Source organism: Microcoleus sp. B13-B6, assembly GCF_036705405.1.
Lineage (GTDB): Bacteria > Cyanobacteriota > Cyanobacteriia > Cyanobacteriales > Microcoleaceae > Microcoleus.
The window spans coordinates 1-88,818 of sequence record NZ_JAUBUJ010000018.1 but is presented as its reverse complement, the minus strand read 5'-3'; the positions used below and the strand labels follow the sequence as shown (position 1 = coordinate 88,818).

77 protein-coding genes and 3 pseudogenes are annotated in these 88,818 nt (G+C 45.8%); 38 read left to right on the top strand and 42 right to left on the bottom strand.

Annotation, left to right across the window (positions count from 1 at the left end):
• From QUB35_RS10900 to QUB35_RS10865, 9 genes and pseudogenes are all read right to left on the bottom strand, one after another.
• A partial coding sequence (locus QUB35_RS10900) for a ribbon-helix-helix protein, CopG family (RefSeq protein WP_333141954.1) occupies nucleotides 1–635 on the bottom strand: 635 nt, incomplete at its 3' end.
• 60 nt (nucleotides 636–695) lie between these two features.
• Nucleotides 696–800, bottom strand: coding sequence for a hypothetical protein (locus QUB35_RS39115; RefSeq protein ID WP_445252024.1), 105 nt, complete (start codon nucleotides 798–800; stop codon nucleotides 696–698).
• A gap of 70 nt (nucleotides 801–870) precedes the next feature.
• Nucleotides 871–1,110: pseudogene (locus QUB35_RS39110) on the bottom strand (phycoerythrobilin:ferredoxin oxidoreductase); the annotation flags it as partial.
• 20 nt (nucleotides 1,111–1,130) lie between these two features.
• Nucleotides 1,131–1,550 carry a hypothetical protein gene (locus QUB35_RS10890; protein WP_333141944.1) on the bottom strand — a complete coding sequence of 140 codons (420 nt, stop codon included), beginning with the start codon at nucleotides 1,548–1,550 and terminating at the stop codon, nucleotides 1,131–1,133.
• A gap of 6 nt (nucleotides 1,551–1,556) precedes the next feature.
• Nucleotides 1,557–2,009 (bottom strand): hypothetical protein, encoded by a 453-nt coding sequence (locus tag QUB35_RS10885; RefSeq protein WP_333141943.1) that lies wholly within the window; start codon nucleotides 2,007–2,009, stop codon nucleotides 1,557–1,559.
• 3 nt (nucleotides 2,010–2,012) lie between these two features.
• A complete protein-coding gene (locus QUB35_RS10880) occupies nucleotides 2,013–3,005 on the bottom strand; it encodes a DNA modification methylase (protein WP_333141942.1) in 993 nt (330 codons plus the stop codon).
• Nucleotides 3,006–3,290: 285 nt separating this feature from the next.
• Nucleotides 3,291–4,622, bottom strand: a complete 1,332-nt coding sequence (locus QUB35_RS10875; protein ID WP_333141941.1) for a serine hydrolase — start codon at nucleotides 4,620–4,622, stop codon at nucleotides 3,291–3,293.
• 291 nt (nucleotides 4,623–4,913) lie between these two features.
• Nucleotides 4,914–5,246 carry a hypothetical protein gene (locus QUB35_RS10870; protein WP_333141940.1) on the bottom strand — a complete coding sequence of 111 codons (333 nt, stop codon included), beginning with the start codon at nucleotides 5,244–5,246 and terminating at the stop codon, nucleotides 4,914–4,916.
• Between the two features lie 40 nt (nucleotides 5,247–5,286).
• Nucleotides 5,287–5,460, bottom strand: a complete 174-nt coding sequence (locus tag QUB35_RS10865; RefSeq protein ID WP_333141939.1) for a hypothetical protein — start codon at nucleotides 5,458–5,460, stop codon at nucleotides 5,287–5,289.
• Between the two features lie 276 nt (nucleotides 5,461–5,736).
• Between QUB35_RS10865 and QUB35_RS10860 the strand changes: the two genes are divergently transcribed.
• Both QUB35_RS10860 and QUB35_RS10855 read left to right on the top strand, forming a co-directional pair.
• Entirely contained in the window at nucleotides 5,737–7,605 is a 1,869-nt protein-coding gene (locus QUB35_RS10860; protein ID WP_333141938.1) for an AAA-like domain-containing protein, read from the top strand.
• Nucleotides 7,606–7,960: 355 nt separating this feature from the next.
• Entirely contained in the window at nucleotides 7,961–8,560 is a 600-nt protein-coding gene (locus QUB35_RS10855) for a Uma2 family endonuclease (RefSeq protein WP_333141937.1), read from the top strand.
• Nucleotides 8,561–8,607: 47 nt separating this feature from the next.
• Here the strand turns inward: QUB35_RS10855 and QUB35_RS10850 are convergent, their stop codons facing one another.
• Together QUB35_RS10850 and QUB35_RS10845 are read right to left on the bottom strand one after the other, a co-directional pair.
• Complete coding sequence (locus QUB35_RS10850) at nucleotides 8,608–9,126, bottom strand: O-acetyl-ADP-ribose deacetylase (protein ID WP_333141936.1); 519 nt, start codon at nucleotides 9,124–9,126, stop codon at nucleotides 8,608–8,610.
• Nucleotides 9,127–9,154: 28 nt separating this feature from the next.
• Complete coding sequence (locus QUB35_RS10845) at nucleotides 9,155–9,919, bottom strand: 5-formyltetrahydrofolate cyclo-ligase (protein ID WP_333141935.1); 765 nt, start codon at nucleotides 9,917–9,919, stop codon at nucleotides 9,155–9,157.
• Nucleotides 9,920–10,066: 147 nt separating this feature from the next.
• On the opposite strand from QUB35_RS10845, the gene QUB35_RS10840 reads away from it, so the two are divergent.
• Nucleotides 10,067–12,817 carry an AAA-like domain-containing protein gene (locus QUB35_RS10840; RefSeq protein ID WP_333141934.1) on the top strand — a complete coding sequence of 917 codons (2,751 nt, stop codon included), beginning with the start codon at nucleotides 10,067–10,069 and terminating at the stop codon, nucleotides 12,815–12,817.
• A 262-nt stretch (nucleotides 12,818–13,079) separates the two neighbouring features.
• On the opposite strand, the gene QUB35_RS10835 is transcribed toward QUB35_RS10840, so the two are convergent.
• Nucleotides 13,080–13,544 (bottom strand): COP23 domain-containing protein, encoded by a 465-nt coding sequence (locus QUB35_RS10835; protein ID WP_333141933.1) that lies wholly within the window; start codon nucleotides 13,542–13,544, stop codon nucleotides 13,080–13,082.
• Between the two features lie 345 nt (nucleotides 13,545–13,889).
• On the opposite strand from QUB35_RS10835, the gene QUB35_RS10830 reads away from it, so the two are divergent.
• The 7 genes from QUB35_RS10830 to QUB35_RS10800 all read left to right on the top strand — a co-directional run bounded on the left by QUB35_RS10830 (nucleotide 13,890) and on the right by QUB35_RS10800 (nucleotide 27,268).
• Entirely contained in the window at nucleotides 13,890–14,387 is a 498-nt protein-coding gene (locus QUB35_RS10830; RefSeq protein ID WP_190659271.1) for an HNH endonuclease, read from the top strand.
• Nucleotides 14,388–14,615: 228 nt separating this feature from the next.
• The gene (locus QUB35_RS10825; RefSeq protein WP_333141932.1) at nucleotides 14,616–15,893 is read left to right on the top strand and encodes a bifunctional oligoribonuclease/PAP phosphatase NrnA; all 1,278 of its coding nucleotides are present in this window, start codon (nucleotides 14,616–14,618) and stop codon (nucleotides 15,891–15,893) included.
• Between the two features lie 743 nt (nucleotides 15,894–16,636).
• Nucleotides 16,637–20,275 carry a diguanylate cyclase domain-containing protein gene (locus tag QUB35_RS10820; RefSeq protein ID WP_333141931.1) on the top strand — a complete coding sequence of 1,213 codons (3,639 nt, stop codon included), beginning with the start codon at nucleotides 16,637–16,639 and terminating at the stop codon, nucleotides 20,273–20,275.
• Between the two features lie 70 nt (nucleotides 20,276–20,345).
• Nucleotides 20,346–20,840 carry a phosphohistidine phosphatase SixA gene (gene sixA, locus QUB35_RS10815; RefSeq protein ID WP_333141930.1) on the top strand — a complete coding sequence of 165 codons (495 nt, stop codon included), beginning with the start codon at nucleotides 20,346–20,348 and terminating at the stop codon, nucleotides 20,838–20,840.
• 234 nt (nucleotides 20,841–21,074) lie between these two features.
• Nucleotides 21,075–22,220, top strand: coding sequence for a citrate synthase (locus QUB35_RS10810; RefSeq protein WP_333141929.1), 1,146 nt, complete (start codon nucleotides 21,075–21,077; stop codon nucleotides 22,218–22,220).
• Between the two features lie 376 nt (nucleotides 22,221–22,596).
• Nucleotides 22,597–26,106, top strand: a complete 3,510-nt coding sequence (locus QUB35_RS10805; RefSeq protein WP_333141928.1) for a sacsin N-terminal ATP-binding-like domain-containing protein — start codon at nucleotides 22,597–22,599, stop codon at nucleotides 26,104–26,106.
• Entirely contained in the window at nucleotides 26,096–27,268 is a 1,173-nt protein-coding gene (locus QUB35_RS10800) for a hypothetical protein (protein WP_333141927.1), read from the top strand. Before QUB35_RS10805 ends, QUB35_RS10800 begins: the two co-directional genes overlap by 11 nt.
• A gap of 121 nt (nucleotides 27,269–27,389) precedes the next feature.
• Here the strand turns inward: QUB35_RS10800 and argZ are convergent, their stop codons facing one another.
• From argZ to QUB35_RS10785, 3 genes are all read right to left on the bottom strand, one after another.
• A complete protein-coding gene (gene argZ / locus QUB35_RS10795; protein ID WP_333141926.1) occupies nucleotides 27,390–29,504 on the bottom strand; it encodes a bifunctional arginine dihydrolase/ornithine cyclodeaminase in 2,115 nt (704 codons plus the stop codon).
• Between the two features lie 377 nt (nucleotides 29,505–29,881).
• Nucleotides 29,882–33,034 carry a PAS domain-containing protein gene (locus QUB35_RS10790; RefSeq protein ID WP_333141925.1) on the bottom strand — a complete coding sequence of 1,051 codons (3,153 nt, stop codon included), beginning with the start codon at nucleotides 33,032–33,034 and terminating at the stop codon, nucleotides 29,882–29,884.
• A 755-nt stretch (nucleotides 33,035–33,789) separates the two neighbouring features.
• Nucleotides 33,790–34,728, bottom strand: coding sequence for a glycosyltransferase family A protein (locus QUB35_RS10785; RefSeq protein WP_333141924.1), 939 nt, complete (start codon nucleotides 34,726–34,728; stop codon nucleotides 33,790–33,792).
• A 388-nt stretch (nucleotides 34,729–35,116) separates the two neighbouring features.
• On the opposite strand from QUB35_RS10785, the gene QUB35_RS10780 reads away from it, so the two are divergent.
• Nucleotides 35,117–36,325: an argininosuccinate synthase gene (locus QUB35_RS10780; protein WP_333141923.1), complete on the top strand. Its 1,209-nt coding sequence runs from the start codon at nucleotides 35,117–35,119 to the stop codon at nucleotides 36,323–36,325.
• A gap of 468 nt (nucleotides 36,326–36,793) precedes the next feature.
• Here the strand turns inward: QUB35_RS10780 and QUB35_RS10775 are convergent, their stop codons facing one another.
• The 5 genes from QUB35_RS10775 to QUB35_RS10755 all read right to left on the bottom strand — a co-directional run bounded on the left by QUB35_RS10775 (nucleotide 36,794) and on the right by QUB35_RS10755 (nucleotide 43,215).
• The gene (locus QUB35_RS10775) at nucleotides 36,794–39,436 is read right to left on the bottom strand and encodes a polynucleotide kinase-phosphatase (RefSeq protein ID WP_333141922.1); all 2,643 of its coding nucleotides are present in this window, start codon (nucleotides 39,434–39,436) and stop codon (nucleotides 36,794–36,796) included.
• Between the two features lie 9 nt (nucleotides 39,437–39,445).
• Nucleotides 39,446–39,769 carry a type II toxin-antitoxin system PemK/MazF family toxin gene (locus QUB35_RS10770; RefSeq protein ID WP_333141921.1) on the bottom strand — a complete coding sequence of 108 codons (324 nt, stop codon included), beginning with the start codon at nucleotides 39,767–39,769 and terminating at the stop codon, nucleotides 39,446–39,448.
• Nucleotides 39,763–40,101 carry an AbrB/MazE/SpoVT family DNA-binding domain-containing protein gene (locus tag QUB35_RS10765; protein WP_333141920.1) on the bottom strand — a complete coding sequence of 113 codons (339 nt, stop codon included), beginning with the start codon at nucleotides 40,099–40,101 and terminating at the stop codon, nucleotides 39,763–39,765. Before QUB35_RS10765 ends, QUB35_RS10770 begins: the two co-directional genes overlap by 7 nt.
• Nucleotides 40,102–40,167: 66 nt before the next feature.
• The gene (locus QUB35_RS10760) at nucleotides 40,168–41,637 is read right to left on the bottom strand and encodes a 3' terminal RNA ribose 2'-O-methyltransferase Hen1 (protein WP_333141919.1); all 1,470 of its coding nucleotides are present in this window, start codon (nucleotides 41,635–41,637) and stop codon (nucleotides 40,168–40,170) included.
• Nucleotides 41,638–41,742: 105 nt separating this feature from the next.
• Nucleotides 41,743–43,215 (bottom strand): GTP-binding protein, encoded by a 1,473-nt coding sequence (locus QUB35_RS10755; RefSeq protein ID WP_333141918.1) that lies wholly within the window; start codon nucleotides 43,213–43,215, stop codon nucleotides 41,743–41,745.
• 528 nt (nucleotides 43,216–43,743) lie between these two features.
• On the opposite strand from QUB35_RS10755, the gene QUB35_RS10750 reads away from it, so the two are divergent.
• The 3 genes from QUB35_RS10750 to QUB35_RS10740 all read left to right on the top strand — a co-directional run bounded on the left by QUB35_RS10750 (nucleotide 43,744) and on the right by QUB35_RS10740 (nucleotide 46,083).
• A complete protein-coding gene (locus QUB35_RS10750; RefSeq protein WP_333141917.1) occupies nucleotides 43,744–44,586 on the top strand; it encodes a type II CAAX endopeptidase family protein in 843 nt (280 codons plus the stop codon).
• 523 nt (nucleotides 44,587–45,109) lie between these two features.
• Entirely contained in the window at nucleotides 45,110–45,619 is a 510-nt protein-coding gene (locus QUB35_RS10745; RefSeq protein WP_333141916.1) for a hypothetical protein, read from the top strand.
• On the top strand, nucleotides 45,616–46,083 hold the full coding sequence (locus QUB35_RS10740; RefSeq protein ID WP_333141915.1) for a hypothetical protein: 468 nt from the start codon (nucleotides 45,616–45,618) through the stop codon (nucleotides 46,081–46,083). Before QUB35_RS10745 ends, QUB35_RS10740 begins: the two co-directional genes overlap by 4 nt.
• A 136-nt stretch (nucleotides 46,084–46,219) precedes the next feature.
• Here QUB35_RS10740 and QUB35_RS10735 read toward each other — a convergent pair whose 3' ends face one another.
• From QUB35_RS10735 to QUB35_RS10725, 3 genes are all read right to left on the bottom strand, one after another.
• A complete protein-coding gene (locus tag QUB35_RS10735; RefSeq protein WP_333141914.1) occupies nucleotides 46,220–46,597 on the bottom strand; it encodes a HEPN domain-containing protein in 378 nt (125 codons plus the stop codon).
• Entirely contained in the window at nucleotides 46,587–47,051 is a 465-nt protein-coding gene (locus QUB35_RS10730; RefSeq protein WP_333141913.1) for a hypothetical protein, read from the bottom strand. The genes QUB35_RS10735 and QUB35_RS10730 overlap by 11 nt, the downstream gene beginning before the upstream one ends.
• A gap of 418 nt (nucleotides 47,052–47,469) precedes the next feature.
• Nucleotides 47,470–49,242: a bifunctional serine/threonine-protein kinase/formylglycine-generating enzyme family protein gene (locus QUB35_RS10725; RefSeq protein WP_333141912.1), complete on the bottom strand. Its 1,773-nt coding sequence runs from the start codon at nucleotides 49,240–49,242 to the stop codon at nucleotides 47,470–47,472.
• Nucleotides 49,243–49,298: 56 nt separating this feature from the next.
• On the opposite strand from QUB35_RS10725, the gene QUB35_RS10720 reads away from it, so the two are divergent.
• Nucleotides 49,299–49,676, top strand: a complete 378-nt coding sequence (locus QUB35_RS10720; RefSeq protein ID WP_333141911.1) for an S-layer protein — start codon at nucleotides 49,299–49,301, stop codon at nucleotides 49,674–49,676.
• Between the two features lie 81 nt (nucleotides 49,677–49,757).
• Here the strand turns inward: QUB35_RS10720 and QUB35_RS10715 are convergent, their stop codons facing one another.
• The 4 genes from QUB35_RS10715 to psbH all read right to left on the bottom strand — a co-directional run bounded on the left by QUB35_RS10715 (nucleotide 49,758) and on the right by psbH (nucleotide 51,299).
• Nucleotides 49,758–50,024 carry a DUF3146 family protein gene (locus QUB35_RS10715; protein ID WP_332958583.1) on the bottom strand — a complete coding sequence of 89 codons (267 nt, stop codon included), beginning with the start codon at nucleotides 50,022–50,024 and terminating at the stop codon, nucleotides 49,758–49,760.
• Entirely contained in the window at nucleotides 50,021–50,683 is a 663-nt protein-coding gene (gene pth / locus QUB35_RS10710) for an aminoacyl-tRNA hydrolase (RefSeq protein ID WP_015176009.1), read from the bottom strand. The genes QUB35_RS10715 and pth overlap by 4 nt, the downstream gene beginning before the upstream one ends.
• A complete protein-coding gene (locus QUB35_RS10705; RefSeq protein ID WP_333141910.1) occupies nucleotides 50,684–50,944 on the bottom strand; it encodes a TatA/E family twin arginine-targeting protein translocase in 261 nt (86 codons plus the stop codon).
• 151 nt (nucleotides 50,945–51,095) lie between these two features.
• Nucleotides 51,096–51,299 carry a photosystem II reaction center phosphoprotein PsbH gene (psbH, locus tag QUB35_RS10700; RefSeq protein ID WP_015176007.1) on the bottom strand — a complete coding sequence of 68 codons (204 nt, stop codon included), beginning with the start codon at nucleotides 51,297–51,299 and terminating at the stop codon, nucleotides 51,096–51,098.
• Nucleotides 51,300–51,511: 212 nt separating this feature from the next.
• Between psbH and psbN the strand changes: the two genes are divergently transcribed.
• The 7 genes from psbN to QUB35_RS10665 all read left to right on the top strand — a co-directional run bounded on the left by psbN (nucleotide 51,512) and on the right by QUB35_RS10665 (nucleotide 58,734).
• Complete coding sequence (psbN, locus tag QUB35_RS10695; RefSeq protein ID WP_190742515.1) at nucleotides 51,512–51,643, top strand: photosystem II reaction center protein PsbN; 132 nt, start codon at nucleotides 51,512–51,514, stop codon at nucleotides 51,641–51,643.
• Nucleotides 51,644–51,887: 244 nt separating this feature from the next.
• Nucleotides 51,888–52,988: a chorismate synthase gene (gene aroC / locus QUB35_RS10690; RefSeq protein WP_333141909.1), complete on the top strand. Its 1,101-nt coding sequence runs from the start codon at nucleotides 51,888–51,890 to the stop codon at nucleotides 52,986–52,988.
• A gap of 1 nt (nucleotide 52,989) precedes the next feature.
• Nucleotides 52,990–53,901 (top strand): MBL fold metallo-hydrolase, encoded by a 912-nt coding sequence (locus QUB35_RS10685; protein WP_333141908.1) that lies wholly within the window; start codon nucleotides 52,990–52,992, stop codon nucleotides 53,899–53,901.
• Between the two features lie 634 nt (nucleotides 53,902–54,535).
• The gene (locus QUB35_RS10680) at nucleotides 54,536–55,459 is read left to right on the top strand and encodes a hypothetical protein (RefSeq protein WP_333141907.1); all 924 of its coding nucleotides are present in this window, start codon (nucleotides 54,536–54,538) and stop codon (nucleotides 55,457–55,459) included.
• Nucleotides 55,460–56,324: 865 nt separating this feature from the next.
• Nucleotides 56,325–56,936: a class II aldolase/adducin family protein gene (locus QUB35_RS10675; protein ID WP_333141906.1), complete on the top strand. Its 612-nt coding sequence runs from the start codon at nucleotides 56,325–56,327 to the stop codon at nucleotides 56,934–56,936.
• Nucleotides 56,937–57,536: 600 nt separating this feature from the next.
• Nucleotides 57,537–58,091, top strand: a complete 555-nt coding sequence (locus QUB35_RS10670; RefSeq protein WP_333141905.1) for an Npun_F5560 family protein — start codon at nucleotides 57,537–57,539, stop codon at nucleotides 58,089–58,091.
• Entirely contained in the window at nucleotides 58,084–58,734 is a 651-nt protein-coding gene (locus QUB35_RS10665; RefSeq protein ID WP_333141904.1) for a hypothetical protein, read from the top strand. The genes QUB35_RS10670 and QUB35_RS10665 overlap by 8 nt, the downstream gene beginning before the upstream one ends.
• Before the next feature lie 44 nt (nucleotides 58,735–58,778).
• On the opposite strand, the gene QUB35_RS10660 is transcribed toward QUB35_RS10665, so the two are convergent.
• Nucleotides 58,779–59,123 (bottom strand): STAS domain-containing protein, encoded by a 345-nt coding sequence (locus QUB35_RS10660; protein ID WP_333141903.1) that lies wholly within the window; start codon nucleotides 59,121–59,123, stop codon nucleotides 58,779–58,781.
• A gap of 132 nt (nucleotides 59,124–59,255) precedes the next feature.
• On the opposite strand from QUB35_RS10660, the gene QUB35_RS10655 reads away from it, so the two are divergent.
• The 5 genes from QUB35_RS10655 (at nucleotide 59,256) to QUB35_RS10635 (ending at nucleotide 62,347) form a co-directional block, all read left to right on the top strand.
• Nucleotides 59,256–59,414 (top strand): hypothetical protein, encoded by a 159-nt coding sequence (locus QUB35_RS10655; RefSeq protein WP_333141902.1) that lies wholly within the window; start codon nucleotides 59,256–59,258, stop codon nucleotides 59,412–59,414.
• Between the two features lie 57 nt (nucleotides 59,415–59,471).
• A complete protein-coding gene (locus QUB35_RS10650) occupies nucleotides 59,472–60,095 on the top strand; it encodes a DedA family protein (RefSeq protein WP_333104443.1) in 624 nt (207 codons plus the stop codon).
• A 193-nt stretch (nucleotides 60,096–60,288) separates the two neighbouring features.
• The gene (locus tag QUB35_RS10645) at nucleotides 60,289–61,023 is read left to right on the top strand and encodes a hypothetical protein (protein WP_333141901.1); all 735 of its coding nucleotides are present in this window, start codon (nucleotides 60,289–60,291) and stop codon (nucleotides 61,021–61,023) included.
• Nucleotides 61,024–61,087: 64 nt separating this feature from the next.
• A complete protein-coding gene (locus QUB35_RS10640) occupies nucleotides 61,088–61,720 on the top strand; it encodes a Uma2 family endonuclease (protein WP_333141900.1) in 633 nt (210 codons plus the stop codon).
• Between the two features lie 252 nt (nucleotides 61,721–61,972).
• Entirely contained in the window at nucleotides 61,973–62,347 is a 375-nt protein-coding gene (locus QUB35_RS10635; protein WP_333141899.1) for a hypothetical protein, read from the top strand.
• A gap of 112 nt (nucleotides 62,348–62,459) precedes the next feature.
• On the opposite strand, the gene QUB35_RS10630 is transcribed toward QUB35_RS10635, so the two are convergent.
• Nucleotides 62,460–62,849, bottom strand: a complete 390-nt coding sequence (locus tag QUB35_RS10630; RefSeq protein ID WP_333141898.1) for a hypothetical protein — start codon at nucleotides 62,847–62,849, stop codon at nucleotides 62,460–62,462.
• 71 nt (nucleotides 62,850–62,920) lie between these two features.
• Nucleotides 62,921–63,532 (bottom strand): hypothetical protein, encoded by a 612-nt coding sequence (locus tag QUB35_RS10625; RefSeq protein ID WP_333141897.1) that lies wholly within the window; start codon nucleotides 63,530–63,532, stop codon nucleotides 62,921–62,923.
• Between the two features lie 287 nt (nucleotides 63,533–63,819).
• Between QUB35_RS10625 and QUB35_RS10620 the strand changes: the two genes are divergently transcribed.
• Nucleotides 63,820–64,347, top strand: a complete 528-nt coding sequence (locus tag QUB35_RS10620) for a pentapeptide repeat-containing protein (protein ID WP_333141896.1) — start codon at nucleotides 63,820–63,822, stop codon at nucleotides 64,345–64,347.
• Nucleotides 64,348–64,758: 411 nt separating this feature from the next.
• On the opposite strand, the gene purM is transcribed toward QUB35_RS10620, so the two are convergent.
• Nucleotides 64,759–65,784, bottom strand: a complete 1,026-nt coding sequence (purM, locus tag QUB35_RS10615) for a phosphoribosylformylglycinamidine cyclo-ligase (RefSeq protein WP_333141895.1) — start codon at nucleotides 65,782–65,784, stop codon at nucleotides 64,759–64,761.
• 471 nt (nucleotides 65,785–66,255) lie between these two features.
• On the opposite strand from purM, the gene QUB35_RS10610 reads away from it, so the two are divergent.
• The 3 genes from QUB35_RS10610 (at nucleotide 66,256) to QUB35_RS10600 (ending at nucleotide 70,836) form a co-directional block, all read left to right on the top strand.
• The gene (locus QUB35_RS10610; RefSeq protein WP_333141894.1) at nucleotides 66,256–67,356 is read left to right on the top strand and encodes a septal ring lytic transglycosylase RlpA family protein; all 1,101 of its coding nucleotides are present in this window, start codon (nucleotides 66,256–66,258) and stop codon (nucleotides 67,354–67,356) included.
• A gap of 326 nt (nucleotides 67,357–67,682) precedes the next feature.
• Nucleotides 67,683–69,275 (top strand): bifunctional pantoate--beta-alanine ligase/(d)CMP kinase, encoded by a 1,593-nt coding sequence (locus QUB35_RS10605; RefSeq protein WP_333141893.1) that lies wholly within the window; start codon nucleotides 67,683–67,685, stop codon nucleotides 69,273–69,275.
• Between the two features lie 625 nt (nucleotides 69,276–69,900).
• Nucleotides 69,901–70,836, top strand: coding sequence for a polysaccharide deacetylase family protein (locus QUB35_RS10600; protein ID WP_333141892.1), 936 nt, complete (start codon nucleotides 69,901–69,903; stop codon nucleotides 70,834–70,836).
• Nucleotides 70,837–70,908: 72 nt separating this feature from the next.
• Here QUB35_RS10600 and QUB35_RS10595 read toward each other — a convergent pair whose 3' ends face one another.
• Both QUB35_RS10595 and QUB35_RS10590 read right to left on the bottom strand, forming a co-directional pair.
• Nucleotides 70,909–71,061 (bottom strand): hypothetical protein, encoded by a 153-nt coding sequence (locus QUB35_RS10595; RefSeq protein WP_333141891.1) that lies wholly within the window; start codon nucleotides 71,059–71,061, stop codon nucleotides 70,909–70,911.
• A gap of 177 nt (nucleotides 71,062–71,238) precedes the next feature.
• Entirely contained in the window at nucleotides 71,239–72,309 is a 1,071-nt protein-coding gene (locus QUB35_RS10590) for an FAD-dependent oxidoreductase (RefSeq protein ID WP_333141890.1), read from the bottom strand.
• A 418-nt stretch (nucleotides 72,310–72,727) separates the two neighbouring features.
• Here QUB35_RS10590 and QUB35_RS10585 point away from each other — a divergent pair, with 418 nt between their 5' ends.
• Together QUB35_RS10585 and QUB35_RS10580 are read left to right on the top strand one after the other, a co-directional pair.
• Entirely contained in the window at nucleotides 72,728–73,573 is an 846-nt protein-coding gene (locus tag QUB35_RS10585; RefSeq protein ID WP_333141889.1) for a YaaW family protein, read from the top strand.
• A 43-nt stretch (nucleotides 73,574–73,616) separates the two neighbouring features.
• Complete coding sequence (locus QUB35_RS10580; RefSeq protein WP_333141888.1) at nucleotides 73,617–75,158, top strand: O-antigen ligase family protein; 1,542 nt, start codon at nucleotides 73,617–73,619, stop codon at nucleotides 75,156–75,158.
• A gap of 55 nt (nucleotides 75,159–75,213) precedes the next feature.
• On the opposite strand, the gene glmS is transcribed toward QUB35_RS10580, so the two are convergent.
• From glmS to QUB35_RS10565, 3 genes and pseudogenes are all read right to left on the bottom strand, one after another.
• Entirely contained in the window at nucleotides 75,214–77,136 is a 1,923-nt protein-coding gene (glmS, locus tag QUB35_RS10575) for a glutamine--fructose-6-phosphate transaminase (isomerizing) (protein WP_333141887.1), read from the bottom strand.
• A 160-nt stretch (nucleotides 77,137–77,296) separates the two neighbouring features.
• On the bottom strand, nucleotides 77,297–77,542 hold the full coding sequence (psaC, locus tag QUB35_RS10570) for a photosystem I iron-sulfur center protein PsaC (RefSeq protein ID WP_015175986.1): 246 nt from the start codon (nucleotides 77,540–77,542) through the stop codon (nucleotides 77,297–77,299).
• A gap of 273 nt (nucleotides 77,543–77,815) precedes the next feature.
• A pseudogene (locus QUB35_RS10565) lies at nucleotides 77,816–79,003 on the bottom strand (RNA-guided endonuclease InsQ/TnpB family protein).
• Between the two features lie 187 nt (nucleotides 79,004–79,190).
• Here QUB35_RS10565 and QUB35_RS10560 point away from each other — a divergent pair.
• Nucleotides 79,191–79,313 carry a hypothetical protein gene (locus tag QUB35_RS10560; RefSeq protein ID WP_333141886.1) on the top strand — a complete coding sequence of 41 codons (123 nt, stop codon included), beginning with the start codon at nucleotides 79,191–79,193 and terminating at the stop codon, nucleotides 79,311–79,313.
• 107 nt (nucleotides 79,314–79,420) lie between these two features.
• Here QUB35_RS10560 and QUB35_RS10555 read toward each other — a convergent pair whose 3' ends face one another.
• The 5 genes from QUB35_RS10555 to QUB35_RS10535 all read right to left on the bottom strand — a co-directional run bounded on the left by QUB35_RS10555 (nucleotide 79,421) and on the right by QUB35_RS10535 (nucleotide 84,202).
• Nucleotides 79,421–80,632 carry a chloride channel protein gene (locus QUB35_RS10555; RefSeq protein ID WP_333141885.1) on the bottom strand — a complete coding sequence of 404 codons (1,212 nt, stop codon included), beginning with the start codon at nucleotides 80,630–80,632 and terminating at the stop codon, nucleotides 79,421–79,423.
• A gap of 20 nt (nucleotides 80,633–80,652) precedes the next feature.
• The gene (locus QUB35_RS10550) at nucleotides 80,653–81,681 is read right to left on the bottom strand and encodes a transposase (protein WP_333141884.1); all 1,029 of its coding nucleotides are present in this window, start codon (nucleotides 81,679–81,681) and stop codon (nucleotides 80,653–80,655) included.
• Nucleotides 81,665–81,850, bottom strand: a complete 186-nt coding sequence (locus tag QUB35_RS10545) for a hypothetical protein (protein ID WP_333141883.1) — start codon at nucleotides 81,848–81,850, stop codon at nucleotides 81,665–81,667. Before QUB35_RS10545 ends, QUB35_RS10550 begins: the two co-directional genes overlap by 17 nt.
• Nucleotides 81,843–82,481, bottom strand: coding sequence for an IS607 family transposase (locus QUB35_RS10540; RefSeq protein WP_333141882.1), 639 nt, complete (start codon nucleotides 82,479–82,481; stop codon nucleotides 81,843–81,845). Before QUB35_RS10540 ends, QUB35_RS10545 begins: the two co-directional genes overlap by 8 nt.
• Before the next feature lie 815 nt (nucleotides 82,482–83,296).
• Nucleotides 83,297–84,202, bottom strand: a complete 906-nt coding sequence (locus QUB35_RS10535; protein ID WP_333141881.1) for a CoB--CoM heterodisulfide reductase iron-sulfur subunit B family protein — start codon at nucleotides 84,200–84,202, stop codon at nucleotides 83,297–83,299.
• Nucleotides 84,203–84,743: 541 nt separating this feature from the next.
• Here QUB35_RS10535 and acpP point away from each other — a divergent pair.
• From acpP to QUB35_RS10515, 4 genes are all read left to right on the top strand, one after another.
• Nucleotides 84,744–84,998 (top strand): acyl carrier protein, encoded by a 255-nt coding sequence (acpP, locus tag QUB35_RS10530; protein ID WP_333141880.1) that lies wholly within the window; start codon nucleotides 84,744–84,746, stop codon nucleotides 84,996–84,998.
• A 97-nt stretch (nucleotides 84,999–85,095) separates the two neighbouring features.
• On the top strand, nucleotides 85,096–86,349 hold the full coding sequence (gene fabF / locus QUB35_RS10525) for a beta-ketoacyl-ACP synthase II (RefSeq protein ID WP_333141879.1): 1,254 nt from the start codon (nucleotides 85,096–85,098) through the stop codon (nucleotides 86,347–86,349).
• A 175-nt stretch (nucleotides 86,350–86,524) separates the two neighbouring features.
• Nucleotides 86,525–87,832, top strand: a complete 1,308-nt coding sequence (locus QUB35_RS10520) for an AAA family ATPase (protein WP_333141877.1) — start codon at nucleotides 86,525–86,527, stop codon at nucleotides 87,830–87,832.
• Nucleotides 87,820–88,542 (top strand): DUF4276 family protein, encoded by a 723-nt coding sequence (locus tag QUB35_RS10515; protein WP_333141875.1) that lies wholly within the window; start codon nucleotides 87,820–87,822, stop codon nucleotides 88,540–88,542. The genes QUB35_RS10520 and QUB35_RS10515 overlap by 13 nt, the downstream gene beginning before the upstream one ends.
• Nucleotides 88,543–88,677: 135 nt before the next feature.
• Here the strand turns inward: QUB35_RS10515 and QUB35_RS10510 are convergent.
• Nucleotides 88,678–88,818, bottom strand: a pseudogene (locus tag QUB35_RS10510) (photosystem II q(b) protein); the annotation flags it as partial.

Here is an 88,818-nt window from a genome sequence, read left to right as displayed (position 1 = left end):
GAAGCGATCGAACTTTCGCGTTCACTCAACTGCTGCTGTAAACTTTCGTAACTTGACTTCGCTACAGTTTCGGCTAAGTGGCTTTCGAGATTTTGCTTTTCGGTAGCGAGTTGCTGCTGTAAAGAAGCGATCGAACTTTCGCGTTCACTCAACTGCTGCTGTAAACTTTCGTAACTTGACTTCGCTACAGTTTCGGCTAATTGGCTTTCGAGATTTTGCTTTTCGGTAGCGAGTTGCTGCTGTAAAGATGCGATCGAACTTTCGCGTTCAGCCAACTGCTTCTGTAAAGTTTCGTAACTTTCTTGCAGCGGATTTGGCTGTACGTTCACCGAGTCCAATTGAGTTTCTGCCGTTCTAGCGTCATTAATTTCGCTTTCTTCGGCTGTTTCCCCTTCCAAGTCAGCGGCTTCTACCTCAGTTTCTTCACCTTTTTTCCAAGTGACAGTAACTTCCGTCTTGTCCTTAGAAATATCCAGAGCGCCTTGTGCCAAGCGTTCTAGGAGTTCCGACCTTGATATTCCGAGCTTGCGAGCGATCGTGTTCAATCGATCGGCACTAGAAGAAGTCAGCGAAAGTCCGATTTTGACTTTGCTGTCTGAATTGGAACTAACTACATTGCGATTTTTTTTGACCATTGGCATTTTCCTCATGCCAACCTACACTTATTAGTATAGTGGCTGAAGCTTGTATTAAAATTAATTCTTGTTACTTACCAATTGTGCCAGCTTGCGTTCCCAATTGAACAAAAAGCCGTGAATGTATTCTTCGATCCATTCCTCCCCGTAGCACCGCGTGAACATTTCCTGACCAGGGGTTTTTTCGGCAAGATACCGCAGATAGCACAGTTGAGCTTGTTAAGATACTATCTAACTTTGCGCCCGATCTCACAGGTTCGGCGCGATCGACCAAATCCAAATAAGCCGCCACATAGTCTTTGAACCCTGCAAAAACCGGAATTGCCAAAATTTTCCTTTCCTTGGGACGATCCCACAGAAACGCCAACGAGAAAAACTGCTTAGCTTCCTCTGGAAAGTCGCCACTCCAGGGAAGGTGCGGTTGATGAGCTTGAAAAATTTGTTCGATCGACCCAGTATGTTCCGTCCGCTCCAACGCCCGTCAGGATACTGAGTTCAGCTTTTCAGCTTCCTCAAGAAGTCTGCCACCAAAATCTTGTTCTGAAAAGTTGCTCGAATTGTGTCGCTGTTGCTGTAATTAATAATAACTTCAAACCTCTCAAACTCACCGCTTGGGCGATCGATATCAACTGTGTTTAGCTCTGTTAGTGCATCATCAATATTCTCAAACTCGTATTTTGTACCGAAAAGTGGCATGATAATTATTTGGGAAATGAAACGATCGAGGCAGTTTCTGAGCGTATCCATAAACCTATCGACTTCTTGTTTTGAAACACGCATCAAAGCCAGCCGCAGCTTATTTTTTTCTGAAATCTTGAGACCCGCCAACCTCTTTGAAGCTGCGGTATAGCTTTCGTCCGCAGTTGTTTCGTCAAATGCAACATCAAAATCAATTTCCTTAAATGCTGCTACCACATCTCTCTAAGGAATATAGATAATTGCAAATCCATTATTTCTCAGTTGATCTAAAGCTGCTTTCGTGAAATCTCCAACTAACACCGCACCATAAAATGGCGCTGACAAATGATGAAGCTCAATGATAGGTAGTATAGCGCCTTGGATTTCTTGAGCTTTGTTTTTTGAGTGTTTCGTATATCTACGCCATGCAGACTCGATAAATGCAACAGGTCTACCGAGCTGGTCATCTGTACCGTCGATCTCAATTACAAAATCTAAATCATGTTTGTTCCCGTATTTGTCTTCCCAAGTAACTTTTTTACCGCTTCTAGCTGGACGAGAACGCTGCCAATCGAGGTAGTAGTTTTTGGTTTGTGCAAACTGTTGTAGCCGAGGTTTGAGAATATCGTCGAGTACAATATCTTCAAAAAGTTTGCCTAGAGCCTGCCCAAACTTATGTGATGGAGATTGCGCCATAAATTAACTGTCTATCCAAAGTCTTCCTTCATGGAGCGGAATATTGTGTTTTCGGTTTTTCCACTTGACGTTACGCTCCCTAATCTGCTCAAAATGCCAGGAATTAAACCCTGCCCCAACAGCCAGTTGACCAAGCCACTGCTCGACCGGAACATACACTCCGTAGGGAGCAGAATCTCCGATTACAAAGCAAATTTTGCAATTAGAGCCTGCAACTCGCCGCAGGGCCTGAAATACAAATCCCATGTCGATAAAATAAGCAGCAATCATTGTGTGATATGCCTTATTGCCACTCTTAGTTACTCGAATCTCCTTTAGTTCTTGACAAATCGGTATCAGCTCGTCTCGAATCGGATAAATTATAGATTCACCTATCAGAGTATCTAAGCATACTCGATCCTTTGAAACGTGCTGTGAACTTGAACGAATTAGATATTTACGAACAGTATCATGTAAATCTCCCCAAGAATTTACCTCGCCCCAGAATGTCATTTCCAGACGTGTAGCATCTGCATAATCGTAGTTATTTGCATAGGGGGGAGAAGTTATTATTAAATCTATAGATCTAGCGGGAATACTTTTTAATTTTCTCGCATCTTCTTGAATGAAAGTGGCTCTACTTTCTCTAGAAATAAATTGCATTTGATACATATCTTCTTGCATCATAGCAACCTGCTTTTCTAGGATCTCGAATGGTTCACAAGTCTTAGCTTTGCGTTTGTTAGGGAGAATATATTGCCACTGTGCTGTACCTACATGACTTGATGGTCGTAGAATGGCACAAATGGCTAGAAAAATGAGAGACTGCAATTCTTCAGATAGAGACGGGGCTATTTCAAGATAAGCTTGTCTAATTTTGAAGAGGTCTATTAACCTCTCATCTGTGTAGCATTTGCTTAGTAATACTGGAATTTTTTCTGGAAGCTTTGGCGGTAGACTTGCAGCAAAAGCCTTAATTTCGGTAACTGCTGCCAAAAATTCAGGAATGTTTACCATCCAGGCGAGTTTACCTTTTGCAAGCTTAAGCTGTCACGCATTTAAATTGCATATTCAGGGCGGGCGAGACGCCCACCCCACAAGAATTAGAGTGTTTTTTGACATTCTATTTAAATGCACAACAGCTTAGTAGCGATTTCAATCGCCGAATTGTCTGATCAACCTGAGATATTGCATTATTCTCAAGAATAGGCAAGATGCCTGTTCCACAAAGAGTAGATTTTCTTGTGGAACGGGCCCAGAGCCCGTTCAAAAGGCTGATTGACAATGGTGCAACATCTCAGATCAACGCAAATTATCCGGTACTCTCGCCGCAGGTTGGTCTAAATAATTGTAAACAATCCGCGAAATTCGACGGACAAAATCTCTCACAATCGGGTCATTGTAAGGACGTTTGACAAAGATTGCCGCTAAATAACGCTTACCGTTGGGCATATCAATAATTCCAGCATCGCCAACTACAAAGCCGATATCTCCGGTTTTGTCAGCAATCACGGCTCCCGCCCCTAAACCCGAAGGAAGCAGCGTTCTAGTTGTTGTACGCCGCAATAATTCTAAAGCCTGTTCTCGGCTCGATTCAGAAACTAATTTATCGCGAGACAGCATCGCCAGCAACTTTACCATATCCACAGAACTTGTGGTATTTGTTCCTTGAAAATCTCCCAACCAATTGCGAATTCTGGTATCAGTTAATCCCCAACTGCGAAAACGCTCGTTGAGTTTAGCAATTCCCCCCAAACGTTCAATAATCATGTTGGTGGCTGTATTGTCGCTGATGGTAATCATTTTATCTACGGTTTCTCTGATGCTAAACCGAGTGCCATTTGGTCTGTCTTGCATAGTTCCAGAACCGCTGGCTACTAAGTCGGACTTCATAACTAATGTTTCGTCTAGGCTAACTTTGCCTGCGTCTACATCTTGATAAAAAGCAATTAGAATTGGTAACTTGATGGTACTGGCGGCCGGAAATACTCGATCGCCCTTGATATCCAAATAGTTTCCTGTATCTAAATCCAGAAAAAACATTCCGGCGCTGAGGGATCTATACTGTTCGATCGCACTTTCGATTTGAGGCTTGATTGCGCTCATTTCGGAACCTGTTGAAATCCCCAAGTCAGCGGCATAATTTCTGGGAGTTGCTGAAGAAACAGTTAGGGGAACTTGACTGGGTTTTTGTTCGATCTGGGTAATAGCTGTTGGTTGAAAAAACTCGTTACCCGCTATTTGCTCTGGATTCGGCAACTGAAATGACCAGCGAGTGGAAGATTCTCTAATGACTCGGACTTTTTGCGGATCTAACTTATAACCGGGAGTTAATTGTATCACTAACCTGGTAGTTCCGGTGTCAAATTGCCCGACTCTAATTTGTTGAATAGCTGAGTTGTAACTTTGAGGAGTTTCGGGATATTCCAAGACTATTCCCGGTAAGTCAATTACTAAGCGGGTGGGATTGGGGATTAGTTTGACTTCCGGCTGAACTCCTGAATCTGTTGTTAAATTGAGTTGGTTTTCGCGGGCATCGAAGTGCCAAGATGTTAGTGTATCAGCTTTTGCGGGAAGGACGATCGAGAAAAGACTAAGGGCGGCAGGCAACAGCCATCGCAGTTTAGGAGTCATGTTTGAAGAGAAAGAATTTAACGGCTGCAACGAGAAAGCGGCGGTCACAGTGTTCTCGACCGCTTTCGAGACGAAGCACCTAGCATCATACAGTCAACTCTTGCCCGCAGCCGTATTTTTTTTATTTGCTCTGAGAGTATTCCGTTTCCGGGACTCCTATCAAATCCGGTTCTATTACCCCTTTTTCTTCCAGTCTCGCGTCGGCGGACGAAAGTTTGTACAGTGGCGAATTCTCTTGGCAGAATTCTTGTTTTGTATGCACAAATTTTATGCACCTGACATGAATTCAACTTAAGCGACTTCTCGATTTCTAGCATCTTCAAGGGAGTCGATCGCGGCTTTGAGAAAAACTTTTCCTTTAGCAACAAATCGGCGATCGCTCAAAGGATCGTAAGCTTCCCAATTACCGCTAACTTCGCGGTCGCGCCACAAAAACCAGCAGCGGTAGATTTCCCCGCTATCTATATCATCGCACAAAGCCAGCCAATCATCCCCGGTGAGATCGCTGGCATCTAATGCTACCAATTCCACCCACGCAAGTGCAGTGCAGGCATCGATCGCCTCAGTATCAACCGAGTCAGATTTTGTAGCTATAGGTTGCGGCGAACAGAGTGTAGACTTCATAATTTCTCCTTAATTAAATTAAATCAATCAATGAATTTGCCTATTTATGGAACTGACCCGGTACGCCAAGTGGAAAAACTGTGTTTTGATAAATTTCTGGTTCGTCAAATTTACCAGCGGCTGATGCTTCTGTTAAATTATTAAGTGTATTAATGGTGAAAATGGCGGCAGTTCCCAAAGCGGCCATTGCCAGTCTGTGTAAGATTTTGTTCATTTGGGTTCTCCTTTTTTGCTTGGTGTATCTACTCTAAAAAGTTAAATCGTCATTAGCGGCGGAGATTGGGGAGTTAAGAAAAACTTTTTCTCCTCAAATATATTCAACTGTTGAAGCCGTTATCAGGACAGAGTTTGAGGAGTCGATCGCCCCAAAAACCTCTTCAAGTAAAATCCCTTAAATTCCGGCTGGCTGACTATCTTCCTTAAAATCGCCTAAAATAGGGACTTAAGGCGTTAAAATTTCTAGATTCGTTCCCCTTTCAGTGCAAGCGAAGTGCTCAAGTCAAAACGCGATCGTGGTCGCATTCTCACTGCCTCTGGCTTAAAGAAACTTAACGAGGCGCTCCAAGAATGGTCTGACCGACATAACATTAGAGGTACTCTGACGGAAATCGAGGCTGAGTCTGGCGTCGGTGCCGATACAGTCAGCAAAATTAAGCAGGGTAGAGAAGGTGCGGATTTGAGTAAAATTCGACAGTTGTTCGCGGCTTTTGAAATGACTCTGGCTGCTAGCGACCATCGATCGGCTAAACTGGAGGAATCGGAAAATTTAGACGAGCTGGACAATTCGCCAGCAGCGGGGGAAACAGCCACCAGCAGCAGAATTGTTAAAGTATTTGTGAGTTATCGCAGCGCCGAACCGGATCGCGAGTTAGGAAAACAGTTAGAAACGGCCTTAAGCGCGATCGGTCATACAGTTTTCACAGCAGAAAATAACATTAGATTAGGAGATAATTGGTTCGATCGCATTAATTTCTTCCTCCAAGAATGCGATTATTTGCTGCTACTGTTGCCACCAACGGGAAACCAAAGCGAACTGCTAACATATCAAGTTCAGCAAGCAAAAGAACTGCAAGACTCCCGGCCTGACAGAAAACCCATAATTCTCCCCATCCGCGTCGGCTTTCCCCTGAACGCGCCTCTAAATCACGACTTGCGGGGCTATCTGTACCGCATCAAACAGAGGGAATGGAAAACCACCGCCGACACTCCAATTATTATCGAAGAAGTTCTGAATTTGCTAGCAGAAAAACCCGCACCCGTCACTGAACAAACGGAAGATATAACACAAAAACAGCTATTAGAAATTAGCAACGACGAAATACCTCTACCCGCCGCCGAACCTGAATTACCGGGAGGACAAGTCGATGTCGCTTCTCAATTTTATGTAGAACGCCCGCCCATCGAAGAACGCTGCTATCAAACTATTGTGCAGCCCAGTGCCTTAATTAGAATTAAAGCACCGAGACAAATGGGTAAAACTTCCTTGATGGCAAGAATTTTGCATCACGGAGCCCGTCAAGGCTATTGCACCGTGCCGCTAACTTTTCAGTTAGTAGATAAAGCCGTATTCGCCAACTTAGATAAATTCTTAAAGTGGTTTTGCGCTTACGTCGGCCGCGAGTTGCACTTACCCAATCAATTAGACGATTATTGGGACGAGATTTTTGGCAGCAAAGTCAACTGCAAAGATTACTTTGAAAAATACATTTTACCGCAAATCGACAGTCCTTTAATTTTAGGATTAGACGAGATCGATCGCGTTTTCCAATATCCCGACATTGCCGAAGACTTTTTAGGACTGCTGCGGGCGTGGCACGAAGAATCGAAGCGACGCGACATCTGGAAAAAACTGCGATTAATTGTAGTTCACTCCACCGAAGTTTACATCCCGATGAACATCAATCAATCGCCTTTTAACGTCGGACTTCCCGTAGATTTGCCCGAATTCAACTCTCAGCAAATACAAGATTTAGCAGCGCGCCATAATTTGAATTGGTCGGATGCAGAAGTTGAAAAATTGACGACAATTGTCGGCGGACATCCGTATTTAGTGCGAGTTGCATTATATCACATTTCGCGATCGGATTTGACACTAGATGAATTAAAAGAAACTGCGATCGCAGATGCTGGAATTTACAGCGACCATTTGCGCCGGCAGTTGTGGAATTTGGAAGAATATCCAGAGTTGGCACAGGGGATGAGAGAGATTGTGGCGGCGGATTCTTCGGTGCAATTAAAGGCGATGCAGGCGTTTAAATTAGATAGTTTGGGGTTGGTGAGATTGCAGGGGAACGAGTGCGTGCCGAGGTGCGAACTGTACCGACAATATTTTCGATCGCACTTGAGCGCGATCGTCTAAGTCCGATCGCTCTGCTATCCTATAATTCCAGATATGGTAGGGGCGGGTTCACCGACAATAATTGCCTAAAATGAACAATCTCATAAACCCGCCCCCACAAAACGACAAATCACAATCTACCTCTTTTTAGATTAAAACAGCCCATGAACGATATTTTTTTGATAACATCCGATAATTGGCTAGATTGGATAGCCGTGTTTGGTTATCTAGGTTTTACTGCTTTCATTGCATGGCGCGTGTTCACCACAAAGTAGATATATCATCAACTTACAGTCTTCTTCTGTCTTGCTTCGCGCCTTCGCGGTTCGTTAAAGAAACAGTAAAATAAAACAATAATCAACTAGCCCAGACAGTTATGCCGCCCGTCGAAACTGTTGCAGCAATTCCGAACGATCTGATTTGGCGCTTGAGCATCGAGCAGTATCATGCGATAATTCAAGCTGGCATTCTCACGGATGATGACTCTGTAGAATTGCTGGAAGGTTGGCTGGTTTTCAAAATACCAAAAAATCCACCGCATCGAGCAACAACTCGTCTTGCCAGAACAGCTTTAGAGAATATTTTACCTGCGGGGTGGTATGTTGATTCCCAAGAACCGATAACGCTATCCAACAGCGAACCCGAACCTGATATAGTGGTTGTTCGAGGGGATACGCGACAGTATCTCGATCGCCATCCGGGTGCTGAAGATATTGCCCTGATTATTGAAGTATCTGATACGACACTTCAGCGCGATCGCACTGTCAAAAAACGGATTTATGCCCGCGCTGGAATTGCGATTTATTGGATTGTGAATCTTGTTGAAGGACTGGTTGAGGTGTACTCTCAACCTCTTGTTGAAGTTGAGCAGCCAGATTACAGTCAAAGGTTGGATTTTGGGCGATCGGCTGTTATACCGATTATTATTGAAGGGATAGAAATTGGGGCGATCGCTGTAAATTCTCTTTTGCCTTAAGATAAAATGAGTAAATTCTAAACTTGTCGGGTGCGTTAGATGAAGTTTTAGAGAGATTTTTTACGGTTGTATTTAGATAGAATCCTCTCATAGATTTCATAATTCTCTTGATCGAAACAGCAAAAAATTACTTTTGGAGAACCACCATTATTTTGTATATATTCCCAGCATACCTTCACTGCAATCTCACCTGCTAGAGCTTTAGGATAGCTGTAAATGCCGGTGCTAATGCAAGGAAATGCCAAACTCTCAAACTCTCGCTCTGTGGCAATCTGCATACACTTACGGTAACACTCGGCTAAGAGTTCCGGTTCTCCATCATTACCCTTCCGCCATACTGGGCCTACTGTGTGGATGACGAAGCGTGCAGGCAATTTATATCCCTTAGTTAGTTTAGCATCTCCAGTCTTACATCCTCCAAGTAATCGGCATTCTTCAAAAAGTTCCGAGCCTGCTGCTCTGTGTATTGCTCCATCTACTCCACCACCACCAAGTAAGCTGCTATTTGCAGCATTCACGATCGCATCAACTTCGAGTTTTGTGATGTCGCCCAAAATAACTTTCATATTCTACAATAGTAAACTGTAGACAACTTTAGCACAGAAACTCGTTATCTAGTCTTGCTCTCAACTTTCGCAAAATCGGAATTTGCTCTAACTGTTCCGGCCGTATATTATCCCAGTTTAACCCTTTCGGGCGCGGATAAATTGTATGAGTCTCAATTACCTCCTGGGCAGTAACAATCCAATTCAGCGCCCAATCGTGAGCTTGCATTGGCAAACGCGAATCTGCGACTATTTGCAAAGGATGCACTGTTGTCACAATTGGCGTATCGATTTGTACTAACCCGAATTCTTGCAACATAGCCAATTCCAAATCGGCAAATCCTGCACCTTTACCGGTTCTTCCACCGTTGGGGCCTGCGGCTACGCAGCCGACTATTACTAAATCAATCGGCTCCATTTCTGCAAAACTTACCAATTTTCCGCAAGCAAGTGCTTTGCGGGCGAGCGCACTTTCGGCAATTGATATATTTTGTCTCTGCAAATCCTCAGCAGTCAACTCAACAAAACAGCGATCGTCTGTCAAGCGCGGTACTGCCATATACAGGCGTTTTCCATCTTGCAAAGCCCGCATCCGCACCGGAATTTGTGGCGAATCTGGATTGCACTTAATCGTTTTTGCTTGTTGCCAAATTGGTAAATTTTCTAATTTTTCGGCCGCCACCTGTGCACCGACAAAGTTGGGAATATGACCAAACGGATCGCCAATAGATGCGGCTTGCTGCTTCAGCAAAGACCAAATTTCACCTCTTAACTTATCTTTTTCGCGGTGATATCCAATCCAATCACTTTTCATGTTTTATTGTGGTACAATGTATCATACAAAAGTTTCCTTTAATACGCCTCATTTCTTCAGTCCGCGAAGGCGGACTTTGTTTGTGTAGTAGCGGTTTCAACCGCCGAATGACCCCAATATATTTTTGGGAATTTACCATTTTATCCTATGAATTTTACCACAAAGCCCAGTTACTATCAAGTCGGTGGGAGTTTGACAAATAACGCTCCCAATTACGTGAAGCGGCAAGCAGACGACGATTTATATAACGGATTGAAAGCCGGGGAATTTTGCTATGTTTTGAATTCCCGGCAAATGGGCAAATCTAGCTTGCAGGTGCGGACAATTCAGCGGCTGAGAAATGAAGGAATTGCTTGTGCTGCGATCGACATTTCGGAAATTGGCAACCGTGGCGTCACTCCCGAACAGTGGTATGCTGGTTTGCTACGCATTCTGGAAAATAACTTTAACCTATCGGATATTGTCAACGTGCGGACTTGGTGGCGCGATCGCAATTTTTTAACCCCAGTTCAAAGATTGAGCGAATTCATCGAAACTGTACTCTTACCCAACATTTCCAGCAATATTGTCATTTTTATTGACGAAATCGACAGCATTCTCGCCCTAGATTTTCCCGCCGACGATTTTTTAGCCTTAATTCGATCGTGCTACAACAAGCGCGCCAACAATTCAGAGTTCGATCGCCTAACTTGGGCCCTCTTAGGCGTAGCATCGCCGACGGATTTGTGCCGCGAGCAAAATGCCACCAGCAATACCCCTTTTAATATTGGCAAGGCGATCGAATTAACTGGTTTTGACGAAACAGAAGCTCAACCGCTAGCAGCGGGGTTGGCAGAGCTTATAGACAGCTCTCAGGAAGTTTTGAGAGAGGTTTTGTATTGGACGGGGGGGCAGCCGTTCCTGACTCAGAAGCTGTGCAAACTATTGTTGGAAAATGCCGAATTTATCCCGAATTTACCCCAGGGCGGGCACGGGGGCACCGCCCCTACATTCGGGGGGAAAGATACCATCCAAAATCCTCAAGAATGGGTTGAGAAGGTAGTGCGCTTGAAAATAGTGGGGAATTGGGAGTCTCAGGATGTCCCAGAACATTTGTCCACAATTCGCGATCGGCTTTTCAAAGAAAACCAGCGGATTGTCAGGAGACTAGGATTATATCAGCAAATTTTAGAACAAACTGAAACTGTGCCCGATGGTAGTGCCGAACAAATGGAGTTGCGATTAAGCGGATTAATCGTTAAGCGCGGGGAAAAACTAACAATTTCTAATCCTATTTATCAAGCTGTATTTAACAAAGGACTAATTGAAGAAAAATTAGAAAAACTATCGCCTTACTCGGAAGCAATCAAAGTATGGCTAAATTCTAGCTGTGAAGATGATTCCCAACTGTTGCGAGGGGATGATTTGCAGTCAGCATTAGTTTGGGCGGCCGGAAAAAGTTTGAGAAACGAAGATTTTCAGTTTTTGACGGCCAGCCAGAAAGTTATTTTGAGTGACCAAAATCAACTGCTGCATTTAGCTACACTCGAAACCAAAAAAGCTGTATGTGATGCCGAAAAAGCGTTGATTGAAGCTGACTCTGCCAAACAAAAAGCCAAACAGTGGATCGGCATCGGTTCTGCGGTACTGGCAGCATCGTTACTGGCGGCGATCGGCTTTTCAACTCTCGCTTACCAGCGGTTTAAACTGGCACAAGCAAGTATTGAAATCGAACAAAATGGCAGCGATGCTTTACTGTTGGCCGTATCTCAAAAGACAGAAAACAGCGAAGCTTTATCAGAAGCTTTATTGAGGGCGATCTCCTCCGGTAAAAAATTAAAAACTTTGGTACAAAACAAACACAAGCTAGAACAATATCCGGCAACTAGACCGCTGTTAGCTTTACAAATAATCCTTGATAAGATTAGCGAAAAACAGGAGACCAAAGCCTCATCAATTCCGCCAATAAAGATAAATTGGCCAGCTCATAAAGGTGCAGTTACCAGCGTCAGTTTTAGCCCAAACAGGCAGATTTTAGCAACCGCAGGAATAGACGATCGAGTTCGGATTTGGAACTTTTCCGGGCAAAAAATTGCTGAATGGAAAGCTTTGCAGCAGTCAGTTAATATGGTAAACTTTAGCCCGAATGGTAATTTTTTAGCGACAGCCGGAAGGGACAGCACAGTTAAAATATGGAATTTATCAGGTAAAAATATTTCTACTTTGACAGGAATTAAAGGCTCTGTTACCAGCATCAGTTTTAGTCCAGAAGGAAAGTTATTAGCGGGGGCAGGGATAGACAGCTATGCTGCAATTTGGGATTTGTCTAAACTGCCACAATTAGTATCGCCTAGCCTGAAACTCCCAGGTCACAACGGCTTAGTGAGAAGCGTAAATTTTAGCCCAAAGGGCGATTTCATAACGACTTTAGATGGCAAATCTACAGTGCGAATTTGGAATTTGTCGGGCAAGCTGAAAAAAACACTCCCTGTTCAGGCAATTGGGCTGAGTTTCACTCCGGATCAACACCAGTATCGCTTTGCTACAGTAACATTGAATGGCAAAGTTGGGCTGTGGAATCTGTCAGAAAAAGAATTAGTTAAGGAATTTCAAACCTTGCATTTTGATGCGAAATCAATTAGTTTTAGTCCCGACGGAGAACGGCTTGCTACAGTGGGAATTGACAAGACTGTACGGCTGTGGAATTTAGCGGGGCGGCAGGTTGCTCAATTTGAGTTCGAGGAGAATGTTGTTAGTGTCAGTTGGAGTGGAGAGGGAAAGCAAATTGCTGTAGCTGGAAGCAACGGCACTGTCTGGTTGAGGCAGGTTGAAGGGTTAGAAGAATTGCTGAAGCAAAGCTGCAATTTTTTCACCACTCAACCGAAGTATTTTACAAGAGTTTCAACTATCTGCAAGTAGGGACACCGCACCGTGCCCAAAGCGTGTCAACTTAAGCTGTCAGCCCGCCAAGTTCGTTAGTCATCCATCAAGTCCGCCAGGGGTTGAAACCCCTGTCTAATAGCGAAAGTCCTCTCAAAGAGGACTGAAGAGAAGAATCTCAACTCATTAGTCCTCTTTTAGAGGACTTTAGCTTTGAGGCAGGGGTTTCAACCCCTGCCGGACTATTGGTTGTACCTTAAGTTGACACCTAGGGGCAATGCCATGTCCCTACTAATGACTATCAATTTACTTTAACAGGCGAAACACTTACATTAGGATTTGTAACTCTTTTTAAGAGTTCTTGTCGGGCTTGTTCGGGATTTTGACCTTTGGGTACTTGATATAATAATCTACAGGAACCGTCTTGAGGATTAGCTGCACAAATAATTAGTTGACCGTTGCTAGATGCACCTGCTGTGACAACATTCTCCCAGCTTCCTTGCGGTTGCGAGTTGTTGAGAATTCCTGAGACTCTGGTGCACCGAGTAATCGCATCTTCTCCTGATTCATTGAAATAGTTATCAGCTAGCCACAAAATAACGGGAATATTTTTGCCTTGTTGGACAGCAATTGTAGCTGGCCGGCCGCCAGCAGCGCCGCAGAAGAATGAAGGCGCTTGGGCAAAGGCTGGACTGTTGGCTAAAATCTGAGCAGCAAGGGCAATAATTGACGCGCTAAAAGCTGACTTTAAGAGCCGAAATTTCATGAGCAGTAATAAGCTTTTTCATTTAAGGTTACTAATAGTCTAAAAAGTTAAACTGTTTGTTGCCGGGAAGATTAGGCATTTAGAGAAAAAAATAAAATTTATTTTGCAAATTTTTGCCTTCGCACACACTGGCCTCATCTGGGCCAAAATTCCGGGAAAAAAGCTCGCTGACAAACACCAAAGGCAGAAAATAGATGCTGCCATAGGGGGCGCAGGCGCGAAGGTATAGGGTAAAGGATCGGTTTTTCAGCGTTTTTTGCGATCGCCTCGCTCTTCCCGATCCCGTCCCACCTAAATGGGAACCTGTGTTACCATCGGTAAAAATATTCTCTTTAATAATCAACAATGGGCAATGTTCTGGTGCTGAACGCCTCCTACGAACCCCTTAACATCACCAATTGGCGAAGGGCGGTAGTTTTGTTGCTGAAAGGAAAAGCAGAACAGGTAGAACACAACGGGAAATTTATTGCGCCAAACTTCCCGCTACCAACTGTGATCCGACTCAGGCATTACGTCCGAGTTCCCTATAAGGATATTCCGCTAACCCGCCGGAACATCTTGCACCGGGACGCACACTCTTGTCAATACTGTAGTTATACGGGGGACGATTTAACCCTCGATCATGTAATTCCCCGATCGCGCGGAGGAGGGGACAGTTGGGAAAACCTCGTCACCGCCTGCGTGCGCTGCAATGTCAATAAAGGCAGCCGCACGCCAAAAGAAGCGGGAATGCCGCTGCGCTATCCGCCTAGGAAACCTCACAGTGGTCTTTATTTTGAAGTGACTAAACACGTTAAGAGCGGTATGCACAAAGAATGGCAAAAATATGTAATAGGCCTTTAAAACCCCTGTCAGCGCAAGCGCGGGGGTTTTTTGCGGAAGTTCAGAGTCCTGAGATTGCTTCGTTGCAACGCACACGCCGTGCATGAGGTAAAAAGTTAAAGAGAATTTACCCTCTTAAATCCGGTTTCTCGTAATAAGTATTGGCTTTGTTAACGAGGCATCTACAAAGAAACCGGGTTTAAGAGCGAATGTCGTGCCAATGCTGAATAGTTAAATTGTTAATTTTTAATGATGAAAGACCACGCCCTTACCAATTCCGATGAAACATCTGGCAACCCCAAAGTTGAGTTTGATTCCAGCAGCGAGGTTGTACCCGCAGTGAGTGCGCCTGCGAAACGGCGCAGCAAAGCCGAAGTTGCTTCCGAAGAGAATCGCGGCCGTCTCCGCGAGGAATTGCACGATCGCAAAGTCGAGCAATTGCGCCAAATGTTCGATCGGCACAAAGGCAATCGCCAATTAATATTGCTGCAAGATTTTCCAGACCCCGACGCACTTTCAAGCGCTTGGACTTACAAATTAATCGCCGAACAATACGATATCCAATGCGAGATTATCTACGCCGGCGCCCTCAGCCACCAAGAAAATATTGCCTTAGTTAAATTGACAGGGTTGCCGTTGCAGCGGTGGACGCTGGAAACAGTAAAAACTAAGGATTTGTCGGTGTTTCAGGGCTGCGCTTTTATTGACAATCAAGGGACGACTTGTAACTTAACCGAGTATATTTTAGCCGCTGGAGTTTCGATCGCCGCCGTCATCGATCATCACAATTTGCAGGGGGAAATGAACGCAGAATTTACCGATTTGCGCCCTCAAATCCGCGCTACAGCCACGATTTTTGCCGAGTATTTACAGTCTGGACTCCTAACTCTCGACGCCAGCGTCAGTCTGCACATCAAGTGCGCTACAGCTTTGATGCACGGTTTGCGATCGGATACGATCGCCCTCAGACAAGCTCAGGAGGAAGACTTTTTAGCTGCGGCTTATTTGAGCCGATTTTACGACCCGCAGTTGCTGAATGCGGTGTTACAGTCGTCTCGTTCTAAGTGGGTGATGGACGCGATCGAGCGATCGCTCAAACACCGCACCGTCCAGAACAATTTTTCGATCGCCGGCATCGGCTACCTCCGCTATGACGATCGGGATTCTATTCCCCAAGCGGCGGACTTTTTAGTAACAGAGGAGAACGTACATACAGCCGTTGTTTACGCAATTGTTCACGACAAAGACGAAGAAATTGAAGTAGTAATTGGCTCGCTGCGAACTAATAAACTCACTCTCGACCCCGACGAATTCATTAAAGAAGCCTTCGGTCAAGATGCTCAAGGACGCTTTTTTGGTGGCGGCAGAAGTCAAGCTGGAGGTTTTGAAATTCCGGTGGGATTTCTTTCTGGCGGCAATGAGAACAGCGATTATGCAAGGCTGAAATGGGAAGTATTCGACGATCAGATTAAGCAAAAGTTGCTGCATTTAATTAGTCCTAAAGACAATCCTGTTTACGATCATTAACTCTGGGGTTTCTAGGTGCGGTATTGATTCCAGCAACAGCCTGGGAATGCCGCTGGGTTAGACCTCCGCTTAGTACGAGCTTTGGCCCCGTTTTTTTCGGCTTTTGGGCAAAATTTCAATTTGACAATCAGTCCTGGCCGCACTCCAACTCTCATCAACCGGGTTTTTCACTCTTATTGAGGGTTTGAACGAAGTAAGGGGGTTAAAAAAACCCCTTGCTCCGTCCAAGACTAAGAGTAATAAATTTTATACCAATTTCCCAAAATTACACGCTCAAGAAACCGTTTTTGTAACTTTTGTCAAAAAAGGCAACGAAGTATTTTGGTAAAAAAAAGATTTGGTGGCAAATTTAATTTCATAGAGTTTACTAACCTCCACAACAGAAATTTAAAATTTTAATAATTTTACAGGGTTATTTTTTGGAATTTTTTCTATAAAATCGCTAAATAAATCACACTTTGTTCGAGGCGACCCAGGATGTTTGGGCTGATTTTGATAAAAAAATGCCGTACAATCAGCCAAATAGACAGGGAAAAACATAAAGGCTTGGCTAAATCACATAAAAGCCTAAAATTTATATTTTTGCAGGAGATTAGTGAGTTTCAAATAAAACTTTGCAAAACTTTTGCATTTTTTACCTCAAGCAAACAATCTGTTGGTAAGACTTAAAAAAAAATTCTATATTATTTATTTTTCGGGGGTTATAATTGTAAAAAATAGATTGAAAAAAAAGGAACACGGAGATGTTTACAAAACAGAATTCCTCTTGGTCGTTAGATAAAATTATAGAAAAAATTTCAGCAATTGCACTTCAAATCAACGAGTTCGCGGAGGAGGAGACAATTTTGCAATGTGCGGTAGAAGAAACCAGGGTGCTGCTGCAAGCCGATCGCGTGATAATTTATCGCTTCCTACCGCATAGAAATGGCGTAGTATTGGCTGAATCGGTTGATGCCCAGTGGCCACGAATCCTAGGAAAACAGATTTACGATCCTTGCTTGGAAGCTACCTGGGTAGAGCGTTACAGCCAGGGACAAACGAGCAGCATTTCTGATATTCACAGCGGTCATCTTCAAGCTTGTGATGTCGAATTGCTCGATCGCATCCAGGTTCAGGCCAATTTAGTGGTGCCAATCTTGCTAGATGGCAAACAGCAGCAATCTCCGAAGCTTTGGGGACTGTTGATTGCTCATCAATGCCGAAGTCCGCGTCAGTGGGAGCCTCTCGACGTTCAGATCGTGCAATACGTTGCAGTGCAGCTTGGGTTGAGGATGCGGCATCTGGAATCTCACCGCCCGGTGCGGGCGCCAAATCAACCGCCGGAACTCGAAACAGAACCGAATCAAACTGCGATTAATACAGAAAGCGCGCCAAGAGTCAATCATCAAAATTGCCTGCAACCAGACTTTGCCTATTCCCCTAGCGGAGATATTTTTCACCTCAGTGCCTTTGACTTGTTGCAAAACCCGATCTGGGTATTTGATATTGAAAAGTTGCAAATGCGATGGGCAAACCAGACATCTTTACGCCTTTGGAATGCTTCGACGCAGCAGCAGCTCATAAGTCGCAACTTTAGCGATATGTCAGAGTCTACTCGGATTCGCTTGCAGAGCTATTTACAGCAGTTTGAGCAAGGCAAAACCTTGTCCGAGCAATGGACGTTTTACCCCGACGGTCAGCCTGTTTCTGTCGGCTGTCGCTGCTCTGGCATCAGGATTGATAGCGGGCGTTTGGCAATGCTGGTAGAGGGGATGGTTGAAACTACCGATCAGATTGAGCAGGAAACCTTGCGATCGATCGAGGCACTCCGACACACCACGCTCATGGTTTCGCTATATACCATCGAAGGTCTGCCGCTGCTGCAAAACCCCGCAGCTTTGCGCTGTTATGGGGATGCGCTGCACCCTCACTCTGCGACAGACAATGCTTTTGTGAGTCGCTTTGTTGACTCTCAGGTAGGAGAGCGAGCAATGGCAGTTCTTAAGTCCGGTGAGGTATTTAGCACGGAGGCTCAAGTGATTACTCTGGCGGGAATTCGCTGGCATGGGATGGACGTGCGGTGTACCGACGACCCGGTAACAGGCAACCCGATGTTGCTCGTGAACGAAAAAGACATTACCGACCGCCAGCAGGTAGAAACAGCCCTGCAAAAGAGTGAAACCCGGTTGTCAGAAGCCCAGCGGGTTGCCCACATCGGTAGCTGGGAATTTGACGTGATTGCCGGTAAAATTACCTGGTCTCCCGAACTCTTCGAGATTTTGGGACGATCCAGCGCCCTAGGCGAACCTACCTATGAAGAAAACCTGCGGCTTTACCATCCCGAAAGTGCCAGACAGCTACACCGGGTAGTTCAACGAGCGCTCACTCACGGAGAGCCTTATCTATTGCGCCTCAGAATCGTGCGCCCGAATGGTTCTATCCGCCATACCGAAGCCAGAGGACAGGCCCAACTCAATGCAGAGGGAAAAGTCGTTCGGTTGTTTGGTACATCCCAAGACATTACGGATCTTGTCCAGGCGGAAACAGAACTCAGAGAAATGAGTATAGCTCTTGCTAATGCCGTTGAGGGCATCTCGCGGCTGGATATTTTCGGACGGTACATCACCGTTAATCAAGCCTACGCGAATCTAGCAGGTTATCAGCCTGAAGAAATGGTTGGTATGAGTTGGCAGAAAACAGTTCATCCCGAAGACTGCGACAGGATGAGGGTCGCTTATCAAAAAATGCTAGCCGAGGGCCGAGTGGAGGTTGAGGCCCGGGGTATCCGGAAAGATGGCTCGATCTTTTACAAGCAGGTGGTGATGTTGGCAGCCTACGACTCGCAGGAGCGATCGATCGGGCATCACTGCTTTATGAAGGATATCACCGCTCGCAAGCAAGCAGAAGCAGCATTACAACAAGAGTTCCAGCGTCTGGCTGTGGTGATTGCCACCCAACAGGAAATCGCCATCCGCAATCCCAATCTCGATGCAGTCATGGCGGTGATTACCGAGCGAACTCAAAAATCGCTCGGTGCCGATGGGGCCGTGATTGAAATGCTGGAAGGGGATGAGTTGGTGTATCGGGCAGCCAGCGGTATCGCCAGCGCCTATGTTGGATTACGGATCAAAGTAGGGACAAGTTTATCGGGAAAATGTATTGCCACCGGCCAAATCATGCTTTGCGATGATTCACAAACCGATACACGGGTGGATCAGTCTGCCTGTCAGCGCATTGGTATCCGGTCACTGGTGGTTGTTCCCTTGTTCTATCAGGACGATCGGGTTGGCGTCTTAAAAGTTGTTTCCGGTACACCCTGTGCCTTTACAGAGTCAGATATTCATACCTTACAACTGATGGCGGGGTTTTTGGCGGGTAGTCTGCATCTGGCTTCAGAGTTTGATGCTAAAAACATTCTCCTGAGTCAATTACAGGAAAGCGAGGAACGGTATCGTTCTGTGATTATAAGCATGACTGAAGGCGTCGTACTTCAGCTAGCAGACGGAAAAATTACTACCTGTAATGCTAGTGCCGGAAGGATTCTCGGACTGAGCCCCGAACAACTGATGGGGCGTACATCCATAGATTTAGACTGGCGAACCGTTCAGGAAGATGGCTCTCCCTTCCCCTGCCAACAGCATCCGGCAATGATTACCCTACGGACGGGAAAACCCGTATCAAATGTGGTGATGGGCATTCACAAATCGGATAAAACGCTGACTTGGATTTCGATTAATTCGCAACCGCTGTTCCAAATGAATCAGTCTCAACCCTATGCAGTAGTAACGACTTTTGCTGATATTACAGAACGCAAGCGGGCCGAGGAGATGCTCAGACACCGGGCGGAACAAGAAAGATTAATTGCTACGACAGATGGGTTAACACAAGTAGCAAACCGCCGCTGTTTTGATGAGCGATTGGAGTCGGAATGGCACCGACTGATGCAGGGGAAACAACAGCTTTCGTTGATTATGTTGGATGTAGATTATTTCAAGCGATATAACGATTGCTACGGACATCAAGCTGGGGATATTTGTTTAGTAAAAGTGGCTTCATCGGCGGCACTTGCGGTTAAACGTTCATCGGATCTGTTGGCACGTTACGGGGGCGAAGAATTCGCTGCTATCCTACCGAATACGGATGCGGATGGCGCGATCGCGGTTGCTGAGTCGATCCGACAGGCAATCCGAGATTTGGGAATCCCTCACGAGCAATCTAATGTGAGCGCGATCGTGACTGTTAGCATGGGAATTGCAACTGTGATTCCCACTGCGGAAACATCACCGGATGAACTCGTTGCCCTCGCCGATCGAGCATTATATGATGCGAAACGACAAGGGCGCGATCGTTACACAAGCGCCAACCAGATGACGGCGCCAGAGCTTAATCCAGTTGTAGAATAGGCAAAAGGTAGGTATATCCTAGACCGCTCCTAGAAAAACGGGATAATAAAATGCCTGGAAGTATTGATATATGGTTATTTATCTGATCCGGCACGGTATCGCCGCCGCACCCGAAGAATATGATACAGACTCTGAACGCCCGCTGACTAAAGAGGGCGATCGTAAAACCCGGAAAATTGCCCAACGGCTGTACGAGCTCGAAATTCAGTTTGACTTGATTCTCACGAGTCCCCTACTGCGGGCGCAGCAAACGGCGCAAATCCTGCAAACAGTCGGTTTGAGTTCCCAAATAGAAGAATCCGCCGCCCTCGCACCTTCAGGAGACATCGGGAACTGGCTGGAGTGGTACAAACAGTGGCAGGAAATAGGTAGCGGCAGCTTGGCCCTGGTGGGCCACCAACCAGACTTAGGCCACTGGGCAGAAACTTTGCTTTGGGCTCGATCGCAAGATGCCCTGATTCTCAAAAAAGCAGGTATCATCGGCTTAATCCTCCCGGAGACCGGCTCCCCTGTGGGCCGCAGCCAAATGTTTTGGCTAACTGCGCCCAAGTTTTTGCTGCACTAGAAACAGCGAACCGCCCCGACATTAACAGGACGCGCCAGCCCTCTTAAAACGGCATTCTGGGACGGGGAAACCGGGAAAAAGGGGCGACAATACGCAGCGGTGCGATCGGACTATCTGTTGAAAAACCCGGTTTGTGAACCCCAATTAAATGATTATTTGTTAAGACTGCGACACTATCTTGGTTTCTGGTAATGTACTTTTATGTAGATTGAACTCACACAAAACGGTATCGCAATGGTCGTCGGCGAATTCAAACCAGGTTTAGAAGGTGTTCCCGCCACCTTGTCCAGCATTAGCTACGTCGATGGACAAAAAGGGTTGCTGGAATATCGCGGGATTAGCATCGAGGAACTGGCACTGAAAAGTTCCTTTCTCGAAACTTCATATTTATTAATCTGGGGGGTACTTCCGACAAAGGAAGAACTCGAAGCTTTCGAGCATGAAATTCGCTATCACCGCCGGATCAAATATCGCATCCGGGACATGATGAAATGCTTTCCTGAAAGAGGACATCCAATGGACGCCCTGCAAGCTTCAGCGGCCGCCCTGGGCTTGTTCTACTCTCGCAGAGCTCTGGCTAACCCAGCATACATTCGAGAAGCTGTAGTGCGGCTGCTAGCTAAGATTCCCACGATGGTAGCAGCGTTCCAGCAAATGCGACGGGGAAATGACCCGGTGCGGCCGAGGGATGACTTGGACTACTCAGCTAACTTTCTTTATATGCTCAACGAGCAAGAACCCGATCCGCTGTTAGCTAGAATTTTTGACACTTGTCTGACTCTCCACGCTGAACATACAATTAATGCCTCTACATTTTCGGCAATGGTAACAGCTTCGACGCTGACAGACCCTTACGGAGTGATTGCTTCAGCAGTTGGCACTTTGGCGGGGCCGCTGCACGGGGGAGCTAATGAAGAAGTGATTGATATGTTGGAGCAAATTGGTTCGGTAGAAAATGTGCGGCCTTTTGTCGAGAAGTGCGTTGCAAATAAGGACAAAATTATGGGTTTCGGTCACCGAGTTTACAAGGTGAAAGATCCCAGAGCAACTATTCTTCAGAGGTTAGCGGAACAGTTGTTTGAGAACTTCGGCCACGACGATTATTACGACATTGCTATCAAGTTAGAAGAAGTGGTTGAGGAAAAACTAGCTCACAAGGGAATTTATGCAAATGTAGATTTCTATTCGGGTTTGGTTTACCGCAAAATGGGAATTCCGCTGGACTTATTTACACCAGTTTTTGCGATCGCCCGTGTTGCCGGCTGGTTGGCCCACTGGAAGGAACAGCTAGAGGCAAACCGCATTTACCGCCCGACTCAAATATATACGGGGACTCACGGTGCTCCTTATATTGCGATCGAGGACAGACTCCCATCCTAAAGCTAAATTATCAACCCAGATATGTAAATGGCGAGAATAATTGTTTTGCTTTCGTGAAGTGTGGAATTAAAAATTGTTTTCGCCTTCCGAGTCAGGAAGCAATCTCTGTCTGCCAAAAACTGCCGTGCTGGGTTGCACCCCTCTTGTATGTTGTGGTGTTTGTTGGCGACAATAGTAAGAAGTGACGATTTTCAGGAACTCCGGTCCTCAGACTTGCGGGTCTGAGGCTTTTTATTGCAATATTACGAATAGCTTTCGGTAGGTTGCTGCGCGCGCACCCTACTTGTATTTACGCTTCGCTTGTATAGTATTAGATACAAAGTGAAGATGCGCGATCGCATTTAAATTCCTCCCGCTTTTAGTCGTCAGAACATCTATGGCTTACAGCAACAGCGAAATTGAGGGCAAGTCTTTCTACCAATCCGAACCCTTGATCGCCCGCTTGAGAGGGATTATCCGAGATTATCCCGAAGGCGTTGGCATTATCAAAGAGTTGATCCAAAATGCTGACGACGCTAAAGCAACGCGCGTAGAAATTACTCTTGATTGGCGCCACCATCCGGTCAAACAATTGCCTGACGATCGTATGGTACGGCTAATGGGGCCGGCGATGTTAGTCTACAACGATCGCGTGTTTGCAGATAAAGATTTTGAGAGCATTCGCAGTCTGGGACAAAGCGAAAAAGCCCGAGATTTGCAGAAAACGGGTAGATTTGGCGTCGGGTTTAATGCAATATATCATGTTACAGATTATCCGAGTTTCGTATCGCGCGATCGCATCATCTTTTTTGATCCTCACGGCGCGGCGATTCCGGGCACTTCCCGACAAGAACCGGGACGCGAATGGAATTTGGCAGACGCTAAATGGTACGAAAAATATCCCGATTTTATGCAAGTCTACGCAGCGGGAGGATTGCCATTAGGAGATACAAATTTTCAAGGCACTTTGTTTCGCTTGCCCTTGAGAACCGCAGAACACGCTAAAAATAGCGAAATTCGCAAACAAGCTTTTACCGAATCCAACGTCAATGAACTACTAGACGCACTGATTAATTCAGGTGAAGAACTGCTGCTATTCCTGAAATCGGTTCAGGAAATTAGAGTTTACGAAATCCCCGCCAACAGTCAAGAAACTAGGCAAGAGATTCTGGCGATTGTTACCCAGAACCAGCAAGAAGTACGAGAATCGCGGCAACAACTCCTCGATGCAATTCCCCAGACACCAGACAAATTGCTGGAATTGTGCCACAATAATCCAGCCGGTTTAATATCAGTTTCTTACCGCCACGAGATAGAAACGATTAGCGGGAATCGGAATACCAAATCAACTTGGAGAACAGTAAGTTTAATTCGCACAGATGAAGGCGACGAGTTGGCAAAAGTCATAAAAGCAATGTACGAAAGCCAAGAAAAAGTATTGCCTTGGGCGGGCGCTGCTGCTAGGATTAATGCTGTTAGTACCGAGGGAAATCCTCAACCTGTGGGCGGGAAAGTTTACTGTTTTTTGCCACTTCCCCTGGAAACTGGGCTACCCGTTCACATCAACGGTTTTTTTAACTTAAATAGTTCGCGGGATAACCTCAGCAGCGACAGCGGACAAACTGGAAAAGACCGACCGAGAGCTATTTGGAACCAGCTACTCGCACAGCACGTTTTGTCCCACGCTTATGCTAACTTAATTGTTGATTTAGTGCAAGATATTGGCAGGTATCAGCCAGAGGAATTTTACAAACTTTGGCCTGTTAGCAAAATTACTGTCAGCAAAGCTCTCGAAGAACTGCACCGTTTTGTCATACAGTTATTGTATCAGAGAGCAGTTGTGCGATCGGCTGTAGAACACGCTGTAACTCAACATCTATTCAGCGGGGCCGTGGTGTCACAAACAAGATGGGTGACGCCTCCGACAGTCAAAAATCTACCTTCTAAAAAGTTGTGGGACGAATTATTAGCAGCAATGCGCGCCGACAATATCGACATTCCCGAACCGCCATTACCCGAGTCAATTTTGGCAGCTTTTAAAGATGCAGGTTTGCTGTTGCAAACATTCACGGCAGCTAACTTGCGACAACACTTAACCGAAAACAAACAACTAGGCGTCCCCTTGCAAGATGCACCGAAACCCAGCTTGCAAAATAGACAGTGGATTGCGAATATGCTGCGCTATTGCATCAGCGACAATCACCGGGATTTGCGCGGTTTACCGCTAGCTTTTCTCGCTAATAATACTCTGCAAGTATTTGGTTACAACCCGATAGGCACTATTTACTTTTCCGAAGAGACATCAAGGCAGATATTTGCCGATCATCTAGAATGGTTTTTGCATCAAGATTTAAGCCAGGTAGTGCCTACACATAACATGATTGGCGTGTCAGAAATGAAGGCTACAGAAGTAGCGAGAAAATTGGTTTATGTCATTAGTTCAACGCAGTCACAATGCGATTGGCAATCTGATGCACTAAATCCACCAAATGCAGAGTGGTTGACTCTCGTATACAATTATTTTTTTAATATCTCCCCCAGATATCTGTCGCCAGAAACAGTCGAGGAATTAAAGAAAGTTCCACTGGTTCCGGGAAATGATGGTAAGCTTCACAAAGGAGGAACTGCGGAAACTCCTTTGTTGTGCGCTGATAATATTGCAGCGGAAACGATCGAGGCTGTACAGTATTTTGGGGTGACGCTTGTCAAAGCACCGGCTAAACTTGAAAGTGCGATCGCCCAATTTGCTCAAAGACACAAAAATCTGTTAGTCTATTTTCTGACAGGCCCAGATGTCCTAGACACAGTATCTTCGCGGTGCGATCGAGGTTTGCCGCCCTACCACCAACAGCATTATACCTCTCTCCTCAATTTCCTGGCAGCTTCAGAACCAACAAATTACGACCAAGATAGCCTCAACAAGCTGCGTCAACTACCAATTTACCCCACAACTTCCCACGAAATAGTTTCCCTCAACGATGAAAATGTCTACCTTCCGGGCGGTGGATACGAACCGCCGGAAATTGCAGGTACGTTGAGGCTTTTACGCATAGAAAAAAACAGGCAATGGCTGCGGCTGTTCCAATTTTTGCAAGTTCCGGTACTGAATCGCGCTAGACTAATTCGCGAGTGTTTGTTACCTGAGTATGCCTCATTTGCTCCTGAAGAACAATTAATCGCGCTGGCGTGGATTCGAGAGCATCTGAATGATGCTTGCAAAGAACTAGAAAAAGCAGGAGAGAATGCTTTTTCATTCCAGGAAGAGCTGAAAAAGGCGCGTTTGGTACGCTGTAGCGATCGCAGATTACGCTCTGTCGAACTAATTTACAATCCCGAAAGTCAAGTAATCCGCAACATTCTCGGAAATTTAGCAGCTATTCCAGACATGGAATTTTACTCGCAGGATTATGCACTCTGGCTCGATTTTTTCGATAATTTGGGGATGCGAAAAACCTTGAGTGCAGATGACATTGCAGCTTGTGTTGACAATCTAATTCAAACCGCCAATCGTTCGGGTACAGGCGCAGTAACCGATGCTTGTATTGCGGTTTTTAACTACATAGTTGATAATTGGGAGGCACTAAAATATACCCAAATTGGGAATACCAACAAAACACTGGCTGAAACACTCGCAGATAAACCTTGGCTTCCTGTCGAGCAAAATCCTGAGAAGTTAAGCCAATATCCCGCCGCTGCGATACCTGAACCCAGGCTGTATCGCGCTAAAGATGTCTGTTTCATTCAAGATGTTCGCTTAGTTGCTAGCCAAAAATTTTTATTTGCACGCCCTGATCGCGACTTGCTGAAGCCCGAAATCAGAACTGCACTTGGTTTTCAGCCTGTAGATACCACTACAGTTATCGACCACTTTGATACACTAATCAAAACTTGGGAAAATGACAGTTGAAATCACGACATCCGACGCTCTAAACGCACATTTACAATCAGTAAAGGCAATTTACAAGTATCTCGATGATACTTTCATCAAAGGCAGTATTTCCAGCGAACAACGCCAGCAAATTCAAAAGCGCTTTGCTCACCGTCAATGTCTGTGGGATGAGTCTAGGGGTAAGTTTTGGCGGCCAAAATACGCTTTTTTGGATGACGTGCCTTTTTTCGGCAACCGCCGCACAACTATAGCGGTTTCTCATCCATTTTCCGAAGTCTATCAGCTTTTGGGACAAGGGCGATCGCCTGTTGTACAAGATTACCTAGATTTTCTCGAAGAATTAGCAGCAGAGTACAGCAACACACCTTTAAACGCAGCAGATAAAAACTCTGCGATCGAGGTCATCGGCCGTCTAGAATCTCAACAGTCATTAGAAGGCTGCACAGTTAAAAACCCACCGATTCTTACTGCTAACATCACACTTGCTCCCGCCTGTCAAGTTCTCATCCCCGACGCACCTTGGCGCAAAGATTACATTGATCCCAACCAGATACTGCACCAGCAAATCTCCCCAAACTTTGCCAAAGCTGCGGGAAGTCTTTCTTTATTAAAAGATGTGATTGAACATCCGACGACGGTCAAAAATGCCCTAAATGCTAAAAGTAATGATTGGTGTCGAGAATGGCAAAATACGCTAAATTCCCCAGAATTTATATCGGGTTTAAAGCGGCTGATTTTCCACGAGCGCGACTCGGAACCAATCCTCAATATCATCTGGATTGCAAAGGCTAAAGTTTCGCCAGCTAGTCAAATTCATGTAGATTTATTCTGGAAGGGTGAAACCAAAATCGCGGCATCTATACCGGGGACTCAATACTTTGATGAGTTGAATAAAATATTTCATATTATCAGTAGCAGTAGCAGATACATTATGCTCTGCTATTTAGCAGAGAGTATTAATGCTCGACTCGGCGAATATGCAGTGCAAAATCTGCTGCCGCTGGCAAGCATTCTGGATGCTGAGCCGAACAATATTAATGCTTTGCTAAATGAGTTGCGAATTAGGTCTTTACCGGGCGATTTGTCTCCCGTCACCGCCCCTAATTTAGAAATTACATCCTCTGCAGGAGAAAAGGGCGATCGAAAGGGCGATCGCTCAATTTATTGGGGCGCATTTTGAGCGATTATAATGAGCATTATTATCGGCTCTGTAAGGTGCACATTGTGCACCCTACCAGCCTCTATTCTTCAGTCCGCGCAGGCGGACTTCGTTTGTATAGACGCGGTTTCAACCGCCGAATCTAAACAGATTGAGCTACATGATGGCGGCTAGTCAATTTATCCAATTGATTCACCAACAAACTTAGGAACAATCCGACATCGGTAACAACTCCAGTAGATTCGATCGAACCCCGATCGCTCAATTTCGTCACCACCGCCGGATTAATGTCCACACAGACCATCTTCACACCAGCCGGCGTCATATTTCCCACACCAATTGAGTGCAGCATAGACGACAGCATTAACACCATATCCGCACCCCGTAACAGCTCAGTATATTCTTCTTGAGCCTTAACTAAATCCATTTGCGTGTCGGGAAGTGGCCCGTCATCGCGGATCGAACCCGCCAGAGAAAACGGTATATTGTTCTTCACGCACTCGTACATCACACCGTTAGTAACCAACCCTGCTTCAACAGCTTTTGCAATACTCCCGTAACGCCGCACAGTGTTAATTATTTTCAAGTGGTGCCGATGTCCGCCGCGCACAGCAACACCGCGTTTCATGTCAACCCCTAAAGAGGTTCCCATATTCGATTGTTCCATGTCGTGAACCGCGATCGCATTTCCGCCCAACAACGCTTGCACGTAACCTTCGCGAATCAAATGCGCTAAATGTTCGCCACCGCCAGTGTGGATAACAACAGGCCCCGCCGTAACTACAACTTTGCCACCGCGATCGCGAATTTGGCGCAATTCCCACGCTACTTGTTCCACCACCAATTCTACGCGGCGCTCGCTAGAAACGCTGCCCGACATAAAGCTGAATTCTTGAGAATTGCGCTGTTCCCGCGATTCTGTTTTGCGGATGGTGCGGATACCCACTACATCTACAACGACTTTTTCTCCTACTTTTAAATCGCGCAATAATTTGCATTTAGCCACTGGGCCATCAGCGGTTTCAGTAATAGCAACAGCACCATCCATCCGCTGATTTTGCGCTTTCACCCACTGACCATTTACCCGCACTTCCGTGGGATAAATCGTACTAACATAAAAGTCGTCCGGGCCAACGCCATCTTGCACTACCGGTTCTAAAATAGCGTCGCAAATCTCTTGTGGTGGCGGCACTGCACCCAAGTCAATCAGCATTCCCATCATTTCTTCCATCACATCGTGGGAAGGAGCCGAAACTTTAACGTCCGCAGATGATGTGCTTTGCCGCTGCTCTCCCAGATTGAAATTGAGCACTTGGAAACTGCCACCGAGATCGACAATTAAGTCTAAAGCACGGCTGATTAAACCCGCATCGAGCAAGTGACCTTCCATGCGAATTGTGCGGCTTTCTACCATCACGTTTGCCGATCGATCTTCTTGCACTGGTTCCGTTACCCGTAGCGTCAAACACTTACAGGCGCCGCCCGCTTTTAGAAATTCGCTCATCGGCGTTTCAATTACTTGAAAACCAGCCTGAGTAATGCGCGTTTTCAAGGCTTCGCTAACCTTGTTCATTACCACAACTTTGTCAATATTGACCGCATTGCAGGCAAAATTTGCGGCATCGGCTTCTTCAATAGCAATGCGTTTTTCCGGCGCAACTCGCATTTCGATTAAGCGGTTGGAATACGAGTCAAATGCTGCTGGATAGTAGAGCAAATATCCGCCTGTCAGAGGACAAAAACAGGTGTCTAGGTGATAGAAACGTTCGTCAACTAAACGCAGGGAAAGCACTTCTATGTTGAGCCATTTTGCTAGTAGCGGGTGCGAGTCGAGTTCGGAACGGAAGCCGTATCCGGCCCACAACCAGCGTCCTTCGCGATCGAGCAAAGCATCGCCAGCGCCCTCAAACGGCAAGTCTTTCGGGAGTTCGTGCACGGTGAAACCTTTGCTTTCAAACCATGCTTTGAAATAGGGTTCTTCGCCTTGGCGTTCTTTGTGATAGAAACGGCTGAGGACGAAGGTATTGCCTAAAAGTAAGCCTGCGTTGGCGGTGAAAACCATATCCGGCCAGCCTTTTGCCGGCGGTACGAGGTCTACAACGGCGTTGTCTTTGAGGACGTGGTAAAGTTTTTCCCACTGTTCGACGGCGCGATCGCGCGATGATTTGTGGACATTTCCCTCCATCCACGGATTAATCACGTAATCCACATCGTAGTGGTCGGGAGCACACATGAGGAAGCGAATTGAGTCAGTCATAATTCAGTTAAAATGTGGTAGACGCTACAGCAGACGTATGTTGACAGAGTTTGTATAATAGCAACTGTAATATTCACTACTAATTTTAGCAGCGCAACGTCTGGAGCCTCAAAAGGCTAACTCTTTATTATATCATGTTTAAGATGAGATTACATTAAATGACAGACCGTTCGCAGGAAATACTGGAGAAAATGTCAGGTTATGACGCACTCTAAAATAGGTTCTGGTAGACGATTAATATCCTGTGCGTTGAATTGCCCCTAATCTGACGGTGCAGGGGCGTTTACGCTCGTCTGTGGCTGATATTATAGATTGTTGGTGAACCCGCCCCCACCAGAATTAGGGTTAATTTACCCGACATGATATGACAGCTTCTCCTAACTTTCAACTTTCAACTTTTGCGAAATCGGCAGTTCGATCGCAAATTCTGTTCCCCGGCCAACTTCTGAATGACACTCCAACTTACCGCCGTGGGTGTCTTTAACTATTTGGTAACTAATCGACAACCCTAAACCAGTGCCGCTGCCGACAGGTTTGGTAGTAAAAAACGGGTCAAACATCCTTGACTGAACTTCGGGAGGGATACCGGGCCCGCTGTCAACAATCCGCACACACACTTGATTTTCGCTGCTGAGTTCAGTAACAATGCGAATCTGGTTAACTTTGCAAGTACAGTGGGCTGATGACTCTTCTATAGCGTCGATCGCATTCACCAGCAAATTCATAAATACCTGGTTTAATTGAGCCGGATAACACTCGACTTTGGGCAGGTTCCCGTAATTTTTAATAACTTGAATCTCCCGACGTTTTGGCTGTGACTGGAATCGGTGCTGCAAAATCACCAACGTGCTCTCTATTCCTTCATGAATGTCTATTACTTTGCGATCTGTTTCGTCGAGTCTAGAAAAGTTTCTCAAAGACAGCACTATCTGCTTAATGCGGTTAGCACCTTCTTGCATTGAAGCCATGATTTTCGGGAAATCGCCAGCTATAAAATCCACCTCGACTTCTTCCAATTCTTGGGCTATTTCTGGAACTGGTTCAGGATAGTATTGCTGGTAGAATTGGAGCAACTTCACCAAATCGCGAGCGTACTGTGCGGCGGGAATAATATTGCCGTAGATGAAGCTAATCGGGTTATTAATTTCATGGGCTATTCCGGCTACCATTTGCCCGATACTTGACATTTTTTCGGATTGAATAAGCTGAGATTGAGCCTTTTTTAAGTCGGCCAGAGTTTGTTCTAACTGTTGCGCTTTTTCTCGTTCTCGCTGTTCGCTAAATTGCAACTCTACTTCGGCTTGTTTGCGATCGCTAATATCAATATGGGTGCCCGTCATCCGCAAAGGATTTCCCGAAGCGTCGTGTTCCATCACCTTCGCTTGAGCTAAAATCCACTTCCACTCGCCGGATTTTGTCAGCATCCTAAATTCCACTTCGTAAGTAGGATTTTTGCCTTCCAGGTGAGCATTTAGCGCTGCTTTAGCCGGAGACAAATCCTCTGGATGTACCAGTTGCTCCCAGGATGCAAAACTATTTGCTATTTCCTCTACTTCATATCCCAGCATCATTTTCCACCGGGGATTAAAATAGACTTCTCCCGTGGCCAGATTCCAATCCCACAATCCCATCGCACTGCCTTCAAATGCCAGATAAAAACGTTCTTCGCTAATTTGCAAAGCTGCTTCGGCTTGTTTGCGATCGCTAATATCCATCACTGTTCCCAACAGTTTGATTACTTCCCCTGTTTCACTAAAAACAGCTTCTCCCCTTCCTTCGAGGTATATAATTTGACCGCTAGGATGCAAAAATCGGAACTCTCTTTTGTAGGAAATTCCTTGTGAGATAGTCAGGCTGACTGTTTGTTGAAATAATTCTCTGTCGTCGGGATGACACATCTTTAAAAGTTTGGCAGATGTCGGTTCAGTTGCACTTGAGTCAAGACCAAAAATGCGGAATACTTCTTCTGACCAAGTGATTTTATTTGTGACTAAATCAAATTCCCAACTGCCGATATGGGCAATTTTTTGGGCTGCTGCTAGACTAGCTTCGCTTTGTTGAAGTTTAAGTCGCTGTTGTTTATCTTGTTCGAGAAGATTGGCTTGAGCGATCGCAATTCCCATTTGTGCCGCCACAGTTTTCAATAATCCGATCTCATCTGGTGTCCACTGGCGCGGGCGATCGTACTGGTGCAGGCATATCATTCCGTTGGCTTTTCCCTGGTAGGAAGTGCGGATGGATATCATCGACTTCAAACCTATTTGACCGCACAAATCTCGGACGTTTTCTAGCAGCGGTTCGGAAAAAACATCGTCAGAAACTACAGCTTGATCTTGGGACAATAAAAACTGAACGTGAGGATTGCCATCTATGGGGATTTCTAAATCTAAAAGCGATTTGGAGGCGGATTTTCTGTACTCAGCGACATTAACAATTCTGGGAATAGGGTGTTCTGTGTAGGTGTGAACCAAGCAGCAATCAGCATTAAAAATGCGACCAATTTGGGCAGTCGCTGTTTGAAAAACTTGCTCCTGCTTTAAGCTGTAACGAATTTCCAGAGTAATTGTTTCTAGCAGAAATCTTTGCTTAATTTGCCGTTCCAAAGCAGCTAAAGCTGTTTTAAGTTCGAGTTCGGCTTGTTTGCGATCGCTAATTTCAGTAGCCGTTCCTAAAATTTTCCAAGGTTTGTCGTCTGGTGTTCTGGCGAACACTGTATCCACGCTAACAAACCAGCGATATTCACCATTTTTGTGCGGAATTCTGTACTCAAACTCAAAGCTTTCACCGTCTTTTGCTGCCTCAATCCTGCTCATGTGTTCTAAGAATCCGGGCAAATCGTCAGGGTGTATTAAGTTAGGAAGAAATCCTCCTGCCATCTGCTGGATTTCTTCAAGGGTGTAGCCAATATCGCTATAGATTTCGCGGTTGATATACAGAGTTCGCTGTTCAATCAAATCGGAAACGTACAAAAGATTAGGATGTGTTTGAATTACCGCCGACAGCCAGCGTTGGCTGTCTCGGAGTTCGGCTTCGATCCGCTTGCGTTCTTCTATTTCTGCTTGCAGCAGCGCATTTTGTGCTAAAATTTGTTTATAAAGACGGTTCAGAAGCAGTTGATTTTCGACACGGCTCACCACTTCTTCTGTTTGAAATGGTTTACTAATGTAGTCGGCCCCCCCCACCGAAAAAGCTTTGACTTTATCAAAAACTTCATTTAAAGAGCTAATAAAAATCACAGGAATGTGTTTGGTTTGCGGACAAGCTTTTAGCTGTTCGCAGACTTGATAGCCATCCATACCGGGCATCATAATGTCCAGCAAAATCAAATCCGGTGGACTCGACAGAGCAAAGTTAAGAGCCAATTTGCCATCTCGTGTCGGCCGCACTTTATATCCCCGCTTAGACAAAAGCTGGGATAAAAGTCGCAAGCTTTCTGGATGGTCGTCCACCATTAAAATATTTTCTTGTAAGACAGTGTTTTGAAGTCTAATTGTTTCTAGTCTTGGATTTTTATCGTCAGTTGTATTCACAGTAAACCCTCCAACTCTTCAAGTTGTATATGTGGGAATATTTTTAAAGTCATTAACCGCTTGTAGCTAACACTCTCCGATGAACCAGCACAACTATTGACTATATAGCACACTCCTAAATCATCTGTCATTATATCAAAAACAATGCTCTTTTGAAAATGTTGGTGGCTCAACTTATCGGAGCCGAGTTAGAAAACAGCCTTGATGCCTCAAATCACAGGCTAAGCAAGGAATTTTGATTAAAGGTAAAACTTGTACTTTTACAATTTTTATAACCCGGTTTTTCCTCCCTTTACCGGGTGGCTCTCTATTGTGTTTGGTCACTAGATACCCACACTCGAAAGGTTAATTAAAACAGACCGGAACATGGGTGTCAACTTAAGACTAAAGTTCTTTTTTTTCTGGTTTGTATCCAAGTCTTGAGTTCCCTAAATCCAGGGCGGTTTCATTTTTTTGTAGGGGCAAAACCCACGCCCGGTTCCACCGATGCCTGAAATGCCCATGAAATCATCTCTGGGTGGGGGCGGGCATTCTTGGCACCCCCCTACAAAAGCCTGGTTTTTCGTAGGGGCAATCCCCCGTGGTTGCCCCGAAACAGCCCTGTTTCCTAAATCCCCCTTCTGAAGCAGCGCTAGGGCAGTGTAGGCATAATTGTCAAACAGTATACCGTTACTAATTATGAGCTTAAGTTGACACCAATGGCCCCTGAAAGACTCCTACAATATATTATATTTTATTTGCGCTGTCGGGCTGATTTATGGTATGTTGTTCTCGGCCTGCAATTCCCCGCAAGCGGCGTACACGGCTTTCACGTTATACCAATTCAGAAAAATCCGAGCAATTTCTAGAGCTAACTGCGGCTTGCCTTGGTCAATCAACCACTGCAAAAAAGGAGTCATCGTTCGCTCATTTAGCATTCCACCTAATGATAAAAATCCCCACAGAATTTGGTGCAAAACAGTCATTTGAATCATCATCCGTACTTCCCAATTTGGGTGTTTTTGATAAAACAAAACTCCCATTCTACCGCGCTGAATTTCGCGGTCAATCATGCCAGGAATTTGCTCTAAACTAAAAGGTGGATGCCAGTGATAGCCGACAGCAGCCGGACATTTAATGAGTTTCAAACCTAATTTTTTTAACCTGACACCCAATTCTAAATCTTCCCATCCGTACAGTTGAAAGCGAGTGTCAAAAAGTCCAGCAGCCTGCAGCCAGCGGCGGGCGATCGCCACATTTCCCGTAGCAAAATAAGCCGCCGAAAAATCGGTAATTTTGTAAGGTTCTGAGGTAGGATTGTCGAAATTGCAAGTATTAATCACGCTGCCGTAAGTAAAAACAGCATCAGTATCTTTGTAACCCTGTAGTAAAGCATCGGTGTGTGCTTGCAAAAAATGCTCTGTTACCACCAAATCGCTGTCAATAAAAATAATCGTATCGCCCTTAGCATCTTCAACGCCCAAATTCCGGGCCGCCGCCGGGCCCTGGTGAGATTGACAGATCGATCGCACATGAGGCAACAAGTCAGCATTTGCGGCCAACCACTCCAGCGTCCCGTCCGTCGATCCGTCGTCCACGACAATTACTTCATACTCTCTGACAATCTCACCGAACTGCTGATTTTCCAAAGCCAGTAGACATTTTGCCAAAATCGGTTTACGATTATACGTCGGAATCACAACACTAAAAAACACGGCTTTTCCCCATCGCCACAGTTACCGTATCCCACGGTAGCAGATTTTCCGCAGCAACTCCCCCGGTAAATAGCCAAGTTTAGCAAAAAAAGAATATATAAATCTGTACTATTTCTGACAAGAATCGATCTCAATTAGGTGCATAATGAAAAGTCGGTTAAATATCACATCTTGCACCATTCTCCAGAACAGGCAAGATGCCTGTTCCACAAACATTTAATTTTCTTGTGGGGCAGGCATCTTACCCCATTCTCTCGAACAGGCAAGATGCCTGTTCCACAAAAATGATATTTTTTTGTGGGGAGTAGGGGTTGGGTCGAAGAGCCCGCCCTGAAAAGCTTAGTGACAAGGGTGCAAGATGTCAGTTAAATTCAGGATGTAAAGAACAATGAGTCGCGCTAAAAAAGTTGTCCTAGCATATTCCGGCGGAGTCGATACCTCCGTCTGCATTCCTTACCTCAAAAACGAGTGGGGTGTTGAAGAAGTAATTACTCTGGCCGCGGATTTGGGACAGGGAGACGAATTAGAACCGATCCGCAAAAAAGCTTTAGCATCCGGTGCTTCGGAATCTTTAGTTATTGATGCTACCGAAGAATTTGTCAAAGACTATGCGTTTCCAGCGATTCAAGCTAACGCACTTTACGAAAACCGTTATCCCCTTTCGACTGCCCTCGCTCGCCCGCTGATTGCTAAATTGTTAGTAGAAGCGGCGGAAAAATACGGTGCAGATGCCATCGCCCACGGTTGCACCGGCAAAGGAAACGATCAGGTGCGGTTCGATGTGTCGATCGGCGCGCTCAACCCCAAGATTAAAATCTTAGCACCAGCGCGGGAGTGGAAAATGAGCCGCGAGGAAACGATCGCATACGGCGAAAGATGCGGCATTCCGTCGCCGGTGAAAAAGTCTTCGCCTTACAGTATCGATCGCAACTTATTAGGAATGGCAATTGAAGCCGGAATCCTCGAAGATCCTTGGGCGGAACCGCCAGAGGAAGTTTATTTGATGACAAAGGCGATCGAACAAACTCCCGACACACCCGAATATATTGAAATCGGTTTCGAGTTCGGAAATCCTGTCACTTTGAACGGCAAAAATTTATCACCAGTCGCCTTAATTTCCCAACTCAACGAAATAGTTGGAAACCACGGAGTCGGCCGAATCGACATGATTGAAAACCGCCTCGTCGGGATTAAATCGCGGGAAATTTACGAAACACCAGCGATTTTAGTTTTGATGCACGCGCACCGAGACTTAGAAAGTTTGACGCTGACAGCAGATGTGACGCGGTACAAGCGAGGCATCGAAGAAACCTACAGCCAAATGATTTATAACGGTCTTTGGTACAATCCTTTGAAAACAGCTTTAGACGCATTTATTCAGGACACGCAAAAGCGAGTAACTGGAACCGTGCGGCTCAAACTGTTCAAAGGAAATGCGACAATTGTTGGCCGCAAATCGGAAAATTCCCTGTACAGTTTCGACTTAGCAACCTACGGCGCAGAGGACGAATTCGATCACAAAGCTGCCGAAGGATTTGTCTATGTTTGGGGACTACCAACCCGCATTTGGTCGGAAAAAAATAGAGGTTACAAATAGGAAGCAATTAGGGTTAAAAACCTGATGTTAAGCCAATACGGCTCAGTTAAGCTCGATCCCCCCTAGCGCCTAGGGCGGGCACGGGGAGTAGGGGTCGCACCGCCCCTACGAAGGGGAGTAGGGGGTGGGACAAGAAATTACTCTTGCGTCCCCCTTCTTAAGGGGGATTTAGGGGGATCTCGCCCGGAATAAATAGTTTTAACTGAACCTTATTGGATGTTCAGCCGCCGATTCGTGGAATTAAAGTAGGGTGTACATGGCGAACCTTATTTGCTGCACTCGCCCAACCTGTGCCAATTACCTAAGTTCTGAGTTAGTAAAATACAGTAATAATTGGTAATTGGTAATTGGTTGTTTTTCTAATAATTTGTTAAACTGTCTTCAGACAAATTTAGCTTTGAGGCAGGGGTTTAAACCCCTGCCAGATTACTGTCAAATCGAGATTTTTGCCTGCTTTCTACCTTCCGATTACAGCCTCGGATCGACAGGTTCGCTCTCCATCGCTAAAACTCCGAAAACGCACTCGTGAACTTGTCTCAAAGGAGCACCCGCAACAAATCTCTCCAATGCTTCTATACCGAGAGCAAACTCTCGCAACGCCAAAGAACGCTTGCCGGAAAGTCCGCGCGATCGCAGTTTTTCTAAATGTTCCGGCAAAGAATATTCCAGACCATAAATAATTCGCAAATACTCTTTACCGCGACATTTTACCGCAGGCTGTACAAGTCCTTTGCTATTTTTCACAATAAAATCCATTGGTTTAACAACCATTCCTTCGCCTCCCGCCGCCGTCAGTTTTTCCCACCATTGAATCCCCGCCAATTGGCTGTCAAAATCTGCAATTTCAACTATTTTGTATTCAGTAGCTAACAGGAATTCCGGGTCAGCTTGACAAATTTGTGAAATCTGTTCCATGTGCCAACAGTGATTTTTGTCAGTGTGAACAGTTCCCTCGGTTGCCAAGATGTGGAAAGGTGCTAATTTGAGGTCGGAGAGCGATTTTACTGGCCAGCAGTAGCGCTGATAGGCATGAACATAGCGATCGGCTAGTTCGGCTCGCTCTTGATAGCTGATTAGCAAAGAATTGATTTCAACTCCCCGCTGGTTTGCCTGTTCTAAGTTCTTAATCGCCTCCGCAAACCCGTGACGAGATGCTGTTCCCACGGCGGCGTATTGCTCTTTCAATAAACCTTGAGCTTTGGCTGACCAAGGCATTAATTCGCAGTCCAAACACACCCAATCAGTTTGAAATTTCTCCCAAAAATTGCTGGCAGTGAGAGCGACATTTACCCGCGCTAAAAATTCTCTTTCTAAGGTAGAATTATCGAAAAAATGCCGTCCCGTGCGGGTGTAGCAAATGCCCATACTCTCGCTGAGAATGCCAAAGCGGCGTAAAGCTGCCGATGCGTCGCGGCAAACGATCGCAACTGCACGGGAACCCATGTGCTTTTCTTCGCACACAACTGTCGATATGCCCTGCTGTTGGTAGTAGCTAAATGCTTCGGCTGGATGTTCTAAAAGTCCTGGTTTTTTGGAGGTAGCAGCGGGAGACATTGTGGGCGGTAAATAAATCAGCCATTTGGGATTGGCGGCAAACCGACTCATTACTTCTAGGGCTGCGATCGCATTTTCTTCTTTAATCGTAATGTTACTTTGCAGGCGAGTTGAAATGATGCGTTTTCCGAGTACGTCGCTAATGTCCAGTACGTCATCAAACTGCTGTTGGGCGGTGAGATTCACTGCCGCCAAACCGCTATCGATCGCGGGTGAATTAATGTCTCTATTGTTAAGTGGAGTTGGGCTGTCTTGAAAGAGGATCGGTTTGGCAGGTTCGCAGTAAATTCTAGCAGCGGGAACGCTGACAAATTCTCTTTCGGGATACCGCAAAGCTGTTAGTTTGCCTCCGAAAACGCAGCCAGTGTCAATATCAACAGTATTGTTCAACCATTCTGTTTCTGGAACGGGGGTGTGTCCGTAAACAACCGCTGCCTGACCTCGATATTCGGCGGCCCAATTGTAGCGGACGGGCAAGCCGAATTCATCGATTTCGCCAGTTGTTTCTCCGTACAAGGCGAAATCTCGAATGCGGCGCGATGCACGTCCCTGAAATTCAGCTTTCATCCCAGCGTGGGCGACGACTAATTTTCCGCCATCGAGGACGTAATGCCCAATCAAACTATCTAAAAATTGGCGAATTTCTCGTACTGCTGATTCGCGCAATTCATCCGGTAAAGCGGCAATTTCTGCTAAGGTTTGTTCGAGTCCGTGGTTGATTTTGACATTTTTGCCGTTGAGTTTTCGCAGCAGTTTGATGTCGTGGTTTCCAGGTACGCATAAAGCTGTTTCTGCGAGTACCATGTTTCGCACGAGTTTGAGGGTGTCGAGAATGCGCGGGCCCCGATCGACCAAATCTCCCAAAAACACGGCTTTACGCCCTTCTGGGTGCGCGTAGGTGGGAAAATTCCCCCAATCGGATTCGCTGGATTTTTCGATAATTTGATAGCCCAAGTGTTGCAGCAATTGTTCCAATTCGTCGCAGCATCCGTGAACATCACCGATGATGTCAAAAGGGCCGCAGTCGCCTTTGCGATTGTTCCACAGCGGTTGTCTTTCGACTTCTACGGCGTCGATTTCCTCTGGGGAACGGAGGACGTAAACGTAGCGAAATCCTTCCCTATCTAGAGATTTGAGCGATCGCTTTAAATTCTGAACGTGGCGGCGAATTACATGATTTCCGAAATTGCGGTTTGCACGTTGTTGATTGCGATCGGCACACAATTTTTCTGGTAAATCTAGCACAATAGCAACCAAAAAGCAATGGTATTTTCGGGCTAATTCCAACAAAGGTTTGCGGCTTTCCGGCTGAAGGTTGGTGGCATCAATCACAGTTAGCTTACCTGCGGCCAGACGTTTAGCCGCGATTAAATGCAATACTTCAAAAGCATCAGCGGTGGCCGCTTGATTGTTTTCGTCGTCGGAAACCAGACCGCGGCAGTAATCCGATGAAATGATTTCTGTAGGTAGGAAATGCTGCCGCGCCAAGGTGGATTTGCCGGAACCGGATGCACCGATGAGAACGACTAGGGATAGTTCGGGAATCGTGATTTTCATTTAATAATATTATTCAGCAAACATCTGTACCAAAGTATCTAAAACTGCTTTTTGTTCGTCAGCGCTGATTTGACCGAGATATTCATCTAATCGATTTTTGTCAACAGTCCGAATTTGATCGAGGACGATTTGCCCATCTTTGCCTTGAAAATGACAATCTATGCGGCTGGGATATGGTCGCCTCTTCGTTGTCATTGGAGCAATGATGACAGTGGCAATGCGCTTGTTCATCTCATCTGGTGAAATCACCAAACAAGGTCTAGTTTTCTGAATTTCACTGCCAACGGTGGGATCAAGCTTAACTACAAAAACATCAAAACGTTTGACTACCATTCCCACTCAAGCTCCTCCCACTCCGTAGTGGTGACATCATCAAGAAGGACATCATCATGTTGGTCTGCCATTTTTGCGAACGCTTCCTCCCAGCCGGCACGCGGTTTTGGGGCTGCACCAATGACGATCCAATCGGCAGGCGGTTTTTGGGCTGAACCAATGACGTACCAATCGACACGCGGTTTTAGGGCTGCACGAATGACAATCCGATCGCCGTGAACTTCGATTTCTACTGCTTCGCTAATACCAATTTGCTCTAACAAAGATTTGGGAATGCGAATGCCCTGAGAATTGTCAATTTCAACGATCTGGGTTTGAATAGATTTACTCATAGCGGAAGCCTGCTTTTTTCCAAGTTTAACTATATTGTAAGCACAAACAGACTGTCCGTATTATTTTCACTGGGCGAATATTGCCATTTGCGTAGGCGAACCTACTTCTAAATCTTCGGTTCCCACACAACGAAACTCTACCCCACAGCCAAACCGTTCGGCAACCCCTTTCGCCCAAGTTTGAAATTCGGCCCTTGTCCACTCAAAGCGGTGATCCCGGTGGCGAAATTTGCCCGCTGGCAAGTTTTCAAAGCGAACATTATATTCAATATTTGGAGTTGTGACGATCGCACTTTTCGGTCGGATAAATTCAAACAAAACCCGCTCAAAAGCAGCTAACCGTTCTAAATCCAGATGTTCGATCACTTCAATTACCGCCGCCGCATCAAAACCAGTCAAGCGGCTGTCCCGATAAATTAGCGAACTTTGAAGTAGTTGAATCCGAGATTGTTTTGCGGGAGACAATCGATCGATTTGCAAACGTTCCCTGGCAATTTCCAATGCCCGAAAGGACACATCGACGCCTGTAATTTGTTCGATCGAGTTTTCTTTCAAAAGCAGTTTCAGCAGTTTTCCCTCACCGCAGCCCAAATCTACCACTCGCTTAGCACCACTTTGCTTTAAAACCTCCGTCACAGCTTCCAAACGCTCTTGATTCAAGCTAATTCGCTGTTCTAAAACTTCCTCTTCTTGCTGATGAGAAACTTCGAGATACTCAGGGTCAATATTATCTTCTTCTGCTAACTGTGCCACAGCAATTCGCGTCAGACGGCGCTGGCGTTTCAGATAGCGGTTGGCAATTTGTTCGCGGGCGGGATGCGCGTTCAACCAACCTTCGCCGTGATGCAATAACTTCTCGATTTCATCATCGCCCACCCAATAATGTTTGTCGTCATCCAAGACGGGAATTAGCACGTAAAGATGGCTTAACAAATCCGCCAAACGAACTGTATTTTGCAGTTCCACAGAAAAGTAAGGACTCGCGCCCCAGTCGGGAAATTGCTCGTCAAGAATCAGGGGTTTTGCTGCGACTTGATAGCCCAGGGGCTCAAACATTTGCCGCAGGAACTTCTCGCCACCGCGACAGGGCAAAACCGACAGATTAACTGTCAAAGGAATAGCTGTTTCTGCGAGTTCTGGGCGGTCTTTGCAGCGACCGGATAGAGCTGTACTAAAGACTTTGGCGAGGGCGACAGACAGAAAAGAAGAGGCAACGTAGGGGCGATCGTTCACGTATTGTTCGAGGGGGCGATCGCCGGATTTCGACTTGCCCCGCACCAAAGCAACCGGATCGACATCTAAGAGTAAAGCCGCCGTGCACCTTTCTGCATTTGCCTCTGGATAAAACACGCTGGCTTGCCCGAAAGTCATCGGAAAGGATTGATGGCGATCGGGATGTTTGTGCAGCAAATAACCCAAATCTGTAGCAGGTACGCGAGTTGTAGAGATGGTTAGTAACATAATATTAGGAATTGGGCATCGGGCATCGGGCATCGGGCATCGGGCATTGGGCATCGGGCATTGGGCATTGGGCATTGGGCATTGGTTATTGGTAGTTCCTCACAAATAACAAATAACTACTCACTGTCGATAATTAATCTGTGTATCCGTGTCAAAATCAGTGTCGTGCCTTCCTTCTTCTCACTGCAATTTCTGTTTTTCCACACTTCCCAAATCCAACTTAGCCCGCAACTCTTCCTTAATCCGATTTAAAATAGAATCCTCATCCAAAGAAGACAAAATCTTGCTCACAACAGCCTTTGGCCCATCATCTCCCCAAGAAGCACCATTAGCCAAATAAGCCTTAGTAACTTGACCGATACCATAGGAAGAAACCCCCGCGATCGCAGCTTGCGTCACCGCCACAGACAAATAAGGCCCTAAAGCCAAACCCCCCGTCGCCGGCGTCGCCAAACCCAACAATCCTTTCAACGAGCTCAAACCAAAATTAGCCAGCAATTCGCCCGCAGTAATTCCCCCCATACTAATCGCAATCTTTTGCAGCAATTCCACCGCGCCCGCTTCCGTCATCGCAATGCCGTAAACTTTAGATAAAGTTAATATCATCACCACATCAATTACCGCACCGCTAAGAATATCAACTACAGTAATTGGATTAAGTGCGATCGCCACAGCTTTAGTCATTACCGCGTTCCAGATAATTCGATTAGCCGCCTCATCGCGAATTTCCATTTTTCGCTGCACCAAATGCTCGTTAATATCCCCCGCACAGAGCATCGTATTCAGCGCGACCAAAGATTTGCCTTCTCGGTCTAAAATCTCCAAAATCTTTAATTTTAAATCTTGCACTTGTGGCAAACTGCGAGTCATTTGCACGCCCATACTGCCGTCGGGCCGGCGCACCGCCCTCGCCGTCAAAGGCGAAGCCGCCGCCATCACAATTTCATCGGGAGACAACAATTCTCTCACGCGATCGTCTCGAATTTTATGATAAATTGCCAGCCTGTCTGCATCAGGATACTGGTCAATTTTATTAAACACTAATAACATCGGTTTTCCGGCTTCCCGCAACTGCGAAAGTGCTGCGTATTCCACCTTTGTAATGTCGCCAGCAACTACAAACAAAATCAAATCTGCTTGTTGAGCAACGCGACGCGCCAACATTTCGCGAGTTTCGCCGTCAACTTCATCTATTCCCGGAGTATCGATTAATTCTACTTGCGACAAACGGTAAATAACTGGCGAAAGTCGTAGCGTAGCGGGGCGTAAGCCATCGGGCAAATTCTCATCAATTCCCTCTCCGACATCCCACTGCCCGATAGTCGTCGTGCGAGTCACCCCGTGAGTCGGGCCAGTTTCAAACACATTTTGACCTAGCAGCGCGTTCAAAACCGAAGATTTTCCCCTTCCCACCATCCCAAACACAGCTATTTGCACGCAAGCGCGCTCTAGCTTGTCGAGCATTTTCTCCAACCCGCCAATTTCCGGTTCCAGTCCAGTTCGCTCTTGAACTGTCAAGTCGAGATTTTCTACTATATCTCGCAGAGCATCTTTAGCGTGGCGCAGGTTGAGTTCTGCCTGAATGTCTGCGAAGCTTAAAATTGTGTCATCTAATTCGCGATCGACATTTGAAAAATCCGAGGCTTCAGTCATTGTTACCTTATGTTATAGCTTTGCTTCATTTAAAGTTTCAACCGATACGATGCCATTCTAGCTTTTTCCGTCTGCTTTGTACATTCTCTCGGATTTATCCAACTCTAACTCTCGGATTTACTCAAGCCTGACTCTCGGATTTACCAAATTCTAACTCTCGGATTTACTCAAGCCTGACTCAGCCAAAAGTTCTCGCATTCACCCGCAAGCCCGCCGGGGATTTAAATCCCCGTCTTATAGCAAAAGTCGGTTAAAACTGATATCTTGCACCCTTGTCAAGAACTGGCAAGATGCCCGTTCCACAAAGAATGAGTCTTCTTGTGGAACAGGCATCTTGCCTGTTCCTAAACAAGTAATTGAGAATGGTGCAAGATGTGAGTTAAAACCGACTGCCAACCTAAATTAGATTGTGATAAATTTCAGTCCTCTTTGAGAGGACTTTCGCTATGAGACAGGGGTTTTTAACCCCTGTCGGACAGTCCGACAGACCAATAAGCCGATTTACCCAATTTCAACTCATTTACAACAATGATTAACCGCCTCCAAATAATAGCCAGTTATCCATTTCTTTTACGTGTGATAATTTTTATATTAATTTTGCTAGCAATCTGGTTGCCCCTAGCAGCACCAATTTACTTGTTAGTTAAAGATAGCAACCTTGCAACTATTCTCACTATGGCGCTGTTGTTTACAGAGTTTCTCTTTTTGGTGCGGATCTGGGGAAAAAAGGTTTACGGACAAACCCAATTACTCAAAAGTTACGGTTTAATCAATACGCGAAAAAACGGTTTTGAGCTTTTAATCGGATTGGCGATCGGACTTTTGCTCACTTTCAGCTTATTTGCGGTGCAAGGGCTGTTCGGCTTAGTCGCGTGGCAAAATTCTGATAATTTGCCGAGAATCATCGCAGAAGGGCTGTTAAGCGCCCTTGGAGTCGGTTTTGCGGAGGAGTTGGTATTCCGTGGTTGGTTGCTGGACGAGTTGCAGCGGGATTACAATTATAAAATATCTCTGTGGGTGAATAGCCTGGTGTTTGCCCTATCTCATTTTATCAAACCTGTCGCGGCAATGCTGGAGAGTTGGCCGCAGTTTCCGGGGTTGTTGTTGCTGGGTTTGATTCTGGTTTGGGGAAAACGATCGCGCCAAAATCGCCTCGGTTTGTCGATCGGGCTTCATGCAGGTTTAGTCTGGGGATATTACATGATTAACATCGGGCAGTTAGTGCGATATTCGGCATCTGTTCCCGACTGGGTGACAGGAGTTAACGGCAATCCGCTAGCTGGGGCGATCGGGCTGTTGTTTTTGAGCGTATTGGCTGTGGGAATGCGGCAGATGTCCGAACGTTCAAAAGGTTCGCAGTCAGGACTTTAGTCCTTCTTCCCAAATTTTTAGCCTTTATTCTTTAGTCTCTTAGAGAGGGACATCGTTTGTCTAGACGCGGTTTCAACCGCCGATTCCTCTACTCTACAACCAACCTTGGGAAATTTTTATGCAGCTTGCTGAACTTCTACCACACCTGAAGCATTTGCCTCACGCTGACAAACTTTTACTACTGCATTTTATCCAATCGAAATTACTCCAATAATCACACATAATTTTCCTAGAAAATTAAAGCAAACTATCTAGCACAAACTCCTACAACTATTTTGAATCTGCTGCTGTTTTAGCAAAGGCTTGATCAGATTAAAAAGCAGTAAATTATGGTTGATAAAGTCAGATTTACGTTTACTGAAATCGCTCCGCAACTGGGTGCATTAAGTACATTGCCTTACTTGCCACTAACCTTAACTTATCAGAATAGCTCTTTAAGTGCATCAGCCTTGCTATCGCTAACCCAAATCATTTATTATTGATGTTAATTGTGTTATACTGAACTCATACAGACGCAAAAACCATGCTAAGTGAATCTTCGCGCTTTGTTTACGGCGATGAATTAATTACCGCAACAGAATTGAACCAGCAACCGAATCGAGTTCTAGATTTGGCGATGGAGCACCCTGTCACTATCACTCGCAACGACCAGCATTTTGCTTTACTGCGCCGGGAAGAGATGACGTTGTGGGTCAAAGCTGCGACGCTTTCTTTGACTGTATTTGAAGTGACTGCCGCTGCTTACCGGCTGCGATTGGGAGAAGCGATTAGTTCAGAAAATCCCTATCACTGGCTGACAGCATTTGACTCAGATGAACTCAGCGAATTGATTGCTGAATTAGAAAAAGCTTACCGACTTGCTGAGTCGGAATCGGGCGCGTGGAATCAGATTGAGATTGTAATTCATGAATGGCATGAAAGCGCTAAAGCAATTTCTAGCCCGGAACTCGCAGCAGCTTTCAGCGATGAAATTGACGAAGTTTTGCTGACACCACCTCAAATAGAAAGCACTACTGAATCGACTCAGGTATGACGCACACTCCACCCACTCCAGACGATTCAGAAAGCGGGGTTTCCTCTGAAGAACTTTCCGCACCTGTACCCGTGCTTTCCGAGTTGGTAATCCCGCCTGAAGAAGCACTTACAGCACCCCGAACATCCCTATCTACTCAAGAAAATGCAGCCGAAATTATCGCGCAATTGCCTGAATCGCCCTGGTTAGTAGTAGCAAAAAACCGACGGGTTAACCGGGATTGGGAAGCTTTATTGTTACGTGTCCCTGAAAATGCTCGTCGCTGCTATCAAGATTTATGTACTAGCCCGATGGTGAGAAAACCGAGGAGAGTTTTTCCGTTAAAAGGCAAACTTTATCAAGGTGCGTGGGAATATGAAGTAACAAGTTCAGACAGAGTATTTTATGTACCGGATGAACACAAACGCAAGGTGCTTGTTTATTACGCGGGAACCCATCCTAAATCAGCACCAACTCCTCCGTAAATAAACCAGGCTATTTCAACTTTTAGCGTTGGAGTTTGAGCCGATTTATCCACCAAATTTTGATCCATGACTCCACCGGCTTATCCAGCAACAAACCCGACTCCAGCAAAAAAGCATTATCAGATTAAATTGATATTTAGAGATTATTTAGGTTATAAATTATTTCTTGAGAACGCTTGAGCGCAATAGTAGCAATCGCAGATAATAAGGGAAAATTATCGTCATAGTCTGCTTGATTTCGATATCGGCGCAACACTGCTAAATTATCGGCGATTAATTGATATCTTGAGTCAGGATTAATATCAAATTCTTGCCAAACATAGCGGTGAATATCGCTAGTTTTTGGCAGGGAATGACCTTGTTTATCTCGCAAATAGTTCCGCGCTAAGATAAAAGCAGCATAATAGGAACGACTGATAGCATCCCTCAATCGCGCCTCCTGTTCAGCAGGAATAGTTGCTTGACCAGCAAGTTCTTTTGCTAAATTTAGGTATTGCGACCAATCAAAACTCATCAGTATATTCCAAAATCGTATAAAAATGCTCCCGAATTTCATGGGATAATTCCCTAGACCAATTTTTACGCAATTCGTCTTCTCTATCCATTGCTTCATCGGGATCGAGGTCTGTCAAGATGATTGAGAGAACCAGATGAACATAGTTAGGGATTTCGGGGTCATTGATGACTTGAAGTAATAGTTTTTGTTCGGGAAAATAATTGCTAATCTGAACGGGTGCTTCTAGCACAACGGGAAGTAAAAACGGATATTTGTTAATAAATTCAATAACTTCTGTTTTGTCTCGGAAAATGTATAATTTTTCTAGGGTTTCAATGTCTGATTGGGAAATGAGGAAAGGCGCGACTCTGGGTGCTGATATCTTTTGTAAGATTAAGGATGCTATGGCATTTTGTTCTGCTTCGGGTAGTTGAGAGACGGTGGCAAAAGTTTCTGCTAATAGGTTATTCATTTTGTAAATCTCCTATGCGACTATTCGTGAGAAAAATCAATATTTCTAATTATAATCTGTTCGGCGGTGAATCTGAAAAAAAAATAGTTTACTACGCTGGAACCCATCCTAAATCAGCACCAACTCCTCCGTAAATAAACCAGACTATTTCAGCAGACTTGTCTATACAGAAAGCATTGACACAATGACAGTGATTTTCCCAAACAGAACTTACGCACAGGTGCCCAGAAACCGGGTTTTTTGAGGATATCCTTCGCTGTACTCCACAGATTAAGTAAAAAACCCGGTTTCTTTGTCGGGAGTGCATCCACGAGTGCAAAAAAAAATCGAGTCACCAGAGGTCACCAAAAAAGTGAAAAAGAAAAAAGAGTAAAGAGCAAAAGGGCAAAATAGCAAAGAAGAGTCCTCGCGGGGAAAACTAGGACGACGAAGAAACCGAAGCAACCGCTACGCGAAAACCCCAGCTCCTCCACCTGAGATCCGACGAGTTGTAGCCACGATTGGCACTACGGCAATTGACCGCATAGTTGAGCCAGGAGCCACCACGCAGCACCGGGTAATTACTATCTCCACCACTTTCCCAGGCACTTCCATCATTCGGCGCACCGTTATAATTATCGTGGTAAATATCTTGACACCATTCCCAGACATTCCCGTGCATATCATAAAGTCCAAAGCTATTGGGTGGAAAACTACCCACAGCAGTTGTTGTTTCACGATAGATTCCCTTCGGTGCAGAACCGTAGGAATTATTGCCACGATAATTAACTAAATCCGGGGTAACTGTGTCCCCAAAATGAAATGGAGTAGTTGTCCCAGCCCGACAAGCATATTCCCATTCCGCCTCACTAGGAAGGCGATAGCTTCTACCCGTCTTCTGAGACAATCTCACACAAAATTCAACAGCATCATTCCAAGAAACGTTTTCTACAGGCAGGTTTTTACCCTTGAAGTGAGAAGGGTCGGGTTTAAGGTAATACTGAATTTTGGGCAATTTAGCTACTGCTGCCCACTGTGCTTGATTAATCGGGTATTTCCCCATCAGAAACGGTTTGATTGTCACCTGATGTTGAGGTCTTTCATAGTCATCGCTTTCTGCTTCACTTGCAGGTGCACCCATTTTGAATTTGCCTTTGGGGATAGAAACCATTTCTAAAGTAACGCCATTGGCGATAGTTTCTGTAAAAACCTGTGCTTGACTTTGGCTGCGCTTGATGATTTGCCCCTTTGAATTCACTGTCACCGTTTCAAATTGAACTGTTTTTAGGGAATTTGACAATACTTTTACAGGTTGAGGCGATTTGTTCCCCAAACTTTGATACACCGTTCGTGTCGGTGGCGGTGGTGGTGGCGGTGGTGGCGGGAAAGACCGCGACAAAGATAAAATTGCTTGCAATGCTTCCTCTGCATTTTGATAACGCTGACTGAAATTGTCGCGCACCATTTTATCTAACACATTTGCTAAATTATTACTAACTTGCGCCCGATTTCGCCAAATAACTTCTCCCGTCTGCGGATCTTCTGCTAAGGTATGAGGATGTTGACCAGTCAATGCTTGAATCCCAATCATCCCCACTGCATAAATATCGCTACACAGTTTAGGTTTGCCCTTCGCTTGTTCGCTCGGCATATAACCAGCAGTACCAATTGCAATAGTTAAGCTAGTTTGCCCTTGAGCATTAACAACCATTGCGCTAATTTCCTTGACAGCCCCGAAATCAATCAAGATAATTTTACCATCTTGGCGACGCATTAAATTATCAGGTTTAAGATCGCGATGAATCACCTTTTGCTGATGAACAATTGCTAAAACTTCTAAGATATCGTGCAATAATTTAATAGTATATGATTCGCTTAATTTTTTACCTGGAATCAGTTCTTTCGTAAGGTCGTGTCCGGCGATAAAATCTTGCACCAAATAAAATTCCCCATTTTCCTCGAAGTGGGCGGAAAGCTTGGGGATTTGGTCGTGTAGCTTACCCAATTTATACAGAGTTTGTGCTTCTGCGTCGAATAAGCGTCTGGCAATCAGCAAAAGGTCAGGGTCAGCGTTTTGCGGTTTAAGATGTTTGACAACGCACTGGGGATGTCCGGGTAAGTCTAAATCTTTGGCTAGGTACGTGTGCCCAAAACCGCCTTTCCCCAAGAATTTGATAATTTGATAATGATTGCGGAGGGTACGACCCAGCATAGTTTTCAGGGAATGCAGTGGAAGTTAGGATATATTGTCGCACAAGAGGAAATTAGATGCTTAAACTCAGAATCGTTTCCACAATTATACTGCTAGTTAGTGCCTGTTGTTCATCTCCCGCACAGGCGCAAAATCCTGCACCAATAAAGCCCAATAATTCTTTAGGTCAAGTGCAGTCAATGCGAGAACAAATTCTCAATGCTTGCGTGCAGAATCGGGCTGAAACCCTGCCAAATCCTTTTACCGATGTACCTTCCAATCACTGGGCTTACAAAGCTGTTTTGACAATGTATTATTGCGGGCCTTACCGAGAAGGGACGCCACCTGCTTTAATTAAAGAATTACTGGAATCGGGAGATACTACTAGAGAAAGTTTGCCTTCCCGATTACCGTTTCGCAATTTCCCATTACAGCAATTCCCCATAATTAATTAAAGAATGACTGGCATCGGGATATTTTACTAGAGGAAGTTTTTATTCCCCATTGCCTTTTCCCCATTTCCCATTACCAAGATTTTAAAACTCAGCCCGAACCGTAAACGAATAATCGCCACCTGGTTCTAATTGATAATCCCATTTTTCCAGAAAACGGTGCAGCGGTTCCTGAATCAATGCCCTACCCTGAGAAGGCTCAAGTATCAGTGTTTTTTCTGACGTGAAACGCCACTGAAACTGCCACTCAAAATTGCCGGCAGTCACTTCACCCTCAATCGTGCCTTTTTGCCAAGATTGACCAGTAACCCGGACATATGCAGTTGTTTCAGGCAAACGTCTCGAACTCACCTTTTTGTTTCCGCGTTTGTTTCTGCAATTGTGCGACTATTGTAAAGGCTCATGGCTTTTTCTACTCCTTGGTGCAGGCTTAGTTCCACAGCTTCTACAACCAGTTTAAGCACTTTCTCTACTAACTGACTTTCCTCTGAGGAAAATTTTCCTAAAACGAAGGAAATCGTATCTTTCTCATTTTTAGCAGCATCGTTTTGAGGTTTGCCGATGCCAATCCGCAAGCGGGGAAATTTGTCTGTGCCCAAATGAGAAATTGTCGATTTCATGCCGTTGTGTCCGCCGGCAGAACCGGCAAGCCGCATTCTCAATTTCCCGATCGGCAAATCCATATCATCGTATACTATTAATACCGATTCCGCAGGTATTTTGTACCAATCCGTCGCCGCCCGAATCGCTTGACCCGACAGATTCATGTAAGTAAGCGGTTTCAGCAAACGGATTTTCTGTCCCCGCGGCCGGTTTCCCTCGCCAAATATGCCTTGAAATTTGCGATTTTCCGACAGCGAAATCTGCCAAGATTTAGCCAAGGCATCGACAGCATTAAAGCCTATGTTGTGTCGGGTGCGATCGTATTTAGGTTCGGGATTTCCCAAGCCAACTATTAGCTGGGGAATCACTAACTCCGCTGGTGTTTCCGACTTCTGAGTGTTGTTCATTTAAATGTCTGTGCTATCTTCCTTGGGAGTAGCCGCCGTGAGTTTTTCAGTTTCCGGTTTGCGGCTAGTTGCTACTGCTTCTTCTAACTGCTTAGCTTCCCGCGTGAATTCCGACTCAAAATCCCGCGAAGCGTCTTGAAAGCCCCGAATTGCCTTCCCCATACTCCGGCCGATTTCAGGTAATTTTTTCGGACCAAACACCAATAGGGCGATCGTAAAAATAACTGCCATTTCCGGCAAACCAATGCCAAAAATATTCATGGTTTTTCTCCTGCAATTTGTTTAGTTACTTCTTGTTTATTTATGGCAAAAGTAATCGGAAAGGGTAAGGAAAAACGGGAAAACTTAGCTTTTGCCCTTTCTCCTCAACCCTCAGCTTTTACTTTTAGCCTTACTGTTTTGCGATCAATTTTTAGCGGCCGAGACTCGACCAATCCATATCCACACTCTCCAGAATCAGTGAAGAGTTGTAGATTTGCAAAATAATCAACAAGAACACGAAAAACAGTCCAATGAACACGCTCATCAATAGCGTGGTTCCCCAGCCGGGGGCTACCTTGCCGTATTCCGAGTTAAGGGGTTTGAGTATATCTCCTAACCAAGTCCGTTGTGCCATAAGTCACCTGCAATGAATCTCTACAGAAAAGTTTGACATATTTCTACCGCTAATTGCGATCGCAATTTCTCAGAAATGCTGCCGGGGGACTCGGAAAACGGGGAGTGGGGGTTGGCTGCCATACCGTACAGCGCCTAAAATCACGAGACTTTCAGACGGATTGTTATTTTTTGTAATATTATAGAGTGGAGCACTCATAATCGATCAAAAATATGGAACCTGCAGCAGTTCTTGGCATTTCACTGGGCGTGTGTCTGGTGGCTATCACCGGTTTCTCGATCTACACGGCTTTCGGCCCTCCCGCTAAGGAATTGAGAGATCCTTTTGAAGAACACGAAGACTAAAGAAGAAGGAAGGCACAACACGGATTCGGACACGGATACACGGATGAATTTAAGTGTGTTTCCAGATATCTCCTATTCTCTGTCTCTCCCTCTCTCCCTGGTAGATATTCTTCTAGGGGTGGGAAGGGAGTGATGCTGTGGGGCGATCGCCGGTCGCCTACTCGTCAATGGTATATTTTTCATAAATACAGTAAATCTCTATTCCATTTAAGCTAAAAATTATCAAGTTTCAGGGCAAAGCATAATGGGCAATACCTTTGGGCATTTATTTCGGATATCGACATTTGGGGAATCTCACGGCGGCGGTGTCGGAGTAGTAATTGACGGTTGCCCGCCCCTGGTGTCGATCGACGCATCGGAAATTCAAGCCGAACTCGATCGCCGCCGCCCTGGCCAAAGCAAAATTACTACGCCCCGCAAAGAAGCAGATACCTGCGAAATTCTGTCGGGGGTGTTTGAAGGCAAAACTCTGGGAACGCCGATCGCAATTTTAGTCCGCAATCAAAATACTCGCCCCCAAGACTACGCAGAAATGGCGACAACCTACCGCCCTTCTCACGCTGATGCTACCTACGACGCAAAATACGGAATTCGTAACTGGGAAGGCGGAGGCAGAAGTTCGGCGAGGGAAACTATAGGTAGAGTAGCAGCAGGGGCGATCGCTAAAAAAATTCTCAAACAAGCAGCAGGAGTCGAAATAGTCGGCTACGTCAAACGCATTTTTGACTTAGAATGTGTAGCCGACCCGGACACTGTTACCTTAGAACAAGTAGAAAGCAATATCGTCCGCTGTCCAGATGCCGAATGTGCCGAAAGGATGATTGAACTGATCGAAAAAGTTCGCGACAGTGGAGATTCGATCGGCGGTGTAGTCGAATGCGTCGCCCGCAACGTACCCAAAGGGCTGGGAATGCCCGTATTCGACAAACTCGAAGCCGACTTGGCCAAAGCCATCATGTCCTTGCCCGCCAGCAAAGGCTTTGAAATTGGTTCGGGGTTTGCCGGGACTCTGCTCAAGGGCAGCGAACATAATGATGAATACTATACTGATGATAAGGGTGTAATTCGTACAGTGACGAATCGCTCTGGCGGAATTCAGGGTGGCATTGCTAACGGCGAAAATATCATTTTGCGGGCGGCATTCAAGCCGACTGCGACAATTCGCCAGCAGCAGCGCACAGTTACCCGAGAAGGCGAAGAAACGCTGCTGGCTGCCAAGGGACGGCATGACCCTTGTGTTTTGCCAAGAGCTGTGCCAATGGTGGAAGCGATGGTAGCTTTAGTGTTGTGCGATCATCTGCTGCGCCATCACGGACAATGTGGAACCTTAAAGCCTGAATTTTAAAATGGAAATCAGCTTGTCCTCAGTAGCGGCAACTCCCGTTGATTGCCCTCAACCCTCCGAATCAATAAAAGGTATAGATGATTTTGTAGTACAGTTTTGGGGCGTGCGGGGCAGTGTTCCGACACCCGGACAGGAAACTGTTCGCTACGGCGGCAATACTTCTTGTTTGGAAATGCGCGTCGCTGGCAAACGCTTGATTTTTGACGGCGGAACAGGCTTGCGGATGCTGGGAGACCAGTTGGTGCAAGAAATGCCTGTGCAAGCTTATATGTTTTTTACTCACTATCACTGGGATCACATTCAAGGGTTCCCGCTGTTCGCCCCAGCTTTTATCCGCGGCAATAGCTTTGATATTTACGGGGCGACTCCGCCGGATGGAGATTGCATGAAAAGGCACTTCGTCGAACGGGTGCTCCACTCGAATTCGCCGATACCGCTGATGGGTTTGCAGGCAGATTTGAATTTCTACGAACTCAATCACAACCAGACGATGATGCTGGACGATATTGAGATTAGGACGGGTTCTCTGAATCACCCCAATACTGCTATGGGATATCGGGTGACTTGGCAGGGACGATCTGTTGTTTACTGTTCGGATACTGAACATTTTCCCGATCGGCTAGATGAGAATGTCTACAATTTAGCCCTCGACGCTGATGTGCTGATTTATGATGCGATGTACACAGACGAGGAATATCACAACCCCAAGTCTCCGAAGGTGGGTTGGGGACACTCGACTTGGCAGGAAGCGGTGAGAATGGCTAAGGAGGCCCGCGTGAAACGAGTGGTGATTTTTCACCACGATCCGGCTCATACAGACGATTTTCTCGATCGCATCGCCGAAGACGTGCAAATCGCTTTTCCGAAGGCTGTCATGGCCCGCGAGGGTCTTATTTTGCCGATCGGCTTCTGAACATTTGCCCTTGTGAGCTCGATCGAACCATCAACCGATCGAACCATAATTGTTATGTGAATATGTGGATCTGGTCTCGCGGCCCGATCCACAATTTTTTTTAATATGCAGCAAACTCTTAACTGCATGGTATAATTCTTGCTTGTTAAGTTTTTAGGCACAGTATTTAAGGTTTTTTTTATTCTTCAACCGCGTCCGCAAGACGCCAAGACGTAAGATAATTGGAGGATTGCCAAGGGTGAAAAGGAGACAGTTTTGAATGTCAACAAACACGGGGAGGCGAGGCTCTCGCACGCCTGAGTGCTAGTCTGAGGCCAGTAGACTTCCAGAAGCCTTGTTACAGATTAATTATTAAGGACAAAAACTGAAGTTATAGCTCGGATCAAATAAAAGCGCGATCGGTTTTTTGGGCTCATGAATATTGACAACTCTCAAAAGCTAATAGCTTTTAGGTACAAACTGAGAAAATTTTCAGCAGTCAATTGGACTAACCAGAAAGAAACGATCGCTCTGGCGTTTGGCAGTAGCTGCGGCAAGCGAATGTTATGACTTGACTATCAAAATGGGAAATTTACGTTTTAGATCTTCAGCAAATCAATACAGATGGATTGCCCTAGGCAGTTTTGCTGTAATTATGGGTATTTCAGGCGCCCTGGCCTACCGCCTCGCCCCGCCCCCCGGATTCATGGCTCAAGGCACTCTCACTTCTAATAATCCGCCCGTCAAATTTTCGACCACGGGCACGACAATTCTCAAGCAGGGAGAGCAACTCACCCCGGAGGTTCTCCTAGCAGATAATGTTGTCAAAGCAGTGGCAGATGCAGTTAAGCTCTCGCCCCAGCAAGTTCGACAAAATGCTAGTGTCAAGATTTCTAAGGCGGAACAACCCCTAGAAATTGTGGTTGGGTATCGCTCGCTCGATCAGCAGCAAGCAATCCAAACGGCGGATATGTTGATGAAGGGCATGGTTGAAAAAAGCCGCCTGATTAACCGATATCGGTGGCAATCAGTCAATCAGTCGCTCAACCAACGCTTGGCACAAGTCACTCAAGACCTGAAACAAGCTCAGCAAAAACTCGACCAATACGAAAGAGAGCGCGCTCGCCTGTTGCAGCAAATGAAGCTTCAGCAAGACTTTTACAACAAAACTCAGCTTGCAATGGCGGATACGCAAGCGTCGGAAAAAGAAATGGTTAGCAGTTTGGCCGCTGCTACAGTGCCACAAATTGTGGCGACGCCCACGAGCGATCCGACAGTGCCTCTGATTTTGGGAATTGGCTTGCTGTTGGCGATTTTGGTCAGCCGCGGTTTGATTCCTTCGGTGGCGGATTGGAGGTACAAAGCAGCTTTTCAACGAGAAGAGAGCGAAAGGCTCCAAAGTGCTTTGTACCGACTGATCAAAGAAGGCCGGGGCGAAATCACTCTGGTGCGGTTTGCGATGGAGACGCGGCTGTCGCCGGATGTGGCTCAGCGTTTTTTGAACCAACAAGCTGAAGTCTTTAATGCCAATTGCGAAATTAAAGACGACGGCAGCATCTTGTATCACTTCCACATTTAAAGGGCTGGGGCGATCGCGCTTCACAGAAAAATTTAGCCGATCGGGCCCTCACTGCTCGATCGGCTTGTTTTTTTCTTAATAGGACTTATATCAGGTTCGGTCGATCGACTATCCCCCTCTAGGTAGGCGCGGGTTTAGGGGATCTATAACTTATACTAATACTACAGATTTTGGTGAACCCGCCGACGCGAGCTGGCGTTGCGGTGATTTTACCCGACATGATATTACGCTCAACCCGGTTTCTAAGGTTGTAGGATGCCCCGGAGCTAAAAATTGCTCGATAGACATAGGTGTTGACTAACGTAGAGCAGCCGAAGATTGTGCCAGTTCGTCCCAGACTGGCTAAAAAAAAATTTTTGTGTTCCGCTTGCTTTTTGCTTAAATATATGTACAATTATAAAAAATAAGTAAATCTACGGTTGCTTTTTACCGGACTTACCGGATTAAGGGTACTTTATCCTTAAATATTTCTTAAGTTAGAAGTAAACTCAGTAGAAATGCTGTAGTATAGAACAATAAGCGATTCAGGGATGTTATGTAGTTTCACATCAGAAACTCGATCGGGCAAAAGCCTAGAATCAAACTCCCCGACTGAAAGGGTACATTTTCACATTGAACTTTTGTAATAACCGAGAGGCTAAATCATGATTTTGGAAATAATTGGTTCTTCTTTCCTAGCTTACTTTTTGCTAATGTCGGTCGCTAATTACGGCGACACTGGAATGTAGATTAGTTAAGGCACTTATGCACCGAGACATAAGGCAGCAGGCAAAAAAAGCTGTTTGACAACTTCTTGATAACTTCGATTAAGTCTCAGCTTGGGCCATGTCTGTCGTGTCAGAGTCGTGTCTGATCAAACAAAAAAATGGATGAAGGAGTCGTTAAGTACCGCTGTGACTGGGAAGAAGCAGACCCTGTAGCTGCCCGGAACATAGCAGATCTGATGGACTGGCGCGATCGGCTCCACGCTTGGGGATTAATTGGCGTCTACGAAAATGGCATAGGGTTTGGCAACGTCAGCGTCAGACTCGGCAATTCAGGCCAATTCGTGATTTCGGGAACCCAGACTGCACACTTGAAAACTCTGGGACCAGAATTCTACTGTACTGTTACCGAATTTAACTTAGAACAAAATTTCCTCGGCTGCCGGGGCCCCGTACAAGCTTCGTCGGAGTCCCTGACTCACGGGGCCCTGTACCTTCAGAGAGAGGAGGTGGGCGCGATTATTCACGTCCACAATCCTAAGCTATGGCAGCAAATGCTGTTTAAGATTCCTACTACTAGAAAAGAAATACCTTACGGCACTCCCCAGATGGCCTTAGAAATGTTTAGACTTTTTGAGGAGGAGAATTTGGCGGAGCGCAAAATTCTGGCGATGGCCGGTCACGAGGACGGCATTATCTGTTTTGGCAGCACCGTGGACGAAGCTGGCAAAGTGCTTTCGGCTGCGATTAATGAGATTGGAGTTGAGCGTTGATCTCTCGAACGGTTGATCCATCGCCTGGGTTGTGGTAAAGATCGAGCATCAAACTCTCGCAACCAGCTCAAAAATTGCCAAGTGCCTCTTGCCTCTGTGCTAATGGAAAGATATTCTAAATAGCAGATATATACTAGATTTAATCGTAAAAGCTGAGAGTCATTGTCAGTAACCCAGCCCTAAAGGGACTGAGCTTGGTCGCGACTGATTGAGCAAGCTGTACTGACCAGCCTAAGACTTTAGAGGTCTACGTTATTTGGGTCATGACACTCCTTGAATGCGACGCTAGTTTTCCGCTCTGTCGCTTGTAGTTAAACAGCCTTAAGGTCACTGAGGCAGTGCTGCAAGCTTAACAAGCTCTTATAACATTGGCGAAGCGAACATTACCCCGAAAGGGAGCCGGAGATAACCATATCTCCACAGAGGGGTAATTATACCCCTCTACCCCTCGCCGGAGGGGAAAGCGGATTCAAGGCGGTGGTCACGCTCGCCCTTCGGCTTCGCTCAGGATAAACTCCGTCGAATATATTGAAACCGCCCGTGTTATTTACCTCTCAGGGCTCAAGCCTCTGATTTTCCCACTTACCGAGGAGCATTTTTATGAATCAAACTAAACTTGTAAGCTCAAAAGAATTGCAATCAGAGGTATCTCGTCTCACCGAAGAGCTGCAAATGCGCGACCAATTGGTGCAGCAGTTGTCTCAAGAACTTTTCCGGCTGGTGAAGGGCAATTCTAATTTTGTGCCGGCGCCGGAAGTTTCCGATCGCCACCAAGCTCAAATGCAGGCAATGCGGGAACAACTCCAAGCTGTTGAAGAACAGGTGAGTTTTTATCAGGAACAAATCGCAGAGCGGGATGCTGAGGTTTACCAACTGCGACAGTCGGTGCAAGAATTGACGGATCGCTCTCGGATGCTAGAACAGGTGGTTCAGGAATTGCCGGGGGTTTACCGCCAGAAGTTTGCCGAGCGGCTCGATCCGATTAAGGAAAAGTTGGAGCAATTGCAAAAGGAAAACCGCCAGTTGCACACTGAGTTGCAAAGCGTAACTTACCGTCTCGCGGTGCGGAGCCGCAAGGCTAAGGGCTTGGATCTGCCGAGCGTCGATGCTGAGGACGATCGGGGAATTCAAATGCCGAGCTTTGGCAATGTCTAAGGTTTTGATTGTCGCGGGTGGTGAGAAAGATCCGGCCGCAAGTCTCAAGGCGGCGATCGCTCAATCTGATCCTTTAACTGAAGTCAATATCTGTGGGGTTTCTGAACTCCATTCTGGCGCGATCGCTCCGGGTGGGGCGATCTTTTGTCCTTTGACGCTGGATGTACCCGAAACTCTGGTTTTTCCTGCTCAAGATGTGTTTCGATTTTGTAGCAATGTTTCGGCGGCGCGCGATCGAGTGTCCCAGGAGTTGCTTTTTCCCGTCGGCGGTGGCAATTTTTGGCTGCCTGTGGTGTTGACGGCAAAGGGCCCACTCTATGCTGAGGTGATTGGTGGGGAACCTTCTAAGCAGTCTGGCGAGTTGAGTTACTCTCAACCGGTGCATTTGTCGGATGTTTGGCGACAGCAGTTGTATGAGTTGGCTTACCGCTTGCTGAATCTTTTAAATGCGCCGCCAGCGACTTATTTGATGCAGTTCGGGTTTGTAGGGGAAAGGATTTGTTTCGATCGACTTTGGCCTTTTCCGGCTGCACCTGCGATCGCTTCTGTCGGCGTTCAAGTGCCGGATTTATTTGTTTGTCATTGGTATTGCTTGACAAATCAACCTATTTATGATATTGAAATTAGCTCTGCGGTTGCTTGAAGTCTATTGGAAACTTGAGATTTGAACTGGGCAGCTAATTTTAATCAGGCAACTAAAGCCGGAGTTTCAGTGGAGATAACTTGCTCGAAACTGTCGAAGATTTCAAAGAGTTGGTCGAGTTGAGTAATTTCAAATATTAGCCTGACTGTTGCTGAGAGGTTGCAGATGACGAGGCGGCATCCCCGGTGGCGGGCGGCGTTGAGTCCGCCGACTAAGGCACACAGCCCGGAACTGTCGATGAAATCTACGGCGGCCATGTCTATTACCCAGAGTTTGTGGCGATCGGGCACAATCTCGGCTAGCTGTTGCTGGAGGAGGCTGCCGGCTTGGGAGTCGAGGCAGTTGTGAGGTTGAAGGACGATGGGTTGGTTGAAGTTGGGAAATTCCATAGCAGTTATCCTACGATCGTAAAGTATGAATAAGTTAGTTTAGTTGCTGACTCTCTTGAGAGACTCAGGGGATTTCCGCGTATGTTTTAGGATGGGCGATCGCCCTTGTGGGAATCGGTGGGGAGAGCCGTTGTGATAAATTTAGTAGGAAACTGGCTGGCGATCGCGCGGAACGCAACCGCAACAATTCTCTATTCCTCTAGTATGCCTGAAAGCCTAATTTTTAGTGGGGCCAGCGATCGCGACAACAGTGTGTTTTTCATCACAGCGAAAGATTGCACTATTGGCTGAATCGAGCCAATATATAAATGTATTGAGCTTTGCAAAAGTTTACGAAGGCAGTATCGAATGTCTTTTGAGTTTTTATCGTTAGAGACTATTCAGCAGTTTGCGCGCGATTACGGCTACTGGGCAGTATTTCTGGGAATTTTGCTGGAAAATCTGGGAGTTCCTCTTCCAGGCGAGACTATTACGATTGCTGGCGGGTTTTTAGCTGGCAGTGGGGAACTGAATTACTGGTTTGTGCTCGGCAGTGCGATCGCGGGTGCGACTGTGGGGGGAAATTTGGGTTATGCGATCGGCAGGTACGGCGGCTGGCCACTGCTGCTGAAGCTGGGACAATTTTTCCGCTTTCGAGAAGAACAACTGTTTGACTTAAAAGAACAGTTTAGCAAAAATGCAGCTAAAGCCGTATTTTTGGGCCGTTTCATCGCACTGCTGCGAATTTTTGCTAGCCCCCTAGCGGGTATTGCAGAAATGCCTTTTTGGAAATTTTCGCTGTTCAATGTTCTGGGTGCTGCAAGCTGGGCATCTGTAATGGTGAGTTTATCCTACTTCTTGGGACAAGTTGTGTCTTTAGAGAAATTGGTAGCTTGGGCTGCTCAATTTGCGGTATTTGCTTTGCTGTTAGCAGTTGCTTGGATTGCAATTCCTATTTGGTTGGAGTCGCGGAGTTTGGACAAGACTAAATAGGGTTGCAATCCGTTACCCAAAAAAATCAATATTCTTGTGGAACGGGCCGGAGAGCCCGTTCTTTATAATATTTGAACATACGAGATTAAACTTACATTTTGTGCCAAGATTAGCAACGGGCTAGAAGCCCGTTCCACAAACAATAAACTGTCTTTAAAACAAAAAAAGCATACATTTATAATAGGTAGAAATCATGGGATACACTACAACATTTGACGGAATATTTCATTTAAACAAACGGTTATTAGACAGCGAAGCTATTTACTTATTAGAGTTTTCTCGAACTCGACGGATGAAGCGAAATTCGGCGATTTTGCAAAGTATTCCCGATCCGGCGAGAACAGCGGTGGGTTTACCTGTGGGCGAAGAGGGCTGCTATTTTGTGAATGAAAAATGGGATGAAGACTCCGAAGTTTCTGTTGTTAATTACAACCGCCCGCCGAAGACTCAGCCCGGATTGTGGTGTAAGTGGATTCCTACTGCTGACGGCGGGGGGATTCAGTGGAGCGGCGCGGAAAAGTTTTATGATTATGTCGAATGGTTGCAGTATCTGATCGACAATTTTCTGAAACCTTGGGGTTATGTTTTAAATGGCGAAGTGAATTGGCAGGGGGAAAGGGAAGAAGATATAGGTACGATCGTAGTTGCCAGCAATCTGATTATTTTGCCAGAAGGTGCTGAGGAATTGTTGAGGTATGCGGTGTCGCCGGTATCGGTGCCAAATTTTGTTTGGGATTGTTTGAAGGCGGTGCAAGCGGCGGGAGTTGATTTGACAATTTGGTATGAGGTAGTCGATCGATCTGTGGAGTTGGGACACGGGGAAGCAGCGCTGTGGATTAAGCCTAATATTGAGAAGTATTTTGATGGTTTGAACCGGGGTTTTGAGTTTGAGGGGAATCTAATTGAGACGAAAGATTGGGGCTTGTGAGCAGTAGTTTCGATTTGTGGATGATGCGGCTATAATTGTGAGTAGGAGCAAATGAGGATTTACTATGACGGCATTGACAGAAATCCGCGAAGAATTAGCTGAGGACAAAGTTGAGGAAAAAGTACAGATTTATTACTCTCCCGAAGAGTATTTAATGCTGGAAGAGGGGGCAAAATTTAGAAGCGAATATCAGGATGGCAAGATAATTCCTATGACAGGCGGAACACCGAATCACAATCAAATCGCTGGCAATTTTTATGGAACATTAAATTTTGCCACCAAAGGACAACCATACCGAGTATTTATAAACGATTTGCGTTTGTGGATACCGTCGAAGCGGGTTTATACTTATCCTGATGTGATGTTGGTGGCGGGTAAGTTGGAGTTTGCGGAGGGTAGGAAAGATACGATTACTAATGCGGTGATGGTGGCTGAGGTTTTATCGGAATCGACGGCGGATTATGACAGAGGTGGCAAGTTTAAACTTTTTCGCACGATTCCTAGTTTGAGGGAGTATGTTTTGATAGATCAATACGAGATGCACGTTGAACAGTTTGTGAAGACGGATGATAATAAGTGGGTTTTGTCTGAGTATGATGGTGCTGATGGGGTGTTGAGATTGAGTTGTGTGGAGTTTGAGATGCGGTTGGGAGATATTTACGATCGTGTGGATTTTGAATCTGAGTCGGAGGAGTGATCGCCCTCGAACAATTTGATTAAGTAATATTATGTTCGACCAATTTACCCTAGTTCTTGTAGGGGCGGGTTCACCAACAATACCTGCCAATAATTAACCATCTCAAAAACCCGCCCCGGCCGAGATATCGCGAGAGATCGACAGGACAGGATATAAGGATCGAATTAAGCGAGTAGATTCTACTTGAATCCCGGAAGCATTATGAAATCTTAAAAGTCGGCTATTACTTATAATATCGGTCAAAAATGGGCTGTGACTCTTTGCTGCAAAGCAGAACAAAAACTGGAACTGAGAGTTGCAAAAATAGTTGAGTGTTTTGACCAAAATTATCTCTTAAAGCAATGGGAAATATCTGATAGTGAAGCTACGGGCCGTTATGGAAATTGCTTCACTACGCGGTGTAATAATCAGGAAATATTTCAGGTATCTACTTCTGATTTGTTGGAGGTAATGAGGGAAGAAGGTCAAGTTATTGAGTTAGATGCTAGTTTGATAAAAGACGACGAGGAATTGTTTAACATATTGATTAGAGATGGGCTTTCAATTGATTTACTTGGCAGCGGGGAGATGATGCCGCTGACTGTTTTGAGGAAATATGTTTATGTTGACAAAGAACTGTTTATGTGATCAAGGACGTGGGAGCGCACTTCAAAAAGCTCGATCGCCCTCTGTCAGAGAATGCTGGGGTGAGAGAGGGCGATCGTAATTATTAGGCTGTTCGCTGAAAGGCGATAGTTTACTAAAACCCAAAGAATTTAGTAATCAATGGCAGTAGATTGTTACAGAATTCTAGTAGTTCTGTCGCTTTTGGTACACCTTTCATAATTCGTTCGAGCATCCTATCTGCCTTTTTGGCTTTCTCCTTCATTCCCCCATCATTAGGATTCTGAGCAGCTTCAGCTAAATCTTTTACTTGCTCTAAAGCATCATTCCTGTCATCATCACTTAAATTTGGATCTGCTTCGATTGCGTCTTGGAGTTGGAGCAGTAACTCTTTGATTCCGGGTTTATCGGCTTCAGAGGATGAAGGTAACTGGTTGATAATGTTTGATACATTTCCCGTAGAATTACCTCCTATGAAGTTGCCTCCAACACTGCCTCCAACATAATTTTTAGATTGTTCTTCCATGATTTTCTCCTAGTTTAATTGACGCTTGATTTTGACTGTAAATTTAAATGTCGTTCAACAGAGCATCACCCTCATCTCTTATTTGATACATCTCCCCTAGAATCACCTCCTATGAAATTACCTCCAACACTTCCTTCTATTTTGATAGATCGATCGGTTGAATAGACTACATAACGACCTTCTTCATGGCTTTCCATGAAATTATATAAAATTGAAACTACATTTTTTAACCCTGGAACATCCCTGGTGATAAATATTGGTAATGGAGAACCAGAATTCAAGTATAATTTAAGACCATATTTAGGAGGCCATAATTTATTAAATACCAATGAGAGAATTGCGAATCCTATCATCAACATTCCTCCGGTTCTATTGTCACTATTCTGAGGAAAATTCGTGTTTATCAAAATTCCAAAGATAAACGAAAGCCAAATCCATGATGATGGCACTTTTACTGTCGGAACAGGGCATACGCCAAAGCCGGTGACGTTACGAAACTGATAGACATCAGAATCAAATTGAACTGTGTTTTTGGTGATTTCTATTGTAGCCTTCCCGATCAGTCTGTCAGTATTTTGTGATGTATTATTTACACCCATCATTATTTTTTGCAACAATTTAAGCATTAACCTGCTCCCTCCATAAATGAAATCCTTGGGACTACCACTTAATGCTATTGCCATTGACAATACTCCGGACAGTTTTCCAATATGATGAGATCGCCAGCCCGCTAGCTGAGTGCGCTCCTCTTCAGGGGCTGCCCTAACGACGTATTTACGTCATCCTAGCTGTATTGCGATCGGTAATAAATCTTGTTATTCCCGCTCGCCCGGAACGAAATTTCGAGGTTTTGAGGTTCTTCTTCACCACCTTGACGTGGGCTAGAGGGCGATCGCATAAGCTCCCACACAAGTGAAAAAAGTGAGTACGACCTGAACCCAAAATAAACAGAAAAATACGAAAAAATCAAGTGAATTTACAGCGAAATCTGACAATAGAAGTTAACCTCAGCGGTGCAAATCTGAGCGGAGCAAACTTAAGTGGAGCTAGATTATTCGCAAATTTAAATGAAGCTGATTATGTTCAAACCGATTTAGATAAAACAATCAATGCTGATAGTGAAACTGAATTATCTGACTCTGAAGACGAAATTAACTGGAATGGTTTTCGCCTTCACTCCGACGCACAAGTGAAAATTGCCGAAATACTCGATCGCACTTCCACTCTCTTCATCCCCAACTCCCAACTCCGACTCGCAACACCCGCAGGCAGACAAAACCAACAAGCTGACTTTCTGATCTTCCACGAAAACAAGCTAGGGATACTGAAAATTGACAGCGAATCATCCCATCCAAACACAACAGAAGATGAAAAGTGCCAGCTTTTCATAGATTCTGGCATCAGTCTTGTCAAACATTACGATCCTACCCGATGCAGCGAACAACCGGATCTAGTGGTGCAGGAGTTTTTGGAAATTTTGAGTCACGTACAAGCCTAATAAGCTGTTTTTTATTTAAACTGTGATACAAACATTACCTTGATTTTTGATATTTTCTCACTTCAACAATTAACAATCCTTCCTTTCAGAGTCGATGTAATAAATAGTATAGATATTCAATTAATTTAAACATTCGGCGGAAATCTTTACACTAATTTACGGAAATAATTTGGAATTATATCGTATTTAAAGGCACAATAGCTTATTTCACTTTTAGGTAAAATTGTAGCAACGAGTCATCAGTTGTGAATTCCTTTTTCTCTTTCATCCTCTGTGTCCTCTGCGTCCTCTGCGGTTACTTTCAAAATTATAAATTTAACCGCAGATATACACAGATGAAGGCAGATTGAGATGGTCTGTTAACGCATAAAACAAAGCGAAGCAATCTTCAGCCCCTGCGATTGCTTCTTACTAATTATCCACGATCAATTCTCCTTTCCCCTCAATCACTTCCCCGATCGCCCAAGCACCAATTCCCTGAGACTCAAACCATTTAACAGCCTGTTCTACTTCCCTGGAATCAAGCAACAGCACAAACCCAATCCCCATATTAAAAGTATTGAACATATCTGCTGTAGCAACTTGGCCCGCTTCAGCAATCCACTGGAAAATTGGCAAACTTGGCCAACTATTGCTGTCAATTCTGACAGATTGATTAACTCCCAAACAGCGGGGCAAATTTTCCGGCAAACCGCCGCCCGTAATGTGAGCCATGCCGTGAATTTCTAGACCGCTTTTAATGGCTTCGAGGACTGGTTTAACATAAATTTTAGTCGGAGTTAGCAGCACTTCTCCTAAAGTTTTGCCACCTAACTTTTCGGGTTGGGAATGCCAGTCAAAACCCCGATCGCCCGCAATTTTTCTCACCAAACTAAAACCGTTGCTGTGCACGCCCGAACTAGCCAGCCCCACAGCCACATCTCCCACCTGCACCCGCGAACCGTCCAACAATTTGCTCTTTTCGACAATACCCACGCAAAACCCCGCCAAATCGTACTCACCCGCTTGGTAAAAACCGGGCATTTCTGCCGTTTCCCCTCCGAGCAAAGCACAGCCCGCTTGCTTGCAACCGTCAGCAATGCCGGCCACCACCGCAGCTAATTGTTCGGGATTTAACTTTCCCGTCGCTAAATAATCGAGAAAAAAGAGGGGTTCGGCCCCGGATGTCAGCACGTCGTTGACGCACATCGCCACCAAGTCGATACCTACCGTGTCGTGCCGATCGAGATTGTGGGCCAATTTCAACTTAGTCCCAACGCCGTCAGTACCCGAAACCATCACCGGCTCTTTTAAACCCTCCGGGACGCTGAAAAAACCGCTAAACCCGCCGAATCCGCCCAAAACTCCCGATCGGTGCGTGCTCTTGACCATACTCCCGATGCGCGAGACAAAAGCTCTGCCCGCCTCAACATCCACACCTGCTTCTCGATAATCCATAAGTCCGCCAAATCGATTTCTTCTAATTTTTAGTTTATTCCCATAACAGTTGACAAACAGCTTTTTTAAGACTAGCCATTCGGCAGCCCACAAAATACACTAAATTTTTGTAAATTTTTGTAAATTTTTCCGTAAAGACTGAAACGGCTGTAAGCACTGGAACTAAAGGGTTTTATGATAGAGGGTTTTGAGAAAATTTGATGAAGATTTGGTGAAAAGCGCGATCGCAGCGATCCCCAACCGCAAAAGTTTGTGGTAGTCTGTTGCAGTTCGTGAACAACACACAAATTGCGGATCGAGTATGAGTTGTCAAGTGTCAGGGAAGTTTCAGCCAAATTTTTTTGGGGCTGAAGCATTAAAGCAAAAACGCACCCGGATACTTTGCTTTGACTCACGGGGGAATGGCGAAGGGCAAGAGAGAAATCCTTGACGCCCGCCGCCAAATGGCCAATCCTCCAATCTCGGTTGGCAATGGCTATTCACAAAAATGGACGTATGAAGGAAAAATTTGTTGGTGGTCTACTCGCTGTCCTGTTAGTTCCTGTGGTAGGAACGGCATCCTCTTGTCACGCACAAGCAACAGGTGCCGACAACCAAAACTCTCAGGTTTCCGAGCAAGTAATTGCCACCCAACCGTCCCGGCAGTTAAACGCTACTCGGGTCGAAGCGCAAAAAGTCGGACAGTATCAGTATCAAGCAAGAGCTGAAATTGCCCGAGACTCGATCGCCAAAATTCAGCCCCACAACTTAGGCGGGCGACAAGCAGCGACAGTCTACGTGCGAAACATTCCAGTCATCACCTTTCTCAACGCCAGTCCGGAAACAAACACGCCTTTGGGAGAAACTGGCAACAGCCAAGCCGGTGCTAGCAGTCCGTCAAAAGTAGCGGGCGCCAGAGAAAATCCCAAAGTCGGAAACATTGCCAGCAACTCTAGCAACCAAGAACCCGATCCAATTTGGCGGGCATCAAGCTTAGCAGCAAGACTCAATCAGCTAGCCCGCAACAACATCGATCCCAACAGCATTACCGTTAAGTGGGAAAAAGGCGATCGCTACATTATCCAGGCAAACGGCGAGGAGTTGGTAAACATCAACGCCGAAACCATCCTCCCCGACACCACCAGCAACTTTAGCCGAGACGCCCTGCAAGCAACCAATCGCCTCCGGCGACTTCTGGGCAACGCCCCACCCCTGGAAGAAGTCGCAGGCAAACCCCAACCAGAACCCCCCGTGCTGTCTATGGGCCCAGTTCAAGTGCGCCTCAGCGGCTGGGCTTCCTGGTACGGCCCAGGATTTAACGGCAACCTCAGCGCCAGCGGCGAGCGTTTCAACCAAAATGATATGACCGCAGCCCACCCAAATTTGCCTTTTGGAACGAGAGTCATGGTGAGAAATCTCGACAACGGCCGCACTGTGGTCGTCCGCATTAATGACCGCGGCCCCTATGTGGGCGATCGGCTCATTGACTTGTCCGCCGGCGCCGCCAGCGTGCTAGGAATGATCAGCAGTGGCGTTGCCAGAGTGGAAATCGAAGTGATCGAACCGCAGCAGCAAACAACTGTTGGACGCTGAAGGCTACTCTCAGGCAGAATACAAAAGTTATCCGAAGTGTAGAAAGCAGAAAGTAGAATAAAACTGACATCTTGCACCATTGTCAAGAACGGGCTCTCCGGCCCGTTCCACAAAGAATGAGTTTTCTTGTGGAACAGGCCGAAAAGCCTGTTCCTAAACAACTAATTGAGAATGGTGCAAGATGTGAGATAAAACTGACATCTTGCACTATTCTTTGTGGAACAGGCCGGAAAGCCTGTTCTTGAAGATGGTGCAAGATGTCAACTCGAACAAATTCTGACAAATAAACTCTGCATTCTGCCGAATGCCTTCAGGAGATTCTACCGGTGCGCCTGTTTACTACCATTGCAGCACTTCGCTGCTACTTAAATTTACAAAAGTCTGCTGCACCTCATTTGACAGTCGGTTTGGTGCCGACGATGGGAGCTTTGCACGCAGGGCATCTGAGCTTGATCCAGCGGGCAAGGCAAGAAAATGCGATCGCCCTGGTCAGCATTTTTGTCAACCCGCTGCAATTTGGCCCCACAGAAGATTTTCAAGATTATCCTCGGAATATCGAGCAAGACCGGCTGTTGTGCGAACAAGCTGGCGTTGATGCCATATTTGCTCCCTCAGCAACCGAAATGTTCGGCAACCAAGCCGTCGAGCGTACAGAAACAGAGCAAACCGCCCAAAAACAGATAGAGATTCACCTTTCATCCTTAACCCAAGTAGTGCCGCCACCGGCGATGACATCGGTTTTGTGCGGCAAAGCAAGGCCCGGTCATTTTCAGGGCGTCGCGGCAATAGTTACTAAACTTTTGAGTTTGGTGCAGCCGACAAAAGCTTATTTCGGTCAAAAAGACGCCCAGCAGCTAGCAATTATTCGGAAGCTGGTCTTGGATTTTAACTTGCCTGTAGAGATTGTCGCTTGTCCGATCGTCCGCGAAGAGTCGGGACTGGCAATGAGTTCTCGCAATCAGTATTTAACAGTAGAGCAAAAACAGCAAGCCTCCGTACTCTACCGCGCGCTGCAACAAGCCTCGAAAACTTTTGCTTCAGGGGATCGCACCGCAGCAGCCGCACTCGCAGCAGCCCACGCAGCAGTCGCAGAAGAACCCGCAGTCAAGCTCGAATACGCCGAAATCGTCGATCCCCACACTTTGACGCCCTTGCAGGTTGTGGAAACAGCGGGACTTTTAGCCGTGGCCGCCAGAGTTGGCTCTACTCGCTTGATTGACAATATAATTCTCAGGAATCGCCGGCCCATTGTGGCGATCGACGGCCCGGCGGGAGCAGGCAAATCTACCGTCACTCGCCTTGCAGCAACAGCTTTGAACTTGTTTTATCTGGATACCGGCGCGATGTATCGGGCGCTGACTTGGCTGGCATTGAAAACAGACACGCCGATTTCCGACGAATGCGCGATCGCCGAATTAATCAGTTCCAGTTATTTGGAATACAACCTCGATCCCGCATCAAAGATGTTGAAGATTAACGGCGAAGACGTAACCGAGGCAATTCGCAGTTTGGAAGTGACATCCCGCGTCTCGGAAATGGCGGCGATTCCCGCCGTGCGGCAGTTTCTGGTGGAGGAACAGCGGCGCTGCGGCACAAAAGGCGGAATTATAGCAGAAGGCCGCGATATCGGCACTAACGTGTTTCCCGATGCGGAACTTAAGATTTTTTTGACGGCTTCGGTACAAGAGCGATCGCGCCGGCGGCTGTTAGAACTTAAAGATAGCGATCGGGCTAATATTAGCTTGGCCCAATTGGAACAAGACATCGCCCTGCGAGACGAAAAAGACAGCACCCGCGAGGTTGCACCTTTGCGTAAAGCGGCCGATGCTGTGGAAATTCAAACAGACAATCTGACTGTTGCTGAAGTTATCGATCGGATTGTCGGCTTGTACAAAGAGAGAATCGACCCTAAAAGTTAATTTTAGGAGTGGCGGGCGGGCGATCGCCCTCATCTCAAATCCGGTTAACCTCACATCTTGCACTATTCTCGCTTAACAGGCTTTTCGGCCTGTTCCACAAAGAGTGAATTTTCTTGTGGAACAGGCCGAAGAGCCTGTTCCTAAAAAGCTTATTGACAATAGTGCAACATCTCAGGTTAAACTCACATCTTGCACTATTCTCGCTTAACAGGCTTTTCGGCCTGTTCCACAAAGAGTAGATTTTCTTGTGGAACAGGCCGAAAAGCCTGTTCCTAAAAAGCTTATTGACAATGGTGCAACATCTCACGTTAAACCAACTTGCAGTGTCAGGTAGGGACGCGGGCAGATGCGGGCTGAGTCCCTGAGAATATCGTGCCATTAATCCGATTTGAGCGCCGTCCCCCTGGCTGGGGAAAAAGTTCCACCATCCCGCGTTTTCATGGGTTAGGGGATTTCTGGCGCACAAACCTTAAATTTTTTTATCCTGACGGACTTCCCCACGATCGGTTATTTCCAGTAGCATTTTTACGGGCAGTCCAATTTAAGATTATCCTCTTAAGTGGATTAACTTGATATCAACATAAAATCTCAAATTAACTGTATAACGTGTGAAGGAGAGAATGACGTGACAAAATTGAAACTGCTGTGGAGGCGGCGAAAAACTTTAATAGTTGCTTTTATGGCAGCAACAGGAAGTTTTTTGCTGGGTGTGACATGGCCGATTAACTTGCGGGCCAATCAGCCCTTGGAACCGATTCAGGCGCAAGTCTTGGCCGTATCCCAGTCGCAAGAACAACAGCCGATGTCCAATATTAATAAGTTCTCCGAGGCGATCGCCCGTCGAGTAGAATTTTCCCAAAATGCTCTAGCCCAATTGCAGGCAATCCGATTTCAATCAGCCGTACCGGATCAGTTTCAAGGTACAACCATGAGTCACGGGACACTTGACTCCCAGCACAAGGCGATCGCCCTGACATTTGACGACGGCCCCTGGCCGAAAACAACTACACAAATCCTAGATATTCTCAAGGAAAATAATATTAAGGCTACATTCTTCTGGGTAGGAAGATACCTGCAAACTTATCCCGAAATTGGCAAACAGGTCGCCGAAGCCGGTCACGCGATCGGCAATCACACTTGGAACCACCAATACCTTCAGTATAACGAAGACGGTGCCGCTCGCGAGATCGATCGCACTTCATCCTTAATTGAGGAGTTGACCGGCATCCAAACATCGATGTTCCGCCCGCCAGGAGGCATTTTAAACAATGGATTGGCAGCTTACGCTCAAAAGAAAAATTATGCAGTTGTGATGTGGTCTGCTGATTCTTTTGATTGGCGCACTCTTACGGAATCTTTGATAGACAACGTGATGAGGCAGGCCAATTCCGGTGGCATTGTGCTGATGCACGACGGTGGCGGCAATCGAGCGAGAACTGTAAAAGCTTTACCTGATATTATTGCTCGATTGAGAAAGGAAGGGTACAGTTTCGTAACAGTTCCCGAGTTATTGCAGATGCAAGAACAAGACTTAGAAAAACAGGAAACAGCACAAAAGTAACAATTGGGAAAAGTGGGAGTTCACACCATTATTCCATTTTGTTGTATGTCGTTAGATTAATTTTTCATAACTCTAGCCGAAAAAAGAAGGAAGAAGTAGCAACCGCGCCCGATTCCAGGCGACGTTCTTAACTACTGAAACCATTGCTTTAATTGCATTTCCCTTCTTCCTTCTTCCTTCTTCCCTCTTCTTTCTTCCTTTTTCCTTCTTCCTTCTTCCTGACATCGGTTACATCCGTGACACAATCCGTTGCCGAACTTCCTTATTCTTTCTTCCTGACATTCGTTATTCATGCCGGACGGTATTATCACGTTCGAGGGCAAGGTAATCTTCGGGGCTAAACCCAGACGGGATGGCAATCATAGCGTTAGAGGTAAAATCAATACATTACTTGTAGCCATATTACCAATTTAGGCTTGAATCTAACGGCAAATCCTGCAACTGAGAATTCACCCAATTAGCCGCCGCCAAACCCGAGCGCAAAGCACCCTCTATTTGACCTTCCCCGCACAAATCCCCCGCACAAACCAGCGGCAAAGTCCCCTCCGCCGCCAAACAAGAAACAGGCAAAGGATTTCGACAAAAAGCATAGCGCCAGCGGTGAACCTGCAACCATTCCGGCTGTTTCAGCCAAGGCATTAAATATTCAGAAGTGCGATCGAGCAATTCATGACCGACAGTTTCCAAATCAGCAGCTTCTAAATAGCGTTCTGCAAAATTTGCGCTGCTGTGAACCACAAACACCGGCTGCTGCGGATCGAGCCGTTTGCTGCTGTCCAAACCAACCCAAGCTAAATCAGAATTATCGGGAAAAGAAACAGCTTTCCACGGCGGATTTAGATTGCTCAAATCTTGCTGTTTTGCCGCAGGATAGCCAGCCATAACCGTAAAGCAAGGTTCGTACTCCACAGAACGCAATTTGTCAAGAAAATCAGATTTCAAACCGATTTCCGAATTCAAAAACATTAAAGCTTGAGGAGCCGGAATTGCTACTACAACAGCCTTAGCAATCAATTCTTGAGGCGTCTGTAAATTGTCATCAGTAACTTCTAGGGAAAGATGCCAGATTTGGTTATCTGTGGTAGTAGAAATAGCTTGTACGCGGCGGCCAAACCAAATTTCTACCCCCTCCGCCAGATACTTACCGATCGCATTCATACCCGCAGGTGCGACATAGCAAGAACTAGGAATAGAGAACATTTCTCCTTGTCGGAATTCTCCCACACTATCCGTCCAGAGTTTGAGGATATCCCGATCGACCAAAACCTCAATTAACCCCTGCACCGCATCCCCCTGCGGTTCCAGATACCGCGCCCCGTGATCGGCCCTAGTACCCTGTACGCGGCGGGTAGCAACACGTCCCCCCGCGCCACGAGATTTCTCAACAACCACCACAGAATAACCAGCTTGACGCAACCGTTGAGCGCAACTCAGCCCCGCCATACCCGCACCAATCACCGCAACATCGAACATAATCAATCAGTCAATCGATTTTAGATTTTAGATTTTAGATTTTAGATTGAAGCATTGACCCCACGGATAAATTGGGGGGGCAAGTTTCATCGGATACAGGTTTTTTATTTCTGGACGGATGAATCCGGCGGCTTGTATCCTGGATGCTTTCGGTCAGCCTTGTGAATCTAAACATCAGCTTAAAGGCTGCGAGCTGAATTTGTACCTTACCGATGACTCAAAAGAGCCGTAGCACGGGCGATGACCCGACGCCATCGCCCTGCACCAAGTAGTAGAATAAAGGACAGCACGAATCCATGATTAAGACCAGATCAAAAAATGCCACTGTAGGTAAATCCTAAATCCTAATGGTTGTCAACCAGCCGTCATCTAAAATCTAAAATCTAAAATCTAAAATCGTATACGGGAGGGCAAAATTTTGGACGAACTCAGAGCAGCACTCGAATTGACAACAGAAGAAGAATTGCAGCAACTAACAGAACTTCTGTTCAGCCGCAAGTTTAACCCTTTAGATTACGTGCAAACCCCCGCACCGATAGATGTACAAAGTCGCGATCGCGCAGCATGGCTCGACGCCGTAGAACAGCGGTTTCGCTATCTTGCAGCCGACGGGTTGACGGTACTCAGAGGGCGAACCCAACAAGTAACTTACAGACAAGCACTAATTCAAGTTTGTCGCTATCTCAAAATCCCTTATCCCAGACAGTTGTCAACCACCGACTTAGAGGCAGAAGTATTTCTGCACTTAATGGGCCGCGCGTGGAAGCGTTTACCTGCAGATGAACAGCAAGCGCTGACACTGCGCGTACAGCGAGCGATCGTTGATTCTAAACTCTCAGAACCCCTGCCAATTTCTGCTGAAAAAGACCCGCTGGGTTTACTGTTCAAAGGCGGCAGCGCTTTAGCTGTTAGTTCCATCTTAAAACCAATGCTGCTCAAACTAATGGCCAATCAATTTGCGCTGCATTTTGCCACCTATCAAATGGCAAAACAAGGAGTGCTTGCAGGCACTGCAACAGCAGCAACCCAGTTTCAAAATTATGTCGCAATTCAGACAGCGCGGCGCGGTATGGCGGTGAGTGCGGCTCGTTACGGTGCAACGCGGAGCGTATTTTCGTTAGTCGGCCCGGTGATGTGGACTTGGTTTTTAGCGGATTTGGGTTGGCGATCGATTTCCACGAACTACGGCCGCATTATCCCGACCATTTTTGCCCTAGCTCAAATACGCCTGACGCGATCGGAATGCGTTTGGGAACTAGCTTAACGATGGTAGATTGTAGATTTTAGATTTGAGATTGGGAGTGTGGGTGAATATCAAAAATCGGTTGAAATTAGCTGCCAAACAGACAGCCGAAAATCTCAAGTCTCGCCTCCAAAAACATCCCGATCCCCGCCTGCAAATTCCTTGGAATTTCGCCCAAGTGGGGATGCTAATTTTTCCCTTAATTCCCATTTTGGGAGCTTTAGGTTTATTCCTGGGATTGGCCGGCACTTGGAAGCAAAAGTTCCGTCAAATTAGTCGCCGCCCGTTGAATCGAGGATTCGCAATTCTGAGCGCGCTGCTAGTCCTCACAGCCTTTTTTGGCCACAACCGCATTGAGGCTTTTATAGGGTTGTACAATTTCTTGCCGTTCTTTATATTGTTTGCCGCTTTCAGCAGTTTAATCCAAACTTCGGCTCAGTTGCGGCAATTGTCTTGGATGATTGTAATTAGTTCAATTCCCGTGATAATTTTAGGCCTGGGACAGCAATTTTTAGGTTGGAGCGGCATCGATCAATTGCAGCCTGTTTTTGGCTGGGTACTCGAACCCAAAGGCAATCCCCCCGGCCGCATGGCTTCTGTATTTATGTACGCTAATATTTTAGCTTGCTATCTGACAATTGCTTTTATTTTAGCAATGGGACTGTGGATGGAAGAAGTCCGTTGTCAGTTGTCAGTTGGCAGTTGTCAGTTGGCAGTTGTCAGCCGTCACCACTTACCAATGCCCAATGCCCAATGCCCAATGCCCAATGCCCAATGCCTATTTTTAAGTTTGGCAGTGATCGGAAATGCTGTTGCTTTGATTTTTACTAATTCTCGCAATGCTTGGGGGCTGGCAGTTTTGGCAGTTTTGGCTTTTGCACTTTATGCGGGTTATAAAAAATTATTAGCTGCGGTTTTTGGTGTAGCTAGCACAGTTTTTTTGTCTGCCTTTGGCCCCGAACCTTTACGGCAGTATTTGCGAATAATTGTCCCTGCTTTCTTTTGGGCTAGACTCACCGACGAGATGTTCCCAAATCGGCCGACTGCTACTTTGAGAAAAACTCAGTGGGAATTTGCTTGGTCGATGACTCAGCAGCGTCCTTGGACTGGTTGGGGATTGCGAAATTTTACGCCTCTCTATCAAGCTCAGATGCAAGAATGGCTTGGTCATCCTCACAGTTTAATATTGATGTTGACTGCGGAAACGGGAATACCCGCAACGCTTTTTTTGTTTGGTTTAGTTGGTTGGGTTTTGGCTAGGGGTGTTTTGCTGCTGGCTAATTGGCCGCTTTTTTCTGCGGATATCAAACACGAGAAAATAGCAACACTGGAAAAAGCGGAAAATGCTTTAGATCTCAATCAAAAATCTATAATTAATAGCACAAACCAGGTTGCTTATCAAGATGTAAGAGCGGGAGATCGCCTAATTTTTTTCAGTTATTTATTAGCCTTCGCCGCCTGTACGCTTTTTAACACTGTAGATGTGACGCTGTTTGATTTTCGACTCAATACTACAAGCTGGTTGCTGTTGGCGGCGATTTGCGGAGTCAGCCAGAGGGAATTGGGAATAGGGCATCGGGCATTGGACATTGGAACTAACAAATAACAACAGTCAACAGTTAACAGTCAACTGCCAACTGCCAACTGCCAACTGAATTCTTTTATTCTACCGTCACCGACTTCGCCAAATTGCGCGGCTGATCCACATCCAAACCCCGACGCGCCGCAATGTGATAAGCCAACAATTGCAGCGGAATCACTGTCACAATCGGCGACAACAATTCATCCACCAAAGGCACGGGCAAAACGTGGTCAAAAATCTCGGCTTCCGCCACACCTTGCTTCGGCGTAACGCCAATTAAACGGGCGTCGCGCGCTTTCGCTTCCTGAGCGTTGGAAAGCACTTTTTCATAGACGCTTCCTGGCATGGCGATCGCCACTACAGGTACTTTCGCATCCAAAAGGGCGATCGGGCCATGTTTCATCTCTCCCGCCGGATATCCTTCGGCGTGAATGTAGCTAATTTCCTTCAGTTTCAGCGCCCCTTCCAAAGCAATCGGAAAGTTAATTCCCCGCCCCAAAAATATAAAATCTTGGGTGTCTGTAAACTGGTGGGAGAATTCCTCCACATACTGTTCTTGAATCTCCAAAAACTTCTCAATTTCTGCCGGCAACTGGCGCAAACCTGCAATAATTTCTGCCAATCTCTCGCTGCTGATTGTTTGCCGCTGGTGCGCCAAATCCAAAGCTAAGAAATAGAATGCCATCAACTGAGTGACAAAAGTTTTAGTGGCAGCAACGCCGATTTCTATACCGGCGTGGGTATTGATCACGTGTGGCATCATGTGGGCGATCGAACTTTCAGTCCTGTTAGTAATGCCTAACATTCTCGCCCGGAATTTATCAGTAAAACCCGCGCGGCGCTGCTGTTCCATCCCCAAAGCAGCCAGCGTGTCCGCCGTTTCTCCCGACTGTGTTACCCCAATAGTTAAAGTATTTGCTGTCAGCGGTGCCGGCGCGTAGCGGTACTCAGAAGCGTACTGCACCGCAGTGGGAATATTAGCTAATTGTTCCAACAAATATTTGCCGATTAGCGAGGCGTGCCAGCTCGTTCCGCAGGCGAGAATTGAAATTTGTTCGACATCGGCGCAAAGTTCTTTGGGCAAGTTGAGATTGATGGGAGAGCGCGGATTTCCTGGCTGCCAATCGCTGTCTAAGTAAGCCTCCAAACAAGCTCGGACTACGGCTGGCTGTTCGTAAATCTCCTTGTGCATGAAGTGTTTGAAGCCTTGTTTTTCGACTAAAACCGGACTCCAACCAAGGATGCGCGGGCTTTTTTTCAGCCTTTCCCCTGCAAAGCTGTAAACTTCCACTCCCATCGAAGTCAGTCTTGCCAATTCGCCATTTTCTAAGGACAAAACAGTGCGGGTGTGAGATACTAAGGCCGGCGTATCGGAAGCGCAGAAAAATTCACCAGCACCAAACCCAATCACCAAAGGAGCTTGCTGTCTGGCGACAATTATTTCCTCTGGAAAATCTGCACAGATAACGGCGATCGCAAAAGCTCCTTCTAATTTGTTTACCGCCTTTAAAACGGTTTCCAAAAACGATAAATCAGCAATTTTTTCTGTTTTTTTATCTTTTTCTTCTTCCTTCTCCCTTCTTGCTTCTTTCAAAAATTCAGCTATTAAATGAGGGATAACTTCTGTATCGGTATCCGAAACAAATTTATGTCCCTTCGCTTTCAATTCTTTCCGCAACTCGCGATAATTTTCGACAATTCCATTTTGAACTACCGCAATTCGCCCGCTATTATCTAGGTGAGGGTGAGCGTTATATTCTTCAGGCTTGCCGTGAGTGGCCCAGCGGGTGTGTCCGATGCCGATGGGAGCCAGAGAGTCTATCTCTGCTAGCTTTTCCCGGAGGCTGTGCAATTTGCCCTTTGCTCGGATGCAGGTAATTTCTCCTTCGGAGATGGTAGCGAGGCCCGCTGAATCGTAGCCCCGGTATTCTAGTTTCTCCAATCCTGCTAGCAAAATCTCGCTTGCTGCTTGCGTGCCGATATAGCCAACGATTCCGCACATTTAACGTACTACTCCTGCTTAGCGATCGCAATAAAACTTAAGTTTTATCATTTTTACCTTCTTCCGGCCCCAGAATGCAGATTCCGCGACAAAAAAAGAGGGGGCGATTAAATTGCCCCCTCTTTTGTGCCCGTAATTCGATCGGCGTGTCGATCGATTTTTAGTAAGCTAGACCCATACTGCGAGTGGTTTCTGCTCCCAGGTAAACCCGGATGCTCAGAAAATCGGTGGGACAAGCAGTTTCGCACCGCTTGCAGCCTACACAGTCTTCGGTGCGGGGAGATGAGGCAATCTGAGCTGCTTTGCAGCCATCCCAGGGCACCATCTCCAAAACGTCAGTCGGACAAGCGCGGACGCATTGAGTGCAGCCGATGCAAGTATCGTAAATTTTGACTGAATGAGACATTGAATAAAGGCTCCCAACGAGTCACTAAAAATTTGCTGCCTCTGCGAGTGAACAGATTTGACGGCGAGGTGCCACCGCTATAGCCTGCACAGAGAATTAAAGGTTAGTCTACCGCAGTGCCTGGAAGCACTTCGCGAAAAAGCGACAAAACTTCACAGTTATTCACGGTGGGACTCTGATAGAACCCATTTGGGCTCTATATCATTCGCCAACCGTTTGAGCATCAGCCTGTTGACATCCTCCCCGCACTTTTAGGGCGGGGATTCCCAAACATCACTGCTTGGGTTTCTGCTTCTGTCCCTGACGGGGTTTCGCACCAGCCTTAACAGATTTACTCTGTTCGGGTCTTACGGTCGCTCCACAGACTGACACGGCAAGCCCTGCCGCCAAAATATTCCTTGCCGCATTGATGTCTCGGTCATGGTGAGTCCGGCACTTAGGACAATCCCATTCCCGGATATTTAACGCCATCTTTTCAACGATGTGACCGCAATTGCCACACCGTTTTGAACTCGGAAACCATCGGTCAATTTTGATTAAAGTGCGACCGTATCAGTTGCACTTGTATTCAAGTTGCCTGACCAATTCACCCCAACTTGCGTCACTTATGGCAACAGCTAGTTTCCGATTTTTAACCATGTTCTTCACAGCTAAATCCTCAATGGCAATCCTTTGGTTTTCGCGCACCAATCGAGTCGTTAACTTGTGAAGGTTATCTTTTCTGGCATCAGTAATTTCTTGATGCACTCTCGCTACTTTAAGCCGTGCTTTGTGACGGTTGTTAGACCCTTTCTGCTTTCGACTTAAAGATTTCTGCGCTCTCCTGAGCTTTCGATACTTTGCCTTAAATCCTTTGGGATTAGCAATCTTTTCACCAGTGTCCAGAGTGAGTAAACTCGCAATTCCCAAGTCGATGCCGACTTGACTGTCTGACACAGGTAGTGCTTCAATTTCAACATCTACCAACAGAGAGACTGACCATCTACCAGATGGTGAAAGCTTCACCGTAATCGTTGATGGTGTCGCACCGACAGGCAGCATCCGACTCCAGCGAATAGGCAACGCTTGAGTGCATTTTGCTAGGTAGACCTGTCCGTTTTTTAACTTAAAAGCAGATTTGGTGAACTCAGCACTGCCACCATTGCGTTTCTTTTTGAAGTTGGGGTATTTTGCCCGCCCGTCAAAGAAGTTGCTCAGGGCAGTTTGCAGGTGGCGCAAGCATTGCTGCAATGGTACACAGCTAACTTCATTAAGAAAATCAAGTTCTTCCGTTTTCTTCCATTCGGTTAGCATTGAAGAGGTTTCAGCGTACCCTACCCGTTTCTGGTCTTTGTACCAGGCTTCAGTTCTTGCAGCTAATGCACGGTTGTAAACCAAACGAGTACAACCCAGTGTGCGTCGCAACAAACTTTCTTGTTCCGGCGTGGGGTAGAATCGGTAACTGAAGGCTTTTAGTGTCATGCTCACCTTTGGCGTTACTTTCACAGTCTAGCACCTCCCATCTGAAATAGTAGAAGGTCTTAGCAAAATTCAAGTAAAGCCGTCCTAGAAGGACGGGGTTTCTCACCCATTTTTCTGATGATCTTATCCGGGTGATACCCCTTGCCCTTGCAGAATGGTAATCTTCGGAATATTGACGGGTCAGAGTGTGAAAATAATCGAGGTTGTGACTCAACATTTCAATCAAGCCACATTCATCGGACACACTGGCTGTTGTGCAATGGCTCAAAAACGGCAAGCTGACTGGTATCAACGGCTAGATGTTGTTTGATGCCATTGGTGCATTTGTAATGGCAGAAGCCTTTAGACTCGACACTCGCAAATTGCACGTATTTTTCACCGCTACACCGAGCTATTAGAGGAATTCTAGCCGTTTGGTTAATCCACTTTACGCTGTGAGCTAATGAAGGGAGATCGGGGAGCCAAGAAGAAGCCCACGAGACTAGCGAAGAGAATCGGTGTAAAAGTGCTAAATCCTGTCAATTTTGCCAGTAGCAGAGTTGTACTAATTGGAGTTCGAGTAACTGTTGAATTCAGAGCAGCCATTACACAAATCATTGCCAAAGTCTCGTTGGATGCGGGATTAATGATAGCGATTGCCTTTCCTAAACAGGCTCCTATAAAAAACAGTGGGATGATAATCCCTCCCCGCCAGCCTCCATTTACGGTCGTACTAATGGCAAACACTTTAGCAATAACTAAAATCAAGAGAAATTCCACAGGAAAGTTTCCCTCAACAATTTTTTCAATTTGATGTTCACCAAAGAAACGAGTGAGCGGAAATAAAGCTGATAAAACACCAAGTCCTAGCCCAGCTAAAGTAGTCCGCACATAGATTGGACTGGGTATGGCATCAAACAAGCGACCTACACCGCGAAATATAGCGATAAAAAGCCACCCCATGAGCGCACCTACGATTCCATAAGCAATCGCTGCGCCAAAGTCATAAAGGCTGTCCACATTGTATTGAGGAAAATGCCAGGTAGGGCCTATTCCAAGCTGGGTAATTGCTACAAAAATGGTGTAACTTGCACAACTTGCCACTACCGCAGGCAAGATTGCTTCAAAATACTCCACAACATTCTGATGATGCAGGATTTCTAAAGCAAAAAAAGTACCACCCAAAGGAGCACCGAACAAAACTGTAAAACCAGATGCCATGCCAGCAATACTCAAAGTTCGTAGTGCCTCTCCGCGCAATTGAAAGCGATCGGCTAACCACGTACCAATTGAACCTGTGACTTGCACCATTGGTGCTTCTGGACCCGCACTGCCTCCACTTGCAATACTGATTAGCGACGACAGAATCATCGAAGGATTCTCGTTCATTGGTAACCGCCCACCATTGAGATGAATATTGTCAATAATCAACCCTATTTCGCCAGGATTTCCCAGCCAATGAATGAGCAAACCGATGAGTAAACCCGCAAGCGGCATGATGATTAGTAGAGAATGTCCACTAAAATATTCAAATCCCACCATCATGTAAGACAAAAATATCCAATAACTTGCACCAAACAAACCACAAATGATTCCTAGCATTGCCCATAGGAATACCGAACGTGTGAGATTTACTGGGTTTCGTTTCATTGTTTACTGATACTTTTAATTCAGACAATCCCGACTATCGGCGAAAATCTGAATATAGCACACTCATCAGATACGTCTGAGAGTATGGTGGTATCCCACAAAGCTTTAAGAAAAATTCCTAAAGCGCCATTGAAATCGCGAGGTATTTCATAACCGCAGTTGGGACATCTAAAAGTTTTAGAGCCACCTAACTTTCTCTGAATATGACCGCATTTTGTACAAGTTTTGGAAGTATATTCCTCAGTCACTCTAACCAATCTCGAACCGTAACGATTACAGAGATGTTCTAAGGTTTGCGAGAACTGATAAAATGCCCAAGTCATCATCGCCCTCGCCGACTTGGAATTAAGTTTGCGACTACCTCTTGCCACCATTTGAGAAGTTTCAAAAGTAGGTAGGTAAATAACATCGTAATTCCGTGCTAAATAGCTCGCTACCTGCTTGTGAATTTCCGACCGCAGGTTTTTGATTTTAGTTCTAACTTTCTCCATTGCTTGTTTCAGCCGATAGCGCAATCGAGAAAACTGACCGCCCTTTGAGCATCCAAATTTTGACTGCATCTTATCCAAATGCTGGCACAATCGCGCAATCTTCCCAAAGTCATGCTTTCCAAATTCAGTAAAAGAATTGCCATCAAATCCAGTCAGGAAACAGCGCAGTCCGGGGTCGACTGCGATGGTATTGCCGCCATTTTTGGGTTCTGGAACGTCCATCTCTATAGGCATATTTACGAACCAGCGTCCCTTATTGTAGGTGACTTCTACTGCCTTGTCATAGTTGATTAAGCAGGAATCCTGCCCCGTCCAGAGAGGTTTTTCTAGACCTTTGCTAGCATTGAGCATTAGATGACCGTTCTTATAGTCACCCGGAGCGAACTGAATAGTCTGTTTTTGGGCTCGAATTGACCTGAATCGAGCTAATTTCAATCCGACTAAAGGATTGGGTTTTGCCTTTTTTCCTTTACCTAACTGAGCTGGCTGTTTGTCGGTTTTCTTCCAAGCTGTATAAGCCTCGAAAAGGGCGTTGTCCAAACTATGTGCTATTCCCAATTCTTTGCACCATTCCGGGATTATCTCGCAACAAGCGAGTTTTACAGTAACTCCGAAAAGCTTGCTTACCGGAAGTTTTTGAGACTGGCTGATTAGTCTTTTTGTCTACAGTGTAGTAGGTGAACTTTCCTTGATGCTGATTCAGGTAAGCGATTGCATTGTTATACACTTTGCGATTGGCGTGAATTCTCAACATCCAGACTTTCTTCGTCTCCCCCTTTGGGTAAACTCGGTACGTCATAGTCTTCAATGATTTGCTTTTTATACTTTCTGAGTCCGTACAATCGGCAACTGAAGACGTGGATGATGGCGAGTATATCTTCAACCATTTCTCTTTCGGGACTAAGTGAACTATTGTTGAGAACCAGAATCTTACACCCGCCCCGCTCCGCGAACCATGAGATAAGATCGAATCCGAACCGGCATAATCTATCTTTTGAGGCAACGACAACCATTCCGATGTCGCCCGTGTAAATGTGTTCCAATAGGGCGATAAGACCTTTTCTTTTGAAGTTGAGGCCACTCCCGATGTCTTGGATGATTTCACATCCGGGGTAGCGAGACAGAAGAAAGTCAGCCTGTCGAATAAGGTCGGCTTTTTGACTTCGACTGCTAACTCTGGCGTAGAGGATGGTTGGTTTAGTAGATGGAATATTGACAACTGAGTCTCCGTCGTAGCGTCGCTGTCCTGACGGCGTTCGGTATGCTTTGATTTTCCCTTCTTTTTCCCACCTTTCAAGGGTTTTTGAACATACTCCAAGTCGTTGAATAGCGATTCTTGGTGGTACATATGTGGACATATTGGGTTTTTTGAGTGAATTATCTCAGTCTACATCAATTGTCTGCCTTATGGCAGGAAATGTCTAAGAAAAACTCGTCCTGGAGATTACTCCTTGTCAATAGCTAGGCAGTTAGGAAGTCTTAAAAAACTATTTTGTGTAATTGTATACAATTTCTGTGATTTGCATATTAACCTACCAGCCCCACACTTGCTTTTGAGTCTAGATCCGGGCTACGGTATGCGGTCTAGCAATCGCAGTCTAACAAGGGCTGGCAACGGAACTGAGGCATCGGTTATCAGTGGTGTAGCCACCGTGCAACGCCGTTCGCTGAAGCCCCCGTCGTTAGACCGCTTCATATTTTGGTGGTGTCAATAGCTTAAAGAACCCATTTGGGCTCTCTGATGACGAGCTAAGATCAGAAATAAATGGCATTGTCGAGCAACTTCACCGACAACGAGTGATAACTCCGCAACGCCATTGCTGCCCCACAAGAAGAAGACTAGACCACCTCTGGGGACAAAAGGACAAATTTAGGACTTACCCACCGGGGCTCAGAAACCGGGTTTTTTTACGAAAAAACAAAGGTTGTGACCCGCAGATTCGGTAAAAAACCCGGTTTCTTTGGTATGTGTGCGTCCAGGACTGAAATTGTGGACGGTATCTTCTATCAACTCAAGAGTGTATAAGCGCGATCTATCGTCCCGCTAGCACTCGCCTATAATTCCGCTCTAACCGGATTTGATTTGAGAAAAGACTAAAGTCTTTACTACCAACCTGGATTTAAGATGAGAAAGGACTAAAGCTCTTACTCCAAACCCGCGCAAATCGATCGACTAAAAGCCTAATTTTTCTAACACGGGCTTAGTTGACACAATATGTCGATCGATCCCTAGTTTTTTTGGCTCCACACCCAAAGCCAAAGCCACCAATTGCGACAAATGCAACACGGGCAAACCCAACTTGCGCCCGATTACTTTTTCCACCTCCGGCTGCCGCGCATCCAAATTTAAATGACAAAGCGGACAAGGAGTAACCATACAATCAGCGCCATTGTCAAGAGCATCTTGAATATGTTTGCCTGCCATCTGAAAAGATTGGTTAGTGGCATAACTCGCCAACGGCCAGCCACAGCACTGCGTCCGGCCTCGATAGTAAACCGGAGTGGCCCCGATCGCTCGAAACACATTTTCCATCGATTCCGGTTGGTGCGGGTCATCGTAAAGCAGCTTATCCTGAGCTCGCAGCAGATAGCACCCGTAAAAAGACGCGCACTTCAAACCTGAAAGCTTGCGGGTGACTCGCTTCTGCACCTCGTCGAGCCCGTAATCTGCAACGATCGCCCACAACAGATGTTTCACCTCGGTACTGCCTTTGTAAGGCGAACAGCCTTGTTTTTCCAGTAAACCGTTGACTTTTTCTATGTAGTTGGGATCGGTTTTCTGAGATTCCTTGAGGCGATCGTCCACATGACCGATTACCCCTTGACAAGTGCTGCAATGTGTCAGCAAAGGCAGATTCAGTTCCTCAGCCAAAGCAATATTGCGAGCGTTGACAGTATCTTCGAGTAACTGCGAATCTTCCTTGAAAGTGCCAGAACCGCAGCAGGAAGCTTTTTTGAGTTCCACCAGTTCAATCCCCAAGGCTTGAGTCAGCGCTTGGGTAGACAGGTAAAGTTCACGGGCCGCCCCTTGGGGAACGCAACCAGGAAAGTAAGCATATTTGAGATTTGGGGATGGCATAATTGTTTCTGCAGGGGACACAAGGTTCGGGACAAGAAACTTGAGCGATCGAAGTCTGGAGGCTTCCTGCTTAGTTTTCCCTCTTTATAATTAACGTATCACCGCCTAGCTAGGAGCCAATTGTCAGCTTTTCTCAAGCATTTTGAGTTGATGACTGACAATCAAGCATCCAGGATACAAGCCCCCGGGTTCATTCCGAAAGCAGACTCAGGACCGGTGAAATAAAAAACCTGTATCCGAGAAACTTGCCCTCCGAATTTATCCGTGGAGTCAATGCTTCAATCTAAAATCTAAAATCTAAAATCTAAAATCGATTGACGCACCATCGACCCAAAATTCCGGTTCCTCAACGTTATCAGGTTGCTAAACGAGATGATTGATTGTGGGCTATGGGTTTTTTCCTTAGTCGTAGGGTTGCTGCGATCGTCCGTGTCCCAATTGTCCCTGGCCCGTGTCACTTAGAAAAGCGGCCAGCCTTTGTCCTGCCGATCCCCCTTTCGGATAAGATTAGATACGCAGCAACCAATGAGGACACGATGTTATGAGCCAAGACGATATTTTGACTAGAGTCCAGAAAATTGTGAAAGAGCAACTGGAAGTCGAGCTGAGCGAAGTCAAGCCCGAAGCCAACTTTGCTAACGATTTAGGAGCAGATTCCTTAGATACAGTAGAGCTGGTAATGGCCTTGGAAGAAGAGTTTGATATTGAAATTCCCGACGAAGCAGCCGAAGGAATTACTACGGTTCAAGCTTGTGTAGATTACATCAGCAGCCAACTTGCAGCTCCAAAAGCATAAAATACCTGTCTTTTCCCCTAAGAGGAGAGAAGTTAGAAAACTGGAAACTCCTCTTTTGTTCTGCGTTCTGGGTGTTTAATTTTTTGAAACAGAAATCATGACAAATTTAGAGCGTAAGCGCGTTGTTATCACGGGTCTCGGCGCGATTACACCGATCGGCAATACCTTGTCTGAATATTGGGACGGGTTGCTTGCCGGGAAGAATGGTATAGGCCCGATCACCTTATTCGACCCGTCGCGGCACGACTGCCGCTTTGCCGCAGAGGTGAAGGGTTACGACCCACACGACTATTTAGAGCGCAAGGAAGCAAAGCGGATGGATCGCTTTGCTCAATTTGGGGTGTCAGCGAGCAAGCAAGCTCTTGCTGATGCGAAGTTTGAGATTAACGACCTGAACGCAGAACAGGTGGGTGTCATTCTTGGCACTGGCATTGGCGGCCTGAAGGTTTTAGAAGACCAGCAAGAGATTTATCTGAATCGCGGCCCCGATCGATGCAGCCCGTTTATGATTCCCATGATGATTGCGAATATGGCCGCGGGCCTGACGGCGATTCACACGGGCGCTAAAGGGCCAAACTCTTGCACGGTGACGGCTTGCGCTGCCGGGTCAAATGCCGTGGGCGATGCGTTTCGCTTAGTTCAGGCGGGTTACGCCCAAGCCATGATTTGCGGCGGTACAGAAGCTGCGGTGACACCTTTGTGCGTGGCAGGTTTTGCTGCGGCGAGGGCGCTTTCGACTCGCAACGATGACCCGACTCATGCTTCTCGTCCGTTCGATCGCGATCGGGATGGTTTTGTCGTCGGCGAAGGTGCTGGCATTCTGATTCTAGAAGAAATGGAACACGCTCTGGCGCGTGGCGCGAAGATTTACGCAGAAATCGTCGGCTACGGTTTAACTTGCGATGCGTATCACATGACTTCTCCGGTACCGGGGGGGAACGGTGCGTCGCGCGCGATGGCTTTAGCGCTCAAGGATGGGGGTTTGACGCCGGATCAAGTGAGCTATATCAACGCTCACGGCACGAGCACGCTTCCCAACGATTCTACTGAAACAAAAGCGATTAAGCAGACTTTGGGAGACCACGCTTACAAAGTAGCAATTAGTTCTACCAAGTCAATGACCGGTCATCTTTTGGGCGGTTCTGGGGGAATTGAGGCGGTGGCGACGGTAATGTCGATCGCCAATGACAAAATCGCGCCGACAATTAATCTGGAAAATCCCGATCCTGAGTGCGATTTGGACTATGTTCCTCATACAAGCCGCGATCTAAAAGTTGATGTGGCGCTGTCGAATTCTTTTGGATTTGGCGGCCACAACGTGACTCTGGCATTCAAGAAGTTTGTTCAGTAACGGGTAATTTGAAAGTCGAGAGTTAAAAGGTGAAAAATTAATTTTTCACCTTTTAATCTTTAGATAAATTTTAGATTTGGCGATCGGCTATTAGCTGTAGGTGCAAATTTTAAATTATTGTAGGGTAGGCATCTTGCCTGCCCTAACCTTTCTGAAGTATAACCGGAGCGATCGTATGAATCAACCAATTCTTCGATTTTTGACAACCAAGAATTATAAAAATCTACACTTAGATCCATCTGTAAATTTAAACAACCTTAATATATTTATAGGCTCAAACGGTTCAGGCAAAAGCAATTTCATCAGTTGTTTAAAATTTTTAAAAGATTGCCTAATAGCTATTCCTGACGCAAATCGGGACGTGAGTAGTTTTGAGGATGCTGTTTCTAAAATTGGTGGTGGTAGAATTTTAGATGTCAATGTTGAAAGTCCAGCGAAGGTCAGTATAGCTTGCTGTTTTTCGCAAATTAACCAAACTGGTAATCTTCAAAAAGACAGCGCAATTCTTGATTTCAAACTTTATACCGATCGACAAAAAGTAAGGGCGAGCATCTCTGAAGAATATCTATATGGCGGAGAAGATTTGCAGGAAACTTCCCGCCAGCCACCTTTCTATTACTATAAATTGCATAACAGAGAATTAGGGCAAGGAGTTTTATCTGTTTACAAGTCTCCCGGTCAAGAGTCAGCTCAGTTTGAACCTTTAGATAACATTCCTACAAATTCTTTTGGTTTGTTGACAATTCCGACACTGCTTGAATATACTTTCTTACCACCAGAAATTATACCTGTTTACAAAATTAGAAGAGAATTAATTGAATTTATTTCAAAATGGCAATTTTATAATGCCAATAACATGAATTTGAGTTTAATTAGAACCGCAGAACCTAAAATAGGTGGAAGTGATATTTACCTATCTGCTTCGGGAGATAATCTGCCTTTAGTCTTGTACAATTTAAACCAAAAATCTATCAATTTTGAAGATAGCATTAACGAGGCAATGAAGTCCATCCTGCCAAAAACTCGTCGCCTTAGAGCTTTACCTTCGGGTCGCCTATCTCTCACTGTAGAATGGTATTTTGAAGGTATTGATGATGAAGCATTTTACCTAAATGAAATGTCGGATGGAACTGTCAGGATGCTTTGTTGGGCAACTATATTACATTCTCCACTCCTTCCTTCTTTGATAGTCATTGATGAACCTGAATTAGGATTGCACGTCTCGTGGATGCCAATTTTAGCTGAGTGGATTAAAAAAGCTGCCACCAGAACTCAGATAATTATTACCACGCATAGTCCCGACCTTTTAGATCACTTTACCGATCGTTTAGAGAATGTTCTTTGTTTTTATCCCGAAAACAGAACGTATTTCTCAGTCAAATCTCTTTCAAAAGAACTGCTGAAGCCAAAACTTGAAGAGGGATGGCAATTGGGCGACTTATACCGTGTTGGCGATCCAACTATTGGAGGATGGCCGTGGTAGTGTGGGTTTTCTCTGGTGGCGGTGAGGCTGAGGTTAGAGGATTCTTTCCTTTTTTAGAAAAAACTTTTCCGGGCTGTAGATTTGAACGAAAAACACCAGTTCGTCAAAAACCCGGCCCTAAAGCTAATAAAGCAGGTAGTTATGGAAGAACAGGTCAAAGCTTAATCGAGCAAATCAAGCAAGAATTGCCTATCGCCTTAAAAGCGGAAGCAAATAAATGCGACTTGATTTTAGTTTTTGACGATTTGGATTGCCGCGATTCTCAGACACAAAAATCAAAAATATTGGCAGAGTTATCAAAAATACCCGAATGTGCTGACATCGAAAAATTTGTTGGGTTTGCCGCGCCGGAAATCGAAGCTTGGATTATTGCTGATTGGAATAATTCAATAGCTAAACATTCAGATTTTCGAGGCAAAAGACATGAACGGATGCGTTGGTGGCTAAGTACACAAAGAAAAGTTTCTTTTGAGAATCCAGAAGCATTTAGTGAATACGATGCTGAAAAAGATTGCTGTCGAGAAAAACTATCAGAATATTTAATTGAGTCAAGTGTTCAAGATGAACTCGATCGCGATAAAGCACGCTTTTCTAAAGGAGATCATACTCCTTTGCTATTGAGGGAAATCGATCCAAATGAAGTCCAGAAAAAATGTCCCTTATTTCGCGAACTCTATAACTATCTCAATAATTTTTGTCGTTGTCCATAAAGGGTCAGATAAAAATTTATTTAGGTAAACTGTAAGCCAACTTTTGCAAAGCATTAGTAGTGTTAAATTAGATTTTCCCCAAACAAAAAGCGCCCCTATTTCTAGGAGCGCTTTTTGTCAATCAAAAGCTAAAACTTAGCCATTGATAGAAGGAGCAACCAAAGCTACTGGAGTGACTTCACTAGCAGCCAAATCAAGCGGGAAGTTGTGAGCATTGCGCTCGTGCATTACTTCCATACCCAAGTTAGCGCGGTTGATCACATCAGCCCAAGTATT

What these genes read in the sequence shown, in the direction of transcription:
- QUB35_RS39115 (WP_445252024.1), bottom strand. Translation starts at nt 800, where the DNA reads ATGTTCACGCGGTGCTACGGGGAGGAATGGATCGAAGAATACATTCAC.
- QUB35_RS10885 (WP_333141943.1), bottom strand. Translation starts at nt 2,009, where the DNA reads ATGGCGCAATCTCCATCACATAAGTTTGGGCAGGCTCTAGGCAAACTT.
- QUB35_RS10880 (WP_333141942.1), bottom strand. Translation starts at nt 3,005, where the DNA reads ATGGTAAACATTCCTGAATTTTTGGCAGCAGTTACCGAAATTAAGGCT.
- QUB35_RS10875 (WP_333141941.1), bottom strand. Translation starts at nt 4,622, where the DNA reads ATGACTCCTAAACTGCGATGGCTGTTGCCTGCCGCCCTTAGTCTTTTC.
- QUB35_RS10870 (WP_333141940.1), bottom strand. Translation starts at nt 5,246, where the DNA reads ATGAAGTCTACACTCTGTTCGCCGCAACCTATAGCTACAAAATCTGAC.
- QUB35_RS10865 (WP_333141939.1), bottom strand. Translation starts at nt 5,460, where the DNA reads ATGAACAAAATCTTACACAGACTGGCAATGGCCGCTTTGGGAACTGCC.
- QUB35_RS10855 (WP_333141937.1), top strand. Translation starts at nt 7,961, where the DNA reads ATGCCGCCCGTCGAAACTGTTGCAGCAATTCCGAACGATCTGATTTGG.
- QUB35_RS10850 (WP_333141936.1), bottom strand. Translation starts at nt 9,126, where the DNA reads ATGAAAGTTATTTTGGGCGACATCACAAAACTCGAAGTTGATGCGATC.
- QUB35_RS10845 (WP_333141935.1), bottom strand. Translation starts at nt 9,919, where the DNA reads ATGAAAAGTGATTGGATTGGATATCACCGCGAAAAAGATAAGTTAAGA.
- QUB35_RS10840 (WP_333141934.1), top strand. Translation starts at nt 10,067, where the DNA reads ATGAATTTTACCACAAAGCCCAGTTACTATCAAGTCGGTGGGAGTTTG.
- QUB35_RS10835 (WP_333141933.1), bottom strand. Translation starts at nt 13,544, where the DNA reads ATGAAATTTCGGCTCTTAAAGTCAGCTTTTAGCGCGTCAATTATTGCC.
- QUB35_RS10830 (WP_190659271.1), top strand. Translation starts at nt 13,890, where the DNA reads ATGGGCAATGTTCTGGTGCTGAACGCCTCCTACGAACCCCTTAACATC.
- QUB35_RS10825 (WP_333141932.1), top strand. Translation starts at nt 14,616, where the DNA reads ATGATGAAAGACCACGCCCTTACCAATTCCGATGAAACATCTGGCAAC.
- QUB35_RS10820 (WP_333141931.1), top strand. Translation starts at nt 16,637, where the DNA reads ATGTTTACAAAACAGAATTCCTCTTGGTCGTTAGATAAAATTATAGAA.
- sixA (WP_333141930.1), top strand. Translation starts at nt 20,346, where the DNA reads ATGGTTATTTATCTGATCCGGCACGGTATCGCCGCCGCACCCGAAGAA.
- QUB35_RS10810 (WP_333141929.1), top strand. Translation starts at nt 21,075, where the DNA reads ATGGTCGTCGGCGAATTCAAACCAGGTTTAGAAGGTGTTCCCGCCACC.
- QUB35_RS10805 (WP_333141928.1), top strand. Translation starts at nt 22,597, where the DNA reads ATGGCTTACAGCAACAGCGAAATTGAGGGCAAGTCTTTCTACCAATCC.
- QUB35_RS10800 (WP_333141927.1), top strand. Translation starts at nt 26,096, where the DNA reads ATGACAGTTGAAATCACGACATCCGACGCTCTAAACGCACATTTACAA.
- argZ (WP_333141926.1), bottom strand. Translation starts at nt 29,504, where the DNA reads ATGACTGACTCAATTCGCTTCCTCATGTGTGCTCCCGACCACTACGAT.
- QUB35_RS10780 (WP_333141923.1), top strand. Translation starts at nt 35,117, where the DNA reads ATGAGTCGCGCTAAAAAAGTTGTCCTAGCATATTCCGGCGGAGTCGAT.
- QUB35_RS10775 (WP_333141922.1), bottom strand. Translation starts at nt 39,436, where the DNA reads ATGAAAATCACGATTCCCGAACTATCCCTAGTCGTTCTCATCGGTGCA.
- QUB35_RS10770 (WP_333141921.1), bottom strand. Translation starts at nt 39,769, where the DNA reads ATGGTAGTCAAACGTTTTGATGTTTTTGTAGTTAAGCTTGATCCCACC.
- QUB35_RS10765 (WP_333141920.1), bottom strand. Translation starts at nt 40,101, where the DNA reads ATGAGTAAATCTATTCAAACCCAGATCGTTGAAATTGACAATTCTCAG.
- QUB35_RS10760 (WP_333141919.1), bottom strand. Translation starts at nt 41,637, where the DNA reads ATGCCCAATGCCCAATGCCCGATGCCCAATGCCCGATGCCCGATGCCC.
- QUB35_RS10755 (WP_333141918.1), bottom strand. Translation starts at nt 43,215, where the DNA reads ATGACTGAAGCCTCGGATTTTTCAAATGTCGATCGCGAATTAGATGAC.
- QUB35_RS10750 (WP_333141917.1), top strand. Translation starts at nt 43,744, where the DNA reads ATGATTAACCGCCTCCAAATAATAGCCAGTTATCCATTTCTTTTACGT.
- QUB35_RS10745 (WP_333141916.1), top strand. Translation starts at nt 45,110, where the DNA reads ATGCTAAGTGAATCTTCGCGCTTTGTTTACGGCGATGAATTAATTACC.
- QUB35_RS10740 (WP_333141915.1), top strand. Translation starts at nt 45,616, where the DNA reads ATGACGCACACTCCACCCACTCCAGACGATTCAGAAAGCGGGGTTTCC.
- QUB35_RS10735 (WP_333141914.1), bottom strand. Translation starts at nt 46,597, where the DNA reads ATGAGTTTTGATTGGTCGCAATACCTAAATTTAGCAAAAGAACTTGCT.
- QUB35_RS10730 (WP_333141913.1), bottom strand. Translation starts at nt 47,051, where the DNA reads ATGAATAACCTATTAGCAGAAACTTTTGCCACCGTCTCTCAACTACCC.
- QUB35_RS10725 (WP_333141912.1), bottom strand. Translation starts at nt 49,242, where the DNA reads ATGCTGGGTCGTACCCTCCGCAATCATTATCAAATTATCAAATTCTTG.
- QUB35_RS10720 (WP_333141911.1), top strand. Translation starts at nt 49,299, where the DNA reads ATGCTTAAACTCAGAATCGTTTCCACAATTATACTGCTAGTTAGTGCC.
- pth (WP_015176009.1), bottom strand. Translation starts at nt 50,683, where the DNA reads ATGAACAACACTCAGAAGTCGGAAACACCAGCGGAGTTAGTGATTCCC.
- QUB35_RS10705 (WP_333141910.1), bottom strand. Translation starts at nt 50,944, where the DNA reads ATGAATATTTTTGGCATTGGTTTGCCGGAAATGGCAGTTATTTTTACG.
- psbH (WP_015176007.1), bottom strand. Translation starts at nt 51,299, where the DNA reads ATGGCACAACGGACTTGGTTAGGAGATATACTCAAACCCCTTAACTCG.
- psbN (WP_190742515.1), top strand. Translation starts at nt 51,512, where the DNA reads ATGGAACCTGCAGCAGTTCTTGGCATTTCACTGGGCGTGTGTCTGGTG.
- aroC (WP_333141909.1), top strand. Translation starts at nt 51,888, where the DNA reads ATGGGCAATACCTTTGGGCATTTATTTCGGATATCGACATTTGGGGAA.
- QUB35_RS10685 (WP_333141908.1), top strand. Translation starts at nt 52,990, where the DNA reads ATGGAAATCAGCTTGTCCTCAGTAGCGGCAACTCCCGTTGATTGCCCT.
- QUB35_RS10680 (WP_333141907.1), top strand. Translation starts at nt 54,536, where the DNA reads ATGGGTATTTCAGGCGCCCTGGCCTACCGCCTCGCCCCGCCCCCCGGA.
- QUB35_RS10675 (WP_333141906.1), top strand. Translation starts at nt 56,325, where the DNA reads ATGGATGAAGGAGTCGTTAAGTACCGCTGTGACTGGGAAGAAGCAGAC.
- QUB35_RS10670 (WP_333141905.1), top strand. Translation starts at nt 57,537, where the DNA reads ATGAATCAAACTAAACTTGTAAGCTCAAAAGAATTGCAATCAGAGGTA.
- QUB35_RS10665 (WP_333141904.1), top strand. Translation starts at nt 58,084, where the DNA reads ATGTCTAAGGTTTTGATTGTCGCGGGTGGTGAGAAAGATCCGGCCGCA.
- QUB35_RS10660 (WP_333141903.1), bottom strand. Translation starts at nt 59,123, where the DNA reads ATGGAATTTCCCAACTTCAACCAACCCATCGTCCTTCAACCTCACAAC.
- QUB35_RS10650 (WP_333104443.1), top strand. Translation starts at nt 59,472, where the DNA reads ATGTCTTTTGAGTTTTTATCGTTAGAGACTATTCAGCAGTTTGCGCGC.
- QUB35_RS10645 (WP_333141901.1), top strand. Translation starts at nt 60,289, where the DNA reads ATGGGATACACTACAACATTTGACGGAATATTTCATTTAAACAAACGG.
- QUB35_RS10640 (WP_333141900.1), top strand. Translation starts at nt 61,088, where the DNA reads ATGACGGCATTGACAGAAATCCGCGAAGAATTAGCTGAGGACAAAGTT.
- QUB35_RS10630 (WP_333141898.1), bottom strand. Translation starts at nt 62,849, where the DNA reads ATGGAAGAACAATCTAAAAATTATGTTGGAGGCAGTGTTGGAGGCAAC.
- QUB35_RS10625 (WP_333141897.1), bottom strand. Translation starts at nt 63,532, where the DNA reads ATGGCAATAGCATTAAGTGGTAGTCCCAAGGATTTCATTTATGGAGGG.
- purM (WP_333141895.1), bottom strand. Translation starts at nt 65,784, where the DNA reads ATGGATTATCGAGAAGCAGGTGTGGATGTTGAGGCGGGCAGAGCTTTT.
- QUB35_RS10610 (WP_333141894.1), top strand. Translation starts at nt 66,256, where the DNA reads ATGGCTATTCACAAAAATGGACGTATGAAGGAAAAATTTGTTGGTGGT.
- QUB35_RS10595 (WP_333141891.1), bottom strand. Translation starts at nt 71,061, where the DNA reads ATGTCAGGAAGAAGGAAGAAGGAAAAAGGAAGAAAGAAGAGGGAAGAA.
- QUB35_RS10590 (WP_333141890.1), bottom strand. Translation starts at nt 72,309, where the DNA reads ATGTTCGATGTTGCGGTGATTGGTGCGGGTATGGCGGGGCTGAGTTGC.
- glmS (WP_333141887.1), bottom strand. Translation starts at nt 77,136, where the DNA reads ATGTGCGGAATCGTTGGCTATATCGGCACGCAAGCAGCAAGCGAGATT.
- psaC (WP_015175986.1), bottom strand. Translation starts at nt 77,542, where the DNA reads ATGTCTCATTCAGTCAAAATTTACGATACTTGCATCGGCTGCACTCAA.
- QUB35_RS10555 (WP_333141885.1), bottom strand. Translation starts at nt 80,632, where the DNA reads ATGAAACGAAACCCAGTAAATCTCACACGTTCGGTATTCCTATGGGCA.
- QUB35_RS10540 (WP_333141882.1), bottom strand. Translation starts at nt 82,481, where the DNA reads ATGTCCACATATGTACCACCAAGAATCGCTATTCAACGACTTGGAGTA.
- QUB35_RS10535 (WP_333141881.1), bottom strand. Translation starts at nt 84,202, where the DNA reads ATGCCATCCCCAAATCTCAAATATGCTTACTTTCCTGGTTGCGTTCCC.
- acpP (WP_333141880.1), top strand. Translation starts at nt 84,744, where the DNA reads ATGAGCCAAGACGATATTTTGACTAGAGTCCAGAAAATTGTGAAAGAG.
- fabF (WP_333141879.1), top strand. Translation starts at nt 85,096, where the DNA reads ATGACAAATTTAGAGCGTAAGCGCGTTGTTATCACGGGTCTCGGCGCG.
- QUB35_RS10520 (WP_333141877.1), top strand. Translation starts at nt 86,525, where the DNA reads ATGAATCAACCAATTCTTCGATTTTTGACAACCAAGAATTATAAAAAT.
- QUB35_RS10515 (WP_333141875.1), top strand. Translation starts at nt 87,820, where the DNA reads ATGGCCGTGGTAGTGTGGGTTTTCTCTGGTGGCGGTGAGGCTGAGGTT.